Consider the following 89,741-nt stretch of genomic DNA (forward strand, 5'->3'; position numbering starts at 1 on the left):
GACCGCCGAACGATCGAGGAGGCTTGGCGCGAGGTCGGAAGCCTCCTCACTCACTTCAGCCCAACAGAATGCGCCGCGTACCTGCGACACGCAGGGTATGGTGCAATAACAGCCTGACAGACTCTAGCGTTCGCTTGCGCTCGTCTTTTCTGTAAGAGCGATTTTCCCAATCTTTGACAAGGAACCCGGCCCGATCTGCATCGGGACGCGGCGACGTTTGCGAGTCGATCCCGACATTTAGACGCGCCCGCTCGCGTCATTCTTTACGCGAACGGGCGTCGTGCAAGTGGGATCATGCCTGGGGTAGGTGCTCGGCGGGTACGAGCGCGCCATGATGCGCGATGACGGCCGCGGCGACGCGGGCGGCGAAGGCGGCGGCTTCGGCCGGGGCCACGCCTGCCAGAACTCTCGCCAGAAACGCACCGTTGAAGCTGTCGCCGGCGCTGGTGGTGTCGACCACGACATCGACCTTCGGGGGCGATATGCGTGCGACGTCGTCTCCGCCGTCGGAGAGCAGGGCATCCCCGCCACCGTTCTTGACGAGGACCGTTTCAGCGCCCCACTGCCGGTAGCGCACGATCGTTGCCTCGGGGTCGGTATCGCCGAAATGCACCTGCTCGTCATCGAAGCTCGGCAGGAGGACGGTCGAGGCGCGGGCGCCGGCCTCCACGACGGCACGCAGGGTGGCTGCGTCTTCCCACAGACGGGGGCGGATGTTCGGGTCGAAGACGACGCGCTTGCCCGCAGCCTTCGCGCGGCGCAGTTCCAGGATCAAGGTTTCTCGCGCGTCGGGCGACAGGATGGCCAGCGTGATGCCGGAGAAAATAATGGTGTCGGCCTTGTCGATGGCGCGGCGCAGATGCGCCGCATCGTCTGCGAGCTTTCGGGCGGCCGACGCTGAGCGCCAGTAGGAAAAGCTGCGCTCGCCATCCTTGAGGTGGATCATGTAGAGGCCGGGGGCGGCACCCTCGATCTGCCGGATGTCCTCGGTGACAATGGCCTTGCCCTCGATGAAGGCGAGCATTTCCTGCGACAGGAGATCGGTGCCGACGGCACTGAGATAGGCGACGTCCACCGCCGCAGGCAGGTAGGTCCGGGCATAATAGGCGGCGTTCAACGTGTCGCCGGCAAAGCCCTTGCGCAGCAGACCGCTGCCGGCATCGCCGAGTTCCACCATGCATTCGCCGATCGCCAGAAGCCGTGCCATCGCTGTTCTCCTCGTTGCTTTTTGCCGGATAAAGCCTGCAGGCGGGGATGGCAAGGCGGCGCGTCCATTTGCTGTGCCTTAATGAGACGGTTGTTCGCACGGTCGTGGCCGAAAGGCGGTCTTGCGACATTGCTTCACGGGGTTCCGGACGTTAAAACATCGGCCGTCCCCCTCATTCCAGAAGGAATCGTCCATGGCCTCGTCCTCGAAGACCAACCCGGACTGGTGGCGCGGCGCGGTGATCTACCAGGTCTATCCGCGCTCGTTCCAGGATACGAACGGAGACGGTATCGGGGACCTGCCGGGCATCACGGCGCGGCTGCCGCACATCGCCGATCTCGGCGTCGATGCCATCTGGCTCTCCCCCTTCTTCACCTCGCCCATGGCCGACATGGGCTACGACGTTTCGGATTACTGCGATGTCGATCCGATGTTCGGAACGCTGGCCGATTTCGACACGATGCTGGCGGAGGCGCATCGCCTCGGCCTGAAGATCATCATCGATCAGGTGATCTCGCACACGTCCGACCAGCATCCCTGGTTCAAGGAGAGCCGGGCGAGCCGCAACAATGCGCGTGCCGACTGGTATGTCTGGGCGGACGCGAAGCCCGACGGAACCGCGCCGAACAACTGGCTGTCGATCTTCGGCGGTCCGGCCTGGGAATGGGACGGCGTGCGCCGGCAGTATTATCTTCACAACTTCCTCGGCTCGCAGCCCGACCTGAACTTCCACAATCCGGATGTCCAGGAGGCCGTGCTCGACACGGTTCGCTTCTGGCTGGAGCGCGGCGTGGACGGCTTCCGGCTCGATACGGTCAACTACTACTTCCATGACAAGGAGCTGCGCGACAACCCGCCTCTGGGGCTCGGGGACGACGGGCCGGGCCTCGATGCGCCCGACGTCAACCCTTACGGCATGCAGAGCCACCTTTACGACAAGACGCAACCGGAGAATATCGGCTTCCTCAAGCGGTTCCGGGCACTGCTGGAAGACTATGACGATCGCACGGCCGTCGGCGAGGTCGGCGATGGCGGGCGGTCGCTGAAGACGCTGGCGGCCTATGTTAGCGGCGGTGACAAGCTGCACATGTGCTACACCTTCGATCTTCTAGGGCCCGACTTCACGGCAAGCCATATCAAGCACTGCGTCTCGTCGTTTCAGGAATCGGTGACCGACGGCTGGGTCTGCTGGGCGTTTTCCAACCATGACGTTCAACGCCACGTGACGCGTTTCATCCAGAACGAAAGCGAGCGGGAGCGGATCGGCAAGCTGGCGATCTCCGTGCTTGCCAGTGTGCGCGGCTCGATCTGCCTGTATCAGGGCGAGGAGCTGGCGCTTCCCGAAGCGGAGCTCGAACTGCACGAACTGCGCGATCCCTACGGCATCCGCTTCTGGCCGGCCTTCAAGGGCCGCGACGGATGCCGTACGCCGATGCCCTGGGAACATGAAGGCCAGAGCGGTGGCTTCTCCACGGGGCAGCCCTGGCTGCCGGTGCCGGACGTGCACAAGGCCATCGCCGTCGATGTGCAGGATGCGGACCCCGGCTCGGTGCTCGCGCACTACCGCGCGACGCTCGCCTTCCGCAAGGCGCACGCCGAACTCTTCGACGGCGGGATGACCTTCCTCGACACCAATCAGGACATCCTGATCTTCACCCGCGAGAAGGCGGGCGCGAAACTCCTCTTCGTCTTCAACCTCCGCCGCGGCCCGCAAAGCGTGACGCTGCCCAAGGGCATGACGATCGCCGAGGCACTCTCCTTGCCGGGCTTCGACACGGCGCGCCTCGAGAACGGCGAGATCGTGCTGGAGGCGCTGGATGCGTTTTGTGGGCGGGTGTCAGGCTAGAAGCTTGTCGTAATCGGCATGCGAGCCGATCCAGAACCAGACGAGGTCTTCGCCGTCCCTGACGGCGAGGGCTCGCCAGGATGATCCGACACGAGCGGACCAGAAGCGCCCCACCTGCTTGAGATGAAGGGAAGGGTGGTGAGGATCACGCTTCAGGATATCGAAATTGCGATCCGCGACCTTTCGCACATGCGCAGGAAGTGCGTCGTAGCATGTCCAGAACGCGGCGGTCGCGTGATGCTTCAAAGGCGTCGTGCTCTTCCTGCAGCGAGCTCCGACAGGGCGTCATCGGCCAGCGCATCGAGTTTTCCGGCTGTGGCATCCGCTTCGAAACGCTCGTCCCAGCGCTTTGCCTGCAGATCTTCGAACCAGCGCGTAAACTCCGCCAGTTCTTCGGCGGATAGTTCGGTTACCGATTTTTCGATATGTTCGAGGCGGCTCATGCTGATCTCCGATCGTGCATACAGAGTACGATACGCGTCTGTTGCTGCCAAGACCGTCCCTCACCCGATCAGCATGAACCGATCCACATCCACCAGCCCCTTATCCGAGATCTTCAGATGCGGGATCACGGGCAGGGGCAGGAAAGCCAGTTGGAGGAAGGGTTCCTGCAGCGTTGCGCCGAGGGCGAAGGCGGCCTGGCGGAGGTGGTGGAGCGTGTCGCGGACACTCTCATAGGGCTCGAGGCTCATCAGACCTGCGACAGGGAGAGCGATTTCGCCGGTGACGACGCCGTTCTCGACCACGACGAAGCCGCCCTTGATCTCGCCCAGCCGATTGGCGGCGAGCGCCATGTCGTCGGGATCGACACCGACGACGCAGATATTGTGACTGTCGTGACCGACCGTGGAGGCGATGGCGCCCGTTCTCAGGCCGAAGCCCTGGACGAAGCCATTGGCATGATTGCCGTTGACGCCATGGCGTTCGATGACGGCGACCTTGATGATGTCGCGTCCGAGATCGACGCCTGTCTGGTTGCCGTCCGCCGGCAGCTGAAAGCGGCGATGTTCGGTGATGATCTTGCCGGGAAGCACGCCGATGACGGAGGTTTCGCCCTCCGTATAGGGCACGGCGAAGGCGGCGGCGTGGATGTGTCCCGCCCTGACGCTGTCGAGCCCGACGGGTGCCACGGGGCGACGCGTGGCAAACAGGGCGTCGGTGACGCGGCGGCCGCCGGAGAAGACCATCTGCGCCTTGCAGGTCTCGAGGCTCTCCAGCACCACGAGATCCGCGCGCCAGCCCGGGGCCACCAGTCCCCGGTCCCTCAAGCCGAAGGCGCGCGCGGCGGAGATGGAGGCGGCGCGATAGACGACGAGCGGGTCCACGCTATGGGCGATGGCCTCTCGGATCATGTAGTCGAGGTGCCCTTCCTCGGCGATATCGAGCGGATTGCGATCGTCGGTGCACAGCGCAAGAAAGGGTGACAGCCGTTCGGTGAGGATCGGCATCAGGGCGTGGAGGTCTTTCGATACAGAGCCCTCACGCACGAGGATGTGCATGCCCTTGCGGATCTTCTCGAGCGCTTCCTCCGCTGTCGTGCATTCGTGATCGGTGCGGATGCCGGCCGAGAGGTAGCCGTTGAGGTCGAGACCGCGGAGCAGCGGCGCATGGCCGTCGATATGGCCGTCCTGAAAAGCCTCGAGCTTGGCGAGGCAGACCGGGTCCTTGTGGATGACGCCCGGAAAGTTCATGAACTCGGCAAGGCCGATGACCTTCTCGTGATCCCGATAGGGCAGAAGGGTCTCGATCGGCAGGTTGGCGCCCGATGTCTCCAGATGGGTCGCCGGCACGCAGCTCGACAGCTGCACGCGGATATCCATGATGGTCTCGCGGGCGCTGTCGAGGAAGAATTCGATGCCTTCCGTGCCGAGCACATTGGCGATCTCGTGCGGGTCGCAGATGGCGGTCGTGACGCCGTAGGGCAGAACGCAACGGTCGAACTCGTGCGGTGTGACCAGCGAGGATTCGATGTGCAGATGCGTGTCGATGAAGCCGGGCACGACGATGCAGCCGGAAATGTCTATCTCCTCGACGCCCTGATAGCTGCCGCAGGTGCCGACGATACGGTCGCCGCAGAGGGCGATGTCGGACTCGATGCATTCGCCGGTGACGAGGTCGAAGAAGCGGCCGTTCTTGAGGACGATGTCGGCGGCGACGCGGCCCGTGCCCTGGTCGATTCGGTCGGAGAGGGAGGCGGACATGAAAGCTCCGATTCTGGCGGTGACAGGCAGCATGAAGGGTTGGCGACGTCCGGTGCAGTGCACCAGCGCCCATCATAGAGGGTGGAGCGGGCAGGGGAAGGGCGGCACGCGCATTGTTCTCTCGCCGGGGCGCTTTGCATCGGTCGGCGTGGCCGTCAGATGTAGAGCGCGGCCATCTTGCGCCAGGACTGGCCCCGATGGGCGCGACCGTCCCAGACATGAAGCTGGTGGCCGACGCCTTTCTCGCTGAGCAGCTGGCTCAGATGGCGATTGTTGTCGAGGAAGGGGTCGGCATTGCCGATGGTGAGAACGATATCGACGGACCGCAGCCGATCGAGCCGCCAGTCCTGCGACAGGCCGGGCAGGAAATGCGTCGGGGTGTGGAAATAGACCTCGTCGTCGTAGTGGCCGTCGAGCAGGTTCGAGAAGCTCTCGATCTCCAGCGTCAGGTCGTAGCGCCCGGAAAAGGCGACGAGCTTGGAGAAGAGGTGCGGGTGGCGGAAGACGAGGCTGGCGGCCTGATAGGCGCCGAGGCTGCAACCCTGCACGATGGTGGCGCCGTGCGGGTTCTTGTGCGCCATGAGCGGCAGCACTTCGTTGAGAACGTATTCCTCCAGCGCCTTGTGGCGGCGGAGTCGATCGGCGGGGTGGCGGCTGCGGTCGTAGAAGGTTTCGCGCGCGAGCCCCTCGATGCAGAACAGCTGGAGATGACCGGCGCGGACCTTTTCCCCCAGCGCATCGACGAGGCCGAGCGTCTCGTATTCCCAGAATCGCCCCTCGCGCGTCGGAAACATCAGCACTTTCGCACCGGCATGCCCGAACACCAGCAACTCCATGTCACGATGGAGCCGCGGACTGTACCAGCGCAGATATTCGCGATTCATGGTGTCCCGAAGAGGTTCCCGACTTTTGCCATCAGCGCAGAGGCCTGCGCCGTCCGGCCAGGATAATCGAAATGCCCGGCGTCGAGGATGAAGATTTCGTTACAATCCTTGATCGGCAGCGCGTTGGCGACGGAAAACTGGCAGGGCGGGGCGACCGCGGGATCGAAGCGTGCGACGGCGCAGAGCAGCGGCACGGTCATGCGGGTGGCAGCGGTTGCCGCATCGAAAAGCCGGAGCGTCTCCTCGACCTCCGGATGCGTCCGCCCATAGGCCTGTACGGCGCGGGCACTGCCGATGGTAGGCAGCGTCAGCCAGATCGGCCGGTTTCCGAAGGTGGGAACGACGAGGTGGCCGCGGTCGATCCGCGCGTCATAGGGCAGGGCGAGCGCGCCGATGCCGCCGCCGAGGCTGATGCCGCTATAGCCCACACGGTTCTTCGTGCCGGGAAAAAGCGTGTTCAGCACGGTCACGGCGACCCAGAGATCCTCGACGCAGCCGCCGATGATGTAGCGGTCCGGCTTGTCGATGTCGTGCAGCACGTGCCACGCGGGATCGGACGAGATCGGCGCGCGCGAACTGCGGGAAAGGCCGCGGAAGCAGGGAAAGAGGATCGCCGTGTCCTCGACCGGCAGATCGAGATCCGGCTGGTCGCGTCCGCCGTAGCCATGGCCGACGACGAGGCCGCGGCGCACCGTGCCGTGGTGGGGAACGAGAAGCCAGCCGCCGATGCGGAAGCCGTCCGTCGAGGTATAGGAAAGATCGTGGACGATCCATTTTCGATGCTGCGTTGCCGAGCGCGTGAGGCTCGGCCTCGGCTCTATGGAAAGAGCCTTGTCGTAGCGTGCCTCCCAGAAGGCGTCGAACCCCTCCACTTCCGGCGGCGGCCGGATCGCGCGCAGATCGGCAAGCCCCAGACCGTAGGTGGGGTCGAAATCATAGGGGTGGCGCTTGGGAATGCTCATGGTCGGCAAGGTTCATGCTCACGGGGAGGGCGGCCTGACGCGGAGCAAGGGGCGACCTCCAGCGGTTCGGGCATTTCGGAATGCTGTGTGTCGTCGATCCTCTCCCGCCGCGGTTCTGTGCCGCGGGAGAAGACGATGGTCGCTCAGATGCCGGTTTCGAGCACATGCCGGATGCCGGCAACGAGTTCGTCGATCTGCGCTTCGGTGATGATCAGCGGCGGCGACAAGGCGATCGTGTCGCCGGTGGTGCGGATCAACAGGCCGTTCTCGTAGGCCTTCAGGAAGGCGGAGAAGGCGCGCTTGGTCGGTTCGCCGGCAATCGGCGCGAGTTCGATCGCGCCGATGAGGCCGATGTTGCGGATGTCGATGACGTGCGGGCAATCGCGGAGCCCGTGCAGGGCCTTTTCCCAGTACGGCGCGAGCGTGGCCGCACGGGTGAGAAGACCCTCGTCTCGATAGGTGTCGAGCGTCGCGATGGCGGCGGCCGAGGCGATCGGGTTGCCGGAATAGGTATAGCCGTGGAAGAACTCGATCATGTGCTCCGGACCCTGCATGAACGCGTCATGGATCTCCGACGTCACGAACACCGCGCCCATGGGGATGACCCCGTTGGTCAGGCCCTTTGCCGTGACGATCATGTCCGGCATGACGTCGAAATACTGTGCCGCGAACGGCGTGCCGAGACGGCCGTAGCCGGTGATGACCTCGTCGAAGATCAGGAGAATGCCGTGCTTGGTGCAGATCTCCCGCAGCTTCTGCAGGTAGCCCTTCGGCGGGATGAGCACGCCGGTCGAGCCCGCGACCGGCTCCACGATCACGGCGGCAATCGTCGAGGCGTCGTGCAGGGTGACGATGCGTTCCAGTTCAGAGGCGATGTCGCCGCCATGCTCGGGCTCGCCCTTGGTGAAGGCGTTCCGGTCCGGCATGTGCGTGTGCGGCATATGATCGACACCGCTGAGCAGCGTGCCGAACATCTTGCGGTTCGAGACGATTCCGCCGACGGAAATGCCGCCGAAATTGACGCCGTGATAGCCGCGCTCCCGGCCGATGAGGCGCGAACGGGCGCCGTCGCCCTTCACACGGTGATAGGCCAGCGCGACCTTGAGAGCCGTGTCCACCGATTCGGAGCCGGAATTGGTGTAGAGCACATGATTGAAGCCATCGGGCGCGATATCCACGAGCCGGTTGGCAAGCTCGAAGGCCTTGGGGTGGCCGAGCTGGAAGGCGGGAGCGTAATCCAGTTCGCCAGCCTGTTCGCGGATGGCCTCGGTGATCAGCGGGCGGCAGTGCCCGGCGTTGACGCACCAGAGCCCGGCGGTGCCGTCGAGAACGGTGCGGCCGTCATGCGTCTTGTAGTGCATGTCCTTCGCCGAGACGAACATGCGCGGTTCCTTCTTGAACTGCCGATTCGAGGTGAACGGCATCCAGAAGGCGCGCAGATCGTTAGGGGTGGCGTTGAGGCGATTCGACATGACGGTCTCCATGGCCAGAACGGCCATTTGGCGTTTGAATGGATCGGCGAATTTTATCCGACGGTCAAACTATCAGCGGGCCTGAGAGCGTCAAGACATGCCGCACGTGTCGGGCTACCCGCGGGCCGGCAGGATATGCATCATTTCCTCGAAAATGCACATTTCCTCAAGTAGTCACTATTGACTTATTTAAGACATGGGCGCAGGGTGATCTCCGAGGTTTTCCGGTGACCTGTTTAAGTGAAAGTTGACATTTCGGGATGCTGTCAAAGAAAAAGCCAGGAACCACGTCGGCCCCCGGCTTTAAGCACGCAAAAATGGACCCATCCCGGATGCAACCGAGGTGAGCATTATCCTTCGATGCCCGTCCGCGTCACGCCGCTGTCACTCTCGGCTTTCGCCCGTGGCAGAGGACTTCGCGCAAGGTCAGGCAGATCGGCGACGCGGCTGCGCTTCTTCCTTCGCATCTGCTGCGCCGTAGATTTCGGACAGCATCGAAAGGACTTTCAGAACAGACTCGGACGAGGACGAATAGTAGATCGTCTGTGCATCGCGGCGTGTCGTAACGAGGCTCTGGGCCCGAAGCTTCGACAGGTGTTGCGAAAGCGCAGACTGACTAAGGCCGACCTGAGCCGCAAGCGCTCCGACAGCCATTTCACCCTTGACCAGTTCGTTCAGGATCAGCAGCCGCTTCGGGTTGGCCATAGCCGAGAGGAAATCCGCAGCGACCTCGGCTTTTTCATGCTGGTGGGGAGGGATCGTTTCCATGCCATACTCCATGCGACGTCTTGGCCCCACCCATTTTGGTGCGGCTAGAATGAGACAATTAGGCATGACGCATAAAGGGAACAACAGGCCTATGCGAGATTTAGGGGTACTTCTGCCGAGTTAACGGTAAAGTTTGACGAACATTGCACGGAGATCTGCGACGTTTTCAACCTGCCGGGGAAAGGACACCCGACGGACGGCGTCTCCCAGTGCAAGATCGACCCCCTCGGCATCGATGCCGGTCACTTGCCAGCCCGGAGTAACGGGCTCCGGATCGTCCCCAATCCGATATGTGACAGCATCTGCGTTGCTTCGGAGTTCGTCAAGAAGGAGCGGCTCTGCTGTCGCGATTTCTTCCCGTGCCTGCGAAGCGATCAGAAGGTCGTTTCCTTCCAGCGCATAGGCTTGGCCGAAGCCGGCATTGAAGCTTGCGCGCCTTGGCGTCAGGCGGAAGAACAGGAAGTCGGGAAAATCGATGTAGAGCTGTGCCTTGGGGTGGCGCCGCAGGAAGCGGGACCGCAGGCGCGCGTGCCGCGCATCGGTCTGCGACACGGGTTCCGCCTCGCATTGCACGGTGATTCGCGGATGCGCGAGCGGATCGCCTTTGCCGGTGCGCCCCGCCAGCAGGGAGCACCTGACATCGGCGAGCAGCGCCTGCGTATGCGTTGCCAACCGTGAGGCGAGGATGACGGGCGTGCCGTCGATGTCGAAGCCGAGGAGGATTCGGCTGACGAAGGGGAAACCGTCGCAGCCCGGTTCGAGAACGGCCATGGCTGCACTGCGCTGTTCCCGCAGGACCAGGCGGGCGAGCTTTCGCGCGGCATCGTCCGTCTCGCGCAAGACGTGTGGTTTCTCTGCCATCTCCGGCCTTTCTGTTGTCCCGACAGCCCGTCGCTCGCGGCACGGGTTCCGCGAACGACGCACTGGCAGACGACAGGGCGACGCTGTCTCGTGAAGCCGCATCGGCCGAACCATTCAAACGGTTCGGCGACCGATCGTCAGGGGCGGGTTCGATGCCGCGTCAGGCCCTCGATCACATCCTGAGCGTCGATGGTTCCGATGACCGAACCGTTCTCGACCACGCCGATCGCGCCCGGCTGCCGCGTCATCGCGTCGAGAATGTCGATCAGCGGCGTGTCGGGCGCGGCCGTGGCACTGACGCCGCCGGGTGCGGCGCGCTGTGCCAGGCCGTGCTGCATGACATCGGTCGCGGTCAGCATGGTGATCGGGTTCATGTGCTGCACGAAATCGGCGACATACTGGTTGGCGGGGTTCTTCACGATCTCCTGCGGCGTTCCGCACTGGATGATGCGTCCGCCTTCCATGATGGCGATGCGGTTGCCGATGCGGAAGGCCTCGTCCAGATCGTGGCTGACGAAGAGGATGGTCTTTTTCAGCCGGCGCTGGAACTCGAGAAGCTCGTCCTGCAGCCGCGTGCGGATGAGCGGGTCGAGCGCCGAAAAAGGCTCGTCCATCAGGAGAATCGGCGCGCCGGTGGCAAAGGCCCGGGCGAGGCCGACGCGCTGCTGCATGCCGCCTGAGAGTTCCTGCACCTTGCGGCCGGCCCACTGCGTGAGGTTCACCAGTTCCAGCTGCTCGCCGACCCGGCGCCGGCGCTCGGCATCCGGCACGCCGGCCAGTTCCAGACCGAAGCCGACATTGTCCTCGACCGTGCGCCAGGGCAGGAGCGCGAACTGCTGGAACACCATGGAAACGGTGTGCATACGGAAGTCGCGCAGGGCCTTGGACGTTGCGCGGTAGGGATCAATCGTGCCGGTGCCCGTCTTCACGCTGACATTGCCGCGCACCACCGGCGCCAGGCCGTTGACCGCCCGCAGCAGCGTCGACTTGCCGGAGCCCGACAGGCCCATCAGCACGAGGATTTCGCCTTCGCGCACGGTCAGCGATGCGCCGGCCACGCCGAGGACGAGGCCCGTGGCATCGCCGATCTCGTCGCGGGTTTTTCCGGAATCGACCATCTGCAGGGCCCGTTCGGGGCGTTCGCCGAAGACGATATCGACATTTTCGAAGATCACGGCATCGCTCATGCGCCTTCTCCTTCATCCGAAGAGCGGAAGAGGCGATCGAGAATGATCGCGAGGATGACGATACAGAGGCCGGCTTCGAAGCCCTTGGCGACGTTGACCGTGTTCAGCGCGCGCAGCACGGGAACGCCGAGCCCGTTGGCACCGACGAGGGCCGAGATGACCACCATGGACAGAGACAGCATGATCGTCTGGGTGAGGCCGGCCATGATCTGCGGCGTGGCGAAGGGCAGCTCGATCTTGCGCAAGACCTGCGACGGCGTGGCGCCGAAGGAGACGGCCGCCTCGGTGAGCGAGGGCGGTGTCGAGATGATCCCGAGTCGGGTCAGGCGGATGGGGGCGGGAATGGCGAAGATGACGGTGGCGATCAGCCCGGGCACCATGCCGAGACCGAAGAGGATCAGCGCCGGAATGAGATAGACGAAGGTCGGGATGGTTTGCATCAGGTCGAGCACGGGGCGCATGAAGGCGTAAACCCAGGCACGGCGTGCGGCCGCGATCCCCAGCGGAATGCCGATGGCCATGGAAACGACGCTTGCCGCCAGCACGAGCGCCAGCGTTTCCGTCGTTTCCTTCCAGTAGCCCTGATTGATGATCAGCAACAGGCCAAGACCCGTGAAGAGCGTGATGCCGACCGACCGGCGGAGCCAGGCGGCGAGTACGGTGACGAGACCGACGACGACGAGGGGGTGCGGATACTGCAGAACGAAGAGAATGGCCGAGACGACGCCCGACAGGAAGCTGGAGAGCTGGTCGAAGAACAGACTGAAATTGGTCGTCAACCAGTCGACGAAGGCCTTCGCGCCCTGGCCGATAGGAACGCGGTGTCCTGTCAGAAAATCCATGCGGGATCCTCTCCTGAAAGAGTGACGGATGATACGACATCGATCGCAGTGACATCATGGACCGCGCGGGCGCAGATCGCAAAGGTCGGATCGAAGAAAGACGGATCATTGATATAGGGGAAACAGGGCTTGGAAAAGCCCGGATGCCAGTGCGGAAAAGGCGGGGTTGCCCCCGCCTTCCGGTGTCTGGATCAGAGGCCGAGCGCCGCCTTGACGGCCGGCAGGCCATCCTTGCCGTCCAGCGTCGTGACGCCGGCAAGCCAGGGTTCGATCGCGGTCGGGTTGGCTTTCAGCCATTCCTTCGCCGCCGTTTCGGGCTCCTCGCCATCGTTGAGGATCTTGCCCATGATATGGTTTTCCATGTCGAGGGTGAACTTCACGTTGGAGATCAGCTTGCCGATGTTCGGGCATTCCGAGACGTATCCGGCGCGCGTGTTGGTGTAGACGGTGGCGCCGCCGAAGTTCGGGCCGAAGGTGGAGTCGCCGCCCGTGAGATAGGTCATCTCGAAGGTCGAGTTCATCGGGTGCGGGGCCCAGCCGAGCCAGACGACCGGCTTGTCGTCCCGCTGGGCGCGTGCGACCTGGGACAGCATGCCCTGCTCGGAGCTTTCGACGACCTCGAGGCCGCCCATGCCCATCTCGTTCTTCTCGATCAGCGTCATCACGAGACGATTGCCATCATTGCCCGGCTCGATGCCATAGATCTTGCCGTCGAGTTCGTCCTTGTGCTTGGCGATGTCGGCGAAATCCTTGATGCCGAGAGCGGCACCCTTGGCATTGGTGGCCAGCGTGTACTTCGCGCCTTCGAGATTCGCGCCGAGCGATTCGACCGTCTTGTCGTCCAGGTAGGGTTTGACGTCCTTTTCCTGGGCCGGCATCCAGTTGCCGAGGAAGACGTCGATGTCCTTGTTCTTCAGCGACTGGTAGGTGACGGGAACGGAGAGCACCTTGATGTCGGGCGTGTAACCCAGACCTTCGACGACCGCGGCGACCGTTGCGGTCGTGGCCGTGATGTCCGTCCAGCCGACATCGGAGAAGCGGACGGTGGCACAGCTTGCGGGGTCTGCGGCGAAGCCGGTTCCGGCGCTCAGCGCGCTCAGAGAGACGGCGGCGGACAGCGTGAGCAGACGGGCGAAACTTCTGGTCATTGGTTTTTTGTTCCCCTGTGATGACGTCAGAAAGAGCATCGGATCCTCGGCATAACAGGATCCGACGGTTGGGTCAGTGTATTGCGCTCGCGAACGCACGCGGCCCGTAATGCGACAGGAACTGTCGTAATGGCGCATTCCGCGATCACGATCGACGTCCGTGGCCGCCGATCCGCAATGCGCTGCCGGACCGCCGTGAGGACGGTCGAGCGTTCGCGACCCTGAACATAAGGCATCGGTTCGCCGAGGCATAGGTGCAACGGCAAGAATGACAGCGTCGATCGGAGACGACCGTTGGAACGGCGCTCTGGCCAAACGGCCTTGGGTCAGGCATGAAGCCGCCGGCCGGGGCGTCAAGCGCAGCCCCATCCCGCGGTGGGCCGGAAAACCCGAAAGGATCGTCGGCAATGGCAAAGCTCTATTTCCACTACGCCACGATGAATGCGGGCAAGTCGACCCTGCTGCTGCAATCCTCCTACAATTACGAAGAGCGCGGCATGCGCACCGTCGTGCTGATCGCCGCCTTCGACGACCGGGCCGGCGAGGGGCGCGTTTCCTCGCGCATCGGCCTGTCGTCGGATGCGATCGCCTTCAGCGTGACGGACGACCTCTATACGCTCGTCAAGGAGGCGATATCGCAGACGGATGCGGCATGCGTGTTCGTGGACGAGGCGCAGTTTCTCAGCGAGGCGCAGGTGTGGCAGCTCGCCCGGGTGGCCGACCGGCTGGGCGTTCCGGTGATGGCCTACGGCCTGCGCACCGATTTCCGCGGGCAGCTGTTTCCGGGGTCGGCAACGCTTCTGGCGATCGCGGACGAACTGCGGGAGGTGCGGACCATCTGCCATTGCGGCCGCAAGGCGACCATGGTGGTGCGCCTCGACGGGCAGGGACGGGTCATGCATGAGGGCGCGCAGGTGGAGATCGGCGGCAACGAGAAATATGTGTCCTATTGCCGCCGGCACTGGGACGACCGGATGCATGAGGCATAGACTGTGTCTCCACCTCGTTCACGGGAGCGCCAGATGCGCATCGGTTTCGCCCATTGTCTTCTGATCGTCTTCGTCGCAGCCACGGGCGCGGCACGCGCCGGGGATGCTGTGTCCGGCGAGCGCGTGTTTCGCAAATGCGGCGCTTGCCACACGGCGACCGGGCCGGAGAACCGTGTCGGCCCCAGCCTCAAGGGCGTCGTCGGCCGGCCGGTCGCGCATGTCGAGAGCTATGGCTATTCCACGGCGATGGCGGCATTCGGGCATGACGGCAAGGTGTGGGACGAGGCGCGGCTTTCGACCTATCTGCTGGCGCCCCGCGCCATGGTTCCCGGCACGCGCATGAGCTTTGCCGGCCTGAAATCGGACAGGGATATCGCCGATGTGATCGCCTATCTGAAGAGCACGGCTGCGCAATAAAGCGCGAGGGGCTCGGAAGCCGGTTGTGGCGGGTGGCTGCGGCGCCTATGTCAGGCGGGGCGGCAAGCGCCCTGTCATTTAGCCCTCTGTCCCCAGCGTCATCTCAGAAGGACCACACCCTCATGCTCGAACCGGTCGTCGCGTTCTTCCAGCGCCTCTTTTCCGCCATTGGCCGGGGGCTGGGCCTTGCCATTTCCTGGCTCCTGTTTCCCTTCGTGAGGTTTGCCGGCTGGTTCCGGGCAAGCGGCGGCTGGATCGTCAAGGGGCCTGTGGCCGCTATCGTCCTGCTGTTCGTCGGCCTCTACGGCTATTTCGTCTATACCACGCAGGCCTGGACGAACTTCGATCCCGACTACGTCAACCGCTACAATTTCGGGGAGCGCAAGACGGATGCCGGCCTGCCGGTCAAGCTTGCGCCCGGTGCCGCGGCCCCTGCAACGGCGAACTGCGAGCGCTCGGCGATCGTCGATGTCGCCTCCGATCTGATCGACTTCAATGTCGACGAGAATGCCTGGATCTCCTCCATGCTGCTCTACAAGGCCGGCTTCTTCGGCATGGACTGGGACCATACGCCGTTCCTCGACAACAAGGCTTCCTTCCAGCGCGGCGTCAATCAGGCGGTGCGGCGCACGACGGTCGAGCTGGTGGATTCGCTCGGCCGGGTGCGGGGGACGTCGGGTATCAACGAGAACCTGCAGAAGGCCCGCAGCAATATGCAGTTCGATGAGGGTGCCTGGTATTTCGGGCTCGACCCGTTCGGCCCGAAGACGCCGACACCGAGCTTCTACCGCTCCGCCAAGCGCGATCTGCAGGCGTTCAACGAGAGCCTCGTCAAATGCGAGGCGACCTTCGACGGGCGTTCGGACAATCTGATCGAGTTCATCGACCGCATTTCCAACGATATCGGCAATACCTCCGCGATGATCCGCGAGCGTTCCGAAGACCATAATGGCGGCTGGTTCGATACGCGGGCCGACGACCGGTTCTGGTTCGCCTATGGCCAGCTCTACGGCTATTACGGCGTGATGGCGGCGGCCGGTGCGGATTTCGACGGCGTCATCACCCAGCGCGGGCTGGCGCCGATCTGGGCGGAAAGCCTGAAGCAGCTCCGCGCGGCGCTGCGCATCCAGCCGGCCATCATCTCCAACGGCCGCGAGGACGGCTGGATCATGCCGACGCACCTCGCCACCATGGGCTTCTACATCCTTCGCGTTCGCTCCAATCTCGTGGAGATGCGCGATATCCTCGCCCGCTAGGGCGAGGGCCTATCGGCAGTAGCGGTAGTTGCCGCGCCGTTGCAGGACGTCGAAATGCAGGTGGTTCTCGTGGGCCTCGTCGCTGCCGGGGTCCAGCACCGTTTCGAAGTAGAGGCAACCGGTGGCCGTGACCGCACGCTGGAAGGCGCCGGAGAGCGTGCCGTCCTCGTCGCGCGGCTGGATCGCGATCGTCTCGCCGTTCTTGAAGGTGAAGGAGGCGATGTCGATGGCATTGCCGCGCGCGTGCTCGGAGATCTTGCCGGTGGAAGCGTTGTTGCGCAGACGGCAGATATAGCTCGAGGCCTGGTTGATGGATTTCAACGCGCCATCCTCCGACATGGCCACGCGCGCAGCCGGCAGCACGGCCTCCTTCGTCCAGCGGGCGAGTTCCAGTGCGGCCTCGCAGCGCAGCGTCGCCTCCGGCGCCAGCTTGATGCCGGGCAGGATTTCAGTCACGGAGATCGGCTTGTCGATACCGCAACCCTTTCCATCGTCGATGCGCGGCTTTTCCGAAAATGTCGCGCCGAGCGCCTTCAGATCCGTCAGGCACTGGGCATAGGCGGCGGGTTCTTCCGGTGTGATGACGAGTTCGGCCGCGGGCGTCGTGGTCTTCGGCTCGGCCGGCTTGTCGGCGGGGGCGGCCTCGCCGGGCGCCGGGGCCTCGGACGGGGTCTCGGGCTTGGCCGCATCGGGCTCTGCCGGCTTGTCCGGCACGGGCTTTGCCGGAACGGCGTCCGCGGCCGGCGATGGCGGTTTCGTCTCGGGCTTGGGAACATCCTCCGCCGCCGTGGGCTCGACCGGCTGGCCGTCGGTGCTGGTCGCCTCGGGCTCCTTGGCGCCCACTGGCGTCGGCGCGGTCTGCGTTTCGGCGGCTGCGGGCTTGCTTTCCGGCACCGGGCCGGCCTGCGGCAGGCCAGCGCCTGCAAGAACGAGAACGGCCGGGAGGACCATCAGGGGGAAAAGCAGCGGAAGACGTCGGCACATAGGGACCCATCCAATTTTCGGCGGCGCTTCGGCCGGTCATCCAGACTTAGGTGCGCGATGGCCGACGGCGAGGGGCGGCGTGCGCGGTTTGCGCCGGGGTGTCGCGCTTTCGCCACGGTGACGTGATCGCGAGGCCTGATTTTGCAGCGCTTGCCGCTTGCCAGACGGCCCTCTCCGCGCTAACAGTTTTTCATGGTCAACGCACGCATCCTCTCTGTCTGGTGGTGGGCTCGCTAAAGCGGCCTCGATCAGTCCTGCGTGATGGATTTTTACGATAAGCCGCCCGGAGTTTCGAGGCGGCTTTTTTGCATTCTGGCCGTGCTCGTTTCCCGAGCCAGAACGGAGCGAACGAATGTCGACGACGAAGCTTGAAGACGATGCCGAATCCTATGTGACGCAGGGCGGAATTACCGTCACGCGCCGCCGGCGCGAAGCGTCCTATGCCGATGCGATTTCCAGCTATGTCGATCAGCTCGACGAGCGGCGCGGCGCGGTGTTCTCGTCCAACTACGAATATCCAGGCCGCTATACGCGTTGGGACACCGCCATCGTCGATCCGCCGCTCGGCATCTCCTCCTTCGGCCGTTCGCTCTGGATCGAGGCCTATAACGCGCGCGGCGAGGTTCTGCTGTCCGTGATCGCCGGGCACCTGAAAGGTGTGAAGGACATTACGTTGGGCACGCTGACGGCCCGGCGGCTGGACCTGACGATCGACATGCCGGACCATGTCTTCACCGAGGAAGAGCGCTCGAAGACGCCGACCGTCTTTACGGTCCTGCGGGCCGTCACGGCGCTGTTCTTCTCGGCGGAAGATGCAAGCCTCGGCCTTTACGGCGCCTTCGGCTACGACCTTGCCTTCCAGTTCGATGCCATCGATTTCAAGCTGAAGCGCCCGGACGACCAGCGCGATATGGTGCTGTTTCTGCCCGACGAGATTCTCGTGGTCGACCACTACGCCGCCAAGGCCTGGATCGACCGCTATGATTTCGCGCTGGGCGATCTCTCGACCTTCGGCAAGGCCGGCGACATCGCGGCGGAGCCCTTCCGCGTCGTGGATAGCATTCCGCCGCATGGCGACCATCGGCCGGGCGAGTATGCCGAGCTGGTGACCAAGGCCAAGGAAAGCTTCCGGCGCGGCGACCTGTTTGAGGTGGTGCCCGGGCAGAAGTTCTACGAGCGCTGCGAGAGCCGCCCCTCGGAAATTTCCAACCGGCTGAAAGCGATCAATCCGTCGCCCTATTCCTTCTTCATCAATCTCGGCCATCAGGAATATCTGGTCGGCGCCTCGCCGGAAATGTTCGTGCGCGTCTCGGGCCGGCGGATCGAAACCTGCCCGATTTCCGGGACGATCAAGCGGGGCGACGATCCGATCGCCGACAGCGAGCAGATCCTCAAGCTCTTGAATTCCAAGAAGGACGAATCCGAGCTGACCATGTGCTCGGACGTCGACCGCAATGACAAGAGCCGCGTCTGCGTGCCCGGTTCGGTGAAGGTGATCGGCCGCCGCCAGATCGAGATGTATTCGCGTCTGATCCATACGGTCGACCATATCGAAGGGCGCCTGCGCGACGATATGGACGCCTTCGACGGCTTCCTCAGCCACGCTTGGGCCGTGACCGTTACCGGCGCGCCGAAGCTCTGGGCGATGCGCTTCATCGAAAGCCACGAGAAGAGCCCGCGCGCCTGGTATGGCGGTGCGATCGGCATGGTCGGGTTCAATGGCGACATGAACACCGGGCTGACGCTGCGCACCATCCGCATCAAGGACGGCATTGCCGAGGTGCGGGCCGGCGCGACGCTGCTGAACGACAGCGATCCGCACGAGGAAGAAGCCGAAACCGAACTGAAGGCCTCCGCCATGATCTCCGCCATCCGCGATGCGAAATCCGCCGCCAAGGGCAAGCAGGCCCGTGACGTCGCGCCCGTGGGCGCCGGCGTCAATATCCTGCTGGTCGATCACGAGGACAGCTTCGTCCATACGCTGGCCAATTATTTCCGTCAGACGGGCGCGACCGTGAACACGGTGCGCTCGCCCGTGGCGGAAGAGCTTCTGGACCGGTTGAAGCCCGATCTCGTCGTGCTGTCGCCCGGCCCCGGTCGGCCGAAGGATTTCGACTGCAAGGCGACGATCAAGAAGGCGCGGGCGCGCGACCTGCCGATCTTCGGCGTGTGCCTTGGCCTGCAGGCGCTGGCCGAGGCCTATGGCGGCGATCTGCGGCAGCTCGCCGTTCCCATGCACGGCAAGCCGTCGCGTATCCGCGTGCTGGAGCCGGGCCTCGTCTTTTCCGGCCTCGGCAAGGAAGTGACCGTGGGCCGCTACCACTCCATCTTCGCCGATCCCTCGACCCTGCCGCGCGATTTCATGATCACGGCCGAGAGCGAGGACGGGACGATCATGGGGATCGAGCACACGAAGGAGCCGATCGCCGCCGTTCAGTTCCACCCGGAATCCATCATGACGCTCGGCGGCGATGCCGGCATGCGCATGATCGAGAATGTGGTGGCGAACCTTGCCAAGCGCGCGAAGGTGAAGGCCGCCTGACAGGCCGTCGGATAACCGGCCTCCGCCGGTTTTAGGGTCTTGCATGCCCGTGCCTTTTCCGCGAAAGGGTGCGGGCAATACCGTTTCGAGCAGAGACATCGAGGGCCGCGACCGTTCCCATCGGCGGGACGCGCGGCGACCGCGCACATCAGGCATTCCAGAGAATTCCGCAATACGATCCGTCCCGCCGTCGCCACCATCGCGGCGTCGGGCGTCAACGGCATGAAAGGCCGGCACGGGTTGCCGGCCGGAGGTTGGTTCCATGACGACGACAAGCACCATCAACCGCGCCCAGCGGCTCGCCTTCTGGACCATTCCCCTGTCGCTTCTCGTGCTGGCCATGAAGATGGCGGCGTGGTGGTTCACGGGGTCCGTGGCCCTGCTGTCCGACGGCCTGGAATCGATCGTCAATGTGGTTGCGGCCGTCGTGGCTTTCGTGGTCATCGGCTATGCGGCAAAGCCTGCCGACGACGACCATCCGTTCGGGCATCACAAGGCCGAATATTTCTCGGCCGTCATCGAGGGCGTGCTGATCGTCGTCGCGGCCCTCCTGATCGTCTACGAGGCGGTGCCGGCGGTTCTGTCGCCGCAGCCGATCGAGGCGCCGGCCGTCGGTCTTGCGATCAATTTCGCGGCCGGTGTCGTCAACGCGATCTGGGCGACCATCCTGCTGCGGGCCGGGAAGGCGTTCCGCTCGCCGGCGCTGTCGGCCGACGGGCACCACATCATGTCGGATGTCGTGACCTCGGGCGGCGTGCTGGTCGGCCTGCTGCTGGCGATCGCCACCGGCTATACGATCCTCGATCCGCTTCTCGCCGTCATCGTCGCGGGCAATATCCTGTTTCAGGGCTGGAAGGTCATCGCCGGCTCGATCAGCGGCTTGATGGACCGGGCGGTGGAGACCGCGGAAGATGCGGAGATCCGCGCCGCCATCGCCGGCAATGCGGCGGGCTCGCTTGGCGTGCACGACCTGAAGACCCGGCAGGCGGCCTCGGTCATCTTCGTCGATTTCCACATGGTGGTGCCGGCGGACATGACGGTGGGTGCCGCCCACGATATTTGCGACCGCATCGAGGATGCCATCCGCGCCGTCAACGGCGCTGCCAAGATCGCCATTCACATCGAGCCGGAGAGCGAGAAAGCCCACGGCATTCGCGTGAAGGTGACGCCCAGCCGGGTCGTGCCCGGTTCCGGCGAGGAAGTACGAGACCAGGAAGGAAGAGACACATGAGCAAGACCGATGTATCCGGACTGTCCATGCTGGGACAGGCCGTTGCCGGTGCGGCCAACCCCGACGATGCCGTGCTGGAGCGCGTGCCGAGCAACCATGCCGGCACCGATTTCGTCGTGCGCTTCACGGCGCCCGAGTTCACCTCGCTCTGCCCGATGACGGGGCAGCCGGATTTCGCCCATATCGTCATCGACTACGTGCCGGACGGCTGGCTGGTCGAATCGAAGTCGCTGAAGCTCTTCCTGCATGCGTTCCGCAATCACGGGGCGTTTCACGAGGATTGCACGCTCGATATCGCCAAGCGTCTCGTCGATCTGCTCTCGCCGAAATGGCTGCGGATCGGCGCCTACTGGTATCCGCGCGGCGGCATTCCGATCGATGTGTTCTGGCAGACGGGCAACCCGCCCGAAGGCGTCTGGTTGCCCGACCAGGGTGTTCAGCCCTATCGCGGTCGGGGCTGAGCGGTTCGCCTACACGTCCATCGTGTCGTCGGAGCCGAAGTCCGTGTCGAAATCGTCGTTGGGCGATGTGTCGAGATCGGCCTGTTGCCAGCCATTGTCGCCGGCAGGGGCATCCGGCACATCGTCCGCCGGTGTCGGGTCCGAGGCCCGGGTGACGGCATCGTCGCCGTAATAGTTGTTGATCGTGGTTTCCTCGATCGGTACCGCAGTCTCGGTCGCGCCGCCGAGGCCGAGCGAGGACATATGGTTGCCGAAGATGCCGCTGAGCGAGTTGGCGAGCAGCATGCCGCCGGCAACGCCCGCCGCCGTGCCCATCGCGCCTCGTAGAAAGCCGCCGCCCGCCGACATGGGCTGCGGCGGACGATCCCATGGTCCGCTCGCGGGCTGCTGCTGTGGCGGAAAGGTCTGTTGGGCCGCCGGGTAGGCCGTACGGGGCGCTCCGCCCCAGGGGCCGCCGGCCGAGGAACCGTCGGCAGGGTAGGATTGTCCGCCCCGAGGGGCATCGGGCCTCTGTTGCGGCTTGTCAGACGATCCGAAGAGCGAGCCGAGAAAACCGCCGGAATGGCTCTCGCGCGGTTCGGCGTCGCGTTCGGTCTCCAGCGCGTGGATACGGTCCTCGCTGCGGCGAAGCTGCGCTTCCAGGGCTTCGATCCGCTGGGCTGCGGCTTCCAGACCCTTTTCCTGAACGATGACGGCCTGGGCGAGGTAATACGGTGCGGAGGGCTGGCTGCGGACGGCCTGATCGATCAGGGTCTCCGCCTCGCGGTCGCGCGGTGTCGAGGATGCGGTGCGGACCCGTTCGAAAAGGCCGCTGAGAAGGGATTGTTCTTCCGGTGACATGGTCGTCTCCCAAGCGTGCGATCATCTGGAAATGATGCTGCCGCTCGTCGGTTTCTCATGGACCGGTCTCGCGGCGATGCACCGCCCGGTCCACGCTGGCAGATGTGCCATGTCGCCGATTACACCGAGCAAATCCGGCTTTTCAGGGCCGGATTCGGGCAGGGTGCAAAAGATTTTCGGTCGCTCGGACGCGGGTGATCCGGTCAGCCGGCAACGAAGAGCGCGGCACCGGCGACAGCCGTCGCCGCACCGAGAAAGCGGGACACGAGGCCGGCACTGGCCATACGGCCGATCAGGAGGCCAAGGCCGATACCGGCGGCATGCAGGGCCGCCGTGGATATCGCGAAGCCGAGGCCGAAGGGCAGGGCGGTCGCCGCGCCCAGTTCGCCGCCATGGGCATAGCCGTGGAAGAGGGCAAAGATGCCGACGACGCCCGCGCCGGCGGCGGCAGGCATGCGCACCGCCATGGCGACCAGCAGGCCCAGAGCGACGATGGAGGCGAGGATGGCGGGCTCGACGAAGGGCAGGTGCAGGCCGGAAAGCGCCAGTGCGAAGCCGAGCGCCATCGTCACGACAAAGGCGGTGGGCACGGCGAGGAGCGCGCGGCCACCCATCTGTGCTGCCCAGAGACCGACGGCGACCATCACCAGAACATGATCGAGCCCCGACAGCGGATGGGTGATGCCTGCCATCATCGAGCCGTGCTCGGCCGGGTCGAGATGGGCGAAGGCCGGAGCGGCCGAAAGCGCGAATGCCGCAGTGGCGGCGGCGAGAAAGCGACGTGTCATGATGGTCCCCTCAGTTCATGGCGGCGCATGGGATGTGCTTGGGAGGCTCGCCGCCGTCATCGTTGCCCTGCCCATCCTAATCCGCCTTCGCGCGGTGTCCATACGGCAAATGCCCCAGCAAGGGCCGAAAGGCCGGCTCTTAACCATCCCGACCGGTCGGGCTTTGGCCGGGCCAGGGGCATGTTGCCCCGGCTCTTGTGTTTGTTGCATTGTCATCGCGGTCGAGTCGCCTTATCTGAGCGGGTAGACACCTGAAATTTCGCGGGAGACAGCGGATGAACGAAGACGAGGACGACAAGAAGACGGAACTGCCCCTGGGCAAGGAAACGGAGGCGAACCTTTTCAAGTCGCGCTCGATTTTCATCTACGGCCCGATCAACCAGGAACTGGCGCAGAAGGTCTGCTCGCAGCTCGTGGCGCTGTCGTCCGCCAGTGATGAGGATATCCGCATCTTCGTCAATTCGCCCGGCGGCCATGTCGAATCCGGCGACAGCATTCACGACATGATCAAGTTCGTGAAGCCGAAGGTCTGGATCATCGGCACGGGCTGGGTCGCCTCCGCCGGCGCCCTGATCTATGTGTCCGTGCCCAAGGAGCAGCGTCTTTGCCTGCCCAACACGCGCTTCCTGCTGCACCAACCCTCGGGCGGCACGCGCGGCATGGCATCCGACATCGAGATCCAGGCACGCGAGATCATCAAGATGAACGAGCGACTGAACCGGATCTTCTCGGAAGCAACCGGCCAGCCGATCGAAAAGATCGCCAAGGACACGGACCGCGACTACTGGCTGTCCGCCGAAGACGCCAAGACTTACGGTCTGGTCTCGCGGATCGTGACGAACGTCGCCGATATCTGAGCCGTTTTGCCGTAACGGATTTCTAGACCCCGCCGCTCGCTGGCGGGGTTTTTCGTTAGGGAACCGCGGTTGCCGATAGCGGATGGTCGGCCAGAGCCCGGTCTAGGGTCACGAGCCGCATCTTCTCGATGGCGCATTGGGCGAGCAACAGCCTATCGAACGGATCGCGCGTCGATGGCTCCGGCGTGATGGTGTGGAGCGCGTGATGTTCGTTGATCGGGAGAATGGTTATTCCGGCTTCCCTTGCAGCGTCCGGAAGATTGTCCAACGGAGTCCGGAGCGGAAGCTTGCCGATCCTCGATTTGATCGCGATCTCCCAAAGACTTGCCACGCTGAGATAGAGTGCACCACTCTCGGCCCTGACCTCCTGCCGGACAGCTGGCGGCAGCTGCTCGAAGCGGCCTTCGAGCAAGGCGATGAAGATGTGCGTGTCCAGGAGACGGGACATCAACTCTTGGTCGGAAGCGGAAGTGGCGTGATCAGAAAGTCTTCCGGTAGCGGATCATCGAAATCCGCCGGAATGTCGCCAAAGAAATGGGTAATCCCCTTTTCGCGCTTATAGGCTTCCAGCCCTTCCCAATCGATCCCGACAGGCTGTTTCGCGGGCACCAGTTCCATCACCGGCTTGCCGTTGCGGGTCACGGTAAAGCGCTCGCCGTCTTCCACGCGGCGGGCCAGTTCGGTCAGGCGGTTCTTGGCGTCTCGGATCGGGATCGTGGTCATGTGGCCAGTGTAGCTGCAAATTCGGAATATGCAATTTCGAACCCCTGTGGGCGACCTAGCAAGCATCGCGTTCCGGCATCAGACGATGCCTTGGACATGAGCAAGTGCCTTTTTCTTCATCCGCCCTTGCCCTTTTTCGGTGCTCCGGCTATAGAGCCCGTCATGTCGAAGAACAGCGCCAAGATCATCGAGCAGTTTTCCCGCGGACGCACCGTCGTTCGTGATCGCTCGCGCGCGTTCACCTCGCTTCTTCTTCTCGGCCTTACGCGCGGTTGCCGGGTTCTTTAAGGAGCGCCCGGTGGCCGACAAGCCCACCGGCACAGCTCCTTAGCCTCCGCTAAAATCCGACGTCTCCGCAGCCTTTTCCAACACCTGGCCAGGCATTTGCCATCGTCAACCGGCCTCCGATCGGTTAAGGCATCCCGCGCGACGTTTCACCGTGACAGCGATCCATGCTCCGAATCGATGCGATGCCGGACGCTGTGAAGTCGAAGAGAACCGAAATGATCCTGAAGTCCCATACCGTCAAACAGGGCATGCCCTCGGCCGCGTCCAAATATCAGCCTTATCCGCAGGTGCCGATCACCGACCGCACATGGCCGTCGAAGACGATTTCCAGCCCGCCGATCTGGTGTTCCGTCGATCTGCGCGATGGCAACCAGTCGCTCGTCGATCCGATGGGCCACGACCGCAAGGCGCGGATGTTCCAGCTGCTGGTCGATATGGGCTTCAAGGAAATCGAGATCGGTTTCCCCTCGGCCTCGCAGACGGATTTCGATTTCGCGCGCTGGTGCATCGAGGAAGGCAAGATCCCGGCCGACCTGTCGCTGCAGGTGCTGGTGCAGTGCCGGCCGGAGCTGATCACGCGGACGTTCGAGGCGCTGCAGGGCGCCAACAAGCCGATCGTGCATTTCTATAATTCGACGAGCGAGTTGCAGCGCCGGGTGGTGTTTGCCAAGGACGTTCAGGGCATCAAGCAGATCGCCACGGATGCGGCAAAGATGATCGCCGACATGGCGGCGAAGGCCGGCGGCGACTTCCGGTTCGAATATTCGCCGGAGAGCTTTACCGGAACGGAGCTGGAGGTCTCGCTGGAGATCTGCAATGCCGTGGCCGAGATCATCAAGCCGACAGCCGAGAACAAGCTGATTCTGAACCTGCCCTCGACGGTCGAGATGTCCACGCCGAACATCTATGCCGACCAGATCGAGTGGATGTGCCGCAACCTCGACAACCGCGAAAACATCATCATTTCGCTGCACCCGCATAACGACCGGGGCACCGGCATCGCCGCTGCGGAACTCGGCCTGATGGCCGGTGCCGACCGCGTCGAGGGGACGCTGTTCGGCAATGGCGAGCGGACGGGCAACGTCGATATCGTGACGCTGGCGCTGAACATGTTCACGCAGGGTGTGGATCCGCAGATCGATTGCTCCGACATCGAGCGGATCAAGGACGTCTACGAGTATTCCAACCAGATGGCGATCACCGAGCGACACCCCTATGTCGGCGAACTGGTCTACACGGCCTTCTCCGGCTCGCATCAGGATGCCATCAACAAGGGTATGAAGGCGATCAAGACCGCCAACAAGCCGCAATGGGAAGTGCCCTATCTGCCGATCGATCCGCGTGACGTCGGGCGGTCCTACGAGGCGATCATCCGCATCAACTCCCAGTCGGGCAAGGGCGGCATCGCCTATATCCTGCAGGAGGATTACGGCATCAACCTGCCGCGGGCGCTGCAGGTGGAGTTCCGGGAGGACATCCAGCGGATCACCGACGAGCAGGGCAAGGAACTGCCGTCTAAAGCGATCCATGCGCGGTTCCTGGAGCGCTATATCGAGCAGCCTGGCGCCCGCATCCGCTATGTCGATCACACGACGCTGCCGCTCGGCGAGCATCGCGGCGCGCGCATCGTGCAGGCGGAGATCACCGATCGCGGCGAGACGAAGATGATCGAGGGGCGGGGTACGGGACCGATCGACGGCTTTATCAACGCGCTGTCGCTCTATCTCGGCGTCGATATCTCGGTTGCCGACTATTCCGAGCATTCGCTGCAGCAGGGCTCCAACGCGGCGGCCATCGCCTATGTCGAGGTCGAGCACAATGGCGGCAAGCTCTTCGGGGCCGGCATCAACACCAACATCGTGACGGCGTCTCTGGAAGCGATCGTGTCGGCTGCCAACCGGGTGATCGAGGAGCCGGTGGCCTGATCGCCTGCTCTTGATCCTGTGACACCATGATCCCTGGACGGACACGTCCGGGGATTTCTTTTTTCGGGCTACATCACGTCCGCGATCGCGTCGGCGAGATCCTTGAAGTTGGCGGTGGCGGAAGGGCCGACGACGACATAGGTGGCGCCCGGCTCGTTCCAGGCGATGAGCGCGAGATCGTCGCGCATGCTCTCCGTCATACGGCCGCTATCGTCCGTGGTGGGCGAGCGCTGGAAACAGATGGCGTAGACCTCGCCATCCTCGTCCTTGAAGAGCAGCTGAGCCGTCGGCTTGCCGGCGGCGACCAGCAGGCGAGCGCCCTGGAAGGTGAGCTTGCTCTGCGCCAGATCCGGAATGGCGAAGGAGACGCCGGTGCTGGCGGTCAGCCAGTTGCGGATTTCCTCGTCGTTCTCGGCCGTGACCTCGACCAGGTGGCGTGGCTGGCGTGAATAGACCCGATGCGCATCCGTCACGTCGTCGAGCCAGGTGCGGGCCTTGACGACCGGCGTCGGCGGCGTGTTGTCGTCGATGGTGCGGCCGATGAGATAGCCGGTGGAGCCGCCGATGAGGAGCATGCCACAGGAGGCGGCCAGCGCCCCGCGCCAGAGCTTGCGCCGCTGTTTCCGCGGTGCGCCGACCACGCGGTCCAGTTTCGGGTTGATGTCGGTGCCCTGGCGGATGCGGCGGGCGAGCGAGAGGGGAACGGGATCGTGCAGGAAGGCTTCGAAACCGGAAGCGCCGAAGGCGCTGCCCTGTTTCAGGTGCTCGAGCAGGCGACGGGCCTCGGCATCCGTTGCCAGAAGCTGGTCGATCGCCCGGCGCTCGGTCTCGTCCACTTCGCCATCGAGATAGGCCGACAGCCGCGCCTCGATGGAGGGACTTTTCGTGTTCTGCAAGGTCAGGCCCTTCTTTCCGTCATGTCGGAGGCCATCGACGCCAGCCGCGCCCGGGCGGTCGCAAGCTTGGTCGCGATGACATCCGGCGCCAAGCCCAGGATCCGGCCGGCGTCGCGATAGGTTCTATGTTCGACGGCCACGAGAAGGAAGGCGCTGGCGAGCCCTTCGGGCATCGAAATGATCATCTGCTGCACGGCGCCGGCATAGCCCGTTTCCCCGGACGGCTCCTGCCCGCCCTGCAGATCGGCGGCCATGCGCTTGCGGCCCAGGGTCTCGTCGCGCAGGGTGCGCGCCAGCGTGTAGAGCGCATCTTCCAGCCGGCCGTGGCCGTTCCAGACCGGCTGGCGTCCCGTCGCGCGCTCGCACACGGTCTGCACGAGGTCGTCGGCCTGCAGCCCGTCGCGCGTCAGGGTCAGCGCAAAGCGTCGCAACCTCGGCAGCAGACTGACGAGATCTCGGCTGATGTCGATCGATTCCTGAGCTGGGCGCATCGCTTTCACCTGCGGCGGTTTAGTCCGGGCTGTTGGCGGTCGGCGCTCCATGGGCGGCGCCAAGCCATCGGCTCCCGTTTGTCGAACCGCGGAGATATGAAACCATCGGCTGCTGCTTCGCAAGCCGAGGCACGGTTCTATCACGGTTTTTTGCCGATCACGATGTGGTGGTGCCGTTCTCGGCGCCGTTTCGGCCGGCTCAGGTGAGAAAGCGGGTGGTCTCCGCCAGATGGACGCCCCGGCCGATCTCGTTCAGCTCGAAGCGCTCGCGCAGGAGTTTCCAGTTGCCCGGGCTTCCCGAGATGGAGAAGAGGTTGAAGCCGGCCGGCGGCTTGGAGCCACCCGGTCCCTGGGACGCCGAGGCGATGCCGACCACGGGGACGGGCATCTTCTGGCCGCGCAGCGAATAGACGGTGTTGAGATGGGTGTGGCCGTGCAGCACGAGTTCGGCGCCGCCCGCCGAGATGGTCGCACCGAAGCGGCGGATGCCGATCATGCGCTTGTGGGTGGGCGTTGCGCCGCGGATCGGCGGGTGGTGGATCATGACGACGCGAAAGAGGCCGGCTTCTCCGGCGGCGCGCAACAGATTGACCGTCTCGCGGGCCTGCCGGCGACCGAAGTAGCCGCTGGCGGCGAAGGGCGGCGTGGCAAGGGCCGTCGAGCAGCCGATGATCGCGACATTGCCGCGAACGCGCATGTAGGGGTAGCAGTGGAAGTCCTCGTCCCACACGGCCGGTGCATCTTCGCCGCGCATGTAGGGATACCATGCCTTCGTCGCCTTCTCGTAGGCGCCCGGCACATAGGCGTCGTGATTGCCCGGGATAACCGAGATGTTGCCCGGTTCGCCGGCATCCTGCAGCCAGGCCGTCACCGTCTCGATCTCGCGCGAGGACGCCAGATTGACCATGTCGCCGGTGATGGCGAGGTGGTCCGGGTCGATCCGGTCGATCGCATCCATCAGCGTGTTCAGCGTGTCCCCCGCCATATGGCTGCGGCGGTTGCGATGCCAATTGATGAAACCGGTGATGCGCTTCGAGGCAAGCTCGCGAAGGGAGAGGCTGGGAAGGGGGCCGAGATGGATGTCGGAGATATGCGCGAGTTTGAACATGGGTCCTACCTAGCGCATATCCCGGGAAAAGCTAACCGTGGTGGCACGCTTTTGCCACAATGTGACGGAGCGCGAGCGTTACATTGCCAGACGCTCTCGTCCGTGCGGGCTGTCGAGGTCGAGCAGCGGACCCTCGGGCACGATACCGGTCGGGTTGATGGTCTTGTGGCTCTCGTAATAGTGGTGCTTGATGTGGTGCAGATCCACCGTATCGGCCACGCCGGGCGTCTGGTACAGGTCCTTCAGATAGGCCTGCAGGTTGGGATAGTCGGCGATGCGGCGGATGTTGCATTTGAAATGGCCGACATAGACCGGATCGAACCGCACCAGTGTCGTGAACAGGCGCCAGTCGGCTTCGGTCACGCGGTCACCCGTGAGGTAGCGCCGGGTCGACAGCCGTGTTTCGAGATCGTCCAGGGTTTCGAAGAGCGGCGTGACGCTCTCTGCATAGGCCTCCTGCGTGGTCGCGAAGCCGGCCTTGTACACGCCGTTGTTGACGGTGTCGTAGATGCGGGCGTTGAGCGTGTCGATCTCCGTGCGGAGATCGGCCGGGTAAAAGTCGAGCGTCGAACCGGTCAGGCCATCGAAGGCGGTGTTCAGCATGCGGATGATATCGGCGGACTCGTTGGAGACCAGTGTGTTCTGCGTCTTGTCCCAGAGGACGGGGACGGTGACGCGGCCGGAATAGGTCGGGTCGGCACGGACGTAGATTTCGGACAGCGCCTGAGCGCCGAAGAGGTGATCCTGCGTATCGCCGGGGCCGTCCTTGAACTCCCAGCCCTTGGACAGCATGAGATAATCGACGATGGACACCGAGATCAGATCCTCGAGACCTTTCAGCGCACGGAAGATCAACGTGCGATGGGCCCAGGGACAGGCGAGCGAAACGTAGAGGTGGTATCGGCCTGCCTCGGCCTTGAAGCCGGCACTTCCCGTCGGGCCGGCACGTCCATCCACCGTCACCCAGTTGCGGAACTGCGATTCGGAGCGCTTGAAATGCCCCTTGGTCGCTGCGGTGTCGTACCAGACGTCGTGCCAGATGCCCTCGACCAGCATGCCCATGGATCGGTTTCCTCGTTGTCGTTTCCAGTGTCCTCGATGCCACACAAGATAGGAGACCGGCAACGCCCCGACAGGCATGCCACGGTGAACGATGCGTTTTCCCTTGGTGAAGCGTTTTTTTTCTGCTATCGGCGCACCAGCTTTTTCTCGAAAGACGCGCACATGCTTTTTGCAGGAAACCCTCGACGACGCTGATGACCATGCTTTCGGGCATGCGCGGTCGCGCGCTGCCGTTTCCCATGTTTCGTTCGTCAATCGGGTTTCCCCATGTTCATGCACAAGCACGACCTCGTCTATCTGACGGAAGATGCCTCCCACGCCGCCGCCATCGATCTGATCAATGAGGAAGCCTTCGGCCCCGGTCGCTTTGCGCGCGCCGCTGCCCGCATCCGCGAGCAGGGACCGCATGATCGCTCCCTGTCCTTCATCTGCGCCGACGATGGCGAGACGATCGGTTCCGTGCGGATGACGCCTGTCTCGGCCGGACCTGTCGCCGCTCATCTGCTCGGGCCTCTAGCCGTTCGGCCCTCGCACAAGAACAGGGGAATCGGGCGCGAACTGGTGCGGATCGCCGTGGAGGCCGCGCGGCGGAAGGGTTCGGAAGCCGTGATCCTCGTCGGCGACGCCGCCTATTACCAGCCGCTCGGCTTCGAGCCGGTCGCGCGCGGCGCGCTGTCCTTTCCCGGTCCGGTCGATATGGCGCGGGTGCTGGTCGTGCCGATCGGTGCCGACATCCATGCGCGGCTCGCCGGCGACATCCGCTGGCGCGGCTGATCGCGCCAATTGTCGGGCCCGGCGTAAGCGTTCCTCAATATCGGCGGCGTAGTGTCGGGGCCTGTCCGGATCCCGTGCCGGACGAAGCGAGGATGCGCGTTCATGTCCGGTCTCAAGGGTCTCGTGCTCGCGCTCATCGTCTTTGCGCTCGGCTGTCTCGGGGTCGTCGGCGACGAGCGGTGGTATCGCTTCAATCCGCCGCCGCCGCTGCCGCGCGCCGATGAAAGCGGCTTTGCGGCCGTCAACGGCATCCGCATGTATTATGCGGTCTACGGCAAGGGAAAGGGATCTCCGATCCTGCTGATCCATGGCGGCATGGGAAGCGCCGATGTCTGGGGTTTCCAGGTGCCGATCCTTGCGAAGACCCACGAGGTGATCGTCGCCGACAGCCGGGGACATGGCCACTCCACCCGCACGGATGCGCCTTTTACCTATCATCTCATGGCAGAGGACTATGTCGCGCTGCTCGATACGCTGAAGGTCGAGCGGACGGCGCTCGTCGGCTGGAGCGATGGCGGCATCATCGGGCTCGACATCGCCCTGCATCATCCGGAACGGCTGACGAAACTCTTTGCGCAAGCGGCCAACGTCTCGCCGGACGGCCTTCTTCCGCAACCGCGCTTCTCGCTGCACCAGTCCGACGGCAATCGTGACGAAACGGACTATCGCCGTCTCTCCTCGACGCCCGACGACTATCCGGCGTTCCGGGACGCCATCGCCAGGCTCTGGGAGACCGAGCCTCATTATTCCGAAGCCGAGCTGAAGAGCATCCGCGTGCCGACCCTGATCGCGCTCGGGGATCATGACGAGGCGGTGAGCCGCGCGCATTCCGAATATATCGCCCGAACGATCCCCGGCGCCCGGTTTCTTCTGCTCGAGGATGTCGGTCACAAGGCGATCTATCAGGATCCGGCCGGCTACGCCGCCGCGGTGCTCGCCTTCATCGATGGATCAGCTCCAAAGACCTAGCGGCCTTCGCGATACCAGGTGCTGGAGAGCACGAGCAACAGCGCGGCGAGGCCGAGGAAGCCGGCGAAGAGCGGCAGCGAGTTGACGCCCTTCAGCACGGTCTCATCCGTCATGCGCAGCGACATCCGGTCGGCATCGGCCACGCGGACCGGACCGCGAACGGGCAGGATGGCGGGGATGTCGATGCCGCCGGCGGCGTCGGCCACGCGGTAGACGAGCCCCTTCGTCTTTTCCGCCCAGGGCACCAGCGTCCCCTCCGTCGAGACGGTCGCCTTGAACTCCGGCGCATCGACGCTGCCGACATGGACGAGCGTGGTCAGGTCGCCGTTCGCCACCTCGAACAGGCCTGTCTCGCCGGTGCGGATATCGGCGCGGTAGAGACCGGGTTCGCGCTCGATGAGGGGCACGTCCTGCGTTCCGCCCGAGGGCAGCGTCAGGCGCGCGGGGCCCGGATCTCCGGCGATGGTCTGGCGGGTGACCTCCAGTGTGCGACCGCTTGCACGCGCCGTCAGCGCTTCCTCTTCCAGTGCCGGTTCCTGCATCAGCCAGTGGGCCATGCGGCGATAGAGCGACACGCTGGGGCCGCCGCCTTCGAAGCCGCGCGCCCAGAGCCAGCCCTGATCGGACAGAAGCATGGCGACGCGGCCCTTGCCGACGCGGTTGAGCACCAGCAGGGGCTTGTTGTCGGCGCCCTGCATGATCGTCTGGCCCTCCGGCGGGTCGACATCGACGGTGCGGAACCAGCGGCCCCAATGCGGCGGCTCGCTATTGGCGCCTTCGAGACCGCGCGTCACGGGATGCTTCCGGCCCTCGTCGGTCAGTCTGGGGAAAAAGGCCTTGTCGTTCATCTGCCCGGTCGGACTTGCCGGCAGGACGGCGGAGAGGGGCGTGGTGGCGATCGAATCCGCGCCCGCGTGTTCCGGGCCGGCGGCGATCAGCAGGGCGCCACCGTTTTCGACATATTGCGCGATGTTGTCGTAATAGATGATCGGCAACACGCCGCGATGCTGGTAGCGGTCGAAGATGATGAGGTCGAACTCGTTGATCTTCTCGATGAACAGCTCGCGGGTGGGGAAGGCGATGAGCGACAGCTCGTTGATCGGGGTGCCGTCCTGCTTCTCCGGAGGGCGCAGAATGGTGAAATGCACCAGATCGACGGATGCGTCCGACTTCAGGAGGTTGCGCCACGCCCGCTCGCCGGAGTGCGGTTCGCCGGAGACGAGGAGCACGCGCAGGTTTTCGCGGATGCCGTCGAGAACGTGAACGGCGCGGTTGTTCGCCTCGGTCACCTCGCCGGCCAGCGGCGCTACGGCGAACTCCAGAATGTTGTTGCCGCCGCGCGGCACGGTGAAGCGGAACGGGATGTCCGTGCCCGGCTCGGCCCGCTGCGTGGCGATCTGCTGCCCGTTGAGGCTGACCGTGACCTCGGCCGTGCCGCCGGGCGTGCGGCCGTCATCGATGACGCGGAAGGTGACGGCCTGTTCCTCGCCGACGATGCCGAAGCGCGGGCCGCTGATGACCTCGATGCGGCGGTCGAACTCGTCCGGCTGGCCCGTGATCAGGCCATGGACCGGCGCGTCGAAGCCGAGCGGCTGGTTGATGTCGGGCACGTCATGGATTTGCCCGTCGGTGATGAAGATGGCGCCGCCGACGCGGGCCGGGGGCACGTCCGACAGGGCGTTGGAGAGTGCCGAGAACAGGCGCGTTGATGGCGTTTCCGTGTCAGCGTCGTCTGCGGCTTCCACGATGCGCGGCTCGATCTGGGGAAAGCGCGCAAGGCGCTCCTTCAGTGTCGCGAGCGCCTGATCGGTCATGGCGCGGCGGCTGGCGGCCCCCTGTCCCACATCCTGGCTCTGGCTGCGATCGACCACCACGGCGACGATGGTGGAGAGCGGCTCGCGCTCCTCCTGAAAGAACACCGGGTTTGCGAGCGCAAGGCAGAGGGCGGCCAGCGCCAGCGCGCGCAGCACGGCGCCGCGAACGCCGCGCCACAGCGACAGGGCGACCAGAAGGGCAGCGAGGATCGACAGGGCGATCAGCACGGCTTCGGGAACGAGGGGCGAAAAGTCGATGGTCATCGATGGGCCTTCACTGGCCGAGCCGTTCAAGCAGCGCCGGGATATGGACCTGATCGGCCTTGTAGTTGCCGGTGAGCATATACATCATGATGTTGACGCCCGAGCGGAAGGCGTATTCGCGTTGCATCTCGTCCGGCGGTACGGTCGGCAGCAACGGGGCGCCGTTGTCGTCGGTCGCCCATGCCCCCGCCATGTCGTTGCCCGTGATCATGATCGGCGAGACGCCGTCGCCCGAGCGGGCAGGGCGTTCCGACGGCTCGCCCGTGTTCTGCGGCTGCGCCTCGATCCACAGAGGACTGCCGGTATAGCGGCCGGGGAAGGACGAAAGCAGGTAGAAGGACTTGGTCAGCACGTTGTCGGTCGGCACGGGTTCGAGCGGAGGAATGTCGAGATCGGAGAGAATGGCCTGCAGGCGCTCGGTGTTCGGGCTCGTGCCGGACACGGCCGACAGCGAGGAAAGCTGGTCGCGCGTGTCGAACAGCACGGTGCCGCCGGCGCGCATATAGGCATCGATGCGGCTGATGGCGGCGGCACTCGGCATGTCGGCATTGGCGGAAATCGGCCAGTAGATCAGCGAGTAGAACGACAGTTCGTCCTTGGAAATGTCGAGGCCGACCGGCGCACCGGGCTCGAGCGTCGTGCGGTAGGTCAGAAACTCGGTCAGGCCGGCAAGCCCGCGCTCGGAAATCCGGTCGACCTCGCTTTCACCGGTGACGACATAGGCCAGATGCGTGTTGTCGAGGTGGCCGAGAATGTCGTCGTCGCCGGGGCGCGTGTCGTCGAAGGGGGCCTGTGCGGGCGCTGCCTGAGCCTGCGGGGCAGGCTGCGCCTGCGCCAGCGCAGGCTGGGGTGACAGGGCGCCGACACCCAGCGCCGCGAGACCGATCGCCAGCATGGCGGCGGCGGTCCGCAGGCGGCGGGTGCGCGTGAAGGTACCGGCCATAAAGAGGACGATCAGCGTATCGACTAGCAGGAGGACCAGCGCAGCGGTGAAGAGCGCCGGCTTCATCGACCAGGCCTCGCTGCCGATCAGGGCTTCGCTCGTATAGGGCATCGGCAGGTCCGTGCTTTCGATCGGACGCAGGGTCGCATCGCGGGGCAGGAGATTGAGCGCGACGAAGCCTTCCTCGGAACCGTAGAGGCCCGGCGGATGCTCCCCGTCGGCGACGGGCGTAGCGCCGGCGGCGATCTCCAGCGGACGCGCGCCGCCGGTTTCGGTGACGAGCGTGCCATCGGCATTCATCAGGCGATAGGGCGGCAGGGCCTGCGCGGCGGCACCGCCTTCGCTGGTGACGCCGCCGCTGCGCGACAGCTGCACGACGCGGCGCAGCATTTCCACGAAGTCGCCCGAAATCGGCAGGTTCGACCATGTCGCTTCGGCGCTGACATGGAAGAGGACGATGCGGCCGGCGCCGAGCGTGCGCGTGGTGACGAGCGGCGTGCCGTCGGCAAGGCTTGCCCAGGTGCGTTGCGAGAGATCGGCGGTCGGTTCGGCCAACACCTGCCGGTTCACGGTGATGCCTTCCGGGCGCGGCATGCCGGCAAAGGGGCTGGTGGCCGGGTAGGGCGCAAGCGGCTGCGGCTCGGACCAGGACAGGGTGCCGCCGAGTGCGCGCTCGCCCTGACGCAGGCGCACCGGCACCAGCGGGTCGTCGGCGGGTGCCGCGGCAAGGCGCGGCCCGGCAAAGCGCACCAGCGTGCCGCCGTTCTGGATCCAGCGCGTCATGGCCGGCGTCGTATCCTCCGGCAGGCGGCCGATATCGGCCATGATGACCATGGACGGCTTCTGCTCAAGAAGCTGCGGCAGCGCGACGGCAAGGTCGGTTTCCGTCGGCTGGACGAGGTCCGCATAGGGCGCCAGCGCGCGGTTGATGTAGTAGAGCGGCGATAGAAGCGGCTGCGACTGGTCGCGCGCTTCGCCCGACAGAAGCGCCACGCGGCGGCGGCGAAAGCCGTCATCCAGGAGATAGGTGCTGCCCGCCGTCGCGAGTCCGTCGATGCCGATGCGCGCGAAATCGTTGCGCAGCTCGAAAGGTGCCGTCAGCGTGCCCGAAGCCGTGGCCTCGCCGGCCGCGAAGGCGATGCTGCCGTTGGAGATGGCCCGGCCGCGCGTGTCGAAGGCGGTGAGCGCAACGGTGCGGGGGGTCGCACTGTCCAGCCGTGTCGCGGTGATCCGCATGGCATCGGCCTCGTTGACGGCACCGGTGAGCGCGATCGCATCGCCGCCATCGCCCTCGATCAGCCGCAGGCTCTGCGGCGACAGGCCCGCGAGATCGCGCATTACGGTGTCGTCACCCGACGCGATGCCGTCGCTGATGAAGGCGAGCGTGCCGGGGCGCGTGCCGTCGAGCCCGGTGCGAAGCGCCGCGACGGCCTCTGCGCGGCTCGGGCGCAGCGGGCGCGGGGCGGCGGCGGCGAGCCGCGTCCGGGCGGCCATGGCGGTGCCGGGCACGCCGTCGTTCTCGCGGTCTGCGGAAAAGACGATCGAGACGGGGACGTCGGCGGATTCCGCCTCGGTGATCAAGGCATCGGCGGTCCGGACCCGGCGCTCCCAGTCGTTTGCCGTCGCCCAGCCATTGTCGACGACCAGCGCCAGCGGCCCTGACGACGACAGCGTGCCGACCCTCGGATTGACGACCGGATCGGCGATGGCAAGGATGATCAGCGCGGCCATTAGCATGCGCAGGGCCGTCAGCCACCACGGGCTCTTCGACGGCGTTTCCTCACGCTTCAGGATGCCGGCGAGAATGCGCAGCGGCGGGAAGACTTCCGTGACGGGCTTGGGCGGTGTCAGCCGCAGCAGCCACCAGATCGCGGGCAGCACGACCAGCGCCGCGAGCATCAAAGGGCTGGAAAAGACGACGGGCAGGAAACTCATAGCTGGCCCCCATGCGTGGCGCGTCCGGGCATGCCGGAGAGGTGCATGTGGACGGAGACGAGCGCTTCTGAGGCCAGATGGTCGGTGCGGTGGGGGATGAAGGTCCAGCCCATGTGGCGCAGGCCTTCCCCAAGGCTCTCGCGCCGCGCGAAATAGGCGCGACGATAGTCCTCCGCGAGGATTTCGGCCCGCCCGGCAGTCAGCTTTTCGCCGGTCTCGGGGTCCGTGAATTCGGTCCGGCCGGCATAGGGAAAGGTCTCCTCCGCCGGGTCGGCGACCTCGATGACATGGCCGCGCATGCCGCGCCGCCCGAGTGGCCCCAGGCGGTCCATGATGGCGGGGGCGGGGTCGAGAAAATCGCCGATGAGCACCAGATCGCTCCAGCCGCGGATCATGCCGGTGGCCGGCAGTCCGGCGGAGAGATCGCTATGCGTCAGCGCGGTCGCCAGGCGCTCGGCCGCGTTGCGCGCGGAGACAGGCTCCATCACGCCGGGGCAGCCGATGCGCTCGCCCGAGCGGGCGAGGATTTCGGCAAGGGCCAGCATGAGCACCAGCGCGCGGCTCTCCTTCGACACCGTGCCGAAGCGGGATTTGTACATCATCGAGGGGGACAGGTCGGCCCAGAGCCAGATCGTGTGGGCGGCCTCCCATTCCCGGTCGCGGACATAGGTGTGGTCGTCGCGGGCGGAGCGGCGCCAGTCGATGCGCGACAGGCTTTCCCCGTCCGAATAGGGCCGGAACTGCCAGAAATTCTCGCCGATGCCGCGGCGGCGGCGGCCGTGCCAGCCTGATATGACGGTGTTGGCGATGCGGCGGGCTTCGACCATGCAGTCCGGCACCAGCGCGGCCCGGCTCTGGGCGCGCGAGAGAACTTCGCCGGAGGGCGTGCGATCGACGATGTGCCCGACGGCGTTCACCATCCGGTCAGGCCTTGAGGGTCTTGACGAGGCCGGCGATGACGTCGCGCACCGACATGCCCTCCGCGCGGGCGGCAAAGGTCAGCGCCATGCGGTGCTGCAGAACGGGTTCGGCCAGCGCCGCGATGTCGTCGATGGAGGGCGCGAGGCGGCCGTCGTACAGGGCGCGGGCGCGGGCGGTCAGCATCAGCGACTGGCCGGCGCGCGGGCCGGGGCCCCAGGCGACATGGCGGTCCGTATCGACATTGCCATGGCCCGGGCGGGCCGAGCGCACCAGCGACAGGATCGCATCGACCACGCTTTCGCTGACCGGCATCTGGCGGATGAGGTTCTGGATGCCCATCAGTTGCGGCGCGTCCAGCACCGCCTTGACGCTGCTTTCGCGCGTGCCCGTCGTCTCCAGAAGAATGCGGCGTTCGGCAGCAAGCTCGGGGTAATCGACATCCACCTGCATCAGGAAGCGGTCGAGCTGGGCTTCCGGCAGGGGATAGGTGCCTTCCTGCTCCAGCGGGTTCTGGGTCGCGAGCACGTGGAAGGGGCGCGGCAGGTCGTTGCGCTGCCCGGCGACGGTCACGTGATATTCCTGCATGGCCTGCAGCAGAGCAGACTGGGTGCGCGGGCTCGCGCGGTTGATCTCGTCGGCCATCAGCAGCTGGGTGAAGATCGGGCCCGGCACGAAGCGGAACGAGCGGCGCCCCGTTTCGTCCTGATCCATGACCTCGGAGCCGAGAATGTCGGACGGCATCAGGTCGGGGGTGAACTGCACGCGGTTGCTGTCGAGGCCGAGCACGGTGCCGAGCGTGGTCACGAGCTTGGTCTTGGCAAGGCCGGGCACGCCGACCAGCAGCGCATGGCCGCCGGAGAGAACGGCCAGCAAGGTCTGCTCGACCACGCTTTCCTGACCGAAGATGACCTTGCCGACTTCCGTGCGGACGACCGCGATGTCGGCCAGCGCCTTTTCGGCTGCAGCGACGATCGCCTTGTCGTCGAGCGCGGCGTCCGCCGTGTTCATCAGTCCCATCGCTTAACTCTCCGCTCGTCCGGCGCCCGATACGACCCTGATCCGAACGGCAATTTCGAATCGCATCCGCGCCTGTTCCGTGTTCCGTTTCAAACTAGCTATCACCTTCAGGCTGACAAGCTATGCGAGGCGCACTATCTCGTGAAGCGCATTCTGATAAAACGCACGATCACGGGCAAACGGGACGGAACGATGGCAGCTGCGAAAACGGAAGACAAAAGCGACGCTGCCGGTCTTGCGGCGATGATCGCCCGCGCGGCGGGACAGGCCGTGACCATCGAGGGAGCCGCGCCGCGCGGCGTGCCACCGGTGGAGCGCTGGAACCCGCCTTTCTGCGGCGATCTCGATATGGAGATCCGGGCCGACGGGACCTGGTTCTACATGGGCACGCCCATCGGCCGGCCGGCGCTCGTCCGCCTGTTCTCCACCGTTCTGCGCAAGGACGAGGACGGCAGGACCTATCTGGTCACGCCGGTGGAGAAGGTCGGGATCCGCGTGGTGGATGCGCCTTTCCTCGCCGTGGAGATGACGGTGACGCGGGGCGACGACGGGCCGGTTTTGTCGTTTCGCACCAATGTCGGGGATGTGGTGGAGGCGGGACCGGACCATCCCTTGCGCTTCGAGATCGCCGGGGACCATGCCGAGATGAAGCCCTACCTGCATGTGCGGGGCCGGCTGGAGGCGCTGGTGTCGCGGGCGGTGATGTACGATCTCGCAGCGCTTGGCGAGGAGATCGATATCGATGGCGTGCCGACCTTCGCCGTGCGCTCCGGCGGCGCCGTCTTTCCGATGATGCCGGTGGAGACGCTGGCGGCCCTTGCCGAATGAGTGCGGTCGGGCGATGACGCTATCATGACGGATATCATCGACACCGATTTTTCCGCCGCGGCCTTCCGGAGCCGCGCGGCATCGCAGACCGGCGGGCCGGTCGATCTCGCCTGGCGGGACCACGCCGACATCCTGCTCAACCCGGATGTCGTCCCCTATATCGAGACCATGACGCTGAAGGACGCCGCCGTGCTGGTGCCCGTGGTGGACGATGGTAACGATGCGCGGGTGATCTTCACCGAGCGGACGGCGACGCTGCGCAAGCATTCCGGGCAGATCGCCTTTCCCGGCGGCTCGGTCGATCCCGGGGACCGCTCGGTCGAGGATGCGGCACTGCGCGAAACCGAGGAGGAGATCGGCCTCGATCGCGCCTTCATCGAGCCGGTGGCCCGGTTGCCGCACTACATGGCGCTGTCCGGCTTCCGGATCACGCCGGTGCTGGGCATCGTGCGCCCCGGCTACACGCTGTCCCTGAACCCGGCAGAGGTCGCGGCCTCGTTCGAGGTGCCGCTGTCCTTTCTGATGAACCCCGACAACCACACAGTCGACAGCGGCCTGTGGAAAGGCGCGACGCGCCATTATTACGCCATGCCCTATGAGGGGCACCGGATCTGGGGCATCACGGCCGGCATCGTCCGGATGCTGTATGAAAGGCTTTACGCATGACGACCGCCGCACTCTCCGTCACTGACCAGCCCTGGTTTCAGGCGCTGCCGCTTCGCCGCGTCTTCGACCTTCTGAATGCGGACGGTGGGGAGGTTCGCGTCGTCGGCGGTGCGGTCCGCAACGCGCTGATGGGGGTGGCGGTGAGCGATGTCGATCTGGCGACGACGCTGACGCCCGATGTGGTGACGGCGCGGGCGACGGCCGCCGGCATCAAGGTGGTGCCCACGGGCCTCGCGCACGGCACCGTCACGCTGGTCGTGGACGGTACACCCTTCGAGGTGACGACACTGCGTCGCGACATCTCCACCGATGGCCGGCACGCCGAAGTGGCGTTCGGAACGGACTGGGCGGCGGATGCGGCCCGGCGGGATCTGACGATGAATGCGCTCTACGCGACGGCGTCCGGCGAGGTCATCGACCTCGTGGGCGGCGCCGCCGACATCGAGCGGGGCATGGTCCGCTTCATCGGCCCGGCGGCCGAACGGGTGGCGGAAGACTATCTGCGCATTCTCCGCTTCTTCCGCTTCTTCGCCTGGTACGGCGCCTTCCGGCCGGATGCGGATGGCCTGCGGGCTTCGGCACAGGCGAAGTCGAAGCTGGCGACGCTTTCGGCGGAGCGGGTCTGGGGGGAACTGAAGAAGCTCCTCTCCGCCAAGGATCCCGGCCGCGCGCTGTTGTGGATGCGGACGTCCGGCGTTCTCACGGAGATCCTGCCCGAAAGCGAGAAATGGGGAATCGACGCCATTCCCGGTCTCGTGGCAACCGAGCAGGCGCTGGGGTGGCCGGTCGATCCCCTGCTGCGGCTGGCCGCCATGGTTCCCCCGGATGCCGAGCGGCTGGAAGCGATGGCCGCGCGGCTGCGGTTCTCCAAGGCGGACGGCGCTGCCCTGCAGGCGTTTGCCGGGGCCGGGACGATCAAGGACGGCACGGCGGAGGCGGCGCTGGACCGGATGCTGTATCGGCAGGGGCCCAATGGCATCGTGTTCCGCCTCAAGCTCGCGCTTGCTTTCGCACGCCAGAAGGCAGAGGGCGACGGCGATGCGATGGCGATGGTCGCGCGTCTCGGGCGGTTGCTCGATCGGGCATCGATCTGGCAGAAGCCCGTTTTTCCCATCAGCGGCAGCGATCTGATCACCGCCGGGATTGCGCCGGGGCCGGCCATGGGGGGCGTGCTGGCCGACCTCGAGGAGGCCTGGATCGCCTCCGGTTTTCGCGAAAGCCGCGACAGTCTGCTCGCGCGGGTAACGGATATGCCGCAAACGCGCCGATGAGTCCTACGGACGCTGGCCGCAGGCCGGATGCCTGCGGCGGTGCCGATCCGTTCAGGCCGCCTTTGTCGTCTCGTCGGTTATGCGGGCCTTGATGTTGTCGACCATGGTCTCGCGGATCACGTCTTCGCCGTGGGCCTGCCGCAGGTGCTCGACCGTGCGCCTGACGATTTCCGCATCGTTGTCGGCCCGGGTGTGCCAGTCGCATCCCGGTACCAGCGCCCCACATTCAAACAGTCTCATCTCTTCCTCCTTCGTTTCCTCCTGTCGCCTCGTACATAGAACGGGACGACGGAGGCAAACCGACGAGACGGACGGATGGTTCCGGAAATCGGCGTCTCGTCACATTCTCGCCGGGTGAACCGGTCAGAAGGCGCGCGGGCTGAGAAACACAACGGACGCACATTGCATCCCGGAAACACGGAAGGACACTTCATGAACAACCGCCCCACGACGCTCCGGACCAAGGCCGCCTCCACCCCCGTCGCCTCGCTGACGGCCGCGCTCCTCGGTCTCCTCGTCGTCCAGTCGCCGGCCTTCGCGCAGGGTGCGGCCGAGCCGCAGGCGACCCAACCGCGCACGCCACAGGCCGGAGCCTCCCAGGCCGCGCCCCAGGCGCAAATCCCGCAGGCGGCGCTCACCGACGAGAAGCTGAAGGCCTTTGCCGTCGCCTATCTGCAGGTGGACAAGGTGCGGCAGGACTATACCCAGAAGATCGGCACCACCACCGATGCCGCAGCCAAGCAGAAGCTGCAGAACGAGGCCAACCAGCAGATGATCAAGGCCGTGGAGACCTCTCCCGGCATGTCGCTGAACGACTACAAGACGATCATCACGGCGGCGCAATCCGATCCGACCGTGGCGCGCAAGGTGCAGGAAAACCTGCAGAAGAATCCCGCTGCGGCCGACTGATCCTCACCGTCGAACGGTCCGGCCAGTGGTCGGGCCGTTCCCCTGCGAGACGCGATTTTAGCGAAAAATGCTGTAGGGACCGGCCGGATCCGGTGCTAAGACCTGCCGGTAACAGACCCTTTGCGAGGCCTTCCGTTTCCATGACGTCTTCCCTACAGAGCGAACTTGCCGCCGCCATCCGCACCATCGAGAATTATCCGAAGCCCGGCATTCTCTTTCGCGACATCACCACGCTGCTTGGCAATCCCCGGGCATTCCGCCGGTCGATCGACGAACTCGTGCACCCCTATGCCGGCACCAAGATCGACAAGGTCGCCGGCATCGAGGCGCGCGGTTTCATCCTCGGCGGTGCCGTGGCGCACCAGCTGTCCTCGGGGTTCGTGCCCATCCGCAAGAAGGGGAAACTGCCGCATGATACGGTGCGCATCGCCTACAGCCTCGAATATGGCGTGGACGAGATGGAGATGCACCGCGACGCCATCACGCCGGGCGAGAAGGTCATCGTCATCGACGATCTGATCGCCACCGGCGGCACGGCGGAAGGGGCCTGCAAGCTCCTGAAGCAAATGGGCGCCGACATCGTCGCCGCCTGCTTCGTCATCGATCTTCCCGATCTCGGCGGACGCAAGAAGCTCGAGGCGCTCGGCGTCGAGGTTCGCACGCTGGTCGAATTTTCCGGCCACTGACGAAAACGGCCCCAGGCATGTCCGCAGCGGAGATGTCTGGGGCCGTCTATTCTGGCCGAACTGCTCAGGTCGCAGTCGCTTCCGCGATTACGTGTTGAAGCGGAAGTGAATGACGTCGCCATCCTGAACGACATATTCCTTGCCTTCGTCACGCGCCTTGCCGGCTTCCTTCGCGCCGCTTTCGCCACCGAACTGAATGTAGTCGTCGAAGGCGATGGTATTGGCGCGGATAAAGCCGCGTTCGAAGTCGGAATGGATGACGCCGGCGGCGGCCGGTGCCTTGGTGCCGCGCTCGATGGTCCAGGCGCGCGTTTCCTTCGGGCCGACCGTGAAGTAGGTGATCAGGTCGAGCAGCTTGTAGCCGGCGCGAATGAGACGGTCGAGACCGGCTTCGCTCAGCCCGAGCGCTTCGAGGAACTCCCGCGATTCGTCCTCCGGCAGCTGTGCGACTTCCGATTCGATGGCGGCAGAGATAACCACGGTTTCCGCGCCCTGCGCCTTGGCCATCGCCTCGACAGCGCGCGTATGGGCATTGCCTTCGACGGCATCGGCCTCGGCAACGTTGCAGACGTAGAGGACGGGGTGCGAGGTCAGGAGGTTCAGACCCTTGAGGATCAGAAGTTCCTCTGCGTTCAACGTGGACAGCAGCGTGCGAACCGGCTTGCCTTCGTTGAGGAGCTTCAGGGAGGCATCCATGATCGGCAGGGCTGCGACCGAATCCTTATCTTTCGCGCTTGCCCGTTTGCGGGTCTGCTCGGTGCGGCGCTCCAGGCTTTCGAGGTCGGCCAGCATCAGCTCGGTCTCGATCGTATCGGCGTCCGCGACCGGGTCGATCTTGCCCTCGACATGGGTGATGTCGTCGTCTTCGAAGCAGCGCAGCACGTGCACCACGGCATCGACTTCGCGGATATTGGCGAGAAACTGGTTGCCGAGGCCTTCGCCCTTCGATGCGCCGCGCACGAGGCCGGCAATATCGACGAAGGCGATGCGGGTCGGGATGAGTTCCTTGGACTTGGCGATATCGGCCAGCTTGCGCATCCGCGGATCCGGCACGGCGACTTCACCCGTGTTCGGCTCGATGGTGCAGAAGGGATAATTGGCCGCCTGCGCCTGCGCCGTCTTCGTCAGCGCGTTAAACAGCGTGGACTTGCCGACATTCGGCAGACCGACGATACCGCATTTGAAACCCATGGCGTGACGACCCGTCTCTTCTCGTTTTGCAATGCGGTGCCTATGGGCGAAAGCGGCAAAGGGGTCAAGGGGTGGCGCCGGCAACGGCACGGACGAGGCTTGTGGCGCGCGGGGTCTGTGGTAGCATCCGGGTATAACGAAAGGACGGTGGGATCGTGCGCCTCAAAGTCTCCGACGATGGCAGGATTGTGCTGAACAGGGACGTGCTGGAGCCGCTGGGCCTTGGGCCTGGCGACGAGGTGGATGTCGATGTCATGCCACGACATCGCACGTCGCTGCATGTGGTTGCGAAAACACGTCCGATCGAGAGCCTGTTTGGCATGTTCTCTCACAAGGCCGACCGGCCACATACGCTCGAGGAGATCAAGGAGGCGATCGCGGCAGGCTATGCCGGTGAAATCGATCCGGACGAGCCGAAATCGTGAAATCGACCATCGACACCAACATTCTCGTTCGCATGCTGACCCGGGATCACCCGCAGGAAACCCCCGTCGCAGAGGCTTTCTTTCGTCAGAACGAGGTCGTGATCACGAACCAGACGCTGTGCGAAATGTGCTGGGTGCTCAGGCGCGTGTACCGGTTCACCACGGTGGAGTTGCAGCAGGCGATCACGGCACTTCGGGATGCGCAAACGGTGACCGTCGATCGGGATGCGGTCTCGCTTGGTCTTTCGTTTCTGGAGGCAGGCGGTGATTTCCCCGATGCGATCATCCTCTACGAAGGCGCGAAAATGGGTGCTGGAAGCTATGCGACGTTCGATCGCAAGGCGGTTGCGAGAGCCGAACAGCACGGCTTGCCTGCCCGACTTCTCGTAGCACGCGGGTGATCTGGCGCCTGCGGCGGGCTTGAAACAGGCGGCGTGCGATGTGATATAGCGGCATGCCTGCACCCGGGCCTTTCCGTCAGAAGGCACTTGCCCATGAGCGATGATACCACCACCACGCCGAAGACCGTGACCAAGCCGAAACTCGAGCGGCCGAAGCTCTACAAGGTCATTCTTCTGAACGACGACTATACGCCGCGCGACTTCGTGATCATGGTGCTGAAGATCGTCTTTCGGATGAGCGAGGAGACCGGCTACCGGATGATGCTGACGGCCCACAAGATGGGGTCCTGCGTGCTTCTGGTCTGCGCGCGGGATATCGCGGAGACGAAGGCGAAAGAGGCGACGGACCTTGCCAAGGAAGCCGGGTTTCCGATGATGCTGACGACCGAGCCAGAGGAGTGATCGGCGCGTCGGCGCGGCCTTGACCGTGTCGGGCGGATCATTCGTCCTTGTTGCCGAACATCTTTTTCAGCATGTCCGCCATCGGTCCTGTCGTCGGCAGGATCCTGGGCTGGGCATGGTTGCGCGCCGCGCGGATGTGGGACTGGCCGGCGGGCTTTGCCTTTTGCGCCGGCTCGGCCGGCGGCGGGCTGCCTGTGGCGAGCGCAAGCTTGTTCATCAGCTGTGAATCCTCGCCCTTGACCAGCATGTCCGCATTGTCCGCGAGCGCTTCCAGCAACGGGTCCAGCCAGATGCGGTCGGCCTTGGCGAAGTCGCCGAGAACGTGGCGTTCCACCTGCTCCTTGGCACCGGGATGGCCGATGCCGAGACGCAGGCGACGGTAGTCGCGGCCGCAATGGGCGTCCATGGACTTGATGCCGTTGTGGCCGCCATGGCCGCCGCCCGTCTTCAGCCGGGCCTTGCCGGGCACGAGATCCAGTTCGTCATAGATGGCGACGACGCTGCCGACGGGAACCTTGTAGAAGCGCATGGCCTCGCCGACGGATTTGCCTGACAGGTTCATGAAGGTCTGCGGCTTCAACAGCAGCACGCGCTCGCCCGCGAGGTCGCCTTCTGCGATCTCGGCCTTGAACTTCTTCGACCAAGGCGAGAAAGCGTGACGGCGATGGATCGCGTCGAGGGCCATGAAGCCGATATTGTGGCGGTTTCCCGCATATTTCGGGCCCGGATTGCCCAGTCCTGCAAAGATCAGCATGTTTCGTCTCGGGTCGGTCGCCGGTTCGGGTGCATGGCGGCTTTCGCCGGCGCATGCTGTTCAGCCGATGTCTTGCACCCCGCAGGGCCGTCTATGTCAAGCCGGTTCGCGCGGCGGAGGCCTCGGGAGGGGCCCTATTTCGCCGAATTGGCGTAGCGGCGCTCCATCTCGGCCTGCGTGCCGTCCGCGATCAGCCGGTCGAGCACGGCCTGCATGTCGGCGATCAGCCGGTCGGGCACGGCCTTGTTGCATGCGATGCCCGAGCGGGTCGTTTCCACGTCGAGGATCGCGTCGAGCGGCTCACCCTGTGTGCGCAGGTCGTCGAAGGTCTTGCGGGTCAGCAGCACGAGATCGACGCGGCCGGCCAGAAGCTTCTTCAGGGAGAGGTCGATGCTCGGGGCCGTGTCGACATGCCGAAACCCTTGCTTGCGCGCGAAGATCTCGCCCAGGTCGTCCTTGTGCACGGCGACGGTGAAGGCCTTGGCGGCCTCGACGGAGCGGGGGAGGGCTTTGCCGCCGGTGCGGCCGACCAGCATGAGCGTATCGATGTTCAGGGGCGACACCCATTTGAAGCGCGGGATGCGTTCCGGCAGCAGTGTCGTCGTAAAGACGCAGGTCGCGGGGTCGGTTTCCGCCGTGGCGATCGCGCGGGCCCATGGGACGATGTCGAGTGTGTAATCGGGATGGACTTCCGCCATGATGCGGCGAACCTGATCGACCGAGGAGCCGGTGATCTCGCCGTCCTGCGTGAAGGCGAAGGGGGGATATTCCTCCGTCAGCAGCGTGAGGGTCTGGAGGGTTTCCGGCGTCTCGGGGGACTGCGCAAGCGCGGGTATGGTCGGGAGAAGGACGCCCAGAAGCGCCATGCCCGATGCTATCATTCCCCGTGTCTGCCAAGTTCGCCTGTGCTGCATGCCTGCCGTCGTTCCTTGCTGCCCGCGCGGGGGCGCCTGTCTCTGTTCAGCCCGTGGTCGCCTTGGCTTCCGAATGGCTCTCCAGCATTTTCAGCATCTCGCCGATGGGCATCGGCTTGCTGAAGAAGTAGCCCTGGCCATAGTCGATGCCGAGCTTCTTCAGAAGCTCCCAGTCTTCGAGCGTCTCGATGCCCTCGGCCACCGTGTCGTAACCCATCTGGTTGGAGATGGTGCGGATGCCCTTGATGAGCATGCGGCTCTTGCGGCGGACATCCACTTCGTCGGCCGTCAGCGACCGCGTGAAGGATTGATCGACCTTGACGATGTCGACGGGGAAGCGGTTGAGGTAGCTGAGCGAGGAATAGCCGGTGCCGAAATCGTCGAGCGCGATGCGGCAGCCGAATTCGCCGAGCTGCTTCAGAACCGCATGCACATCCGGGCTGTCGAGCATGAGCACGGCTTCGGTGATTTCGATCACGATGCGGCTCGGCGCGACGTGGTTCTTCAGGAGCAGCGCCGCCAGCTTGTGGGGCAGGGTGGTCTCGAACTGCATCGGGGAGAAGTTGACCGCGAGATAGGTCTCGCCGGTGCCTTCCAGGCGCGAGATGGCGGCCAGATGCCCGATCGCCTTTTCCAGAATGCGCTCGCCGATGCGGCCGATGGTGCCGGTTTCCTCCGCGATGCCGATGATGCGGGCCGGAGCAAGAATCCCTTTTTCCGGATGGTTCAGACGCATCAGCGCCTCGAAGCCGACGATGCGGCCGTCGCTCATGCCGACGATCGGCTGGAGGTAGGCTTCGAACCAGTCCTCGCGCAGACCCGTCTCGATATACTGGGCGATCTCGTGGCGTTCGCGGGCAGCGTCGAGCATGGATGTGTCGAACATCTGCTTGCCGTTCTTGCCACCGTGCTTGCGCGCATACATGGCGATGTCGGATTTCAGCAGAAGATCCGAGGCGTTCTCGGCATGGATCGGGTAGAGCGCGATCCCGACGCTGCAGCTGACCGACAGCTCGGTGCCGCGCACCGTGATCGGTTCGGCAAGGCCCGCGCAGATGCTGTCGCCGATATCGCTTGCCAGGGTTTCCACATTTTCGCCGTTGATGAGGATGGCGAACTCGTCGCCGCCGATGCGCGACATCGTATCTTCCGGCCGCAGGTTGGCGCGAACGCGGGAGACGACCTGCCGCAGGACCTCGTCTCCGACGGCATGGCCGAAATTGTCGTTGATCCACTTGAAGCGATCGAGATCGATGAAGACGCAGGCAAGCTCGCCCGATCGCTCGTCGGCCTTGCGGATGCCTGCGTCCAGCGCCGCCTCGAAGCCCTGACGGTTCAGAAGGCCGGTCAGGTGGTCCGTCATGGCCTGCACCTGATTGCGGTTCTCCGCCTGCTTCAGCGCCGTGATATCCGTCATGACGGCAAGGGCGGCGTCCTCCGTCTGGCCGTGCCCGAGCGTCATGGTCTCCTGGATCAGCACGGTCATCGTCTCGCCGTTCGCCTTCACGAAGGGAACGGTGACCTCGCAGGTGTTCTGGAGGCCGGCGGCGATGCGGCGTTCGTGATAGGATTCATGGGCCGAGGGTTCGATGAAGTCCGAGAACAGGCGGTCGATGACGGCTTCCCGCGCATATCCGGTCTTGCTCAGCCAGAAATTGCTGACCGCGACGATCCGGTCTTCCAGATCGATCGAGAACAGCATGGCCGGGGTCAGGTTGTAGATCTCGGTGGAGCGGGCATGGGCACGGCGAAGGGCGTTCTGCTCGTTCTCCAGACGGCTCTGCATCTCGTTGAACTTGAGCACCAGCGCGCCCATCTCGTCGTCCGATTCCCACTCGACCCGCTGGCGCGACCCGAACAGCCGGCTCATCTCGATGGCGGCGGTGAGGCGCAGGAGCGGGCGGATGACGGTGATGCGGTTGCCGATGATGGCGGCGATGAACACCACCGCGATGGCGACGATGAGAATGGAGAAGATGACGAGCTCGTCATTGCCGAAACGGCTGAGGAGGCCGCCGGTCCGCACATGCAGCTCGACCGTGCCGACGGACTTCCGGCCTGTCGGCGCATAATAGACGATGTCACGCGAGAGGATCGCATGTTGTCCCGCCGTTTCGTTGTCCATGACGGGATAGGCGGCCTGGAGGCCGGCCGACGTGCCGGTGACCTTTACGAAGGCGATGTTCCCGTCGGCGGCGAGCGCACGCGCGATCTGGTTCATGGCCTCCGTGTCGAAGTCCCAGAGCGGTTTGGCCAGAGCTTTCGCCCCGGCATCCAGCATGACCTCGGCATTGGCAAGATGCTCGCGCTCGATGCGGCCGGAGGAGAGATACAGGAAGAGGACGATCAGCGGGGCGACGAAGACCAGCATGGCGCCGCAGACGATCGCGACGAAGCGATGTTCCACAGAATGCATCATTGTCTCGCCTCGAAAAACGCCCGTGCCATCGCCTGTTCCCTGCACAGTGCCACGTGATGGAGCACGCCGCACGACCCGGGGCAACATGATCATAAAAGCATTAAATGTTATTGAAGCGAAGGCGTCTGGGCGGAATGCAGAATGGCCCGCCTGCGGGGTGCAGACGGGCCATTCGATGCGGCAAGGGTGCGTGTAAGCTTAACTGACGTTAAGGCTTACTCGGCGTTACCTTCGCTGTCGGCGTCACCGGCAGCTTCGCCAGCCGGTGTACCTTCTTCTTCTTCGGCCGTCAGGACGTCCGGAGCGGCGATCGTCGCAACCGTGAAGTCACGGTCGGTGATCGTCAGCGTCGCGTTCTCGGGCAGCGTGATGTCCGAGATGTGGATGCCGTCGCCGACCTTGGACAGGCCGCTGAGGTCAACGGTGATGGCTTCCGGGATCGCGTTCGCGGGAACGACCAGTTCGATCGTGTGACGAACGACGTTCAGAACGCCGCCGTTCTTGATGGCAGCGGACTTGTCTTCGTTTTCGAAGTGAACCGGCACTTCGACGGTGACGACGCTGTTCTTCGACACGCGCAGGAAGTCGACATGCATGGTGAAATCGCGCACCGGATCGAGCTGGTAGTCCTTCGGGAGGACCTGGATCTTCTCGCCGTTGACGTCGATCGTGGCAACCGTGGTCATGAAACCGCCGGCATGAATGCGCTGCGTGACTTCCTTCGTGGAGAGGGCGATGGAAATCGGCGTCTGCTTGTCACCGTAGATGACAGCAGGAATAAGACCGTTGCGGCGAAGTTCACGGGAGGACCCCTTACCAACCCGTTCGCGCGTTTCGGCCTTGAGCTCGTACGTTGCGTTGCTCATGGCAGTACCTTTCTTGTTGTGAAGCATTCGCAGGGCGCAAGGGCCGTGCGAATTGAGGTTTTAAGGCCTCATCCGCGTTTGCCTCCAAGGGTGTCTGCGCGGACGCGCGTCCATAACGGAGAATGCCCGGAATTGCAATGCTTGGCACGCCGCAGCCATTCAGAGATCGCTAACCGTTTCGGGAGAACGCGCCGGGGCATTAATCGCGCGCAGGAAAGGCCCGTGCCAGAATGCACCGTCTCTCATAGGTGTTTCATGCTGACATTTCTTTCCTGCATGACGATCGACCATGCATATCCTCTGCTGATTGCAGCGCTTGTGGTCTGCGTCCTCGGCTCCGTCCTCACCATGCGGCTCTACGCCCGCGTGCGGCGGACGCAGGGCGTCCAGAAGCTGAACTGGCTGTTCCTGTCGGGTTGCATCGGCGGTTCGACCATCTGGTCGACGCATTTCATCGCGATGCTCAGCTACCGGATGCCGCTCGATTACGCCTATGACCCGCTCATGACACTGTGGTCGCTGGCCATCGCGGTCGGCTTCACGCTGTTCGGCTTCGCCGTCACCGCCGGCCGGCAGACCGGTGCCACCATCGAGGTCGGCGGCGGTATCGTCGGATTGGGTATCGTCTGCATGCACTATGTCGGGATGTCGGCGCTGCTCGTTGGGGGTATCAAGATCTGGGACACGGTGCTGACGATGACGGCCGTTCTGCTGGCCGTCGGCTTCGGGGCCGTCGCCACCAATCGCATCGCACGGCCGGTCACCCGTTTCTGCAAATATGGCGGTGCCGCCGGCCTCATCCTCGCGATCCTCTCGCTGCATTTCACGGCCATGGCCGGCATGACGGTTCTACCGGATCCCACGATCTCGATCCCGCCGATGGGCGTGGCGGAGAGCGTTCTGGCCGCAATGGTCCTCCTGATCATGACCATCATGATGGCGCTCGGCGCCTCCGCCTATGTCATCGACCTGAACTCCAACCAGATGGCCGCGGAACGCTACCGCCATCTCTCGCTGCACGACGCCTTGACGGGTCTGCCGAACCGGGAGGCGCTTCACGAGCATGTCGGCGAAGCGATGCGGCAGCCGCGGGACGATACCGAGCGCCTGGCACTGGTGGCCATCGGCATCAACCGGTTCAAGGACGTGAACGACGCCCATGGACAGGCCGTCGGCGACCGCGTGTTGCGGGCGATCGCCGAGCAGGTGTCCGCCATCCTGCAGCCGGGCGAGTTTCTCGCGCGGGTCGGCGGCGACGAATTCGTGGCCGTCCGGGACCGGTTCTTCGTGAAGGCCGATGCGAAGGAGTTCGCCGAGCGGATCCTGAGCGCCGTCAACCTGCCGATGGATCTCGAAGGGCGGGCGTTCCGGGTGACGGCGAGTTCCGGCATCTCGCTTTTTCCCGGTTCGGCCCAGACGGCCATCGATCTCGTGGCGCAGGCGGATCTCGCCATGCACCGGGCCAAGGTCAACGGGGCGAGCGCGGTGCGGTTCTACAAGCCGAGCATGGATGCGGCGACGCGCGAGCGCAGTCTTCTCTCGATCGACCTGCACCACTCCATCGATCGCGGCGAGCTCGAACTGTTCTACCAGCCGCAGAACGATACGCTGAGCCGCGATATCATCGGTTACGAGGTGCTCCTGCGCTGGCGTCACCCGACGCGGGGCATGGTGTCGCCGGTCGAGTTCATTCCGCTGGCCGAGCGGACGGGCTTCATCCAGAGGCTCGGCGACTGGGTGCTGGAGACCGCCTGCCGGGAGGCGTCGTCGTGGGCGCAGCCGGTGCGCATCGCCGTCAACGTCGCGCCGGCCCAGCTGGCCGATGTCGCCCTGCCGCACCGCGTGCGCGACATCCTGCTCCAGACAGGGCTTCCTGCAGAGCGGCTCGAACTCGAGATCACGGAATCCGGCATCATCGGCGACCAGCAGCACGCCCTGCACATCATCCGCCAGCTGAAGGCCATGGGCGTGAAGATCGCCATGGACGACTACGGCACAGGCTATTCCTCCCTCTCGACGCTGCAGAACTTTCCGTTCGACAAGATCAAGATCGATCGCAGTTTCGTCGATGGCATCGGCCGCAGCCGGCCGGCCGAGGCGATCGTGCGCTCGACCATCATCCTGGCCCGCAGTCTCGATATCCCCGTTCTGGCCGAAGGCGTGGAGACCGAGGAGCACATGACCTTTCTGCGCGGCGAAGGGTGCCTGCAGGTTCAAGGCTATCTCTTCGGCAAGCCGCAGCCGCTGTCCGACATCAAGACCGCTGTGATGACGGCCGTCGAGAACGCGCTGACGCTGGAGGCCGGGATCAGCGCTCCTCCGCAAGCGACGGCTGCTTGAAATCTCAGTTGGGGCGCGAAGACGTGCCGCGTCCGGACCTGACATGGGCGAGGAACAGCATGAGGCCGCCCGCCACGATGCCCCAGAAGGCGCCGGAGATGCCGGCGAAGCTGACGCCGGAGGCCGTGACGAGGAAGGTGATGGCCGCACCGTCGCGGCTTTCCGCGTCCTTGAAGGCGGCCGAGGCCGAAGCGGCGAAGGCGCCGATCAGCGCGAGGCCCGCCACCGCCTGGATGAGGACCGGCGGCGCGAGGCCGACGAGCAGCGTCACGGTGGCCGCGAGAAGCCCGAAGACGATGTAGAAGATTCCGGCGATGATCGCCGACCAGTAGCGCCGCGCGGGGTCCGCGTGCGAATCCGGTCCGGCGCACATGGCCGCCGTGATGGCCGCGAGGTTGACGGCATGGCCGCCGAAGGGGACGGCGAAGAGCGAGAAGATGCCGGTGCCGGCAAAGAGCGGGCCCGGTTCGGGCGCGTAGCCATGGACTTTGAGAACCGCGATGCCCGGAATGTTCTGCGACGCCATGGTGACGACGAACAGGGGCAAGGCGATCGATACGAGCCCTGCGAGCGTGAAGACCGGCATGACGAAGACGGGCTGCGGGACGAGCGTTGCGACGACGCGGTCCATCGTGCCCGGGGGAATGTCGATGCCGAAGAGGATGACGAGGGTGAAGGCGAGCAGGGCGGCCGGCACCGCCAGAAGCCGGTTGAAGGTTCCGGCGATCGCCCAGGCGAGCACGATGGGCAGGCCGAGTGCGGGATCGGCGCCCACCGCCTTCACCGGCGCGAAGCAGAGCGAGAGGAGGACGCCTGCCAGCATGGCATTGGCGAGCGGCGCGGGAATTCTGGCGACGAGCCGGCCGAGCGGGCGCCAGAGACCGGCAATCACGATCATGACGCCGCAAAGGGCGAAGCCGCCCGCGGCGGCCGGAAACCCGCCGGCAATCGCGCCGGAACTGGCGATCAGGGCCGCACCCGGCGTCGACCAGGCGATGCTGATGGGCAGGCGGGTCCACACGCTCAACAGGATCGCGAGAATGCCCATCGAGACCGACAGGGCCATCAGCCCGGACGCCGCTTCGGCTTCTGTCGCGCCCACCGCCGATAAGCCGTGAAGGATGACGGCGAAGGAACTGGCAAAGCCGACAAAGGCCGTGAGAAGCCCCATGAACAGGCTCTGGAAGGAAAGATCGCGCAGCATGATCGTCCGCCGGAAAGGATAGGAGGGAGTGAGCCCCTGCGGGCATGATGTCCTTTCGCTGTAGCAAGTTGGACGTCCCGAGAACACATCTCCGCGCGATTTTCCCCCGGCTTCGCCCGTCCCGCCGTGGCGAGGGTGCTCGGGGCGGCGGCATGGACCTTTCGCGAAATCCCGTTATAGTACCGTTACCGTCAGCTTTCGGGGAGGAGAGCGGATGAACCATTCGGATCACGTTCAGGCCGTGGCGCATCATGCGTCGGCGGCAGCCAGTTCGCCCGTTGCCGCCTCTTGGCGGCGATGCATGACCGTGCACGGGCTTTCGCCGGAGGAAGCGCGGTCGCCGCTGCGCCTCGACGAGCGGGCGTTCCGCGCCGCACGCGAGGAGAGCGGCGCTCTGCTCGAAGAGGCGCGCGGCGAGATCGACCGGCTGTTTGCCACCGTCGGGAAGGCAGGTTGCTGCCTGCTGCTGACGGACGGAAACGGTGTGGCGCTGGAGCGGCGGGGTGCGGCCGGCGACGACGACGATTTTCGCGGCATCGGCCTCTGGTCCGGCACGCTGTGGAGCGAGGCAAGCGTCGGCACCAACGGCATCGGCACGGCGATCGCCGACGAGCGTCCGATCGTCATCTACCGCGACCAGCACTTTCTTAGCCGCAACACCGGCCTTTCCTGCGCCACCGCGCCGATCCGCGACCATCGCGGCCGCGTGACGGCGGCGATCGATATCTCCACCTGCCGCGAGGATGCCGGGGAGATGGCGATGACCATTCTCTCGCAAGCCGTGCGCGATGCCGCAGCACGGATCGAATCGAACCTCTTTCACCGCGCCTTTCGCGGCCATCGCGTGCTTCTGGTGCCGGCGGAGGGCAAGGCGAGCCCGGCGCTGCTCGCCATCGATCGCGACGATCTCGTGCTCGGCGCGACGCGCGCGGCCCGTCTGACGCTCGGGATCGACGATGTCAGGATCGCCGCCGGCATTCCCGCCTCCGATCTCCTGCACGATCGTCCGGCGGGCGAGCACGACGATCTCGACGATGCGGAACGCGCGGCGTTGCGCCGGGTGCTGTCGCGCGCTGGCGGCAACGTGTCGGCGGCCGCCGAATGCCTCGGGATCAGCCGCGCGACGCTCTATCGCAAGATGAAGAAGCTCTCCCTCGATTGAGAGATCGCTGTTTGCGCACTGCAGCACGGGTTGCGGCGCACGCGTGTCGCAGATGTGAGACAGTCGCACGGACGATCGGCCTTGCCCCTCTTTTGCCGCGGGATGTTCCGGCGCAGGGTCTCCGCAGACAGAGGTAGCTGTCCCTTGGAGGAGACCCACATGCTGCACCAGAAGATCGTTGAGAACCCGTTCAAGCAGAAATACGGCAACTTCATCGGGGGCGCGTGGCGCGATGCCGCGAGCGGCCGCACATTCGACAACACGACGCCGATCACCGGCGGCGTGCTCTGCCAGATCGCCCGCTCGGAAGCGGCCGATGTGGAACTGGCGTTGGATGCCGCCCATGCCGCAAAGGACAAATGGGGCCGGACCTCGACCACCGAGCGCGCCAATATCTTGATGAAGATCGCGCAGCGCATGGAAGACAATATCGAGCTTCTGGCGAAGGCCGAAACCTGGGACAACGGCAAGCCGCTGCGCGAGACCATGGCGGCCGACATGCCGCTCGCCATCGACCATTTCCGCTATTTCGCCTCCTGCGTCCGCGCCCAGGAAGGCACGATCGGCGAGATCGACCATGATACGGTCGCCTATCATTTCCACGAGCCGCTTGGCGTGGTTGCGCAGATCATTCCGTGGAACTTCCCCATTCTGATGGCGGCCTGGAAGCTGGCACCGGCGCTGGCTGCCGGCAACTGCGTCATCCTCAAGCCAGCCGAGCAGACGCCGGCCTCCATCCTCGTCTGGGCCGAGCTGATCGCCGACCTGCTGCCGCCGGGCGTGCTCAACATCGTCAACGGCTTCGGTCTCGAAGCCGGCAAGCCGCTGGCGACGAATCCGCGCATCAACAAGGTGGCCTTTACCGGTGAGACCTCGACCGGCCGGCTGATCATGCAATATGCCAGCCAGAACCTCATTCCCGTCACGCTCGAACTGGGCGGAAAGTCGCCCAACATCTTCTTCGAAGACGTGATGCGCGAGGACGACGACTATCTCGACAAGGCGCTCGAAGGTTTCGCCATGTTCGCGCTCAACCAGGGCGAGGTCTGCACCTGCCCGAGCCGTGCGCTGGTCCACGAGAAGATCTACGACCGCTTCATGGAAAAGGCGCTGAAACGCGTGGCTGCCATCAAGCAGGGCAACCCGCTCGATATGTCGACCATGATCGGCGCGCAGGCCTCCAACGAGCAGCTGGAAAAGATCCTGTCCTACATGGACATCGGCCGCCAGGAAGGCGCCGAGGTGCTGATCGGCGGCGAGCGCAACACGCTGGAGGGCGAACTGGCCGGCGGTTTCTACGTCAAGCCGACCGTGTTCAAGGGCCACAACAAGATGCGGGTGTTCCAGGAGGAAATCTTCGGCCCCGTGGTCTCGGTCACCACTTTCAAGGACGATGCGGAAGCGCTCGAGATCGCCAACGACACGCTCTACGGCCTCGGCTCGGGCGTATGGAGCCGGGATGCGAACCGTTGCTACAACTTCGGTCGCAATATCCAGGCCGGTCGCGTCTGGACCAATTGCTACCATGCCTATCCCGCGCACGCGGCCTTCGGCGGCTACAAGCAGTCCGGTATCGGGCGCGAGACGCACAAGATGATGCTCGACCACTACCAGCAGACCAAGAACATGCTGGTCAGCTACAGCCCGAAGGCGCTCGGCTTCTTCTGAGCTGCGGATCGCGGGATCGGAAAACGCCATCTCCCGGCTTGCCGGGAGATGGGCACGAGCGGTTTCGCTCAGCCGTGTTGGACGATCAGCGCCAGCGCGCACCAGAGCAGAAGCGACAGGCTCGTGCAGCTCAGATAGCACTCCGTGCGATATGACATGATGTGATCCTCCCAAATCCTGGTCGCAAGTATGACACAATGATGAACGGTCGGTCACTCGCTAAATTTAGGAATTCCTCATAAAGGGCGGCATCCACATGCAGGGCGTTATCGTCGGCGACATGCCGGACGGGCAGAAGCGGGTTCTGGCGACGGACGCGGCACTTGCCTTCATCGAGGAGATCCGCCTCGACCATCCCGACATTCTGTTCCATCAGTCCGGCGGCTGCTGCGACGGCTCCTCGCCCATGTGCTATCCGGCGGACGACTATATCGTCGGCGATCATGACGTGTGCCTCGGCGAGATCGGCGGCGTGCCGGTCTATATCAGCGGCAGCCAGTTCGAGGTCTGGAAGCACACGCAGCTGATCATCGACGTCGTACCCGGTCGCGGGGGCATGTTCTCGCTCGACAATGGTCGCGAGAAACGCTTCCTCACGCGCTCGCGTCTGTACTCGGGTGGCGAGGCCTGTGCCGTCCCCGCCCGCACCTGACCGGACGGGTGCTCAGGGGAGGACGCGAAAGATCTTCAGCGCGGCCTGTTCCGGCGTTGCGATGGGCTGGAGATAGGCGGGAACGATGCCCCTGCCGAGGGCCGCGTAGAGCCCGTCGGGCGCACGCTCCGCGATCAGGCTCGTCTGGCCGTCCTCGGCGCAGAAGGCGAGCAGCGTCACGCCATCGCGTTTCAGAAGATTCTTTGCGGCCTCCGCCCCGGCAAGGCCGATGTTCAGTTCCGCCAGCATGCCGGCCGGGTTGCGATGGTAGGGTGCTGCGAGCACGCGGTGATGCGTGAAGCGCAGAATGGACGCCCCGAGGTTGGAGGGTGCCGCGACGACGCCGATCGGCTCGTCGGCCAGCGGCGCGATCGCATCGCGGGCGACGCAGGCGCTCGGCTCGATTCCCGCCATGACCGTGTCGTCCGTATTCGCGACCTTGGCCACGGCGGCGGAAGCGATGGCCCAGACGCTTGGAATCGAGATCAGCATCAGCCCGGCAAAGGCGAGCTCCGCGCCGATCGTCTTCGGTTCGCGGTGCGCGCGGCTGCGCAGGTCGGAAACCGCAAGCGACAGGGGGAAGATCGACAGGAAATTCAGGAACGTCGTGCCGCGGACCTGCAGCATGCTGATGGCGAGGGTCGGAAGGCAGAGCGCGAGAAAGACGAGGTGGAGTTCCCGCCGGTCGTTTCGCCAGATGCGGGCGAGGCAGACGATGATGGCGATGGTGCCGGCCGCAAAGCCGAAGCCGACATAGGACGGCATGGTCTGCACCATCTGCACGATCGACTGCGCTTCCTGCACGCGCTCCAGCCACAGGGTTTTCAAAAGCGGATCGAGAGAGGCGAGCGGGTTCTGCAGGCATTGCGGCGCGACCGACAGCGTGACGGCGGCAACGGCCGCGCCTGACGCCGCAAGCGCGAGGAGGCGCGCGATCCGTGAGCGGCGACTTGCGATGTGAGCGGAGAGAGCGAGTGCCAGGCCGCCTGCGGTCGCGATGGCGAAGAAGCCGAGCGAGAGGTTGTCGCAGGTGACCATCGCATAAAGGCGTGGCGGCGTGGTGACGAGAAAAGCGGCCGCGACCGTTGCGGCGAGCGACAGGCCGAAGGCTCTGGCGGCCCCATCCATCGGCGCGCCATGCCAGGCCCAGCGGAGCGCGACGACGATGCCGGCCATGGCCACCAGCGGTGTGGTCTCCACGCCGACCGCGACGGCAAGACCGGCCATGATGCCGGCGAGGACATGCCCTTTCCACCGGCCGAGACGGTCGGTGAGCCCGGCCACGAGCAGGGCGATCAGGGCCAGCTGGACGTTGTGGTGGTCGATATTTCCCGGCTGGAAGCGGATATTGCTGATGAGCGACAGGACGATGAGAACGAGACCGATAATCATGGTCTGGCGTCGGCCGATGTTCCAGCAGGCGCGTGCCACGCCGATGACGACAGGGACGATCAGCAGGATCGGCCAGAGGAAGAGTGCGGCGGCCTCGCTCGGCCCCGGCGGAAGGAACAGGCCGAAGAGGGCGATCAGCCCGGCGATCGGCAGATCCACGAGGCGTGACCAGTGCATCAGCGTGCCGCCATCGAGCCCGAGGCGGTATTGCATCATGTCGAACCAGCCTTGCCCGGCAAGGAAATCCCTGACCTCGACGAGACGCATGGCGTCGTCATTGTCCGCGCCGACATAATCCGTGGCCCTGAGCCCGGCGATGACGGAGGCCGTGGCGATGATGAAAATGGCGAGGAGGACCAAGACCCATGGCGCATGCGTCCACGCCCGTTTCGTCTTGGGCGATGCGTGTGCTGCGGGTTCGACGTTGCTTGAGGCGGGTTGGAAAAGGGTCACGGCAGGAGGCCTCGCAATCGTCGTCCGGGGCGCCCGGCTGTCTGGAACCTTAGAAGGGGAAGGTGAAAAAAGCCTTTGTCGAACACGGTGGCTGCAGCGCGCGGCCCTTGGTCGGTAAGCGAGCAACATCGTCAACGCGACCTTAAGATTTCCCGGTCATTGTCGTGCGACCGCCACGGATGATACCGATGCAGATGCTTCCGCCAGATCTCAGGATCGCCGTCCTTCTCCCCTGCTACAACGAAGCGGCGACGATCGTGTCGGTCGTTCATGCGTTCCGCACGGCGCTGCCGCTTGCCCGCATCCATGTCTACGACAACAACTCGACCGACGAAACGGCGCTGCGGGCGACGCTTGCGGGCGCGCTCGTCACGCGGGAGACGCGGCAGGGCAAGGGCCATGTCGTGCGCCGCATGTTCTCCGACGTCGATGCCGATGTCTATGTGATGGCGGATGGGGATGGCACCTATTCGGCGGCCGACGCGCCCGCGCTGATCGCCACGCTGATCGCCGAGCGCGCCGACATGGTGGTGGGCACGCGACGGGGGGTGAAGGCGGATGCCGGCCGGCAGGGGCACGCCTTCGGCAACCGGCTGTTCAACCGGCTTTACCGGACGCTGTTCGGCAATGATTTCACCGACATCTTTTCGGGGTACCGCGTGTTCTCCCGGCGCTTCGCCAAGAGCTTTCCGGCCGTGTCCGGCGGGTTCGAGATCGAGACGGAGATGTCAGTGCATGCCTCGCGGCTGAAGCTGCCGGTGTGCGAGATGCCGCTCGACTATGGCCGCCGGCCGGAAGGGTCGCATTCCAAGCTTTCCACCTTTCGCGATGGCGGGCGGATTCTCTGGATGTTCGCGATGCTGATGAAGGAGACGCGGCCCTTCACCTTCTTCGGCGCCATCAGCATGGCCTTCATGGCCGCGAGCCTGATCTTCATGGCACCGGTCCTGGTCGAATATTTCGAGACCGGGCTCGTGCGGCGCATGCCGACCTGGGTCCTCTCGGTCGCGCTGATGATGATCTCCTTCATGATGTTCACCGCAGGGCTGATCCTCGATTCGCTTGCCCGTGCCCGCGCCGAGCAACTGCGGCTGCACTACATGGCCCTGCCGTCCAGCCCCTTCCTGTCCGTGTCCATGCCTGTCCCGGCCGAACCCGTGCAGGGTGAGACCGGCGATGCGCGCAGCGCGGCGGCGTGATCCCGGAGACCGAACGATGAACCGCGAGACCACCAACCGCATCCGCTTCGTGCTGGAGGACCTGCTGCCGCCTGTGGTGCGGGATTCCAGCCTGTTCCGGGCGGCCGCCAAGCTGATCTGGGGCGAGCACATCGTCCACCTCGCCCGGTTTCGGGCCCGTGCGCCGTTTCTGTCGGAGGCGGAGTATGAGGACCTCTACCGCAAACATCCCCGCGTGCATGAGGGGACCGACAATTCGGCCGCCTGCATCCGCCGCATCGCCGGCGCGATCCTGGGCGAGAGCGTCTGCGATGTCGGCTGTGGAACGGGCGCGCTTCTGAAGCATATCCAGGTGGCACAGCCTGGCCTGCGCCGCGTGACCGGCGTCGATTTCGTGGTCGAGGATGCCGCAAGTCTTCCCGGCGTCGAATATGTCGCCGCGCGGATCGAGGATCTGCCATTTGCGGATGGCGCGTTCGATACGGTCGTCTGCACGCATGTGATCGAGCACGTGCTCGACTACCGCAAAGCCATTGCCGAGCTGCGCCGGATCGCGCGCCGCCGGCTGATCATCGTCGTGCCGCGCGAGCGGGAGTATCGCTACAGCTTCAACCCGCATTTCAACTTCTTCCCCTACACGCACTCCTTCCTGCGCGCCGTCCACCCGGTTCCCGCGATCCATGTGTGCGAGGATATCGGCCGCGATATCTTCTATTGCGAGACGGTGGAACGGGCAGGGACTGACGCGGGCGGCGTCGAGGCTGCAGCGGCATGATGGGGGGCAATTACAGCCCGGCTTTGTGGCTGGGCCTCACCGGCACGCCGCTGATGATTGCGATGGGGCAGGTGCTGTTCAAGCTGTCGAGCCGCACCACGGGCGAGTTCGGCTTGGGCGGCATCGTCGCGCTTCTTCTGAACCCGCTGATGATCGCAGCCCTTGCCGTCTACGGCATCGGAACGCTCGTCTGGATCTTCGTGCTGAAGAGCGTGCCGCTGACGATCGCCTATTCGTTTATGGCGCTGACATTCTGCTTCGTGCCGCTGCTAGCCAGCGTCTTCCTCGGGGAAACGCTGACGCTGCGCACCGCGATCGGTGCCGCACTGCTCATCGGCGGCATGATCGTCATCAACAGTTGAGACACACGGCCGTCGTCGGGCCGCTCCCGATCAGTCGAACAGGCTCGAAACGGATTCTTCCTGGCTGGTGCGGTTGATCGCTTCGCCGATCAGGTTGGCCGTCGAGATCACGCGGATATTGTGTGCGGACTGCACGGCCGTCGTCGGCTGGATGCTGTCGGTGATGACGAGCTCCTTCAGCTTGGACGAGGTGACGCGGGCGACGGCGCCGCCGGAGAGGACGCCGTGGGTGATATAGGCGGTGACGCTGGTCGCGCCGTTCTTGAGCAGGGCTTCCGCCGCGTTGCACAGCGTGCCGCCGCTGTCGACGATGTCGTCGATCAGCAGGCAATCCTTGCCGGTGACGTCGCCGATGACGTTCATGACTTCGGACTCGCCGGCGCGTTCGCGGCGCTTGTCGACGATAGCCAGCTGACAGTCCAGCCGCTTGGCGAGCGACCGGGCGCGCACCACGCCGCCGACGTCGGGCGAGACGACCATGACGTTGCTCAGTTCGTAGTGTTCCTTGATGTCGCGCGTCAGGATCGGCACGGAATAGAGGTTGTCCGTCGGGATATCGAAGAAGCCCTGGATCTGGCCGGCGTGCAGGTCGAGCGTCAGAACGCGGTCGGCACCGGCCTCTGTGATCAGGTTGGCGACGAGCTTGGCGGAGATCGGTGTGCGCGGACCCGGTTTGCGGTCCTGACGGGCATAGCCGAAGTAGGGGAGAACCGCGGTGATGCGCCGTGCCGACGAGCGACGCATGGCGTCGATCATGATCAGCAGTTCCATCAGGTGGTCGTTCGTCGGGAAGGACGTGGACTGGACGAGGAAGACATCCTCGCCGCGCACGTTCTCCTGAATCTCGACGAAGATTTCCTGATCGGCGAAACGCCGGACCGTCGCCCGCCCGAGCGGAAGATTGAGATAGTTGCAGATCGCTTCGGCGAGGAGCCGGTTCGAATTGCCCGCGAAAACCTTCATCGATGGTCCGCCTGTCGTGCTGTCCGGGATAGGCCCGAACCGGACGGTCCGTTTGCCGTAATCCGCAAGATTCCGTAAACCCGCATCCCAATGCGCGTCGGCCTCGGGGAGCGTGCCCCCGTCGATGCCGATGGGCGCTTCATAGCGGCCTTGTCCCCGAATGCAAGAGGAACGCCGGTGTGGAGAGGGTTTATCCGAAAAAGATTTCGAAGACGCTGCCGGAACGGGCGTTTTAGAGGTCGTGAAAACACGGTCATGCCCGTTCTCAACCGGCCGTGGCATCCCGCCAGGTCAGGTACTGCCCGACGCTCTTGGTGGCGATGTCGCGCATGGTCTGCGGCGGAACGCCCGACCAGAGATCGGCGCCCTTGGTGTCGACGCTGTCCTGCCCCTGGATGCGGTGCAGGCGGTTGCCGGCCTGGTCGAGCACGTCCCAGACATAGACGATGGTGGTCTTGCGGCCGTCCTTGAACGCCGAGAAGTAGCCCTTCAGGATATGCTGGCTTCCGCCATCCGCTGCCGTCTTGATGGTGAGGCCGTGGGAGCGGGCGTCCGCGCCGAGCTGCTCGGAGAGGGGACGGATGGCCTCGACGGGTGCGCCCATGATGGGGAGGAAGCGGATGCTGCCGGCAGGGCCGGCCTTGGCGGCGGGCGCGATGGCGGCCTGTTCTTCCGGCGCGCTGCTTGCCTCGGCGGGCACATCGTTCTGTGCAGCCTCTGCCGGTTCGGCCTGCGGCGGGTCTGCGGTTTGCGTCCGGGCGGCGGCTTCGGTCTCGCTCACCTCGTTGCCGGTCGCGGGGAAGCCGACCGCGCTCTCCGACGACGCGATCTGCGGCGGCGGGTTGCTGGCGAGCGCCTGGGCCTGCGCCTCGAAGGAGCCGGCCGGGTTCCGGTAGCTCTCGTCGCCGCGTGCATAGGCCGTGCCGGTGATATCGGGCTGGTCGGCGCGCGGTGTGGCCTGATCGGCGCCGTATGGGTCGGAGAGGCTGGCCGATCGCTGCACCCGCATCTCGTGGACGGCCACGGCACTCGGGGGCGCGCTGTTCACGACCGGCTGCTGCGACTGCATGGTGTCGAGATCGGCCTGATTGACCGGGGAAGACTGATAGCTCCCGTCGCCGACATTTTCCGGCGGCGTCAGCGCATCGATGCTGTTGCAGGACGACAGTGCGAGAAGGAGGGGGATGGCCAGGAGCGGCGTCGCGGCGCGAAGGCGCGCGATGTTCGTCGTCGTTGCGAAGAGGGTGCGCACGGTCGACCTCCGTCCTGGACAGATGCAGCGCATGTCGCCCGTCTCCCGCACCCGGCGCGCCTCGTAAGAGACGTCGAGACCGCTGGAGTATGATCCGCCGATACGCTGGCACACTGGGACGCCATCCGACGGGCCTATCCCGCCGGTCCTGACATCCGGAAACCAGTCTACGGCGATAATCCTAAGAAGCCGTATTGATCCGGCTTACCCTTTTTGGGACTGGCGAGGGCTCGATCCCGCTCTATCGGCCGGCGGGAGCTCAGAGGTCGATGACGTCGAGACCGTAGCGCGACAGAGCGCGTGGCGCGCCGTCCGTCGTCAGGTAGGTCTGCCCGAGCGTCATCGCCGTGCCGCTGTCGCTGTCCATGATGATCATGTGCACGAAGAGCGACATATTGGGCAGGATCTCCTGCGGATTGCCGGCGTGGAACATCTGGTGCTCCATCCAGGAGGGCGAGAAGCGGGCGCCGAGCGAATAGCCGCAGGCATTCAGCCGGTGCTTGGCAAGGCCGCGTTCGTCCATGATCTTCGCATGCACATCGAACACGGTGCCGAAGGTGTTGCCCGGCCGCAGGACCATCTCGATGGCCTGTATGGTTTCGCGGCAGGCGCTGTAGAGCTCGCGGTGGCGGTTGGTCACCTCGCCGACCACGATCGTGCGCATCATGGCGGCATGGTAATGCGCGCTGACGCCGGCCCATTCGAGCGTCAGCTGATCCTGCGCATCCAGCTTGCGGCGGCCGGCCTTGTAGCGGCAGAGGAGGGCGTCCGCGCCGGAGCCGATGATGAACTCGTTGGCCGGATAGTCGCCGCCGCCTGCAAACACAGCCCCCTGCATGGCTGCGAGGATCGCCGCCTCGTCGCCGCCGGGGCCGATCAGCGGCAGGGCGGCATCCAGTGCGTCGTCGGCAAGGCTTGCGGCTTTCTCGACATGGGCGATCTCCGCCGGGCTCTTGATGAGCCGCAGCCGGCCGACCAGCATGGAGGCATCGACGATCTGGCCGAAGCTCGCCATCTGGTGATCGAGCAGCCGGGCGATGCGGCCGGTCATGCCGTGCGTGTCGTATTCGATGCCGATGCGGGCGCCGAGGAGGTCGAGTTCGCTGAGCAGGTTCTTCAGATCCATCGTCGGATCGGCATTGACCCTGTCGACCCAGACCTGGATGCGCTCGATGTTGGAGGTGTGGCGGGCCTGGCGCAGGTCGGCCGACCGCGTGAGCAGAACCATCGAGCCGTCGGATTTTACCACCAGCGTCTGGAAGAAGCAGTAGCCGAACGTGTCGTAGCCGGTCAGCCAGTACATGCTCTCCTGGGCGAAGAGCAGCAGCGCATCGAGCTTGTCCTCGCGCATCTTCGCCGTGAGGCTGGCAAGGCGTGCGGCGTATTCGTCCTGGGTGAAGTGAAGGGCCATGTCATGCCTCCCTGATGCTGATGGCGGAAATCTGCCGGCCGTAATCGGGCTCGCCGCGATGGGTCGTCCGGCGATAGGAAAAGAAGCGCGCCTCGTCCTCGTAGGTGCAGAGGCCGAGCTTTTCGGCCTTCACGCCGGCCGCGATAAGGCGGGCGACGGTGAGGCCGGGAAGGTCGAACATCGCGTGATCCGCGCGTGGCGACGGCGTGAAGAAGCGGGCGTATCCGGCATCGTGCGCGAGAAAGCGCGCGACGAATTCCGGTCCGACCTCGTAATTGTCGGGGCCGATGGAGGGGCCGAGGCAGGCGATGATGGTCTCGCGCGTGGCGCCCAGCGCGACCATGGCGGCGATGGTGTTTTCCAGCACGCCCGTCAGCGCGCCCTTCCAGCCGGCATGCGCCGCGCCGACGACGCCGGCCTGCGGATCGGCAAAGAGGATCGGGCCGCAATCGGCCGAGAGGACGCCGAGCACGATGCCAGGGGTCGCCGTGACCAGGGCATCCGCCTGCGACCGCGTGCCGTCATAGTCGCCCCCGATGGTGACGACATCCGGAGAGTGGACCTGATGGACCGTAGCGAGCCTTGCGACGGGCTGGCCGAACCAGGCGGCGACGCGGCTGCGGTTCTCCTCGACATGGGTGCGCTCGTCGCTCGAGCCGAGACCGACGTTCAGCCCTTCGTAGATTCCCTGCGACACGCCGCCCTTGCGGGTGAAGAATCCGTGGGCGATGGCCGGTGATGCGGCGGCGAGCAGCGGGCTCTGGAGCGGGGCGGGCAAGGCGTCGTCCTGCATTGGTCTTTCGCCCCTTTTCATGTCAGCGTTTGTCGGAAAGCGGGCGATGCCGGGAGTGGCTCGCCTCTGATGTGCGCGGGATGTTGACCCTTTGCCGCGCGCCCTGTCAATCGTGCAGGCGGCAGACAGTGTCGTCGATGGCGTACCGATGCCCGGTCGCGACGTGGTGGAAACGGGTGCCGTCCGCTCAGGCTTGGAACGGCACCAGGGCCACGGCCGGGTGGCTGACGGCGAGGACCTTGAAGAGCTCGCCCATCTTGCCTTCGCCGGAGCCGGAAAGCCGCTCGGCATCCTGGCGCACGCCTTCCTGCACGATAAGGTCCTTGCCGCGCGCGAGCGCCTCGGCACGCTCGCGGATGCCCAGAGCGAGCAGGAAGTCGCCCTGATAGGTCAGGCCGTTGATGCGAAGACCTTCCGCCACCGCGCGGCGGGCGAGCTGTTCGAAATCGACGTGGCTGGTGATGTCGGCTTCGCCCGGATGGGCGAGCAGCGGATCGAACTGATGGGCCCGCACGGCCTGCAGCGTGTCGCCGTAATTGGTCGCCATATGGCCGTAGTCGATGATGAGGGCGGAGCCGTCCGTCCGCTTCAACCGTGCGGAAATCGCGGCCATGACGGCATCGCGGGCCGGGGCCACTTCGAAGATGGTGCCGAGCGGCAGCCTGTCTCCGGGCGGCAGAAGATCCGGGTCGATGGTGGCGACCCCTGCGGTAAAGCAGAGGTTGTCGTCAGCATCGAGGCCGACCATGCGCTCGCGGAATCCCTGTTCGGTCTTCACGAACTGGCGGATCGGAATGGCGTCGAACAGTTCGTTCGCAACCAGCAGCAGGAAGCCGTCGGGGATCTCCTCGAAGCTGTCGTGCCAGGCGATCTTGAACTTGTGGGCGACGAGGGTCTGGCTCTGGACCTTCTGCAGCCGCTCGCTGGTCTCCACCAGATGCACGCTGGCCTTCTCATAGAGGTCCGGCGACAGGCGCGAGAGGACGCGCAGAATATCCGCCATCATCGTGCCGCGGCCGGGACCGATCTCGGCGATGGCCACCGTTTCCGGCTGCCCGTGCCGGCGCCAGGCCTCGAACAGGAACATGCCGATCAGTTCGCCAAAGAGCTGGCTGATTTCCGGCGCGGTGATGAAATCGCCGTTCTGTCCGAAGGGTTCGCGCGTCCGGTAATACCCGTGTTCGGGATCGGCCAGGCAGAGGGCGAAATAGTCGGTGACGCTGATCGGCCCCGTCGCCAGGATGATCGCCCGGATCTTGTCCGCGAGCGGCGTGGTCATAGGCGGCTCCCCAACAGGGATGCCGCGCGGCGGGCGCGCAGGATCGCCCATAGGCCGAGCCCCACCATCGGCAGCGACAGCAGCATGCCCATGGTCAGCCAGCCCCCGGCGAGATAGCCGATCTGCGCGTCGGGCTCGCGGAAGAACTCCACGAAGATGCGGGCAAGGCCGTAGCCGGTGATGAAGACGCCGGCGACGAGACCTGGCTTGCGCAGGGCGTGGCGCCTGTAGATGAGAAATGCAAGCACGAGGAGCAGCACGATACCCTCGAGGCTTGCCTCGTACAGCTGGCTCGGATGACGTGCGAACGGGCCGCCGGTCGGGAAGACGATCGCCCAGGGCATGGAGGAAAGGCGGCCCCAGAGCTCGCCATTGATGAAGTTGGCGAGACGGCCGAAGAGCAGACCAATCGGCACCACGGCCGCGACCACGTCGAACAGGCTCCAGATCGGGATGGATCGCTTGCGCGCGAAGATCAGCATGGCAAGGATCGTGCCGATGAGGCCGCCATGGAAGGACATGCCGCCGTTCCAGATTTCGAAGGCCCGCAGCGGATTGGCGATGACCGAGGGGAGGTCGTAGAACAGGATGTAGCCGATGCGTCCGCCGCCCACGATGCCGACGGCCACCCAGAGGAGGAAGTCGTCGAGATCGACCTCGGTGATGGGGGCCTTGCCACCCCAGAGCGTATCGTTGCGCACGATCCGGCGGGCGTAGAACCAGCCGAGCAGGATGCCCGCGACATAGGCGAGGCCGTACCAGTGGATCTGCAGCGGGCCGATGGCGATCAGGACGGGATCGATCTGCGGGAAGGGCAGGATCGAGAGAAGGCTTGCGATGGGTTCCAAAGGACGTGCTTCAGCCTCGGTTTCACCTGGCCGATCCATTGCCGACCCGGCAACGGATCAGGACCTGCGGCGGGTGGTTTCTCTGCGAACCGGCATTTCGCCGCGCCCGCCTGCCCGGACCATGGCGGGCGGGCGGCATGGGGTCAAGCGAGGCGAGGGCGGCAAGCCCCATGATTCACTGGTTTTTCCTTGCAAGCCGGCCCTGCCTCTCCTACCTCCATGTCACAGGCGCCGTGCGGCGCTCCAACCGCGATCCCGGAGGGACATCATGACGACGACAGGCGCAAACCGCATTCTCGACGATCTTGCCAAGCTGATGACCGATGCGGCCGGTGCGGCGCAGGGCGTGCGGCGCGAGGCGGAAACGATGTTCCGTACCCAGGGCGAGCGCATCCTCAATACGATGGATGTGGTGAAGCGCGAGGAATTCGAGGTCGTGCGCGAGATGGCGCTGCGGGCGCGCGAGGAAAACGACGCCCTTCTGGCGCGTGTCGCCCTCCTCGAAGCACAGCTCGCCGAGAAGGGCTGATCAAGCATCCGATCGCAGCGTTTCGGGACGCGGGGAGGATACGTCCCCGCGTCTCTGCCGTCTTCCGGCGCTTCGGGCGCCGATGCGGGCCGTGCCCTCCCAAAAGTGGGGCTTCCGACCGTCGAAAACGAGAAAAATTTCGACCCTGTGGACATCCCTAAAAAACGCAATCCGCTGAATCCTTTACTGACTCAGGCTGAATCAGTTTCCAAAGCTCTATCCACAGCTGCGACGCCTTTTTCGGGCGGTTGGGGCTGGTCTGCAGACTCCGGCGTTATACACTGATTTTACAAGATGATTCGAAACGGGTCACACGAGATACGGGCAGAGTCATCGGTTCGACCTCGTCGTGCGTTCGTCGATCATTCCATGTTGTTTCCGGTGTCGTCGGGCGTGTGGGGCTTCGCGTGAGAACGCGATGGCGCATGCCACGCTGGAACTTTGAAGGTGAAGCATGAGCCTCGTAGAACTGGAACTGCAGCGTCAATCCAATCCGGTCGATATGATCGAGTTCGTCGCGGCCAACAATGACTGGACCTTCGAGCGTTCCGGTGAAGACGAGATCGCGATGACGGTGGAGGGCAAGTGGTCCGACTACCACGTCTCCTTCTCGTGGATGGAAGAGTTCGAGGCCCTGCATCTCGCCTGCGCCTTCGACATCAAGGTTCCCGAAAGCCGCGTCAACGAGGTCATCCGCCTTCTGTCGCATATCAATGGCCAGGTGCTGATGGGGCATTTCGATCTCTGGCGCCAGGAAGACGTCGTCATCTTCCGCCAGTCGCTGCTGCTGTCCGGCGGTGCGGAGCCGACCGACCGTCAGGTCGAGGTTCTGCTGTCGAGCGCGCTCGATGCCTGCGAAAGCTACTTTCAGGCCTTTCAGTTCGTGGTCTGGTCTGGCGTCGATGCCGAGCGCGCAGTCGAGGCCGTGATGTTCGAAACGGTCGGGGAAGCCTGAGCGTGGCGGCGAGCGGTATGGATCCGATCGTCCTCGTCGGCGCCGGCAATATGGGCGGCGCGATGCTGGCGGGCTGGCTGAAGAGCGGTCTATCCGGCGCGGATGTGCTGGTGCTCGATCCCGGTCCTGCCCCTGCGATGGCGGCCCTGATGGCCGAACATGGCGCCCGCCACGTGACCGCGGCGCCGGAGGGTGTGGTGGCGTCCGTTCTGTTTCTCGCCGTCAAGCCGCAGGTCATGGGCGCCGTTCTGCCGGATCTCGCCGGGCTTGTCGGCCCGCAGACCGTGGTGGTGTCGGTTGCGGCCGGCAAGACGCTCGGCTTTCTCCAGTCGCATCTCGGTGACGCCGCCATGGTGCGCGCCATGCCGAACACGCCGGCGATGATCGGTCGCGGCATCACCGGCGCCTTTGCCAATGCGAAGGTCGGCGACGACCAGCGCGCACGGGTCAACGATCTCCTGAAAGTGTCGGGTCCCGTCGAATGGGTCGAGAGCGAAGCTGACATCGATGCCGTCACGGCGCTGTCCGGCAGCGGGCCGGCCTATGTTTTCTATCTCGTCGAATGCATGGCGGAAGCCGGTCGCAAGGCCGGTCTTCGGGCGGACCTCGCCATGCGTCTCGCACGGGAAACCGTCGCGGGGGCTGGCGAATTGCTTCACCAGTCCCCCGATGACGCCTCCAGGCTTCGCCAGAACGTGACATCGCCCGGCGGCACGACAGCCGCGGCGCTGGCCGTTCTGATGGCCGATGACGGCATGCAGCCGCTCTTCACGGCAGCCGTGGCCGCTGCGCGGCAGCGGGCCGAAGAGCTGGCCAACTGACTATTCCAGAAAGGGCAGGCCCCATGACCGAGACGATCACCTATGCCGATTTCGAACGAGTCGATATCCGGACAGGGACGATCGTCGAGGCGTCTGCCTTTCCGGAAGCGCGCAAACCCGCCATCAAGCTCGTCATCGATTTCGGCCCGGAGATCGGGCTGAAGACATCCTCCGCACAGATCACCGTCCATTATGATCTGGAAACGCTGATCGGGCGGCAGGTGCTCGGGGTCGTCAACTTTCCGCCCCGGCAGATCGGGCCGTTCCGGTCCGAAGTCCTGACGCTGGGTTTCGAGGACGAGGCCGGTGCCATCGTTCTCGCGGCTGCCGACAAGCCGGTTCCGAACGGCCGCAAGCTTCTCTGACATCAATACGCACGTCTGCCTTCGACATAGCCCGTGCTGCTCGCCGCGGTCGGCCGCGGCGTACGCCCGTTCCTTCGCACCGTGGAGGGCCGCGCGCCGCCGACTGCAGATCGCACGCCTCTCCGGCATGAAATCTTAGAAATCACTAATTTCTATGGCGACGCTTTAGAAAATCCTTAAGTTCTCCACGGTAGCATTTTCCGTACAACCGGTCGTCGCAGCACGCCGCGTGTGCGGAACGCCAGTCGGTGCAGGCTGCAATGGGAACGCGGTGTTTCCGCTCCCCGTTGCCTCGGGAGAAGGATATGGAAGAACATCGCAGTAGACCCCGTACGAGAACGTTCAAATCCGGACGTCTCGTCTTCAATGACGGTCGATCAACGCTGGATTGTGTGGTTCGCAATATTTCGGAAGGCGGCGCAAAACTGTCGTTCAATCAAGTTGCGGCGATTCCGGACGTCTTCCAGATCGCGCTGTCGGATGGGGCGAGGAAGACCTGCCGGATCGTCTGGCGCAAATCCCTGGATGTCGGCGTGTCGTTCGAGGCATCGGGCGATGCCTCTTCGACTGGAAGCGTGTGATCCTCATGTCCAGCGGCCGCTCTCCTGAGAGCTGCGGGGATGGCGTGGGTCTGCCTCTGAGACGGGCCTCTCTTCTGCGAACCGACAGGTCCGGCGTGGCAGCCGTCGAGTTTGCCTTGGTGGCGCCGCTGTTCCTGTTGCTGATCGTCGGGCTTGTCGATCTGGGGATCGCCTATCACGCGAAGCTGAGGGTCAATGCCGCGATTTCGGCCGCTTCCTATTACGCGTTCCAGAAGGGACAGGGGCTGACCGCGGCGACGGCGCCCGCCTACAAGACGAGCGTCGAAGGCGTGGCAAGCAGCCTGCTTGCCGGTGTGAGCGACGATCTATCTGTCGAGGTTCTAATCAACAACGATCCCACGGGAGCGAAAGCATCGACTACCTTCTGCGTCTCCGGCTATCCGCCTGTCTTTACAGCTGCGGGCACGACAAGCACTAGTTGTGGTGGCAACCTGATGTCGGGAAAGTTCGTGCGGATCGCCGTCAGCGGTCACATCAAACCTATCTTCGTCTCAGCGAACCTGCTCGGTGGTTATCTCGTCGTTGCAGATTTCGCACTCGTCAGGATTGAGTGATGTATGCGTTTCTAAGCCGGCGTGAGGGCACGGCAGCCATTGAATTCGCCATCATCGCACCGGTGTTCCTTACGATGTTCTTCGGCGTGATCGTCATGGGTATCGGCATCTGGAGCACATCGATTCTCAATCAGGTTGCGGCGGAATCCGCACGGTGTTTGGCCTTGGCTGGGCCGGCTTGCACAGAGCTTCCGACCGACTGCTCGTCCGCTGCAGAGACATGCTTCGTCACGTCGCTTGCAGATATCAGAGGGCTGCCTGGGTTGACTGTGTCCGACATCAGCATCGAATCCGACGTATCGATCGGTGCAGCGGTTTCTACACGCGTAACGCTCACACGTCCGTTCACACTGCTGGGATACACGATGACGCTTTCGGGAAGTGCGTCCTATCCAAACAATTGATGCCACGCTGCCCGAGGCCTTCGCGCAGCCGTTCAGAAAGTGTACCTATATGAGAGACATCTGCAGAGACGACGAAGGATCGATGGCGATCATGTCGGCGTTCTGTATTTTGCTGATCACGATGACCTGCGCGCTCGTGCTGGAGACCTCGTCGCTTTACGTCGAGAAACTTCGGGCGCAACGTGCGACCGATATCGCAAATCTGGCCGCAGCGAATACGGCGTCGGCGATCGTCAATGGTGGAGCCAGCAACACGGCGCTTGCGACAGCCAAGCAAATGGCTGTGGCGAACGGATTTCAGTCCAGCGACGTCGTGGCGAGGGTGATGGCAGGGAAGTCGGGCATTTCCGAACTTTCGGTGGATATCCAATACGACAGCACGCTCACTTTCGCTCGACTGCTGACGACAAATGATGCGGTTTCCGTTGATGAATCGTCGTCAGTGCGCATCATGTCAAAATCTTCGGACGGCAATTGTATTCGGTCGATGCTCGGACCAGTCAACCTCTATGGCAACGCCATAATCGATGGTCCTGGCTGCTACATCGAGGCTGCAACCTATCTCTATGTTTGTGGTAAAGCTGCCGTTGCGGCCAAGAAGGTTGCCGTTGGCTACTCTCGTCAATCGGAGAAGGCCTACATCTGCAAGGATGCGCAGATCGATCCGGCGTTCTCCAGTTTTACTTTTGACACGACCAGCGTCGATCCATTGGCGCCCGATCCACGAATCGCGGCCATCAAGGCACGTCTTCAGACCATGACACGCTGGGCCTATGGTACGAAGATTCCGGAAACGCCACTCAATCCGACAATTCCCATCGGCAAGGATGAGAGCTACGCAGATAACACCGTTTCACTGTCTCCGTCGCGTCGTTACGGTACGCTGACCATCTCCAACTCCGTCGTGGCCTTTACCGGAACCGGGCAGGCAGATCCGTATTGCTTGGCGCCAACGACGATCAGCGGAAACATGATCCTTTCGGGGGTCAACCGGCTGACATTCGGGTCCGGTTGTTACGCCATCGCCGGCTACGTCAGGAACGAGGATGGTGCTTCCACGCGTTTCGACCCTCTGCCGGGTGCACAGGTCACATTCGCGCTCAAGCAGTATATTGACAACAGGACTGCTGAACTTTCTTTCGGAAATATGGCGTTTTCCTTTCTCGGAGATGTCCGCAATGCGAACGGCGGGACATTGACGTTCGGCAAGGGATTGTTCCGTTTCGGAGCCGGCATCATCAACGGCAACGGACGCCTATCGTTTGGCGATGGCGCCTATTACGTGGCCGGCGGCTCTCTCATCAACGGAGCGGGGTCCATGACCTTCGGCAACGGGGTCTTCTACCTCTGGGGCGGATCTCTCTCCAACAGCTCCACCGGCTCCGTCACGTTCGGCAATGGCGGGTTCTATTTCTACGGAGGAACGGTGACCAACGTGAAGGGACGCATGACCTTCGGCGACGGGCCTTTCGAGTTCTCCGGCGGATCGCTGGCGCTCAATCCCGGCTCCGATACCACCTTTGGCTTCGGCGATATGAATTTCTACGGTGGTACGGCTTACTTCCACGGCGCCAGCACACTGATCGGGCGAAACGCGATTGGCGATTCCGTGGGCGGTTCCAGTTCGGTTTTCTTCTATGGCGGGTCTTTCTCCATGAAGTCGGAGAAGCTCGTCGCCGTGGGAACGACGTTCGCTTTTTACGGCGGGAGCGTCAGTCTTTACGGCGTCGGCCCAATGAACGTGACGGCGCCCACGGGAGGTCAACCGGCATTTGGCTATCAGAACATTCTGTTCTACGTTCAGGGCGGGGCTTTCAGCCTTTACCAGTCGAATGTCACCGATATCCTGTCGGGTATCATCTATGTTCCCAAGACGAATATTTCGATCTATGGCAGCCAGACCGTGACAATTCCAGATGGCGGCTGCCTTCAGGTCATCGGAGGTGTCGTGGATATCTACCAGAAGGCGTCGTTGGAGATGCAGCCTTGTAGCGGGGCGGGAACTGTAGCCCAGAGGGTGATGCTCACCCGGTAAGTCCGGCCTCAGGCGGGAACCCGCGCGACCGCCCGCAATCCCCCGAGCGGGCTGTCGGAGAGGATGACGTTGCCGCCATGGCTTCTGGCAATGTCACGGGCGATGGACAGGCCGAGGCCCGTGCCGGTGCTGTCGAGGTTGCGGGCCTCGTCCAGCCGGAAGAAGGGCTTGAAGACCTCCTCGCGGGAGCGCTCGGGTATGCCAGGGCCATTGTCGTCGATGGTGACGGACAGCCAGCGCTGGCCGTGCCGCGCTTCGACATGGATCGTGTCGGCGTAGCGATAGGCGTTGGATGCGAGGTTGAGGATGAGGCGCGTGAAGGCATTCGGGCGCACCCGCACCTCGTCGTCGCCTTCGATCACGGTGGTCAGCGTCTTGCCGTGCAGTTCAGCTTCGGCTGACAGGCGGGTCATGATATCCGTCAGCTTCAGCGTGCCGACATCTTCCTCCGCCTCGCCGCGCACGAAGGCGAGATAGCCTTCGAGCATGCTCTGCATGTCCTCGACATCCTGGTTCAGCGGCTGCAGATCGGGGTTATCGCCGGCGATGGCGAGCTGAAGCTTGAAGCGGGTGAGGATGGTCCGCAGGTCGTGGCTGACGCCGGACAGCATCGTGGTGCGTTGCTCCATCTGCCGCTCGATGCGTTCGCGCATCTGGATGAAAGCAAGGCCAGCGCGGCGAACCTCCTCCGCGCCGCGCGGCGAGAAGTCGTCGATCTTCTGTCCCTTGCCGAAGCTCTCGGCGGCGCGTGCCAGATGCAGGATCGGCCGGATCTGGCCGCGCAGGAACAGGATGGCGATGAGCAGCAGGACCAGCGACGCGCCGACCATCCAGACGATGAAGATATGGGTGTTGGAGGCGTAGGCGGAATTGCGGCGCACGGTGACGCGCAGGATGCGGGCGCCGTCGAGCTTGATGCGGATGTAGACGTTGTCCTCGCTGGAGGACGTATCCAGCCAGAAGGGCAGCTGCGTTTCCTGCCGGATCTCGTCGGACAGAATGCGGTTGAGGATGTCGAAATAGGGCTGGCGCACCGGCATCGGCAATTCGCCGCCATTTTCGAGCGATATGACGAGGCCCAGCTGTCGGCGGGCGATCGTCTCGATATCCGGATAGGAGGCGGGCGGCATGGTGTTGATCAGGTCGATCACCGCCGCGATATCGGAAGTAACCGCCGCCGAGAGGCGCTGCGTGACGAGCTGCCAGTGCCGCTCCATGAAGACAAAGGCGACGATGGACTGGAGGAGCACCATCGGGATGATGACGATCAGCAGCGAGCGGGCATAGAGCCCCATCGGCAGGTGCCGGCGGAGCCAGCGGGCGAACGGGCTGCGCGGCTTTTCCCCGCGCTCCGTCTTCGTCTGGCGAACGGCCTCGATCATCACGGTCCTCCGGCTTTCCCGGCCTGTTGGCGCTTCGTCGGAAGCGATCTCTCGCCGCCGGCCGATCGTCGGCCGGCAGGGCAGGTCTCAGTCCACCGCCAGCTTGTAGCCGATGCCGCGCACGGTCTGCAGCCAGACGGGATTGGACGGGTCGTCCTCGATCTTGCGGCGCAGGCGGTTGATCTGGACGTCGATGGTGCGCTCGCCGACCTCCGTGTCGTCGCTCACCAGCTCGTGTCGCGGGATCGTCTCGCCGGCGCGCTGGGAAAACAGCATCATGATTTCCTGTTCGCGGTCGGTCAGGCGGATATGGTCCGCGCCGCGGCGCAGCTCGCGCCGGACGACGGAGAAGGTGAACGGGCCGAAAATGACCTGCTCCACCTTCGGCGACTGGACGGGCATGTTGCGGCGCAGGATATTGTTGATGCGCAGGACCAGCTCGCGCGGGTCGAAGGGTTTCGGCAGATAGTCGTCGGCTCCGGCTTCCAGACCCTCCACACGCGCATTGGTCTCGGCAAGCGCCGTCAGCATGATGATCGGCACGGTCTTCAGGCGGCGCAGGCTCTGGGTGAGCGAGATGCCCGTTTCGCCCGGCATCATGACATCGACGATGAGGAGGTCGAAGTCGATTCCGGAGAGACGGCGGCGCGCCTCGTCGGCATCGGCCGCCGTCGTGACGCGAAAGCCCTGCTCGACCAGATACCGGTTGAGGAGGTCGCGAATGCGGCGGTCGTCATCGACGATCAGAAGATGCGGCGCGTCGTCGGGAAGGGAAAAGGGTTTCGTCATCGTCGTCGCTCTCTGGAGCCTCTCCGGTCGATGCCGGCTCACCGGAGCGGCTCCCGCTCCTTGTTTTCAACGGTGCGGCCTGACAGCGAAGCCATCGCGCATCGTCGCAACGGCCCTAGACGGGGCCGGTCTTCATGCTGGCAAGAAAGCGGCGCACGACATCGCGGCCGCCGGGGCCGACCTTTGCCAGGGCATCGGCTATGCGCTTCGACTGTGGCTCCGCCAAGGCCTTGGCGAGCGCCTTGCCCTCGCGGGTCGTGTAGAGCATGCGCTGGCGCCGGTCTTCGGGGCCTGCGACCTGATGGATGTAGCCGCCGTCGATCAACTGCTTCAGCACGCGCGCCAGGCTCTGCTTGGTGATCTTCAGCGTTTCCAGAAGGTCGGCCACCGTCATACCGGGCTCGCGATCGACGAAGTGCAGCACGCGATGGTGGGCCCGGCCGAAGCCGCGCTTTTCGAGAATGACGTCGGGGTCCGAGGTGAAGTCACGATAGGCGAAGAAGAACAGCTCGATCAGCTCGTAGTCGAGGCCGTTGCGCTCGGCAGGGGACGGCTCGGCAGGGCGCATCTTCTCCGCGGGGGGAATCTGTTCAGCCAAAGGTGTCTGTTCTGCCAAATGTCTGTGTCCTGCGGATCTGTGGCCCCTTGGGAGGGGATCGCCATCGCCATGCCCTAAAGGCGCGGCCGCGACGTCCTGCTCTTTCTACCGTTTGCATCGGCGCTCTGCCAGCAGGAAAGCGTGTTTGTTGCCGCTTTGCAACAGCGTCTTTCGACCGTCTCGAAATTGCCGCACTTGGCCGCCGCAGGGCGGAACCTTTGTCGCGGCAACCGCATTGCGGGCTCAGATACAAGGACCCGCGCCATGCAGACCGAAACCATCGCCCCCGTCTCCTCGACCGCCGAGCAGCTCCGTCCGGTCGTGATCACCGTCGTCCTCGCCAAGATCGCCGTCTTTGCGCTGCTGATGACGACGATCAACTATCCGGTGCTGCCGACCGTCAGCGCCGATAATGCACTGGAGATCGCAGCCGTCCGCTAAGGCGTGTCACGAGCTGTCAGGTTTTCTCCATACCCTTACCGGTTCGGCGTTTCGCATGTCGCGAGAAACCGGGCGCCGTTTTGCGCGACTTGCCGCAGCGATAAACAGGGGCGCACGGACGTTCTGCCCGATTGCCTGTTTCCCCGCCGGTGCGTTCCGCCTATATCGGCTGCGCGTCGCCACCGTGCCGGCAAGGCCAGCGTCGCTTGGTTGGACGAACAGCCTTTGCAGAAGGCCTGTTCATAGGCGAGGGCTCTCATGCTTCAGGCAGGCATCATTCCGGTTACGCATTTCCAGCAGAACTGCACCATTCTTTTCGACAGCGAAACGAAGGAAGGCGTCGTCGTCGATCCCGGCGGCGATGTCGATGTGATCCTTCAGACGGTGCGCGAGAACGGCATCGACCTCAAGGCCATCTGGCTGACGCACGGCCACATCGATCATGCGGGCGGCGCCAAGGAACTGAAGGCGGCGACCGGTATGGAGATCATCGGGCCGCACGAGGACGACAGGCCGCTTCTGGAAAAGCTGGAGGCCCAGGCCGAGCGCTTCGGGCTGACGATGAAGGTCGAGAACGTGCTCCCGGATCGATGGCTTTCCGATGGAGAGACCGTCTCCTTCGGAACTCATGTCTTCGACGTGCTGCACTGCCCCGGCCACGCGCCCGGTCACGTCGTCTATGTCAACCAGGCCCAGCGGTTTGCCCATGTCGGCGACGTGCTGTTCCACGGCTCCATCGGCCGGACGGACCTGCCGGGTGGGAATCACCAGCAGTTGCTCGACTCGATCCGCACCAAGATCCTGCCGCTCGGCGATGATTTCGGTTTCATCTGCGGTCATGGGCCCGGCGGGCAGATCGGTGAGGAGCGGCGCACCAATCCCTATCTGCGCGGGCTCTGATGCCGCGTCATGGGCACCGGATGTGAAAAAGGCCACGCTTCCGGGAAGCGTGGCCTTTTTCGTGAGAGTTCTTCGCGCGCCGATCAGCCGGCGTTGCAGAAGTAGGAACGACCGTCATAGCCGACGAAGGTGCCGGTGCGGGAGTCGAACGAGCGGTAGCGGTTCGAGCAGTAGCGGTACCAGGACGGAGACCAGGGCTCCAGCGAGCCGTAATTGTTGACGACCACAGGGCGCGGGCGGCGATAGACCGGTGCCGGCTCGTAATAATCGTCGGCCGGCGGGTCGATATAGACGCGCTCTTCGTTGCGGTAGCGCGGCGCGCTGGCAATGGCGCCGCCGACGATCAGGCCGGTGGCAAGGCCGACGGCGCCGAGCGCCAGGCCGTCATTGCCGCGATGATGATGGCGACGATACCGCCAGTCGTCCGCATGCGCCGGCGTCATGCTCGGCAGCACTGCAGAGAGCGAGGCGATGGAAAGAACTGCAGCTTTGACCAAGGTTCTCATAGCGTTGATCCTGTCTCACGGGACGAAACGGCTCGTCCCTTACGATGACCCCACATTAGGTGAGCCAAACTGAATGCAGGGTGAACGGTTCATTTTCGTGGCTGCTGGGGGAAACCCGGATTTTTTCGCGCAAGACCGGCAAACGCCGCTGCGCGTACGCGTGCGGAGAGGCAACATCATCGGGCATGAACCCGGCCGGGCGAGGGCGAAGCCGGGTCGGGCTGCGCATGCCTGCCGTCGCGGGCTGAAAAACCCGGCGCTGAAGCCGGGTTTCCGTCATCGGTCGTTCGGTGGCTGACGTCTCAGCCGGAAACGTTGAGGTTTACGGCCTTCGGACCCTTGCCGCGGCGGTCCGGCTCGGTGTCGTAGCTGACCTTCTGGTTTTCCGTCAGGCCATTGAGGCCGGAGGCCTGCACGGCGGAGATGTGGACGAAGATGTCCGCGCCGCCATTGTCAGGCTTGATGAAGCCGAAGCCCTTGTCGGTGTTGAAGAATTTTACAATGCCAGTTTCGGCCATACGTCAGGTCCTTTTTCCTCTGCCCGGGTGCGGCGGGCAGCATTGCGAATGTGCCCATGGGGCGAGTGGCAGGCATGTCTCGACTGTGAGGAAAGGTCCCGTCATTCATGTCCCGTATCGGATCTACCGCCCCGACACTGGACACCCGGAGAATTTTTGCGTCTCCGGTGCGCATTTATTCTTAAGGTCTTCCCGTGTTCGCAGATTGCCCGAACGCACTAAACTTGATGCGTTTATTTTCAATTGGCAAGCAAAAGTTTATCGAAACAAGTCAGTCATTTGCGTTTGTCTAAAATCGACGCAGCTGCCGATAAACCTCGCTTTTACCTCCTGTATTGCAAGCTATTGAAAAGATTTTCGTTTGAGGGCGGGCTGGTCAAAAAACAGGCTGAATGCGACGCGAGATGTCGCCGGCGTGCCTCCCCCGCGAACCGGCGCCGCGCGCGTGTTCGAGGGTGCCGAAGTTGTAAGATCGAGCTAACCCACTGACGAGACAGGGCTCTCGGCGATTTTGCGGCGGCCGAGCTCGGGCACGATCTCCACCATCAGCATGGCTGCGAAAATGATGATGCCGCCGAGATAGCCGATGGGGGCGATGGTCTCGCCCAGAAGCAACACGCCGAAGAATGCTGCAAACAATGCTTCGCTGGACAGAAAGATCGCAGCCTGCGGCGCCGTCGTGTAGCGCTGCCCGACGACCTGCAGGGTGAAGGCGACGCCGCTCGAGAAAATGCCGGAATAGAGCAATTCGGTCTTGGTCGCCAGGATGGCCTCGAGCGACAGGGGCTCGAGAAACAGCGCGACGCTGCCGGCGAGTAGCGCGCAGGTGGCGAACTGGATGAGAGAGAGTGCAAAGGGACGGCCGCTGGACTGGGCGAAGACCGTAATGAGGATGACCTGCACGGCGCAGAAGAGTGCGGCCAGAATGGTGAGCAGATCGCCGCCCGTCAGCGCCGACAGGGCGCCGCCGGAGAGGAGAAAGATGCCGAGGGTGGCCAGACCGGCCGCGGGCCAGATGACCCAGTGCGGGCGGCGGCGCAGGAAGAAGACGGTGAGGATGGGGACGAACACCACGTAGAGACCGGTGAGAAAGCCGGAATTGGCGACCGTCGTCGTCATGATGCCGATCTGCTGGGTAAGGGCGGCGAGGAAGAGCGAGACACCGATGGCGATGAAGCCGGTGAGGTGCCGTCCCGACAACGGGACCGCTGCCCGGCGGCGCTCCCGCAGCGCGAAGGGGGCAAGCACGATGACGGCGATGAAAAAGCGCAGGCTCGTGAACCAGAGCGGGCCGATGGTCTCCATGGCCGTGGATTGCGAAACGAAACCCGCGCCCCAGATGGCGCCGGCAAGAAGGAGAACGAGATTGGCCTGAATGCGCGTCACGAACTGCTCCTCAACCGCTTGTCCGGCTTTCGGCTAGCAGGCTGAGAATGTCATGACAAGGCTGCGCGCCCGCCGGATCTAAAGCGCTGCGACGAAGACCGCGCCCGGGCCGGCGACGATGCGGCTTTGCAGGAAGAGGCCCTTTCCGACGAGCATCATGCCGGCCAGTGCCACGATGACGATGGCGGCGACGACGATGGTCTCCAGCGCGTTGAGGCCGGAGAAGAGGCCGGGGCGGGTCTGTTTATGATCGGGTTCGGACGCCATGACGGTCATGCTTCCCACGAGAGGCCGCGAACCTGCCAGCGCCAGAGGCCGAAGCTGACCGCGGCCATGGCAGCGCCCGCCAGCAGCATCAGGCCGATGGCGATATGGCGTTCCGCCGGCATGATGCGGCCGGGCAGGGAGAAAGCGCTGATGCTGGCAAGCTGGCGCGCCGAGAGAATCGCGCCCGTCGAGATGCGATCCGGCTCCGTCATGGTCGCATCGTCCAGCCAGAGCATCGGGCTGTTCACCGTCGAGCCTGTCGCCTCGATCAGCGCCGGTGGCTTGCCGAGCGGAAACAGTGCGTCATCCGTCTGCTCGCCCGCCTGATGGATCGACAGCTCCGTCTGCCACGACGTGTCTCCGGTTTCGCCGGCAACGGCGCCGCCCGCGCAGGCCAGCGTCGCCGCGATCGCCAGCCCATAGACCGCGCGGCGTGGGAGCGACAGGGCAGGTGGTGCGGAAACGGACATAACGGACCTCGGTGGCAGGCGACGGGGGCTGTGGTGGACAGGATGTAAAAGGCGCTCCGAAATCGGCTTCATATCGACCGAATTGCGGCATGCTCCGGCAAATGTCGTGGCAAAAACAAGGCGACGGGATAGAGCGGAAATAACTGTTTTTATTAAGGAAAAATAAACGGATACGGCAGGCTTCGCGCGAGCTTCCGGGGGCGCGAAATCACGGTTGCGATACGTGATTCGCGGCTGGTCCAGCATTCATCGACGCCGATGATGGAACCCATCAAACCTCGTCATGGCGGGCCGCGTGACGGCCTTTCCGCTTGAATTGACCGGCTACATTCGACATACAGCTAACGCTCCGGGCCAATTCCGTGCCGGGGCATCCTTGTCGAAACCATCAGGACCGTCCCATCATGGCCTTTCTCGCCGACGCTCTTTCCCGTGTGAAGCCCTCCGCCACCATCGCCGTGTCGCAGAAGGCACGCGAACTCAAAGCCAAGGGCCGGGACGTGATCGGACTTGGCGCCGGCGAGCCGGATTTCGATACGCCCGACAACATCAAGCAGGCCGCCATCGAAGCGATCAACCGCGGCGAGACGAAGTATACCCCTGTCTCCGGCATTCCCGAGCTGCGCGAGGCGATCGCCAAGAAGTTTAAGCGCGAAAACAACCTCGATTACACCGCGGCGCAGACGATCGTCGGTACGGGCGGCAAGCAGATTCTGTTCAACGCCTTCATGGCGACGATGAACCCCGGCGACGAGGTCGTCATTCCCGCGCCCTACTGGGTGTCCTACCCGGAGATGGTGTCGATCTGCGGCGGCACGCCCGTGTTCGTCGAGGCGACCCAGGCCAACAATTTCAAGCTGACGGCCGAGGATCTGGACAAGGCGATCACGCCGAAGACCAAGTGGTTCATCTTCAACTCGCCGTCGAACCCTTCTGGCGCCGCCTATTCCCATGACGAACTGAAGGCCCTGACCGACGTGCTGCTGAAGCATCCCCATGTCTGGGTGCTGACCGACGACATGTACGAGCACCTGACCTATGGCGACTTCAAGTTCGCAACGCCGGTCGAGGTCGAGCCGAAGCTTTACGAGCGGACGCTAACCATGAATGGCGTTTCCAAGGCCTATGCCATGACCGGATGGCGCATCGGCTACGCGGCCGGTCCCCTCCCGCTCATCAAGGCCATGGACATGATCCAGGGCCAGCAGACGTCGGGCGCCTGCTCGATCGCCCAGTGGGCGGCCGTCGAGGCCCTGAACGGCACGCAGGACTTCATTCCCGAGAACAAGAAGATCTTCGAAGGTCGTCGCGATCTCGTGGTGTCGATGCTCAATCAGGCAACCGGCATCGAGTGCCCGTCGCCGGAGGGTGCGTTCTACGTCTACCCCTCCTGCAAGGGGCTGATCGGCAAGACGGCGCCCACCGGCAAGGTCATCGAGACGGACGAGGACTTCGTCTCGGAACTGCTGGAATCCGAAGGCGTCGCCGTGGTGCATGGTTCGGCTTTCGGCCTCGGTCCGAACTTCCGCATCTCCTATGCCACGTCGGAGGCGCTTCTGGAGGAAGCCTGCAAGCGGATCCAGCGCTTCTGCGCCGCCTGCAAATAAGCAACGGAAAAGGCGCGCCCCTTTGACACTCGCCGGGCATCACAGGATCTACATCTGCTTCTTCCTGTTTGCCGTGGCGCTGGGGGCGCTGCTTGCGCGCATGCCCGACCTGCAGCTTGCGCTGCAGGTCGATAAGTCCGAACTCGGCCTGACGCTGATCGGCATGGCCATCGGGGCGTTGATCTCGCTCACCGTGTCCTCGCCGCTGATCGAGCGCCTGGGTCCGAAACGGACCGCCTATATCACCGTGATCGGTACGGCGACCTGCTACGCGCTGGTGCCGTGGATGCCCGGCGCCGCTGGCGTCTTTGCCGTGCTGCTCGTGGCGGGCATGCTGGCCGGGGCGCTGGAAATCAATCTCAATGTCGAACTCGGGCGCATCGAGGCGGCCATCGGCCGCAGCGTCATGAACCGGGCGCATGGCTGCTGGAGCCTCGGCTTCTTCGTGACGGCGCTCGTGGCGTCGTTCATCCGCCAGTCCGGCGTGTCGATGCAGGTCCATCTCGGCATGACGCTGCTCGCGGTCGTCGTCTTCGCCTGGGTGGCGATCCGCGGGCTTGAGGCCGCGCCGGTGGATGCGACGCATCGGCCGGAGGAAAAGGCGCCGGCCTTCGCCTTTCCGACCGTCGGCCTGCTGCCGCTCTGCCTGATCGGCATCGCCGCCTTTCTCGTGGAAGGCGCGGGCATCGACTGGTCGGCGATCTACATGCGCGATGTCTTCCAGTCGGAACCTTTCGTCGGCGGGCTGGGGCTGACGCTCTTCACCTTCTTCATGGCGCTGGTGCGCATGGTGGCCGATCCGATCGTCGAGCGCTTCGGCAGCCGTGCCGTCGCGGCCTCGCTCCTGGTGCTTTCGGCGATCGGGATCGCGGCCGTCGGCCTGTCGCCGCATCCCGTCGTGGCGCTGTTCGGCTTCGCGCTGATGGGGGCCGGCTGCAGCGCGGTCTATCCGCTCGCGGTGTCTGCCGCGGCCCAGCGCCGCGACCGCGCGCCGCATGTCAATGTCGCCTCGCTCGGCCAGGTGACGTTCATCATCTTCTTCTTCGCGCCGCCGCTCCTGGGTTTCGTCGCCGAACATGCCGGCATTCGGGCCTCCTACTTCCTCTGCCTGCCGCTGGTCATCGGCGCGCTGTTCTGCGTACCGGCCTTGAAGAGCGTTGCGGTGCGGAGCGCCTGACGCCAAGTGCCGCATCCGAGCTGGGGGCCATGAAAAAGGCCCGCATCGCTACGGGCCTTTCTTTCATCGATCGAAGCGGTGGTTATTCCGCGGCCTGCTGGGTCAAAGCGGGGTAGTCGGTATAGCCCTTGGCACCGCCGCCATAGAGGGTGTCCGGGTCGAGCGCATTCAGCGGGGCATCCTGCGTCAGGCGTTCGACAAGGTCCGGGTTCGAGATGAAAGGCTTGCCGAAGGCGACGAGATCGACGCGGCCGCTCTCGACCGACTCGATCGCCAGCTTGCGATCATATCCGTTGTTTGCCATCCAAGCCGCCTTGCCGCCGGCGGCCTCGTAGGTCGCGCGCAGGGCTGCGAAGTCGAACGGAGTGTCACCCTGCTTGAAGTCACGATCGCCGCCGGTCGCGCCTTCGATGACGTGGATATAGGCCAGATCGTGCTTGGCGAGGCCCTTCACGACATGGTCGAACAGCGGCTGCGGCTCGGGATCGAAGGCGTCGTTTGCCGGCGTGACGGGCGAGAGGCGGATGCCGGTGCGGCCTGCGCCGATTTCGGCGACGATGGCGTCCGTGACCTCGAACAGGAAGCGGGCCCGGTTCTCGATGGAGCCGCCATAGGCGTCCGTCCGCTCATTGGTGCCGGAGCGCAGGAACTGGTCGATCAGATAGCCGTTGGCGGCATGGATCTCGACGCCATCGAAGCCTGCATCGATCGCCGCACGCGCGGCCTTGCGGTAGTCCTCGACGATGCCCGGGAGCTCGGACGCTTCCAGCGCACGCGGCTCGGATGTCGGAACGAACTCGCCCGTGCCATCGGGGTGGCGGATGTAGGTCTTGGACTTGGCGGTGATGGCCGAGGCGGAAACCGGCTGACCTTCGCCCGGCTGCAGCGAGGTGTGCGAAATGCGGCCGACATGCCACAACTGGGTGACGATCTTGCCGCCGGCCGCGTGAACGGCGCTCGTAACCTTTTTCCAGCCGTCCAGCGCTTCCGGCGTGTAGAGGCCGGGAACATCGGCATAGCCCTGGCCCTGATGGGTGATGGCCGTGGCTTCGGTGATGATGAGGCCGGCGGTGGCGCGCTGCTCGTAATAGGTGACGTTCAGCGTGTTCGGCACGGCGCCTGGCGAGCGATTGCGCGTCAGCGGCGCCATGACGATGCGGTTGGCAAGCGCAATGTCGCCGGCGGTCGTGGGGTCGAAGAGAGACGTCATGGAATGTCCTTTCCAGTCGGGTCGGGGGAGGGAAGCTTCAGAGGGCTGTGCCGATTTCGGCAAGGAACGCCTGAATGGTGTCTTCGTTGCGCTTGTAGAAGATCCACTGGCCGACACGTCGTGTCGTCACCAGCTCCGCGCGCTGAAGGATGGCGAGATGCGCCGATATGGTGGATTGCGACAGGCCGACCGTCTCGAACTGGCTGGCGCAGACGCCCATTTCGACGGGGTGGGCCTGGGACGAAAAATGGGCGTGCGGGTCCTTCAGCTTGGTCAGAATCTCGACCCGCTTGGGATGCGCCAGCGCCTTGAGGATTTCGGTCAGGTCCATTTCAACCCATCGCACGATGGCGATCTCTGCATTGTCTTCTCCCGATATGTGGATCGTCGAAATACGATTTACAAGATCGGCTGGCGAGAATCCGGAATGCGGGCAAAAAAAAGGACCTGCGGTCAAACCGAGGTCCTTGAGATGTGAAGGTCATACAACCTCCAGAGGGGAACAGCTGGTGCGGTGATACTGGGAGGGAATATGATCACCAAGTGCATCAGCTGAATTTGATATGGGAAAGGATTGTGACGAATTCAACATTCGCATCGCGATTTCGGTGAGAAAATTGCGGGCGGATGCCGCGGGCTGTGCGCAAAGGCAGAGCAAAATCCGGACAAAAAAAGAGGGCGCCAAGTGAACTTGGGCCCTTTTAAATTATGAAGGTTATTCAACCTCCAGAGGGGAACAGCTGCTGCGGTGGCACTGGGAGGAAAATCGCCACCAAAGATGCATCAGCTGAGGTCGGTATGATCGTTTCTTAGGCGGCCAGCAATCAATTTCTATGCACATCAGCCATGCGCTGGACGCAGCTCTGCTCAAGTTTCGAGCAAAGTAAACGCATAGCTGCTCCCGACGGCTTGCCGCCGTCAAAGAAGTGTAGCGTTAACAGGGTGTTGATCCGCGATTTTCGGATGGCTGATATTTCGGCACCGCTAGAACGCGAGGCTAGAAATTCCAGTTTCGTGCCTTGGAGACGATAAAGTCCCGGAAGACCTTCAGCTTTGCCGCATTTTTCAGCTCGTCGGGATAGCAGAAATAGGTGTCGAACGACGGGATGTCGGCACCGATGGGCAGCTGGATCAGGCCGGGATCGCGCCCGACGATGTAGTCCGGCATCATGGCGATGCCGATACCGAGCAGGCAGGCGCGCTTGATCGAGGTCTGGCTGTTGATCTGCAGATGCGAATTGCGGGGATTGTCGCTGTCGCGCCCGGCGATCGCGAGCCAGTTCACGTCGAGAAGGTAGTTCGGTGCCGGTTCGCCGAAAGTGATGATGCGGTGGTTGTCGAGATCCTCGATCGACTGCGGCTCGCCATGCTTGTTGATGTAGGAGGGGGCGGCGTAGAGGTGCATGTGCACCGTGAACAGCTTGCGCTGGATCAGGTCCGACTGCTGCGGCTGGCGGAGACGGATGGCGCAGTCGGCGTGACGCATGTTCACGTCCAGCTCCTCGTTGTCGAGGATGAGCTGAACCGACATATCGGGATACAGCGCCAGAAACTCCTGCACCTTGTCCGTCAGCCAGCCCTGGCCGAGGCCGACGGTGGTGGTGATGCGCAGCTTGCCGGAGGGCTTGTCGGTCGTTTCCGTCAGGAGGACCTTCACGCTTTCCAGCTTCATCAGCACTTCATGGGCCGTGCGATAGAGAATTTCGCCCTGTTCCGTCAGGATCAGGCCGCGGGCGTGGCGATGGAAAAGCTTGATGCCGACGTCCTGCTCCAGCGAGGAGACCTGACGGCTGATGGCGGACTGGGAGAGATGCAGCTTGTCGGCGGCATGGGTGAAGGAGCCTGCTTCCGCCGCCGCATGGAAGATGCGCAGTTTATCCCAGTCAAGCGGCATTCCGTCCCCCCACCCGACGCCTGCAAGGGACAGCATCGATGCTTCCCCTCATCCGGCGCGTCTTTCGTTCCCACATGGCACCATCGGTGGTGCCTCGTTCTCTCGCAGCGTCTACTCGGCTGCAATTGCGACGGGCATATGACCCGCCAGAAATTTCTCGGCTTCGAGTGCGGCCATGCAGCCCATTCCGGCTGCCGTGATCGCCTGCCGGTAGATATCGTCGGTTACGTCGCCGGCGGCGTAGACGCCCTCGACATCGGTCGCGGTCGAATCGGGTGCCGTCCAGAGATATCCGTTCGGCTTCAGTCGCAGCTTGCCCTTGAAGAGCTCGGTGGCCGGCGCATGGCCGATCGCCACAAAGACGCCGTCGATCCGCATGTCCGACGTCTCGCCCGTGCGCGTGTTGCGCAGGGTGACGCCCGTAACCGAGGCCGGCATGGGCGGCTTCGGCGGCGTGCCGGTGTAGGCGGCGATCTCGTGGTCCCAGACGATCTTTACGTTCGGCTTGGCGAAAAGACGCTCCTGCAGGATACGTTCGGCGCGGAAATGGTCGCGGCGGTGCACGACCGTCACGGTCTTTGCGAGGTTCGACAGGTAGAGCGCTTCCTCGACGGCGGAGTTGCCGCCACCCACGACGATGACATCCTTGTTGCGATAGAAGAAGCCGTCGCACGTGGCGCAGGCGGAGACGCCGAAGCCCTTAAAGGTCTCTTCCGTCTCGATGCCGAGCCATTTGGCCTTCGCGCCGGTGGCGATCACGATCGTATCGGCCGTCCAGACGGTGCCGCTATCGGTCGTCAGGCGGAACGGGCGGACCGAGACGTCCACAGAGGTCACGAGGTCGTTGACGATCTCGGTGCCGACATGCACGGCCTGCTTCAGCATCTGCTCCATCAGCCACGGACCCTGGATCGGATCGCCGAAGCCCGGATAGTTTTCCACATCCGTGGTGATCATCAGCTGGCCGCCCTGCTCCATGCCGGCGATGAGAACGGGATTGAGCATGGCACGCGCGGCGTAGATGGCGGCGGTGTAGCCGGCCGGGCCGGAGCCGATGATGAGGAGTTTCGTGTGGCGGGACGTCATGGCGTATCCTTGGGCGCGGTCTCAAGCCCAGATTCTGGGGCATGCGCGCGAAACGGGCGATTTTGATAACGGCAGAAGTGCTCAGAGTAGGTATGAGGGTCAAGCGGTTTCAAGTGCGCGGGACAGGATTACCACATTTGATTGTCAACGGTACCGGCTTTTCCGCCCTCCGGCGCGGATCGGCCCGTTGCCGTGCGGAGCGCCGGTGGGGGCCGAGCGGCAGGAGACAGCCAGCACGACGTCCGTCATTCTCCTGAAAATTAAACATTAGTAATTTATCGTATTTTCTTCTAGCGTGCACCATCGGTCCGGGGCGTCGATCATGTGTCTTCATCCCCGTGCCGGAACGTCGTCGATGGTCGAGACATGATGCACAGCAGAATAGAACTTAGCCAGAAGGCCACGCCTCTTGCCGTTTCCGTCTTCATCATCTGCAAGAACGAGGAGTCCTATCTCGAGAACTGCATCGCGAGTCTGGCCGGATGTGCAGAAATCATCATCGTCGATTCCGGCTCGACCGACGGCACCTTGTCGCTCATCCGTCGGTACATCGCCGAAGGCTGGCCCATCCGCCTGTTCGAGGAGGCATGGCGGGGCTATGCCGGGCAGAAGCAGTTCGCGCTCGACCAGTGCACGCAGCCCTGGTGCCTGAATATCGACTCCGACGAGCGGCTGGACAGTCCGCTTCGCGCAGCCTTGCCGAGCCTTCTGAATGCGGAGCCCGAGGTGGTTGCCTGGAGGGTCGCAAGGCGGCCGTATCTCATCGGCTACGGGTTCACGCGATCGTGTCCCAGCGAGTGGTGTAGCTGGATTTCGTAGCCATCGGTAATTTCCGGTAGGGTCGGGTTGCTTAGAACCAACCTGAAGGACACCACCGATGACCGACGATATGATGAACCTGCGTTCGC

At 64.3% G+C, this 89,741-nt stretch carries 90 protein-coding genes and 1 pseudogene; 39 read left to right on the forward strand and 52 right to left on the reverse strand.

Annotated features, from left to right (window positions below):
* Window positions 1-292: 292 nt before the first annotated feature.
* A complete protein-coding gene (locus tag LRX75_RS20960; RefSeq protein WP_231816593.1) occupies window positions 293-1,207 on the reverse strand; it encodes a sugar kinase in 915 nt (304 codons plus the stop codon).
* A gap of 193 nt (window positions 1,208-1,400) precedes the next feature.
* Between LRX75_RS20960 and bglA the strand changes: the two genes are divergently transcribed.
* On the forward strand, window positions 1,401-3,053 hold the full coding sequence (gene bglA / locus LRX75_RS20965; protein ID WP_231816594.1) for a beta-galactosidase BglA: 1,653 nt from the start codon (window positions 1,401-1,403) through the stop codon (window positions 3,051-3,053).
* Here bglA and LRX75_RS20970 read toward each other — a convergent pair.
* The 11 genes from LRX75_RS20970 to LRX75_RS21020 form a co-directional block, all read right to left on the reverse strand.
* Window positions 3,045-3,242, reverse strand: coding sequence for a ParE family toxin-like protein (locus tag LRX75_RS20970; RefSeq protein WP_476748528.1), 198 nt, complete (start codon window positions 3,240-3,242; stop codon window positions 3,045-3,047). The two genes, bglA and LRX75_RS20970, sit on opposite strands and share 9 nt — an antisense overlap.
* A 53-nt stretch (window positions 3,243-3,295) precedes the next feature.
* Window positions 3,296-3,496: a hypothetical protein gene (locus LRX75_RS20975; protein ID WP_231816596.1), complete on the reverse strand. Its 201-nt coding sequence runs from the start codon at window positions 3,494-3,496 to the stop codon at window positions 3,296-3,298.
* 60 nt (window positions 3,497-3,556) lie between these two features.
* Window positions 3,557-5,254 (reverse strand): adenine deaminase, encoded by a 1,698-nt coding sequence (gene ade / locus LRX75_RS20980; RefSeq protein WP_231816597.1) that lies wholly within the window; start codon window positions 5,252-5,254, stop codon window positions 3,557-3,559.
* Window positions 5,255-5,409: 155 nt separating this feature from the next.
* A complete protein-coding gene (locus LRX75_RS20985; RefSeq protein ID WP_231816598.1) occupies window positions 5,410-6,138 on the reverse strand; it encodes an esterase family protein in 729 nt (242 codons plus the stop codon).
* Window positions 6,135-7,100: an acetylxylan esterase gene (locus LRX75_RS20990; protein WP_231816599.1), complete on the reverse strand. Its 966-nt coding sequence runs from the start codon at window positions 7,098-7,100 to the stop codon at window positions 6,135-6,137. Before LRX75_RS20990 ends, LRX75_RS20985 begins: the two co-directional genes overlap by 4 nt.
* 143 nt (window positions 7,101-7,243) lie before the next feature.
* Window positions 7,244-8,572 (reverse strand): omega-aminotransferase AptA, encoded by a 1,329-nt coding sequence (gene aptA / locus LRX75_RS20995; RefSeq protein ID WP_231816600.1) that lies wholly within the window; start codon window positions 8,570-8,572, stop codon window positions 7,244-7,246.
* Between the two features lie 426 nt (window positions 8,573-8,998).
* Entirely contained in the window at window positions 8,999-9,340 is a 342-nt protein-coding gene (locus tag LRX75_RS21000; protein WP_092934751.1) for an ArsR/SmtB family transcription factor, read from the reverse strand.
* Window positions 9,341-9,460: 120 nt separating this feature from the next.
* Window positions 9,461-10,201 (reverse strand): HugZ family pyridoxamine 5'-phosphate oxidase, encoded by a 741-nt coding sequence (locus LRX75_RS21005; RefSeq protein ID WP_231816601.1) that lies wholly within the window; start codon window positions 10,199-10,201, stop codon window positions 9,461-9,463.
* A gap of 137 nt (window positions 10,202-10,338) precedes the next feature.
* On the reverse strand, window positions 10,339-11,388 hold the full coding sequence (gene choV / locus LRX75_RS21010; protein ID WP_231816602.1) for a choline ABC transporter ATP-binding protein: 1,050 nt from the start codon (window positions 11,386-11,388) through the stop codon (window positions 10,339-10,341).
* On the reverse strand, window positions 11,385-12,230 hold the full coding sequence (gene choW / locus LRX75_RS21015; RefSeq protein WP_113150670.1) for a choline ABC transporter permease subunit: 846 nt from the start codon (window positions 12,228-12,230) through the stop codon (window positions 11,385-11,387). Before choW ends, choV begins: the two co-directional genes overlap by 4 nt.
* 191 nt (window positions 12,231-12,421) lie before the next feature.
* Window positions 12,422-13,378 (reverse strand): choline ABC transporter substrate-binding protein, encoded by a 957-nt coding sequence (locus tag LRX75_RS21020; protein ID WP_231816603.1) that lies wholly within the window; start codon window positions 13,376-13,378, stop codon window positions 12,422-12,424.
* A 407-nt stretch (window positions 13,379-13,785) separates the two neighbouring features.
* On the opposite strand from LRX75_RS21020, the gene LRX75_RS21025 reads away from it, so the two are divergent.
* The 3 genes from LRX75_RS21025 to LRX75_RS21035 all read left to right on the forward strand — a co-directional run bounded on the left by LRX75_RS21025 (window position 13,786) and on the right by LRX75_RS21035 (window position 16,040).
* Window positions 13,786-14,367: a thymidine kinase gene (locus LRX75_RS21025; RefSeq protein WP_113150668.1), complete on the forward strand. Its 582-nt coding sequence runs from the start codon at window positions 13,786-13,788 to the stop codon at window positions 14,365-14,367.
* Between the two features lie 33 nt (window positions 14,368-14,400).
* Window positions 14,401-14,784, forward strand: coding sequence for a c-type cytochrome (locus LRX75_RS21030; RefSeq protein WP_231816604.1), 384 nt, complete (start codon window positions 14,401-14,403; stop codon window positions 14,782-14,784).
* 122 nt (window positions 14,785-14,906) lie between these two features.
* Window positions 14,907-16,040: a DUF2333 family protein gene (locus LRX75_RS21035; RefSeq protein ID WP_231816605.1), complete on the forward strand. Its 1,134-nt coding sequence runs from the start codon at window positions 14,907-14,909 to the stop codon at window positions 16,038-16,040.
* A 9-nt stretch (window positions 16,041-16,049) separates the two neighbouring features.
* Here LRX75_RS21035 and LRX75_RS21040 read toward each other — a convergent pair whose 3' ends face one another.
* Entirely contained in the window at window positions 16,050-17,024 is a 975-nt protein-coding gene (locus LRX75_RS21040) for an extensin family protein (RefSeq protein ID WP_231816606.1), read from the reverse strand.
* A gap of 352 nt (window positions 17,025-17,376) precedes the next feature.
* On the opposite strand from LRX75_RS21040, the gene LRX75_RS21045 reads away from it, so the two are divergent.
* The 3 genes from LRX75_RS21045 to queF all read left to right on the forward strand — a co-directional run bounded on the left by LRX75_RS21045 (window position 17,377) and on the right by queF (window position 21,258).
* Entirely contained in the window at window positions 17,377-19,566 is a 2,190-nt protein-coding gene (locus LRX75_RS21045; RefSeq protein WP_231816607.1) for an anthranilate synthase, read from the forward strand.
* A gap of 262 nt (window positions 19,567-19,828) precedes the next feature.
* Window positions 19,829-20,797, forward strand: a complete 969-nt coding sequence (locus tag LRX75_RS21050) for a cation diffusion facilitator family transporter (protein WP_231816608.1) — start codon at window positions 19,829-19,831, stop codon at window positions 20,795-20,797.
* Window positions 20,794-21,258: a preQ(1) synthase gene (queF, locus tag LRX75_RS21055; protein ID WP_231816609.1), complete on the forward strand. Its 465-nt coding sequence runs from the start codon at window positions 20,794-20,796 to the stop codon at window positions 21,256-21,258. The genes LRX75_RS21050 and queF overlap by 4 nt, the downstream gene beginning before the upstream one ends.
* Before the next feature lie 9 nt (window positions 21,259-21,267).
* Here the strand turns inward: queF and LRX75_RS21060 are convergent, their stop codons facing one another.
* Entirely contained in the window at window positions 21,268-22,098 is an 831-nt protein-coding gene (locus LRX75_RS21060) for a DUF2076 domain-containing protein (protein WP_231816610.1), read from the reverse strand.
* A 203-nt stretch (window positions 22,099-22,301) separates the two neighbouring features.
* Window positions 22,302-22,886 (reverse strand): HupE/UreJ family protein, encoded by a 585-nt coding sequence (locus tag LRX75_RS21065; RefSeq protein WP_231816611.1) that lies wholly within the window; start codon window positions 22,884-22,886, stop codon window positions 22,302-22,304.
* 275 nt (window positions 22,887-23,161) lie between these two features.
* Here LRX75_RS21065 and LRX75_RS21070 point away from each other — a divergent pair, with 275 nt between their 5' ends.
* Window positions 23,162-23,743 carry an ATP-dependent Clp protease proteolytic subunit gene (locus tag LRX75_RS21070; RefSeq protein ID WP_092984817.1) on the forward strand — a complete coding sequence of 194 codons (582 nt, stop codon included), beginning with the start codon at window positions 23,162-23,164 and terminating at the stop codon, window positions 23,741-23,743.
* Between the two features lie 55 nt (window positions 23,744-23,798).
* Here LRX75_RS21070 and LRX75_RS21075 read toward each other — a convergent pair whose 3' ends face one another.
* From LRX75_RS21075 to LRX75_RS21085, 3 genes are all read right to left on the reverse strand, one after another.
* On the reverse strand, window positions 23,799-24,191 hold the full coding sequence (locus LRX75_RS21075; RefSeq protein ID WP_231816612.1) for a type II toxin-antitoxin system VapC family toxin: 393 nt from the start codon (window positions 24,189-24,191) through the stop codon (window positions 23,799-23,801).
* A complete protein-coding gene (locus LRX75_RS21080; protein ID WP_113150657.1) occupies window positions 24,191-24,466 on the reverse strand; it encodes a type II toxin-antitoxin system Phd/YefM family antitoxin in 276 nt (91 codons plus the stop codon). Before LRX75_RS21080 ends, LRX75_RS21075 begins: the two co-directional genes overlap by 1 nt.
* A 78-nt stretch (window positions 24,467-24,544) precedes the next feature.
* Window positions 24,545-24,781, reverse strand: a complete 237-nt coding sequence (locus LRX75_RS21085; protein WP_231816613.1) for a hypothetical protein — start codon at window positions 24,779-24,781, stop codon at window positions 24,545-24,547.
* A gap of 188 nt (window positions 24,782-24,969) precedes the next feature.
* On the opposite strand from LRX75_RS21085, the gene leuA reads away from it, so the two are divergent.
* On the forward strand, window positions 24,970-26,679 hold the full coding sequence (gene leuA, locus LRX75_RS21090) for a 2-isopropylmalate synthase (RefSeq protein ID WP_231816614.1): 1,710 nt from the start codon (window positions 24,970-24,972) through the stop codon (window positions 26,677-26,679).
* Between the two features lie 68 nt (window positions 26,680-26,747).
* Here leuA and LRX75_RS21095 read toward each other — a convergent pair whose 3' ends face one another.
* The 4 genes from LRX75_RS21095 to LRX75_RS21110 all read right to left on the reverse strand — a co-directional run bounded on the left by LRX75_RS21095 (window position 26,748) and on the right by LRX75_RS21110 (window position 30,236).
* On the reverse strand, window positions 26,748-27,575 hold the full coding sequence (locus LRX75_RS21095; protein WP_231816615.1) for an anti-sigma factor family protein: 828 nt from the start codon (window positions 27,573-27,575) through the stop codon (window positions 26,748-26,750).
* A gap of 2 nt (window positions 27,576-27,577) precedes the next feature.
* Complete coding sequence (locus tag LRX75_RS21100; RefSeq protein WP_231816616.1) at window positions 27,578-28,066, reverse strand: RNA polymerase sigma factor; 489 nt, start codon at window positions 28,064-28,066, stop codon at window positions 27,578-27,580.
* Between the two features lie 199 nt (window positions 28,067-28,265).
* Window positions 28,266-29,174: a metallophosphoesterase family protein gene (locus LRX75_RS21105; RefSeq protein ID WP_231816617.1), complete on the reverse strand. Its 909-nt coding sequence runs from the start codon at window positions 29,172-29,174 to the stop codon at window positions 28,266-28,268.
* A gap of 78 nt (window positions 29,175-29,252) precedes the next feature.
* Window positions 29,253-30,236: a glutathione S-transferase family protein gene (locus tag LRX75_RS21110; RefSeq protein ID WP_231816618.1), complete on the reverse strand. Its 984-nt coding sequence runs from the start codon at window positions 30,234-30,236 to the stop codon at window positions 29,253-29,255.
* Between the two features lie 273 nt (window positions 30,237-30,509).
* On the opposite strand from LRX75_RS21110, the gene LRX75_RS21115 reads away from it, so the two are divergent.
* Window positions 30,510-31,010 carry a GNAT family N-acetyltransferase gene (locus tag LRX75_RS21115; RefSeq protein ID WP_231816664.1) on the forward strand — a complete coding sequence of 167 codons (501 nt, stop codon included), beginning with the start codon at window positions 30,510-30,512 and terminating at the stop codon, window positions 31,008-31,010.
* Between the two features lie 102 nt (window positions 31,011-31,112).
* Window positions 31,113-31,979, forward strand: a complete 867-nt coding sequence (locus LRX75_RS21120) for an alpha/beta fold hydrolase (protein WP_231816619.1) — start codon at window positions 31,113-31,115, stop codon at window positions 31,977-31,979.
* On the opposite strand, the gene LRX75_RS21125 is transcribed toward LRX75_RS21120, so the two are convergent.
* From LRX75_RS21125 to LRX75_RS21140, 4 genes are read right to left on the reverse strand one after another with little or no spacing between them, the layout of a single operon-like run.
* The gene (locus tag LRX75_RS21125; RefSeq protein ID WP_231816620.1) at window positions 31,976-34,057 is read right to left on the reverse strand and encodes a hypothetical protein; all 2,082 of its coding nucleotides are present in this window, start codon (window positions 34,055-34,057) and stop codon (window positions 31,976-31,978) included. The two genes, LRX75_RS21120 and LRX75_RS21125, sit on opposite strands and share 4 nt — an antisense overlap.
* A 10-nt stretch (window positions 34,058-34,067) precedes the next feature.
* Window positions 34,068-36,935, reverse strand: coding sequence for a DUF4159 domain-containing protein (locus LRX75_RS21130; RefSeq protein WP_231816621.1), 2,868 nt, complete (start codon window positions 36,933-36,935; stop codon window positions 34,068-34,070).
* On the reverse strand, window positions 36,932-37,855 hold the full coding sequence (locus tag LRX75_RS21135; protein WP_231816622.1) for a DUF58 domain-containing protein: 924 nt from the start codon (window positions 37,853-37,855) through the stop codon (window positions 36,932-36,934). The genes LRX75_RS21130 and LRX75_RS21135 overlap by 4 nt, the downstream gene beginning before the upstream one ends.
* Before the next feature lie 4 nt (window positions 37,856-37,859).
* A complete protein-coding gene (locus LRX75_RS21140) occupies window positions 37,860-38,873 on the reverse strand; it encodes an AAA family ATPase (protein WP_231816623.1) in 1,014 nt (337 codons plus the stop codon).
* A gap of 192 nt (window positions 38,874-39,065) precedes the next feature.
* Between LRX75_RS21140 and LRX75_RS21145 the strand changes: the two genes are divergently transcribed.
* The 3 genes from LRX75_RS21145 to LRX75_RS21155 are packed head-to-tail and all read left to right on the forward strand — an operon-like array spanning window position 39,066 to window position 41,638.
* Window positions 39,066-39,701 carry a DUF1285 domain-containing protein gene (locus LRX75_RS21145; RefSeq protein WP_231816624.1) on the forward strand — a complete coding sequence of 212 codons (636 nt, stop codon included), beginning with the start codon at window positions 39,066-39,068 and terminating at the stop codon, window positions 39,699-39,701.
* Window positions 39,702-39,725: 24 nt separating this feature from the next.
* Entirely contained in the window at window positions 39,726-40,367 is a 642-nt protein-coding gene (locus tag LRX75_RS21150; RefSeq protein ID WP_231816625.1) for a CoA pyrophosphatase, read from the forward strand.
* Window positions 40,364-41,638, forward strand: coding sequence for a CCA tRNA nucleotidyltransferase (locus LRX75_RS21155; RefSeq protein ID WP_231816626.1), 1,275 nt, complete (start codon window positions 40,364-40,366; stop codon window positions 41,636-41,638). Before LRX75_RS21150 ends, LRX75_RS21155 begins: the two co-directional genes overlap by 4 nt.
* A gap of 51 nt (window positions 41,639-41,689) precedes the next feature.
* Here the strand turns inward: LRX75_RS21155 and LRX75_RS21160 are convergent, their stop codons facing one another.
* Window positions 41,690-41,878, reverse strand: a complete 189-nt coding sequence (locus LRX75_RS21160) for a DUF1059 domain-containing protein (RefSeq protein ID WP_113150647.1) — start codon at window positions 41,876-41,878, stop codon at window positions 41,690-41,692.
* 192 nt (window positions 41,879-42,070) lie between these two features.
* Between LRX75_RS21160 and LRX75_RS21165 the strand changes: the two genes are divergently transcribed.
* Both LRX75_RS21165 and LRX75_RS21170 read left to right on the forward strand, forming a co-directional pair.
* Window positions 42,071-42,547, forward strand: coding sequence for a DUF4168 domain-containing protein (locus LRX75_RS21165; RefSeq protein WP_231816627.1), 477 nt, complete (start codon window positions 42,071-42,073; stop codon window positions 42,545-42,547).
* A gap of 140 nt (window positions 42,548-42,687) precedes the next feature.
* Complete coding sequence (locus LRX75_RS21170) at window positions 42,688-43,233, forward strand: adenine phosphoribosyltransferase (RefSeq protein WP_092934691.1); 546 nt, start codon at window positions 42,688-42,690, stop codon at window positions 43,231-43,233.
* Between the two features lie 87 nt (window positions 43,234-43,320).
* Here the strand turns inward: LRX75_RS21170 and ychF are convergent, their stop codons facing one another.
* The gene (ychF, locus tag LRX75_RS21175; protein WP_231816628.1) at window positions 43,321-44,424 is read right to left on the reverse strand and encodes a redox-regulated ATPase YchF; all 1,104 of its coding nucleotides are present in this window, start codon (window positions 44,422-44,424) and stop codon (window positions 43,321-43,323) included.
* Window positions 44,425-44,579: 155 nt separating this feature from the next.
* On the opposite strand from ychF, the gene LRX75_RS21180 reads away from it, so the two are divergent.
* From LRX75_RS21180 to clpS, 3 genes are all read left to right on the forward strand, one after another.
* A complete protein-coding gene (locus tag LRX75_RS21180; protein ID WP_231816629.1) occupies window positions 44,580-44,849 on the forward strand; it encodes an AbrB/MazE/SpoVT family DNA-binding domain-containing protein in 270 nt (89 codons plus the stop codon).
* Window positions 44,846-45,250, forward strand: a complete 405-nt coding sequence (locus LRX75_RS21185) for a type II toxin-antitoxin system VapC family toxin (RefSeq protein ID WP_231816630.1) — start codon at window positions 44,846-44,848, stop codon at window positions 45,248-45,250. The genes LRX75_RS21180 and LRX75_RS21185 overlap by 4 nt, the downstream gene beginning before the upstream one ends.
* A gap of 93 nt (window positions 45,251-45,343) precedes the next feature.
* Window positions 45,344-45,652: an ATP-dependent Clp protease adapter ClpS gene (gene clpS, locus LRX75_RS21190; protein ID WP_231816631.1), complete on the forward strand. Its 309-nt coding sequence runs from the start codon at window positions 45,344-45,346 to the stop codon at window positions 45,650-45,652.
* A 37-nt stretch (window positions 45,653-45,689) separates the two neighbouring features.
* Here clpS and pth read toward each other — a convergent pair whose 3' ends face one another.
* The 4 genes from pth to LRX75_RS21210 all read right to left on the reverse strand — a co-directional run bounded on the left by pth (window position 45,690) and on the right by LRX75_RS21210 (window position 50,605).
* Window positions 45,690-46,406, reverse strand: coding sequence for an aminoacyl-tRNA hydrolase (pth, locus tag LRX75_RS21195; protein ID WP_231816632.1), 717 nt, complete (start codon window positions 46,404-46,406; stop codon window positions 45,690-45,692).
* A gap of 134 nt (window positions 46,407-46,540) precedes the next feature.
* Window positions 46,541-47,287: a substrate-binding periplasmic protein gene (locus LRX75_RS21200; RefSeq protein WP_231816633.1), complete on the reverse strand. Its 747-nt coding sequence runs from the start codon at window positions 47,285-47,287 to the stop codon at window positions 46,541-46,543.
* A gap of 79 nt (window positions 47,288-47,366) precedes the next feature.
* Entirely contained in the window at window positions 47,367-49,739 is a 2,373-nt protein-coding gene (locus tag LRX75_RS21205) for a putative bifunctional diguanylate cyclase/phosphodiesterase (RefSeq protein ID WP_231816634.1), read from the reverse strand.
* Between the two features lie 215 nt (window positions 49,740-49,954).
* Window positions 49,955-50,605, reverse strand: a complete 651-nt coding sequence (locus tag LRX75_RS21210) for a 50S ribosomal protein L25/general stress protein Ctc (RefSeq protein WP_113150638.1) — start codon at window positions 50,603-50,605, stop codon at window positions 49,955-49,957.
* 255 nt (window positions 50,606-50,860) lie between these two features.
* On the opposite strand from LRX75_RS21210, the gene LRX75_RS21215 reads away from it, so the two are divergent.
* Window positions 50,861-52,945, forward strand: a complete 2,085-nt coding sequence (locus LRX75_RS21215) for a putative bifunctional diguanylate cyclase/phosphodiesterase (RefSeq protein ID WP_231816635.1) — start codon at window positions 50,861-50,863, stop codon at window positions 52,943-52,945.
* Window positions 52,946-52,949: 4 nt separating this feature from the next.
* Here LRX75_RS21215 and LRX75_RS21220 read toward each other — a convergent pair whose 3' ends face one another.
* The gene (locus LRX75_RS21220) at window positions 52,950-54,149 is read right to left on the reverse strand and encodes a benzoate/H(+) symporter BenE family transporter (RefSeq protein ID WP_231816636.1); all 1,200 of its coding nucleotides are present in this window, start codon (window positions 54,147-54,149) and stop codon (window positions 52,950-52,952) included.
* 214 nt (window positions 54,150-54,363) lie between these two features.
* Between LRX75_RS21220 and LRX75_RS21225 the strand changes: the two genes are divergently transcribed.
* From LRX75_RS21225 to LRX75_RS21235, 3 genes are all read left to right on the forward strand, one after another.
* Window positions 54,364-55,311 (forward strand): helix-turn-helix domain-containing protein, encoded by a 948-nt coding sequence (locus tag LRX75_RS21225; RefSeq protein ID WP_231816637.1) that lies wholly within the window; start codon window positions 54,364-54,366, stop codon window positions 55,309-55,311.
* Window positions 55,312-55,470: 159 nt separating this feature from the next.
* On the forward strand, window positions 55,471-56,979 hold the full coding sequence (gene adh, locus LRX75_RS21230) for an aldehyde dehydrogenase (protein WP_231816638.1): 1,509 nt from the start codon (window positions 55,471-55,473) through the stop codon (window positions 56,977-56,979).
* A 256-nt stretch (window positions 56,980-57,235) separates the two neighbouring features.
* A complete protein-coding gene (locus LRX75_RS21235; protein ID WP_420851246.1) occupies window positions 57,236-57,631 on the forward strand; it encodes a DUF779 domain-containing protein in 396 nt (131 codons plus the stop codon).
* 12 nt (window positions 57,632-57,643) lie between these two features.
* Here the strand turns inward: LRX75_RS21235 and LRX75_RS21240 are convergent, their stop codons facing one another.
* Window positions 57,644-59,383 (reverse strand): hypothetical protein, encoded by a 1,740-nt coding sequence (locus tag LRX75_RS21240; RefSeq protein WP_231816639.1) that lies wholly within the window; start codon window positions 59,381-59,383, stop codon window positions 57,644-57,646.
* A 281-nt stretch (window positions 59,384-59,664) separates the two neighbouring features.
* On the opposite strand from LRX75_RS21240, the gene LRX75_RS21245 reads away from it, so the two are divergent.
* From LRX75_RS21245 to LRX75_RS21255, 3 genes are read left to right on the forward strand one after another with little or no spacing between them, the layout of a single operon-like run.
* On the forward strand, window positions 59,665-60,675 hold the full coding sequence (locus LRX75_RS21245) for a glycosyltransferase (RefSeq protein WP_231816640.1): 1,011 nt from the start codon (window positions 59,665-59,667) through the stop codon (window positions 60,673-60,675).
* Between the two features lie 16 nt (window positions 60,676-60,691).
* Window positions 60,692-61,429, forward strand: coding sequence for a class I SAM-dependent methyltransferase (locus tag LRX75_RS21250; protein ID WP_231816641.1), 738 nt, complete (start codon window positions 60,692-60,694; stop codon window positions 61,427-61,429).
* Window positions 61,426-61,791 carry an EamA family transporter gene (locus tag LRX75_RS21255; RefSeq protein ID WP_231816642.1) on the forward strand — a complete coding sequence of 122 codons (366 nt, stop codon included), beginning with the start codon at window positions 61,426-61,428 and terminating at the stop codon, window positions 61,789-61,791. The genes LRX75_RS21250 and LRX75_RS21255 overlap by 4 nt, the downstream gene beginning before the upstream one ends.
* A 30-nt stretch (window positions 61,792-61,821) precedes the next feature.
* Here the strand turns inward: LRX75_RS21255 and LRX75_RS21260 are convergent, their stop codons facing one another.
* The 6 genes from LRX75_RS21260 to lgt form a co-directional block, all read right to left on the reverse strand.
* Window positions 61,822-62,754 carry a ribose-phosphate pyrophosphokinase gene (locus LRX75_RS21260; protein WP_113150631.1) on the reverse strand — a complete coding sequence of 311 codons (933 nt, stop codon included), beginning with the start codon at window positions 62,752-62,754 and terminating at the stop codon, window positions 61,822-61,824.
* A 265-nt stretch (window positions 62,755-63,019) separates the two neighbouring features.
* Entirely contained in the window at window positions 63,020-64,006 is a 987-nt protein-coding gene (locus LRX75_RS21265) for a hypothetical protein (RefSeq protein ID WP_231816643.1), read from the reverse strand.
* A gap of 259 nt (window positions 64,007-64,265) precedes the next feature.
* On the reverse strand, window positions 64,266-65,417 hold the full coding sequence (locus tag LRX75_RS21270; RefSeq protein ID WP_231816644.1) for a M24 family metallopeptidase: 1,152 nt from the start codon (window positions 65,415-65,417) through the stop codon (window positions 64,266-64,268).
* Between the two features lies 1 nt (window position 65,418).
* The gene (gene pgeF / locus LRX75_RS21275) at window positions 65,419-66,210 is read right to left on the reverse strand and encodes a peptidoglycan editing factor PgeF (RefSeq protein WP_231816645.1); all 792 of its coding nucleotides are present in this window, start codon (window positions 66,208-66,210) and stop codon (window positions 65,419-65,421) included.
* 187 nt (window positions 66,211-66,397) lie between these two features.
* Window positions 66,398-67,489 (reverse strand): class I SAM-dependent methyltransferase, encoded by a 1,092-nt coding sequence (locus LRX75_RS21280; protein WP_231816646.1) that lies wholly within the window; start codon window positions 67,487-67,489, stop codon window positions 66,398-66,400.
* Window positions 67,486-68,337, reverse strand: a complete 852-nt coding sequence (lgt, locus tag LRX75_RS21285) for a prolipoprotein diacylglyceryl transferase (RefSeq protein WP_231816647.1) — start codon at window positions 68,335-68,337, stop codon at window positions 67,486-67,488. The genes LRX75_RS21280 and lgt overlap by 4 nt, the downstream gene beginning before the upstream one ends.
* A 268-nt stretch (window positions 68,338-68,605) precedes the next feature.
* Between lgt and LRX75_RS21290 the strand changes: the two genes are divergently transcribed.
* From LRX75_RS21290 to LRX75_RS21325, 8 genes are all read left to right on the forward strand, one after another.
* Window positions 68,606-68,866, forward strand: coding sequence for an accessory factor UbiK family protein (locus tag LRX75_RS21290; RefSeq protein ID WP_092934652.1), 261 nt, complete (start codon window positions 68,606-68,608; stop codon window positions 68,864-68,866).
* 454 nt (window positions 68,867-69,320) lie between these two features.
* The gene (locus LRX75_RS21295) at window positions 69,321-69,821 is read left to right on the forward strand and encodes a type III secretion system chaperone family protein (RefSeq protein ID WP_110728318.1); all 501 of its coding nucleotides are present in this window, start codon (window positions 69,321-69,323) and stop codon (window positions 69,819-69,821) included.
* A gap of 17 nt (window positions 69,822-69,838) precedes the next feature.
* Window positions 69,839-70,642, forward strand: coding sequence for a pyrroline-5-carboxylate reductase (gene proC, locus LRX75_RS21300; RefSeq protein WP_231816648.1), 804 nt, complete (start codon window positions 69,839-69,841; stop codon window positions 70,640-70,642).
* Between the two features lie 23 nt (window positions 70,643-70,665).
* A complete protein-coding gene (locus LRX75_RS21305) occupies window positions 70,666-71,007 on the forward strand; it encodes a tRNA-binding protein (RefSeq protein WP_231816649.1) in 342 nt (113 codons plus the stop codon).
* Window positions 71,008-71,312: 305 nt separating this feature from the next.
* Window positions 71,313-71,588 carry a PilZ domain-containing protein gene (locus LRX75_RS21310; protein ID WP_231816650.1) on the forward strand — a complete coding sequence of 92 codons (276 nt, stop codon included), beginning with the start codon at window positions 71,313-71,315 and terminating at the stop codon, window positions 71,586-71,588.
* 95 nt (window positions 71,589-71,683) lie between these two features.
* Entirely contained in the window at window positions 71,684-72,163 is a 480-nt protein-coding gene (locus LRX75_RS21315; protein WP_231816651.1) for a TadE family protein, read from the forward strand.
* Entirely contained in the window at window positions 72,163-72,567 is a 405-nt protein-coding gene (locus tag LRX75_RS21320; RefSeq protein ID WP_231816652.1) for a TadE/TadG family type IV pilus assembly protein, read from the forward strand. Before LRX75_RS21315 ends, LRX75_RS21320 begins: the two co-directional genes overlap by 1 nt.
* A gap of 82 nt (window positions 72,568-72,649) precedes the next feature.
* Window positions 72,650-74,602: a Tad domain-containing protein gene (locus LRX75_RS21325; RefSeq protein WP_231816653.1), complete on the forward strand. Its 1,953-nt coding sequence runs from the start codon at window positions 72,650-72,652 to the stop codon at window positions 74,600-74,602.
* A gap of 8 nt (window positions 74,603-74,610) precedes the next feature.
* On the opposite strand, the gene LRX75_RS21330 is transcribed toward LRX75_RS21325, so the two are convergent.
* The 3 genes from LRX75_RS21330 to LRX75_RS21340 form a co-directional block, all read right to left on the reverse strand.
* Complete coding sequence (locus LRX75_RS21330; RefSeq protein ID WP_231816654.1) at window positions 74,611-75,984, reverse strand: ATP-binding protein; 1,374 nt, start codon at window positions 75,982-75,984, stop codon at window positions 74,611-74,613.
* Window positions 75,985-76,071: 87 nt separating this feature from the next.
* Window positions 76,072-76,773 carry a response regulator gene (locus LRX75_RS21335; RefSeq protein ID WP_113150622.1) on the reverse strand — a complete coding sequence of 234 codons (702 nt, stop codon included), beginning with the start codon at window positions 76,771-76,773 and terminating at the stop codon, window positions 76,072-76,074.
* Window positions 76,774-76,888: 115 nt separating this feature from the next.
* A complete protein-coding gene (locus LRX75_RS21340; protein WP_132662831.1) occupies window positions 76,889-77,341 on the reverse strand; it encodes a MarR family winged helix-turn-helix transcriptional regulator in 453 nt (150 codons plus the stop codon).
* A 294-nt stretch (window positions 77,342-77,635) separates the two neighbouring features.
* Here LRX75_RS21340 and LRX75_RS21345 point away from each other — a divergent pair, with 294 nt between their 5' ends.
* Window positions 77,636-77,812 carry a hypothetical protein gene (locus LRX75_RS21345; RefSeq protein WP_231816655.1) on the forward strand — a complete coding sequence of 59 codons (177 nt, stop codon included), beginning with the start codon at window positions 77,636-77,638 and terminating at the stop codon, window positions 77,810-77,812.
* 258 nt (window positions 77,813-78,070) lie between these two features.
* Entirely contained in the window at window positions 78,071-78,712 is a 642-nt protein-coding gene (locus LRX75_RS21350) for an MBL fold metallo-hydrolase (RefSeq protein WP_231816656.1), read from the forward strand.
* An 83-nt stretch (window positions 78,713-78,795) separates the two neighbouring features.
* Here the strand turns inward: LRX75_RS21350 and LRX75_RS21355 are convergent, their stop codons facing one another.
* The 5 genes from LRX75_RS21355 to LRX75_RS21375 all read right to left on the reverse strand — a co-directional run bounded on the left by LRX75_RS21355 (window position 78,796) and on the right by LRX75_RS21375 (window position 81,859).
* Complete coding sequence (locus tag LRX75_RS21355; RefSeq protein WP_113150619.1) at window positions 78,796-79,218, reverse strand: BA14K family protein; 423 nt, start codon at window positions 79,216-79,218, stop codon at window positions 78,796-78,798.
* A 302-nt stretch (window positions 79,219-79,520) separates the two neighbouring features.
* Complete coding sequence (locus tag LRX75_RS21360; protein ID WP_062476090.1) at window positions 79,521-79,736, reverse strand: cold-shock protein; 216 nt, start codon at window positions 79,734-79,736, stop codon at window positions 79,521-79,523.
* Between the two features lie 477 nt (window positions 79,737-80,213).
* On the reverse strand, window positions 80,214-81,122 hold the full coding sequence (locus LRX75_RS21365; RefSeq protein ID WP_231816657.1) for a DMT family transporter: 909 nt from the start codon (window positions 81,120-81,122) through the stop codon (window positions 80,214-80,216).
* Window positions 81,123-81,200: 78 nt separating this feature from the next.
* Window positions 81,201-81,389 carry a hypothetical protein gene (locus tag LRX75_RS21370; RefSeq protein WP_231816658.1) on the reverse strand — a complete coding sequence of 63 codons (189 nt, stop codon included), beginning with the start codon at window positions 81,387-81,389 and terminating at the stop codon, window positions 81,201-81,203.
* Window positions 81,390-81,394: 5 nt separating this feature from the next.
* A complete protein-coding gene (locus LRX75_RS21375; RefSeq protein WP_231816659.1) occupies window positions 81,395-81,859 on the reverse strand; it encodes a hypothetical protein in 465 nt (154 codons plus the stop codon).
* A gap of 404 nt (window positions 81,860-82,263) precedes the next feature.
* Between LRX75_RS21375 and LRX75_RS21380 the strand changes: the two genes are divergently transcribed.
* Window positions 82,264-83,466, forward strand: a complete 1,203-nt coding sequence (locus LRX75_RS21380; protein WP_113150616.1) for a pyridoxal phosphate-dependent aminotransferase — start codon at window positions 82,264-82,266, stop codon at window positions 83,464-83,466.
* A gap of 22 nt (window positions 83,467-83,488) precedes the next feature.
* The gene (locus LRX75_RS21385; RefSeq protein WP_231816660.1) at window positions 83,489-84,643 is read left to right on the forward strand and encodes an MFS transporter; all 1,155 of its coding nucleotides are present in this window, start codon (window positions 83,489-83,491) and stop codon (window positions 84,641-84,643) included.
* 82 nt (window positions 84,644-84,725) lie between these two features.
* Here the strand turns inward: LRX75_RS21385 and LRX75_RS21390 are convergent, their stop codons facing one another.
* From LRX75_RS21390 to trxB, 4 genes are all read right to left on the reverse strand, one after another.
* The gene (locus LRX75_RS21390; protein ID WP_231816661.1) at window positions 84,726-85,853 is read right to left on the reverse strand and encodes an alkene reductase; all 1,128 of its coding nucleotides are present in this window, start codon (window positions 85,851-85,853) and stop codon (window positions 84,726-84,728) included.
* A gap of 37 nt (window positions 85,854-85,890) precedes the next feature.
* On the reverse strand, window positions 85,891-86,184 hold the full coding sequence (locus LRX75_RS21395; RefSeq protein ID WP_231816662.1) for an ArsR/SmtB family transcription factor: 294 nt from the start codon (window positions 86,182-86,184) through the stop codon (window positions 85,891-85,893).
* Between the two features lie 666 nt (window positions 86,185-86,850).
* Window positions 86,851-87,747 carry a LysR family transcriptional regulator VtlR gene (locus LRX75_RS21400; RefSeq protein ID WP_113150612.1) on the reverse strand — a complete coding sequence of 299 codons (897 nt, stop codon included), beginning with the start codon at window positions 87,745-87,747 and terminating at the stop codon, window positions 86,851-86,853.
* Window positions 87,748-87,858: 111 nt separating this feature from the next.
* Complete coding sequence (gene trxB / locus LRX75_RS21405; protein ID WP_231816663.1) at window positions 87,859-88,833, reverse strand: thioredoxin-disulfide reductase; 975 nt, start codon at window positions 88,831-88,833, stop codon at window positions 87,859-87,861.
* A gap of 369 nt (window positions 88,834-89,202) precedes the next feature.
* Between trxB and LRX75_RS21410 the strand changes: the two are divergent.
* Window positions 89,203-89,613, forward strand: a pseudogene (locus LRX75_RS21410) (glycosyltransferase family 2 protein); the annotation flags it as partial.
* Between the last annotated feature and the right edge of the window lie 128 nt (window positions 89,614-89,741).

The organism is Rhizobium quercicola, assembly GCF_021168455.1.
Classification (GTDB): Bacteria; Pseudomonadota; Alphaproteobacteria; order Rhizobiales; family Rhizobiaceae; genus Ferranicluibacter; species Ferranicluibacter quercicola.

What these genes read in the sequence shown, in the direction of transcription:
- aptA (WP_231816600.1), bottom strand. Translation starts at nt 8,572, where the DNA reads ATGTCGAATCGCCTCAACGCCACCCCTAACGATCTGCGCGCCTTCTGG.
- adh (WP_231816638.1), top strand. Translation starts at nt 55,471, where the DNA reads ATGCTGCACCAGAAGATCGTTGAGAACCCGTTCAAGCAGAAATACGGC.
- LRX75_RS21305 (WP_231816649.1), top strand. Translation starts at nt 70,666, where the DNA reads ATGACCGAGACGATCACCTATGCCGATTTCGAACGAGTCGATATCCGG.
- LRX75_RS21360 (WP_062476090.1), bottom strand. Translation starts at nt 79,736, where the DNA reads ATGGCCGAAACTGGCATTGTAAAATTCTTCAACACCGACAAGGGCTTC.
- LRX75_RS21325 (WP_231816653.1), top strand. Translation starts at nt 72,650, where the DNA reads ATGGCGATCATGTCGGCGTTCTGTATTTTGCTGATCACGATGACCTGC.
- LRX75_RS21070 (WP_092984817.1), top strand. Translation starts at nt 23,162, where the DNA reads ATGAACGAAGACGAGGACGACAAGAAGACGGAACTGCCCCTGGGCAAG.
- LRX75_RS21165 (WP_231816627.1), top strand. Translation starts at nt 42,071, where the DNA reads ATGAACAACCGCCCCACGACGCTCCGGACCAAGGCCGCCTCCACCCCC.
- LRX75_RS21330 (WP_231816654.1), bottom strand. Translation starts at nt 75,984, where the DNA reads ATGATCGAGGCCGTTCGCCAGACGAAGACGGAGCGCGGGGAAAAGCCG.
- LRX75_RS21335 (WP_113150622.1), bottom strand. Translation starts at nt 76,773, where the DNA reads ATGACGAAACCCTTTTCCCTTCCCGACGACGCGCCGCATCTTCTGATC.
- choW (WP_113150670.1), bottom strand. Translation starts at nt 12,230, where the DNA reads ATGGATTTTCTGACAGGACACCGCGTTCCTATCGGCCAGGGCGCGAAG.
- LRX75_RS21105 (WP_231816617.1), bottom strand. Translation starts at nt 29,174, where the DNA reads ATGTTCAAACTCGCGCATATCTCCGACATCCATCTCGGCCCCCTTCCC.
- LRX75_RS21130 (WP_231816621.1), bottom strand. Translation starts at nt 36,935, where the DNA reads ATGAGTTTCCTGCCCGTCGTCTTTTCCAGCCCTTTGATGCTCGCGGCG.
- LRX75_RS21060 (WP_231816610.1), bottom strand. Translation starts at nt 22,098, where the DNA reads ATGTCACCGGAAGAACAATCCCTTCTCAGCGGCCTTTTCGAACGGGTC.
- LRX75_RS21215 (WP_231816635.1), top strand. Translation starts at nt 50,861, where the DNA reads ATGCTGACATTTCTTTCCTGCATGACGATCGACCATGCATATCCTCTG.
- ychF (WP_231816628.1), bottom strand. Translation starts at nt 44,424, where the DNA reads ATGGGTTTCAAATGCGGTATCGTCGGTCTGCCGAATGTCGGCAAGTCC.
- LRX75_RS21370 (WP_231816658.1), bottom strand. Translation starts at nt 81,389, where the DNA reads ATGGCGTCCGAACCCGATCATAAACAGACCCGCCCCGGCCTCTTCTCC.
- proC (WP_231816648.1), top strand. Translation starts at nt 69,839, where the DNA reads ATGGATCCGATCGTCCTCGTCGGCGCCGGCAATATGGGCGGCGCGATG.
- LRX75_RS21210 (WP_113150638.1), bottom strand. Translation starts at nt 50,605, where the DNA reads ATGAGCAACGCAACGTACGAGCTCAAGGCCGAAACGCGCGAACGGGTT.
- LRX75_RS21150 (WP_231816625.1), top strand. Translation starts at nt 39,726, where the DNA reads ATGACGGATATCATCGACACCGATTTTTCCGCCGCGGCCTTCCGGAGC.
- LRX75_RS21020 (WP_231816603.1), bottom strand. Translation starts at nt 13,378, where the DNA reads ATGACCAGAAGTTTCGCCCGTCTGCTCACGCTGTCCGCCGCCGTCTCT.
- LRX75_RS21045 (WP_231816607.1), top strand. Translation starts at nt 17,377, where the DNA reads ATGTCGACGACGAAGCTTGAAGACGATGCCGAATCCTATGTGACGCAG.
- LRX75_RS21100 (WP_231816616.1), bottom strand. Translation starts at nt 28,066, where the DNA reads ATGCGCCCAGCTCAGGAATCGATCGACATCAGCCGAGATCTCGTCAGT.
- LRX75_RS21005 (WP_231816601.1), bottom strand. Translation starts at nt 10,201, where the DNA reads ATGGCAGAGAAACCACACGTCTTGCGCGAGACGGACGATGCCGCGCGA.
- LRX75_RS21120 (WP_231816619.1), top strand. Translation starts at nt 31,113, where the DNA reads ATGTCCGGTCTCAAGGGTCTCGTGCTCGCGCTCATCGTCTTTGCGCTC.
- LRX75_RS21340 (WP_132662831.1), bottom strand. Translation starts at nt 77,341, where the DNA reads ATGCGCCCTGCCGAGCCGTCCCCTGCCGAGCGCAACGGCCTCGACTAC.
- trxB (WP_231816663.1), bottom strand. Translation starts at nt 88,833, where the DNA reads ATGACGTCCCGCCACACGAAACTCCTCATCATCGGCTCCGGCCCGGCC.
- LRX75_RS20960 (WP_231816593.1), bottom strand. Translation starts at nt 1,207, where the DNA reads ATGGCACGGCTTCTGGCGATCGGCGAATGCATGGTGGAACTCGGCGAT.
- LRX75_RS21250 (WP_231816641.1), top strand. Translation starts at nt 60,692, where the DNA reads ATGAACCGCGAGACCACCAACCGCATCCGCTTCGTGCTGGAGGACCTG.
- LRX75_RS21110 (WP_231816618.1), bottom strand. Translation starts at nt 30,236, where the DNA reads ATGGGCATGCTGGTCGAGGGCATCTGGCACGACGTCTGGTACGACACC.
- LRX75_RS21270 (WP_231816644.1), bottom strand. Translation starts at nt 65,417, where the DNA reads ATGGCCCTTCACTTCACCCAGGACGAATACGCCGCACGCCTTGCCAGC.
- LRX75_RS21160 (WP_113150647.1), bottom strand. Translation starts at nt 41,878, where the DNA reads ATGAGACTGTTTGAATGTGGGGCGCTGGTACCGGGATGCGACTGGCAC.
- queF (WP_231816609.1), top strand. Translation starts at nt 20,794, where the DNA reads ATGAGCAAGACCGATGTATCCGGACTGTCCATGCTGGGACAGGCCGTT.
- LRX75_RS21355 (WP_113150619.1), bottom strand. Translation starts at nt 79,218, where the DNA reads ATGAGAACCTTGGTCAAAGCTGCAGTTCTTTCCATCGCCTCGCTCTCT.
- LRX75_RS21320 (WP_231816652.1), top strand. Translation starts at nt 72,163, where the DNA reads ATGTATGCGTTTCTAAGCCGGCGTGAGGGCACGGCAGCCATTGAATTC.
- LRX75_RS21220 (WP_231816636.1), bottom strand. Translation starts at nt 54,149, where the DNA reads ATGCTGCGCGATCTTTCCTTCCAGAGCCTGTTCATGGGGCTTCTCACG.
- LRX75_RS21140 (WP_231816623.1), bottom strand. Translation starts at nt 38,873, where the DNA reads ATGGGACTGATGAACACGGCGGACGCCGCGCTCGACGACAAGGCGATC.
- ade (WP_231816597.1), bottom strand. Translation starts at nt 5,254, where the DNA reads ATGTCCGCCTCCCTCTCCGACCGAATCGACCAGGGCACGGGCCGCGTC.
- LRX75_RS21280 (WP_231816646.1), bottom strand. Translation starts at nt 67,489, where the DNA reads ATGACCACGCCGCTCGCGGACAAGATCCGGGCGATCATCCTGGCGACG.
- LRX75_RS21025 (WP_113150668.1), top strand. Translation starts at nt 13,786, where the DNA reads ATGGCAAAGCTCTATTTCCACTACGCCACGATGAATGCGGGCAAGTCG.
- LRX75_RS21065 (WP_231816611.1), bottom strand. Translation starts at nt 22,886, where the DNA reads ATGACACGTCGCTTTCTCGCCGCCGCCACTGCGGCATTCGCGCTTTCG.
- LRX75_RS21390 (WP_231816661.1), bottom strand. Translation starts at nt 85,853, where the DNA reads ATGACGTCTCTCTTCGACCCCACGACCGCCGGCGACATTGCGCTTGCC.
- clpS (WP_231816631.1), top strand. Translation starts at nt 45,344, where the DNA reads ATGAGCGATGATACCACCACCACGCCGAAGACCGTGACCAAGCCGAAA.
- LRX75_RS21000 (WP_092934751.1), bottom strand. Translation starts at nt 9,340, where the DNA reads ATGGAAACGATCCCTCCCCACCAGCATGAAAAAGCCGAGGTCGCTGCG.
- LRX75_RS21245 (WP_231816640.1), top strand. Translation starts at nt 59,665, where the DNA reads ATGCAGATGCTTCCGCCAGATCTCAGGATCGCCGTCCTTCTCCCCTGC.
- LRX75_RS21205 (WP_231816634.1), bottom strand. Translation starts at nt 49,739, where the DNA reads ATGATGCATTCTGTGGAACATCGCTTCGTCGCGATCGTCTGCGGCGCC.
- LRX75_RS21255 (WP_231816642.1), top strand. Translation starts at nt 61,426, where the DNA reads ATGATGGGGGGCAATTACAGCCCGGCTTTGTGGCTGGGCCTCACCGGC.
- LRX75_RS21395 (WP_231816662.1), bottom strand. Translation starts at nt 86,184, where the DNA reads ATGGACCTGACCGAAATCCTCAAGGCGCTGGCGCATCCCAAGCGGGTC.
- pgeF (WP_231816645.1), bottom strand. Translation starts at nt 66,210, where the DNA reads ATGCAGGACGACGCCTTGCCCGCCCCGCTCCAGAGCCCGCTGCTCGCC.
- leuA (WP_231816614.1), top strand. Translation starts at nt 24,970, where the DNA reads ATGATCCTGAAGTCCCATACCGTCAAACAGGGCATGCCCTCGGCCGCG.
- pth (WP_231816632.1), bottom strand. Translation starts at nt 46,406, where the DNA reads ATGCTGATCTTTGCAGGACTGGGCAATCCGGGCCCGAAATATGCGGGA.
- LRX75_RS21260 (WP_113150631.1), bottom strand. Translation starts at nt 62,754, where the DNA reads ATGAAGGTTTTCGCGGGCAATTCGAACCGGCTCCTCGCCGAAGCGATC.
- LRX75_RS21155 (WP_231816626.1), top strand. Translation starts at nt 40,364, where the DNA reads ATGACGACCGCCGCACTCTCCGTCACTGACCAGCCCTGGTTTCAGGCG.
- LRX75_RS21050 (WP_231816608.1), top strand. Translation starts at nt 19,829, where the DNA reads ATGACGACGACAAGCACCATCAACCGCGCCCAGCGGCTCGCCTTCTGG.
- LRX75_RS21310 (WP_231816650.1), top strand. Translation starts at nt 71,313, where the DNA reads ATGGAAGAACATCGCAGTAGACCCCGTACGAGAACGTTCAAATCCGGA.
- LRX75_RS21380 (WP_113150616.1), top strand. Translation starts at nt 82,264, where the DNA reads ATGGCCTTTCTCGCCGACGCTCTTTCCCGTGTGAAGCCCTCCGCCACC.
- LRX75_RS21135 (WP_231816622.1), bottom strand. Translation starts at nt 37,855, where the DNA reads ATGGTGAACGCCGTCGGGCACATCGTCGATCGCACGCCCTCCGGCGAA.
- LRX75_RS21125 (WP_231816620.1), bottom strand. Translation starts at nt 34,057, where the DNA reads ATGACCATCGACTTTTCGCCCCTCGTTCCCGAAGCCGTGCTGATCGCC.
- LRX75_RS20985 (WP_231816598.1), bottom strand. Translation starts at nt 6,138, where the DNA reads ATGAATCGCGAATATCTGCGCTGGTACAGTCCGCGGCTCCATCGTGAC.
- LRX75_RS21040 (WP_231816606.1), bottom strand. Translation starts at nt 17,024, where the DNA reads ATGTGCCGACGTCTTCCGCTGCTTTTCCCCCTGATGGTCCTCCCGGCC.
- LRX75_RS21235 (WP_420851246.1), top strand. Translation starts at nt 57,236, where the DNA reads ATGCAGGGCGTTATCGTCGGCGACATGCCGGACGGGCAGAAGCGGGTT.
- LRX75_RS21295 (WP_110728318.1), top strand. Translation starts at nt 69,321, where the DNA reads ATGAGCCTCGTAGAACTGGAACTGCAGCGTCAATCCAATCCGGTCGAT.
- LRX75_RS21075 (WP_231816612.1), bottom strand. Translation starts at nt 24,191, where the DNA reads ATGTCCCGTCTCCTGGACACGCACATCTTCATCGCCTTGCTCGAAGGC.
- choV (WP_231816602.1), bottom strand. Translation starts at nt 11,388, where the DNA reads ATGAGCGATGCCGTGATCTTCGAAAATGTCGATATCGTCTTCGGCGAA.
- LRX75_RS21200 (WP_231816633.1), bottom strand. Translation starts at nt 47,287, where the DNA reads ATGATAGCATCGGGCATGGCGCTTCTGGGCGTCCTTCTCCCGACCATA.
- LRX75_RS21400 (WP_113150612.1), bottom strand. Translation starts at nt 87,747, where the DNA reads ATGCCGCTTGACTGGGATAAACTGCGCATCTTCCATGCGGCGGCGGAA.
- LRX75_RS21145 (WP_231816624.1), top strand. Translation starts at nt 39,066, where the DNA reads ATGGCAGCTGCGAAAACGGAAGACAAAAGCGACGCTGCCGGTCTTGCG.
- LRX75_RS21345 (WP_231816655.1), top strand. Translation starts at nt 77,636, where the DNA reads ATGCAGACCGAAACCATCGCCCCCGTCTCCTCGACCGCCGAGCAGCTC.
- bglA (WP_231816594.1), top strand. Translation starts at nt 1,401, where the DNA reads ATGGCCTCGTCCTCGAAGACCAACCCGGACTGGTGGCGCGGCGCGGTG.
- LRX75_RS21035 (WP_231816605.1), top strand. Translation starts at nt 14,907, where the DNA reads ATGCTCGAACCGGTCGTCGCGTTCTTCCAGCGCCTCTTTTCCGCCATT.
- LRX75_RS21225 (WP_231816637.1), top strand. Translation starts at nt 54,364, where the DNA reads ATGAACCATTCGGATCACGTTCAGGCCGTGGCGCATCATGCGTCGGCG.
- LRX75_RS20975 (WP_231816596.1), bottom strand. Translation starts at nt 3,496, where the DNA reads ATGAGCCGCCTCGAACATATCGAAAAATCGGTAACCGAACTATCCGCC.
- LRX75_RS21350 (WP_231816656.1), top strand. Translation starts at nt 78,071, where the DNA reads ATGCTTCAGGCAGGCATCATTCCGGTTACGCATTTCCAGCAGAACTGC.
- LRX75_RS21290 (WP_092934652.1), top strand. Translation starts at nt 68,606, where the DNA reads ATGACGACGACAGGCGCAAACCGCATTCTCGACGATCTTGCCAAGCTG.
- LRX75_RS21170 (WP_092934691.1), top strand. Translation starts at nt 42,688, where the DNA reads ATGACGTCTTCCCTACAGAGCGAACTTGCCGCCGCCATCCGCACCATC.
- LRX75_RS21080 (WP_113150657.1), bottom strand. Translation starts at nt 24,466, where the DNA reads ATGACCACGATCCCGATCCGAGACGCCAAGAACCGCCTGACCGAACTG.
- LRX75_RS21115 (WP_231816664.1), top strand. Translation starts at nt 30,510, where the DNA reads ATGCACAAGCACGACCTCGTCTATCTGACGGAAGATGCCTCCCACGCC.
- LRX75_RS21375 (WP_231816659.1), bottom strand. Translation starts at nt 81,859, where the DNA reads ATGTCCGTTTCCGCACCACCTGCCCTGTCGCTCCCACGCCGCGCGGTC.
- LRX75_RS20990 (WP_231816599.1), bottom strand. Translation starts at nt 7,100, where the DNA reads ATGAGCATTCCCAAGCGCCACCCCTATGATTTCGACCCCACCTACGGT.
- LRX75_RS21030 (WP_231816604.1), top strand. Translation starts at nt 14,401, where the DNA reads ATGCGCATCGGTTTCGCCCATTGTCTTCTGATCGTCTTCGTCGCAGCC.